This is a genomic window from Streptomyces sp. NPDC044106 (assembly GCF_056433985.1).
This window is the reverse complement of sequence record NZ_JBWKFZ010000003.1, coordinates 164526-279115: the sequence shown is the minus strand read 5'-3', so window position 1 is coordinate 279115 and position 114590 is coordinate 164526. Positions and strand designations below refer to the sequence as shown.

The 114590-nt window shown below is 71.4% G+C and carries 97 protein-coding genes, 2 tRNA genes and 1 pseudogene (1 of these 100 only partly in view); 57 read left to right on the top strand and 43 right to left on the bottom strand.

Translation table 11 applies throughout. The features are described from left to right. On the top strand, positions 1-439 hold the 3' portion of the coding sequence (locus AC07DI_RS06405) for a MarR family winged helix-turn-helix transcriptional regulator (protein WP_384253487.1). The gene continues 41 nt to the left of window position 1, outside the view; 439 of the gene's 480 nt are visible here — the last part of the coding sequence; the start codon falls outside the window, past its left edge; it ends in the stop codon at positions 437-439. Positions 440-544: 105 nt separating this feature from the next. On the opposite strand, the gene AC07DI_RS06400 is transcribed toward AC07DI_RS06405, so the two are convergent. The 4 genes from AC07DI_RS06400 to AC07DI_RS06385 all read right to left on the bottom strand — a co-directional run bounded on the left by AC07DI_RS06400 (position 545) and on the right by AC07DI_RS06385 (position 5309). Beyond that, positions 545-1180 carry an isochorismatase family protein gene (locus tag AC07DI_RS06400; protein WP_478902571.1) on the bottom strand — a complete coding sequence of 212 codons (636 nt, stop codon included), beginning with the start codon at positions 1178-1180 and terminating at the stop codon, positions 545-547. A 32-nt stretch (positions 1181-1212) separates the two neighbouring features. Further along, positions 1213-2925: a (2,3-dihydroxybenzoyl)adenylate synthase gene (locus AC07DI_RS06395; RefSeq protein ID WP_478902569.1), complete on the bottom strand. Its 1713-nt coding sequence runs from the start codon at positions 2923-2925 to the stop codon at positions 1213-1215. Further along, entirely contained in the window at positions 2922-4127 is a 1206-nt protein-coding gene (gene dhbC, locus AC07DI_RS06390) for an isochorismate synthase DhbC (protein WP_478902568.1), read from the bottom strand. Before dhbC ends, AC07DI_RS06395 begins: the two co-directional genes overlap by 4 nt. Positions 4128-4490: 363 nt before the next feature. Then, positions 4491-5309, bottom strand: a complete 819-nt coding sequence (locus tag AC07DI_RS06385) for a 2,3-dihydro-2,3-dihydroxybenzoate dehydrogenase (protein WP_478902566.1) — start codon at positions 5307-5309, stop codon at positions 4491-4493. 331 nt (positions 5310-5640) lie between these two features. On the opposite strand from AC07DI_RS06385, the gene rho reads away from it, so the two are divergent. Continuing rightward, positions 5641-6849 (top strand): transcription termination factor Rho, encoded by a 1209-nt coding sequence (gene rho / locus AC07DI_RS06380; RefSeq protein ID WP_478902564.1) that lies wholly within the window; start codon positions 5641-5643, stop codon positions 6847-6849. Here rho and AC07DI_RS06375 read toward each other — a convergent pair. Further along, complete coding sequence (locus AC07DI_RS06375) at positions 6836-8119, bottom strand: M6 family metalloprotease domain-containing protein (protein ID WP_478902562.1); 1284 nt, start codon at positions 8117-8119, stop codon at positions 6836-6838. The genes rho and AC07DI_RS06375 overlap by 14 nt on opposite strands. A 258-nt stretch (positions 8120-8377) precedes the next feature. Here AC07DI_RS06375 and AC07DI_RS06370 point away from each other — a divergent pair, with 258 nt between their 5' ends. Both AC07DI_RS06370 and AC07DI_RS06365 read left to right on the top strand, forming a co-directional pair. Next, on the top strand, positions 8378-9064 hold the full coding sequence (locus AC07DI_RS06370) for a TetR/AcrR family transcriptional regulator (RefSeq protein WP_384253471.1): 687 nt from the start codon (positions 8378-8380) through the stop codon (positions 9062-9064). A 66-nt stretch (positions 9065-9130) separates the two neighbouring features. Then, positions 9131-10654: an MFS transporter gene (locus AC07DI_RS06365; RefSeq protein ID WP_478902561.1), complete on the top strand. Its 1524-nt coding sequence runs from the start codon at positions 9131-9133 to the stop codon at positions 10652-10654. Positions 10655-10694: 40 nt separating this feature from the next. Here the strand turns inward: AC07DI_RS06365 and AC07DI_RS06360 are convergent, their stop codons facing one another. Then, positions 10695-11210 carry a MarR family winged helix-turn-helix transcriptional regulator gene (locus AC07DI_RS06360; RefSeq protein WP_478902559.1) on the bottom strand — a complete coding sequence of 172 codons (516 nt, stop codon included), beginning with the start codon at positions 11208-11210 and terminating at the stop codon, positions 10695-10697. A 141-nt stretch (positions 11211-11351) separates the two neighbouring features. Between AC07DI_RS06360 and AC07DI_RS06355 the strand changes: the two genes are divergently transcribed. Next, positions 11352-12113 carry a dioxygenase family protein gene (locus AC07DI_RS06355; RefSeq protein ID WP_478902854.1) on the top strand — a complete coding sequence of 254 codons (762 nt, stop codon included), beginning with the start codon at positions 11352-11354 and terminating at the stop codon, positions 12111-12113. A gap of 59 nt (positions 12114-12172) precedes the next feature. On the opposite strand, the gene AC07DI_RS06350 is transcribed toward AC07DI_RS06355, so the two are convergent. Both AC07DI_RS06350 and AC07DI_RS06345 read right to left on the bottom strand, forming a co-directional pair. Further along, on the bottom strand, positions 12173-13234 hold the full coding sequence (locus AC07DI_RS06350; protein ID WP_478902558.1) for a questin oxidase family protein: 1062 nt from the start codon (positions 13232-13234) through the stop codon (positions 12173-12175). A 138-nt stretch (positions 13235-13372) separates the two neighbouring features. Next, positions 13373-13915 (bottom strand): N-acetyltransferase family protein, encoded by a 543-nt coding sequence (locus AC07DI_RS06345; protein WP_478902557.1) that lies wholly within the window; start codon positions 13913-13915, stop codon positions 13373-13375. Between the two features lie 181 nt (positions 13916-14096). Here AC07DI_RS06345 and AC07DI_RS06340 point away from each other — a divergent pair, with 181 nt between their 5' ends. Then, entirely contained in the window at positions 14097-15095 is a 999-nt protein-coding gene (locus tag AC07DI_RS06340) for a sigma-70 family RNA polymerase sigma factor (RefSeq protein ID WP_478902555.1), read from the top strand. A 33-nt stretch (positions 15096-15128) separates the two neighbouring features. Here AC07DI_RS06340 and AC07DI_RS06335 read toward each other — a convergent pair whose 3' ends face one another. After that, positions 15129-16115, bottom strand: a complete 987-nt coding sequence (locus AC07DI_RS06335) for a helix-turn-helix transcriptional regulator (RefSeq protein WP_478902554.1) — start codon at positions 16113-16115, stop codon at positions 15129-15131. A 63-nt stretch (positions 16116-16178) separates the two neighbouring features. On the opposite strand from AC07DI_RS06335, the gene AC07DI_RS06330 reads away from it, so the two are divergent. Then, on the top strand, positions 16179-17747 hold the full coding sequence (locus AC07DI_RS06330) for an MFS transporter (RefSeq protein WP_478902552.1): 1569 nt from the start codon (positions 16179-16181) through the stop codon (positions 17745-17747). A gap of 111 nt (positions 17748-17858) precedes the next feature. Here AC07DI_RS06330 and AC07DI_RS06325 read toward each other — a convergent pair whose 3' ends face one another. After that, complete coding sequence (locus tag AC07DI_RS06325) at positions 17859-19112, bottom strand: extracellular solute-binding protein (protein WP_478902550.1); 1254 nt, start codon at positions 19110-19112, stop codon at positions 17859-17861. A gap of 233 nt (positions 19113-19345) precedes the next feature. On the opposite strand from AC07DI_RS06325, the gene AC07DI_RS06320 reads away from it, so the two are divergent. From AC07DI_RS06320 to AC07DI_RS06300, 5 genes are all read left to right on the top strand, one after another. Continuing rightward, positions 19346-19972, top strand: a complete 627-nt coding sequence (locus tag AC07DI_RS06320; RefSeq protein WP_478902549.1) for a TetR/AcrR family transcriptional regulator — start codon at positions 19346-19348, stop codon at positions 19970-19972. 173 nt (positions 19973-20145) lie between these two features. Next, positions 20146-20907 carry a DeoR/GlpR family DNA-binding transcription regulator gene (locus AC07DI_RS06315; protein ID WP_384253449.1) on the top strand — a complete coding sequence of 254 codons (762 nt, stop codon included), beginning with the start codon at positions 20146-20148 and terminating at the stop codon, positions 20905-20907. Between the two features lie 130 nt (positions 20908-21037). Continuing rightward, positions 21038-21985 (top strand): 1-phosphofructokinase, encoded by a 948-nt coding sequence (gene pfkB / locus AC07DI_RS06310; protein ID WP_478902548.1) that lies wholly within the window; start codon positions 21038-21040, stop codon positions 21983-21985. An 82-nt stretch (positions 21986-22067) separates the two neighbouring features. After that, positions 22068-24107 (top strand): PTS fructose transporter subunit IIABC, encoded by a 2040-nt coding sequence (locus AC07DI_RS06305; RefSeq protein WP_478902547.1) that lies wholly within the window; start codon positions 22068-22070, stop codon positions 24105-24107. Positions 24108-24239: 132 nt separating this feature from the next. After that, complete coding sequence (locus AC07DI_RS06300) at positions 24240-24494, top strand: hypothetical protein (protein WP_478902546.1); 255 nt, start codon at positions 24240-24242, stop codon at positions 24492-24494. 73 nt (positions 24495-24567) lie between these two features. Here AC07DI_RS06300 and AC07DI_RS06295 read toward each other — a convergent pair whose 3' ends face one another. The 3 genes from AC07DI_RS06295 to AC07DI_RS06285 form a co-directional block, all read right to left on the bottom strand. Then, positions 24568-25386 (bottom strand): DUF6227 family protein, encoded by an 819-nt coding sequence (locus AC07DI_RS06295; protein WP_478902544.1) that lies wholly within the window; start codon positions 25384-25386, stop codon positions 24568-24570. Positions 25387-25571: 185 nt separating this feature from the next. Then, a complete protein-coding gene (locus tag AC07DI_RS06290) occupies positions 25572-26816 on the bottom strand; it encodes a L,D-transpeptidase (RefSeq protein WP_384253733.1) in 1245 nt (414 codons plus the stop codon). Positions 26817-26978: 162 nt separating this feature from the next. Further along, complete coding sequence (locus AC07DI_RS06285) at positions 26979-28028, bottom strand: P1 family peptidase (protein ID WP_478902542.1); 1050 nt, start codon at positions 28026-28028, stop codon at positions 26979-26981. A gap of 299 nt (positions 28029-28327) precedes the next feature. Here AC07DI_RS06285 and AC07DI_RS06280 point away from each other — a divergent pair, with 299 nt between their 5' ends. From AC07DI_RS06280 to AC07DI_RS06265, 4 genes are all read left to right on the top strand, one after another. Beyond that, on the top strand, positions 28328-29752 hold the full coding sequence (locus AC07DI_RS06280; protein WP_478902540.1) for a NarK family nitrate/nitrite MFS transporter: 1425 nt from the start codon (positions 28328-28330) through the stop codon (positions 29750-29752). A 216-nt stretch (positions 29753-29968) separates the two neighbouring features. Then, complete coding sequence (gene pflB, locus AC07DI_RS06275; RefSeq protein WP_478902539.1) at positions 29969-32239, top strand: formate C-acetyltransferase; 2271 nt, start codon at positions 29969-29971, stop codon at positions 32237-32239. Between the two features lie 114 nt (positions 32240-32353). Continuing rightward, on the top strand, positions 32354-33124 hold the full coding sequence (pflA, locus tag AC07DI_RS06270) for a pyruvate formate-lyase-activating protein (RefSeq protein ID WP_478902538.1): 771 nt from the start codon (positions 32354-32356) through the stop codon (positions 33122-33124). A gap of 49 nt (positions 33125-33173) precedes the next feature. Beyond that, entirely contained in the window at positions 33174-33422 is a 249-nt protein-coding gene (locus tag AC07DI_RS06265) for a hypothetical protein (protein WP_478902536.1), read from the top strand. 55 nt (positions 33423-33477) lie between these two features. Here the strand turns inward: AC07DI_RS06265 and mscL are convergent, their stop codons facing one another. From mscL to AC07DI_RS06235, 6 genes are all read right to left on the bottom strand, one after another. Next, the gene (gene mscL, locus AC07DI_RS06260) at positions 33478-33957 is read right to left on the bottom strand and encodes a large conductance mechanosensitive channel protein MscL (RefSeq protein ID WP_478902535.1); all 480 of its coding nucleotides are present in this window, start codon (positions 33955-33957) and stop codon (positions 33478-33480) included. Positions 33958-34092: 135 nt separating this feature from the next. Beyond that, positions 34093-34683 (bottom strand): RcpC/CpaB family pilus assembly protein, encoded by a 591-nt coding sequence (locus AC07DI_RS06255; protein ID WP_478902533.1) that lies wholly within the window; start codon positions 34681-34683, stop codon positions 34093-34095. Positions 34684-34791: 108 nt separating this feature from the next. After that, complete coding sequence (locus AC07DI_RS06250) at positions 34792-35649, bottom strand: S-methyl-5'-thioadenosine phosphorylase (RefSeq protein ID WP_478902532.1); 858 nt, start codon at positions 35647-35649, stop codon at positions 34792-34794. 87 nt (positions 35650-35736) lie between these two features. Continuing rightward, a complete protein-coding gene (locus tag AC07DI_RS06245; protein ID WP_478902531.1) occupies positions 35737-36078 on the bottom strand; it encodes an FmdB family zinc ribbon protein in 342 nt (113 codons plus the stop codon). Between the two features lie 67 nt (positions 36079-36145). Then, complete coding sequence (locus tag AC07DI_RS06240; RefSeq protein ID WP_478902530.1) at positions 36146-37417, bottom strand: MFS transporter; 1272 nt, start codon at positions 37415-37417, stop codon at positions 36146-36148. Between the two features lie 233 nt (positions 37418-37650). Then, entirely contained in the window at positions 37651-39156 is a 1506-nt protein-coding gene (locus tag AC07DI_RS06235) for a potassium/proton antiporter (protein WP_478902852.1), read from the bottom strand. Between the two features lie 259 nt (positions 39157-39415). Here AC07DI_RS06235 and AC07DI_RS06230 point away from each other — a divergent pair, with 259 nt between their 5' ends. Further along, entirely contained in the window at positions 39416-42319 is a 2904-nt protein-coding gene (locus AC07DI_RS06230) for a penicillin acylase family protein (RefSeq protein WP_478902528.1), read from the top strand. A gap of 71 nt (positions 42320-42390) precedes the next feature. Here AC07DI_RS06230 and AC07DI_RS06225 read toward each other — a convergent pair whose 3' ends face one another. Continuing rightward, positions 42391-43014 carry a 5-formyltetrahydrofolate cyclo-ligase gene (locus AC07DI_RS06225; protein WP_478902526.1) on the bottom strand — a complete coding sequence of 208 codons (624 nt, stop codon included), beginning with the start codon at positions 43012-43014 and terminating at the stop codon, positions 42391-42393. A gap of 92 nt (positions 43015-43106) precedes the next feature. Here AC07DI_RS06225 and galU point away from each other — a divergent pair, with 92 nt between their 5' ends. The 9 genes from galU (at position 43107) to AC07DI_RS06180 (ending at position 50716) form a co-directional block, all read left to right on the top strand. Further along, positions 43107-44018 (top strand): UTP--glucose-1-phosphate uridylyltransferase GalU, encoded by a 912-nt coding sequence (gene galU / locus AC07DI_RS06220; RefSeq protein ID WP_384262673.1) that lies wholly within the window; start codon positions 43107-43109, stop codon positions 44016-44018. Between the two features lie 4 nt (positions 44019-44022). Further along, on the top strand, positions 44023-45369 hold the full coding sequence (glp, locus tag AC07DI_RS06215; RefSeq protein ID WP_478902525.1) for a molybdotransferase-like divisome protein Glp: 1347 nt from the start codon (positions 44023-44025) through the stop codon (positions 45367-45369). Positions 45370-45453: 84 nt separating this feature from the next. Continuing rightward, positions 45454-45978, top strand: coding sequence for a cyclic pyranopterin monophosphate synthase MoaC (moaC, locus tag AC07DI_RS06210; RefSeq protein ID WP_384262678.1), 525 nt, complete (start codon positions 45454-45456; stop codon positions 45976-45978). Then, the gene (locus AC07DI_RS06205) at positions 45975-46658 is read left to right on the top strand and encodes a MogA/MoaB family molybdenum cofactor biosynthesis protein (protein WP_478902523.1); all 684 of its coding nucleotides are present in this window, start codon (positions 45975-45977) and stop codon (positions 46656-46658) included. Before moaC ends, AC07DI_RS06205 begins: the two co-directional genes overlap by 4 nt. Continuing rightward, positions 46655-47278, top strand: coding sequence for a GNAT family N-acetyltransferase (locus AC07DI_RS06200; RefSeq protein ID WP_384262727.1), 624 nt, complete (start codon positions 46655-46657; stop codon positions 47276-47278). The genes AC07DI_RS06205 and AC07DI_RS06200 overlap by 4 nt, the downstream gene beginning before the upstream one ends. Positions 47279-47496: 218 nt before the next feature. Beyond that, entirely contained in the window at positions 47497-48729 is a 1233-nt protein-coding gene (gene sepX, locus AC07DI_RS06195; protein WP_478902521.1) for a divisome protein SepX/GlpR, read from the top strand. Between the two features lie 85 nt (positions 48730-48814). Next, positions 48815-48888, top strand: a tRNA-Ala gene (locus AC07DI_RS06190). A gap of 130 nt (positions 48889-49018) precedes the next feature. Continuing rightward, a complete protein-coding gene (locus AC07DI_RS06185) occupies positions 49019-49453 on the top strand; it encodes a hypothetical protein (RefSeq protein WP_478902520.1) in 435 nt (144 codons plus the stop codon). A gap of 15 nt (positions 49454-49468) precedes the next feature. After that, positions 49469-50716: a HAMP domain-containing sensor histidine kinase gene (locus tag AC07DI_RS06180; protein WP_478902518.1), complete on the top strand. Its 1248-nt coding sequence runs from the start codon at positions 49469-49471 to the stop codon at positions 50714-50716. A gap of 56 nt (positions 50717-50772) precedes the next feature. On the opposite strand, the gene AC07DI_RS06175 is transcribed toward AC07DI_RS06180, so the two are convergent. After that, positions 50773-51324, bottom strand: a complete 552-nt coding sequence (locus AC07DI_RS06175) for a GNAT family N-acetyltransferase (protein ID WP_478902517.1) — start codon at positions 51322-51324, stop codon at positions 50773-50775. Positions 51325-51393: 69 nt separating this feature from the next. Between AC07DI_RS06175 and AC07DI_RS06170 the strand changes: the two genes are divergently transcribed. Continuing rightward, positions 51394-52185, top strand: a complete 792-nt coding sequence (locus tag AC07DI_RS06170) for an exodeoxyribonuclease III (protein ID WP_384262691.1) — start codon at positions 51394-51396, stop codon at positions 52183-52185. A gap of 155 nt (positions 52186-52340) precedes the next feature. Continuing rightward, positions 52341-53366, top strand: a complete 1026-nt coding sequence (locus AC07DI_RS06165) for a DUF6528 family protein (protein WP_478902516.1) — start codon at positions 52341-52343, stop codon at positions 53364-53366. Positions 53367-53380: 14 nt separating this feature from the next. On the opposite strand, the gene AC07DI_RS06160 is transcribed toward AC07DI_RS06165, so the two are convergent. Beyond that, on the bottom strand, positions 53381-54007 hold the full coding sequence (locus AC07DI_RS06160) for a MerR family transcriptional regulator (protein ID WP_384262729.1): 627 nt from the start codon (positions 54005-54007) through the stop codon (positions 53381-53383). Positions 54008-54238: 231 nt separating this feature from the next. Between AC07DI_RS06160 and AC07DI_RS06155 the strand changes: the two genes are divergently transcribed. Genes AC07DI_RS06155 through AC07DI_RS06145 form a run of 3 tightly spaced genes read left to right on the top strand, consistent with a single transcriptional unit; the run spans position 54239 to position 57638 of the window. After that, entirely contained in the window at positions 54239-55816 is a 1578-nt protein-coding gene (locus AC07DI_RS06155; protein WP_478902515.1) for a flavin-containing monooxygenase, read from the top strand. Further along, positions 55813-56742: an alpha/beta fold hydrolase gene (locus tag AC07DI_RS06150; protein WP_478902513.1), complete on the top strand. Its 930-nt coding sequence runs from the start codon at positions 55813-55815 to the stop codon at positions 56740-56742. Before AC07DI_RS06155 ends, AC07DI_RS06150 begins: the two co-directional genes overlap by 4 nt. Continuing rightward, entirely contained in the window at positions 56739-57638 is a 900-nt protein-coding gene (locus AC07DI_RS06145) for an SDR family oxidoreductase (protein ID WP_478902512.1), read from the top strand. The genes AC07DI_RS06150 and AC07DI_RS06145 overlap by 4 nt, the downstream gene beginning before the upstream one ends. A gap of 107 nt (positions 57639-57745) precedes the next feature. Here AC07DI_RS06145 and AC07DI_RS06140 read toward each other — a convergent pair whose 3' ends face one another. After that, a complete protein-coding gene (locus tag AC07DI_RS06140; protein ID WP_478902511.1) occupies positions 57746-61144 on the bottom strand; it encodes a S41 family peptidase in 3399 nt (1132 codons plus the stop codon). Positions 61145-61318: 174 nt separating this feature from the next. Between AC07DI_RS06140 and AC07DI_RS06135 the strand changes: the two genes are divergently transcribed. Together AC07DI_RS06135 and AC07DI_RS06130 are read left to right on the top strand one after the other, a co-directional pair. Beyond that, entirely contained in the window at positions 61319-61909 is a 591-nt protein-coding gene (locus tag AC07DI_RS06135; protein WP_384262705.1) for a TetR/AcrR family transcriptional regulator, read from the top strand. Between the two features lie 126 nt (positions 61910-62035). After that, positions 62036-64276 carry an MMPL family transporter gene (locus AC07DI_RS06130; RefSeq protein WP_478902508.1) on the top strand — a complete coding sequence of 747 codons (2241 nt, stop codon included), beginning with the start codon at positions 62036-62038 and terminating at the stop codon, positions 64274-64276. Between the two features lie 67 nt (positions 64277-64343). Here the strand turns inward: AC07DI_RS06130 and AC07DI_RS06125 are convergent, their stop codons facing one another. Next, positions 64344-64700, bottom strand: a complete 357-nt coding sequence (locus AC07DI_RS06125) for an SsgA family sporulation/cell division regulator (protein WP_478902507.1) — start codon at positions 64698-64700, stop codon at positions 64344-64346. Between the two features lie 184 nt (positions 64701-64884). Here AC07DI_RS06125 and AC07DI_RS06120 point away from each other — a divergent pair, with 184 nt between their 5' ends. The 4 genes from AC07DI_RS06120 to AC07DI_RS06105 are packed head-to-tail and all read left to right on the top strand — an operon-like array spanning position 64885 to position 68714. Beyond that, a complete protein-coding gene (locus AC07DI_RS06120; protein WP_478902505.1) occupies positions 64885-65973 on the top strand; it encodes an energy-coupling factor ABC transporter permease in 1089 nt (362 codons plus the stop codon). 1 nt (position 65974) lies between these two features. Continuing rightward, complete coding sequence (cbiQ, locus tag AC07DI_RS06115; protein ID WP_478902503.1) at positions 65975-66736, top strand: cobalt ECF transporter T component CbiQ; 762 nt, start codon at positions 65975-65977, stop codon at positions 66734-66736. Continuing rightward, a complete protein-coding gene (locus AC07DI_RS06110) occupies positions 66724-67506 on the top strand; it encodes an energy-coupling factor ABC transporter ATP-binding protein (RefSeq protein ID WP_478902501.1) in 783 nt (260 codons plus the stop codon). The genes cbiQ and AC07DI_RS06110 overlap by 13 nt, the downstream gene beginning before the upstream one ends. Positions 67507-67553: 47 nt before the next feature. After that, positions 67554-68714, top strand: coding sequence for a serine hydrolase domain-containing protein (locus AC07DI_RS06105; protein WP_478902499.1), 1161 nt, complete (start codon positions 67554-67556; stop codon positions 68712-68714). A gap of 16 nt (positions 68715-68730) precedes the next feature. On the opposite strand, the gene AC07DI_RS06100 is transcribed toward AC07DI_RS06105, so the two are convergent. The 5 genes from AC07DI_RS06100 to AC07DI_RS06080 all read right to left on the bottom strand — a co-directional run bounded on the left by AC07DI_RS06100 (position 68731) and on the right by AC07DI_RS06080 (position 76757). Then, positions 68731-69582: an EamA family transporter gene (locus AC07DI_RS06100; protein WP_384262722.1), complete on the bottom strand. Its 852-nt coding sequence runs from the start codon at positions 69580-69582 to the stop codon at positions 68731-68733. Further along, entirely contained in the window at positions 69579-70163 is a 585-nt protein-coding gene (locus tag AC07DI_RS06095) for a YbaK/EbsC family protein (protein ID WP_478902498.1), read from the bottom strand. The genes AC07DI_RS06100 and AC07DI_RS06095 overlap by 4 nt, the downstream gene beginning before the upstream one ends. Before the next feature lie 1263 nt (positions 70164-71426). Then, entirely contained in the window at positions 71427-73145 is a 1719-nt protein-coding gene (locus AC07DI_RS06090; RefSeq protein WP_478902496.1) for a penicillin-binding transpeptidase domain-containing protein, read from the bottom strand. A 117-nt stretch (positions 73146-73262) separates the two neighbouring features. Next, positions 73263-74891 carry a penicillin-binding transpeptidase domain-containing protein gene (locus tag AC07DI_RS06085; RefSeq protein WP_478902850.1) on the bottom strand — a complete coding sequence of 543 codons (1629 nt, stop codon included), beginning with the start codon at positions 74889-74891 and terminating at the stop codon, positions 73263-73265. A 126-nt stretch (positions 74892-75017) separates the two neighbouring features. Then, positions 75018-76757, bottom strand: coding sequence for a dolichyl-phosphate-mannose--protein mannosyltransferase (locus AC07DI_RS06080; protein ID WP_478902495.1), 1740 nt, complete (start codon positions 76755-76757; stop codon positions 75018-75020). A gap of 62 nt (positions 76758-76819) precedes the next feature. Here AC07DI_RS06080 and rsmI point away from each other — a divergent pair, with 62 nt between their 5' ends. From rsmI to AC07DI_RS06030, 10 genes are all read left to right on the top strand, one after another. Beyond that, on the top strand, positions 76820-77716 hold the full coding sequence (gene rsmI, locus AC07DI_RS06075; protein WP_478902494.1) for a 16S rRNA (cytidine(1402)-2'-O)-methyltransferase: 897 nt from the start codon (positions 76820-76822) through the stop codon (positions 77714-77716). 198 nt (positions 77717-77914) lie between these two features. Beyond that, on the top strand, positions 77915-78373 hold the full coding sequence (locus AC07DI_RS06070) for a hypothetical protein (protein WP_478902493.1): 459 nt from the start codon (positions 77915-77917) through the stop codon (positions 78371-78373). A 252-nt stretch (positions 78374-78625) separates the two neighbouring features. Beyond that, a complete protein-coding gene (locus AC07DI_RS06065) occupies positions 78626-79501 on the top strand; it encodes a TatD family hydrolase (protein ID WP_478902491.1) in 876 nt (291 codons plus the stop codon). Positions 79502-79644: 143 nt separating this feature from the next. Further along, the gene (locus tag AC07DI_RS06060) at positions 79645-81102 is read left to right on the top strand and encodes a ubiquitin-like domain-containing protein (RefSeq protein ID WP_478902489.1); all 1458 of its coding nucleotides are present in this window, start codon (positions 79645-79647) and stop codon (positions 81100-81102) included. 97 nt (positions 81103-81199) lie between these two features. Next, positions 81200-82174, top strand: a complete 975-nt coding sequence (gene rsmA / locus AC07DI_RS06055) for a 16S rRNA (adenine(1518)-N(6)/adenine(1519)-N(6))-dimethyltransferase RsmA (RefSeq protein WP_478902487.1) — start codon at positions 81200-81202, stop codon at positions 82172-82174. Beyond that, entirely contained in the window at positions 82171-83058 is an 888-nt protein-coding gene (locus tag AC07DI_RS06050) for a 4-(cytidine 5'-diphospho)-2-C-methyl-D-erythritol kinase (protein ID WP_384263603.1), read from the top strand. The genes rsmA and AC07DI_RS06050 overlap by 4 nt, the downstream gene beginning before the upstream one ends. A gap of 94 nt (positions 83059-83152) precedes the next feature. Continuing rightward, a complete protein-coding gene (locus AC07DI_RS06045; RefSeq protein WP_478902485.1) occupies positions 83153-84967 on the top strand; it encodes an ABC-F family ATP-binding cassette domain-containing protein in 1815 nt (604 codons plus the stop codon). 156 nt (positions 84968-85123) lie between these two features. Beyond that, positions 85124-86917, top strand: a complete 1794-nt coding sequence (locus AC07DI_RS06040; protein ID WP_478902484.1) for an outer membrane protein assembly factor BamB family protein — start codon at positions 85124-85126, stop codon at positions 86915-86917. A 64-nt stretch (positions 86918-86981) separates the two neighbouring features. Beyond that, a complete protein-coding gene (locus tag AC07DI_RS06035) occupies positions 86982-88850 on the top strand; it encodes an outer membrane protein assembly factor BamB family protein (protein WP_478902482.1) in 1869 nt (622 codons plus the stop codon). 307 nt (positions 88851-89157) lie between these two features. Further along, positions 89158-89883, top strand: coding sequence for a response regulator transcription factor (locus AC07DI_RS06030; protein ID WP_478902481.1), 726 nt, complete (start codon positions 89158-89160; stop codon positions 89881-89883). 33 nt (positions 89884-89916) lie between these two features. Here the strand turns inward: AC07DI_RS06030 and AC07DI_RS06025 are convergent, their stop codons facing one another. Both AC07DI_RS06025 and AC07DI_RS06020 read right to left on the bottom strand, forming a co-directional pair. After that, positions 89917-90198 (bottom strand): hypothetical protein, encoded by a 282-nt coding sequence (locus AC07DI_RS06025; protein WP_384255408.1) that lies wholly within the window; start codon positions 90196-90198, stop codon positions 89917-89919. A gap of 22 nt (positions 90199-90220) precedes the next feature. Beyond that, complete coding sequence (locus tag AC07DI_RS06020) at positions 90221-91906, bottom strand: sodium:solute symporter family protein (RefSeq protein WP_478902480.1); 1686 nt, start codon at positions 91904-91906, stop codon at positions 90221-90223. A 213-nt stretch (positions 91907-92119) separates the two neighbouring features. On the opposite strand from AC07DI_RS06020, the gene galT reads away from it, so the two are divergent. From galT to galK, 3 genes are read left to right on the top strand one after another with little or no spacing between them, the layout of a single operon-like run. Then, entirely contained in the window at positions 92120-93181 is a 1062-nt protein-coding gene (gene galT, locus AC07DI_RS06015) for a galactose-1-phosphate uridylyltransferase (protein WP_478902478.1), read from the top strand. Continuing rightward, positions 93178-94131 (top strand): UDP-glucose 4-epimerase GalE, encoded by a 954-nt coding sequence (gene galE, locus AC07DI_RS06010; protein WP_384255415.1) that lies wholly within the window; start codon positions 93178-93180, stop codon positions 94129-94131. Before galT ends, galE begins: the two co-directional genes overlap by 4 nt. Positions 94132-94154: 23 nt before the next feature. After that, on the top strand, positions 94155-95309 hold the full coding sequence (galK, locus tag AC07DI_RS06005; protein WP_478902476.1) for a galactokinase: 1155 nt from the start codon (positions 94155-94157) through the stop codon (positions 95307-95309). Positions 95310-95358: 49 nt separating this feature from the next. Here the strand turns inward: galK and AC07DI_RS06000 are convergent, their stop codons facing one another. After that, positions 95359-95814, bottom strand: coding sequence for a GNAT family N-acetyltransferase (locus AC07DI_RS06000; protein WP_478902848.1), 456 nt, complete (start codon positions 95812-95814; stop codon positions 95359-95361). 266 nt (positions 95815-96080) lie between these two features. On the opposite strand from AC07DI_RS06000, the gene AC07DI_RS05995 reads away from it, so the two are divergent. Beyond that, complete coding sequence (locus AC07DI_RS05995; RefSeq protein ID WP_384255419.1) at positions 96081-96857, top strand: LuxR C-terminal-related transcriptional regulator; 777 nt, start codon at positions 96081-96083, stop codon at positions 96855-96857. Here AC07DI_RS05995 and tamR read toward each other — a convergent pair. Continuing rightward, positions 96816-97313: a MarR family transcriptional regulator TamR gene (gene tamR / locus AC07DI_RS05990; protein WP_362339478.1), complete on the bottom strand. Its 498-nt coding sequence runs from the start codon at positions 97311-97313 to the stop codon at positions 96816-96818. The two genes, AC07DI_RS05995 and tamR, sit on opposite strands and share 42 nt — an antisense overlap. 140 nt (positions 97314-97453) lie before the next feature. On the opposite strand from tamR, the gene AC07DI_RS05985 reads away from it, so the two are divergent. Together AC07DI_RS05985 and AC07DI_RS05980 are read left to right on the top strand one after the other, a co-directional pair. Then, a complete protein-coding gene (locus AC07DI_RS05985) occupies positions 97454-98287 on the top strand; it encodes a trans-aconitate 2-methyltransferase (RefSeq protein WP_478902474.1) in 834 nt (277 codons plus the stop codon). Beyond that, positions 98287-98649: a VOC family protein gene (locus AC07DI_RS05980; RefSeq protein WP_478902472.1), complete on the top strand. Its 363-nt coding sequence runs from the start codon at positions 98287-98289 to the stop codon at positions 98647-98649. Before AC07DI_RS05985 ends, AC07DI_RS05980 begins: the two co-directional genes overlap by 1 nt. A 26-nt stretch (positions 98650-98675) precedes the next feature. On the opposite strand, the gene AC07DI_RS05975 is transcribed toward AC07DI_RS05980, so the two are convergent. Beyond that, entirely contained in the window at positions 98676-99362 is a 687-nt protein-coding gene (locus AC07DI_RS05975) for a TetR/AcrR family transcriptional regulator (RefSeq protein WP_384255431.1), read from the bottom strand. Beyond that, positions 99359-100396, bottom strand: coding sequence for an acyl-CoA desaturase (locus AC07DI_RS05970; RefSeq protein ID WP_478902471.1), 1038 nt, complete (start codon positions 100394-100396; stop codon positions 99359-99361). Before AC07DI_RS05970 ends, AC07DI_RS05975 begins: the two co-directional genes overlap by 4 nt. A gap of 280 nt (positions 100397-100676) precedes the next feature. Between AC07DI_RS05970 and ppc the strand changes: the two genes are divergently transcribed. Further along, entirely contained in the window at positions 100677-103421 is a 2745-nt protein-coding gene (ppc, locus tag AC07DI_RS05965; protein ID WP_384255436.1) for a phosphoenolpyruvate carboxylase, read from the top strand. Positions 103422-103551: 130 nt separating this feature from the next. Here ppc and pth read toward each other — a convergent pair whose 3' ends face one another. The 6 genes from pth to AC07DI_RS05935 all read right to left on the bottom strand — a co-directional run bounded on the left by pth (position 103552) and on the right by AC07DI_RS05935 (position 108679). Then, on the bottom strand, positions 103552-104154 hold the full coding sequence (pth, locus tag AC07DI_RS05960) for an aminoacyl-tRNA hydrolase (protein WP_478902469.1): 603 nt from the start codon (positions 104152-104154) through the stop codon (positions 103552-103554). Between the two features lie 95 nt (positions 104155-104249). After that, a complete protein-coding gene (locus tag AC07DI_RS05955; RefSeq protein ID WP_384255441.1) occupies positions 104250-104843 on the bottom strand; it encodes a 50S ribosomal protein L25/general stress protein Ctc in 594 nt (197 codons plus the stop codon). Positions 104844-105040: 197 nt separating this feature from the next. Continuing rightward, the gene (locus AC07DI_RS05950) at positions 105041-106015 is read right to left on the bottom strand and encodes a ribose-phosphate diphosphokinase (RefSeq protein WP_125513234.1); all 975 of its coding nucleotides are present in this window, start codon (positions 106013-106015) and stop codon (positions 105041-105043) included. 113 nt (positions 106016-106128) lie between these two features. Next, a complete protein-coding gene (gene glmU, locus AC07DI_RS05945) occupies positions 106129-107577 on the bottom strand; it encodes a bifunctional UDP-N-acetylglucosamine diphosphorylase/glucosamine-1-phosphate N-acetyltransferase GlmU (RefSeq protein WP_478902467.1) in 1449 nt (482 codons plus the stop codon). 125 nt (positions 107578-107702) lie between these two features. Next, positions 107703-107777 (bottom strand) — tRNA-Gln (locus AC07DI_RS05940). A 26-nt stretch (positions 107778-107803) separates the two neighbouring features. Then, positions 107804-108679 carry a hypothetical protein gene (locus tag AC07DI_RS05935; RefSeq protein WP_478902465.1) on the bottom strand — a complete coding sequence of 292 codons (876 nt, stop codon included), beginning with the start codon at positions 108677-108679 and terminating at the stop codon, positions 107804-107806. 167 nt (positions 108680-108846) lie between these two features. Between AC07DI_RS05935 and AC07DI_RS05930 the strand changes: the two genes are divergently transcribed. Next, positions 108847-110214, top strand: a complete 1368-nt coding sequence (locus AC07DI_RS05930) for a sensor histidine kinase (protein ID WP_478902464.1) — start codon at positions 108847-108849, stop codon at positions 110212-110214. A 199-nt stretch (positions 110215-110413) separates the two neighbouring features. Here the strand turns inward: AC07DI_RS05930 and AC07DI_RS05925 are convergent, their stop codons facing one another. Next, positions 110414-110932: an SUKH-3 domain-containing protein gene (locus tag AC07DI_RS05925; RefSeq protein WP_384255450.1), complete on the bottom strand. Its 519-nt coding sequence runs from the start codon at positions 110930-110932 to the stop codon at positions 110414-110416. Between the two features lie 73 nt (positions 110933-111005). Then, entirely contained in the window at positions 111006-111614 is a 609-nt protein-coding gene (locus tag AC07DI_RS05920; RefSeq protein ID WP_478902462.1) for a YwqJ-related putative deaminase, read from the bottom strand. Positions 111615-111943: 329 nt separating this feature from the next. Here AC07DI_RS05920 and AC07DI_RS05915 point away from each other — a divergent pair, with 329 nt between their 5' ends. Together AC07DI_RS05915 and AC07DI_RS05910 are read left to right on the top strand one after the other, a co-directional pair. After that, positions 111944-112930 (top strand): SMI1/KNR4 family protein, encoded by a 987-nt coding sequence (locus AC07DI_RS05915; RefSeq protein ID WP_384255454.1) that lies wholly within the window; start codon positions 111944-111946, stop codon positions 112928-112930. Between the two features lie 7 nt (positions 112931-112937). Beyond that, positions 112938-114590: pseudogene (locus AC07DI_RS05910) on the top strand (SUKH-4 family immunity protein); the annotation flags it as partial.

Below are 114590 nucleotides of genomic sequence, written 5' to 3'. Positions count from 1 at the left end.
GCAGATCTGTTTTTCGCTGCACGCCGCCGCGCGGGCCTTCAACGGCGTCTACCGCACCGCGCTCAAGGGGCTCGGGCTCACCTATCCCCAGTACCTCGTGATGCTGGTGCTCTGGGAGCACGGCGAGCTGCCCGTCAAGAAGATCGGGGAGCGGCTGCGGCTCGACTCCGGCACGTTGTCGCCGCTGCTCAAGCGGCTGGAGGCGGCCGGTCATGTGGAGCGGCGGCGGAGCGTGGAGGACGAGCGGTCCGTGACCGTGCGGCCCACCGGGCAGGGGCTCGCGCTGCGCGAGAAGGCGCGGGCCGTGCCCCGGGCCATCGCCGAGTCCAGCGGCATGTCCCTGGCGGAAGTGCGGGATCTGCGCTCCCGGCTCAACGCGCTGACCGAAGCGCTCGACGGTGCCGACGCCGAGCGCGTCTTCGGCGATTGTGTGCGGTGACACGCGCCGCCGCGAAAGCGGCTGGGTGGGGCGCCGCGAAAGCGGCTGAGGCGGCGCCTACGCCTCCTGTGCGAACACCGCCTACGCCTCCCCTGCGAACACCGCCTACGCCTCCCCTGTGAACACCGCCTCCGTCGTCGTCACCATCGCGCACTTGCCCGCCGCCCAGCGCAGCGCCATCGCGTGGTCGTCCGCGGAGAAGTCCGCCACCGCGTCGGCCACCAGGAACGCCTGGATGTCCCGCATCCACGCGTCGCAGGCCGTCATCAGTACGCCGATGTGGGCGTAGATCCCGATGATGATCAGCTGGTCGCGGCCCTGTTCGCGCATCCGCTCCAGGAGGTCCGTGCGGACGAAACCGCTGTACTTCCACTTGGTGAGGACCGTCTCCGCGGGCGCCGGGCCGATCTCCTTCGCGATCGCCGCCGCGTGCGCGTCGTCGGGCAGCCCCGGGCCCCAGAAGTCCTGTTGGAGCCCGCGCTCGGCGGGGCTCTGGCCGCCGGGCTGCGCGGTGTGCAGGACCGGGACGCCGAGGCGGGTCGCCGTTTGCTTCAACTCCCGTACATGCGAGAGGAGTTCTGGTACCGGTGGCGCCGTTCGGTCGTACGCCGAGAGGAAGTAGTTCTGCAGGTCGTGCACGAGGAGTACGGCGCGGGACGGGTCTGCCTTCCAATCCACGCGGTTCGCCGGCAGCTCGTCGGGTGACGGCATGGGGTAGGGGGTGATGGCGGGGAGAGCCATGGTGGCGGGCGTTCCGTTCGGGTGAGGGGGATTTACGAGGTGGGGGAGGTGGGGGAGGTGGGGGAGGTGGGGGATGCAGGGGAGGCCTGCGTCTGGGATGACGCGGCCCTCAGGGCCTTCTTGGAGATCTTGCCTACGCCCGTCTGCGGGAAGGCCTCCACGAACTCGACGCGGTCCGGCACCTTGTACGCGGCAAGGCCCCTCTCGCGTACGAACTTCCGCACGGCGGCCGGTCGCAGCGGCTCCGCGTCCGCGCGCAGGATCACGTACGCGCAGGTCCGCTCGCCCAGATACGCGTCCGGCTCGGCGACCACGTTCGCGTCGTGCACGGACGGGTGCGCGAGGATGTGGTTCTCCACCTCCTCGGCCGCGATCTTCTCGCCGCCCCGGTTGATCTGGTCCTTCGCCCGGCCCTCGACGACGATGTGGCCGGTCGCCGTGAGGCGTACGACATCGCCCGTGCGGTAGAAGCCGTCCGCCGTGAAGGAACGGGCATTGTGCTCCGGAGCCTTCCAGTAGCCGCGGATCGTGTACGGGCCACGGGTGAGGAGGTGGCCCGTCTCGCCCGTCGGCAGGTCGTTGTCCTCGTCGTCGACGACGCGGATCTCGTCGTCCGGGGAGATGGGACGGCCCTGCGTCGTGACGATCGTCTCCGGGGAGTCGTCCAGGCGCGTGTAGTTGACCAGGCCCTCCGCCATGCCGAAGACCTGCTGCAGCGTGCAGCCGAGCGCCGGCTTCACCCGGCGCGCCGCCTCCTCGCTGAACTTCGCGCCGCCGACCAGGAGCACCTCCAGGCTGCTCAGGTCGTACGCCGTGGCCGGCGCCGCCTCCGTCCAGAGCAGGGCCAGCGGCGGGACGAGGCCCGTGATGGTGACTCCCTCGGCCTCGATGAGGGGGAAGGCCACCTCTGGGCTTGGCTGCGGGCAGAGCACGACGCGGGCGCCCGCGTACAGCGCGCCGAGCGAACCTGGTGAGGAGAGCGGGAAGTTGTGGGCCGCGGGGAGGGCCACGAGGTAGACGCTGTTCTCGTCGACCGCGCAGAGTTCGTTCGAGCCGCGCAGTGAGTAGATGTAGTCGTCGTGGGTGCGCGGGATCAGCTTCGGGACGCCGGTGCTGCCGCCGGAGAGCTGGAGGAACGCCAGGTCGGATGGGACGGGTGGGGAGGGTGGGGAGGGTGGGGTCGGGGCCGGGGTCGTGGTCGGCTCCGTGGCTGTTCGGGGCAGGGGTGCGAAGGGGCCCGCGTCGCCTTCCGCCACGAACACGTGCTTCAGCGTGGGGAGTTCGTCTATCAGCTTCGCCGCCAGGCCGCGGTAGTCGAAGCCGCCGAGCTCCTGCGGGATGACGTACGCCACCGCCTCGGTGAACTCGCAGAAGTAGCGGATCTCCGTCTCTCGGTGCGCGGGCAGCGCGAAGACCGGGAGCGCGCCGATGCGGAACAGGGCGAAGACTGTCTCGAAGAACTCGGCGATGTTGGGCAGTTGGACGACCACCTTGTCGCCCTTGCCGATGCCCCGAGCGAGCAGTCCCGCCGCCAACTGGTCGGCTCGGCGGTCCAGTTCGCCGTACGTCCAGCGGCGCGGCGTCGGTCCGCCGGGGTCCACGATCGCGACCCGCTCCGGGTGCTCGGCCGCGCGCTCGCGCAGCATCTGCCCGAAGGTCTCACCCCGCCACCAGCCCGCCGCTCGGTAGCGGTCGGCGAACTCCTTCGGCCAGGTGGGGGTTTCTGGGATCCTTGGAGTGCTCACAGCTCTACCCCCACCGCGTTCAGGAACGTACGGAACTTCGCGCCGGTCTCCGCCGTCTCCGCCGCCGGGTCCGACGCCGCGACCACGCCCGCCCCCGCGTACAGCCGCAGGCTTCGCTCCTCGGCCTCGGCGCAGCGGATCGTCACGACCCACTCGCCGTCGCCGTTCGCGTCGCCCCAGCCGACCACGCCCGTGAAGAAGCCGCGGTCGAACGGTTCCGTCTCGCGGATCACCTCGCGCGCGGTCGCCGTCGGCGTGCCGCAGACCGCGGGGGTGGGGTGCAGCGCGCAGGCCAGTTCGAGCGCGGAGGCGTCGGGGGTGGTGAGCGTGCCGGTCACCGTGGTGGACAGGTGCCACATTGTCGCCGTGCGGACGAGGGTGGGGCGGGGCGGGACGGTCAGGTCCGTGCAGAAGGCGGCGAGTGCCTGGTGGACGCCGTCCACCACCACGGAGTGTTCGTGCAGGTCCTTGGCCGACTCCAGGAGCGCGGCGGCGCGGCGCACGTCCTCGCCGAGGTCGTCGCTGCGCGGCGTCGAACCGGCGAGGGGGTTCGCGACGACCTGCCGGCCCCGGCGCGAGACGAGCAGTTCGGGGCTGGCGCCGATGAGGGTGCGGCCCGGCGCCGTCGGCAGGGCGAAGGTGTAGCCGCCGGGGTCGCGGCGGGCCAGGCGCTGGAGCATCGCGGGGAGGTCCAGCTTCGTGGGCGCGGTGAGTTCGATGGTGCGGGCCAGGACGACCTTGCTGAAGTCGCCGCGCCACATGCGCTCCACGGCGGCGGCCACGCCCGCGCCGTACTCCTCGGGCGAGGGCACCGGGCGGAGCTGCCAGTCTGCGGGGTCCGGGGTCTCGGTGGGCAGCGCGATCAGGGGGTCCGCGGCGAGTGGGGGCGCGGTGCGCAGGGTTTCGGGGACGGTGAGTGCGGCGGGCGCCGTGGGGTCGAAGGGGACCGCGCCGACGACGTGCGGCTCGTTGATTCCGGCGCGGCTCGCGTCGGCCAGGGTGGCGGCTACGCGTGTCGGCAACGGTCTCTCGTCGTGCGGTACTTCGGCGTGCGGGGTGGTGGTGAGCAGGGTGCGGGTCGGGGTGGCCAGGAAGCGGGCCCCGGGGGTGTAGGCGGCGAGGAGCGCGGTGGCGGCTCCTACGGCGGGGTGGGCCTGCTCGGCCGTCGTGACGTGAGTGGCTACCTCGGGTGCCGTCGACACGGGGGCTCCAATTCTCAGGTGGGGTTTGGGTGGGAGGGTGGGGGTGCGGGTGCGGGTGCGGGTGTGGCCTGGGCGGGCAGGTGTGGGTGTGGGTGCGGGTGTGGCCTGGGCGGGCAGGTGTGGGTGCGGGCGCGGGGTGCGGGTGGGGCGCGTGAACGGTGGGTGGGGGCGCGGGGGCGCCGGCGGGTGCGGCGCTCTTGGGCCGGGGTGTCGTGGGGCGGGGCCGCGGTGGGTATGTGCGTACTCGCCATCCCTGCGCCACGTCGTACGGACAAAGGCGGCACAGTGGGCTCGGTGCTCCGTTCGCACATACCCCCCACGGCCCCTCGCGCGCGCTTCCCCCGCCTGCGGGCCGGTGGCGTGTCAGCGCAGTGTTGCGCCGCCGTCGACGTACAGCTCCTGCAGCGTGATGTGCCTGGCGCGGTCCGACGCCAGGAACAGCACCGCGTCGGCGATGTCCTGCGGGGCGGCCATGCGGCCCAGGGGGATGCCCGTGCGGTACGTCCGCAGGTCGCCGTCGAGGACGGTGGGTGGGGGCTCGGGTGCCGAGTCGTCGGGCCAGAGCGCGCGTTGCATCGCCGTGTCCGTGGTGCCGGGTGCCACGACGTTGCAGCGCACGCCGCTGCGGGCGACCTCCAGGCCCAGGCACTTGGTGAAGGCCGCTGCCGCCGCCTTGGACGCGGCGTACGCGGCCATGCCGGTGCGGGGGATTCCGGCGGCGTTGGAGCCGACGGTGATGATGCAGCCGGAGCCGCGCGCCGTCATGTGGGAGGCGGCGGCGCGCGAGGTGTGGAGGACGCCGGTGGTGTTCACGGCGAAGGTGTCGGCCCAGTCCGCGTCGGTCAGGTCGGCGACGGCGGAGCTGCGGAGGATGCCCGCCACGTTCACGAGGAGGTCGAGGGCGCCGTGGTCGCGGATGGTGTCGGCGACGACGGTGTTCACCGCGGCCGCGTCGGTGACGTCCATGACGCGGGGGGTGATCGTGCCGGAGGCCGTCCTCGACTCGGCGGCCAGTTCGTCGATGCCGTGCGCGTCGCGGTCGGTGGCGACTACGTGCGCGCCCCGGGCGGCGAGCGTGGCGGCGACCGCGGCACCGATGCCCTGGCCCGCGCCGGTCACCAGAGCCGTACGCCCGGCGAACTCGCCATCGGCATGCGACTCGTTCGGTATGTCCTCTGGCATGGTGTGAGCCACCTCCCCGCTGTTTAGGTAAGGCTAACCTAACGTACGGCCTCGTTCGTGAGGAGGCTGGAGGTTGGGGGGTGTGCCGCCGCGTGGCATGTGTTACCTTCCGAGTGGTACGTGTGAACGCCCCGTCCTGGGTGCCCGTACCGTCATCCCTCTCCCGGTTTTCGGGATCTCGTAGTTCTCGGGGCCTCCCGGGGGCTGTCAGGCCGTTTCGGCCTTCTTCATTCACTGCTCGCCGCAGTTCTCTTTCCGCCCGTCGTACGGGGCGTGTCCATCGCCGTCCCGCCGGGCCTTCTCCCGCGCATGTCGCGAAAGGACCCTCGTCATGACTGTCACCACGGCCATTCAGCCCTCGCCCGTCGTCCGTACCGCCTCTTCGGGAGTCGAGTCCACAACTGCTGTTGCTTGTAAGGGGGTTCTTGATATCGGGCGTGACGGTCGCGGGTTCCTCCGTGGTCCCGCTTGCCTGCCCGAGCCCGGTGACGTGCAGGTCTCTGCCGCCGTCATCCGTCAACTCGGGCTGCGCAACGGCGACTTCGTCGAAGGTGTCTGCGGGCGGCCCCGCGTGCTCGCCGGGGCCGAACGGGTCAACGGGCGGCCGATCGGCACCCTGCGTGCCCGGCCGCGCTTCGGGGACCTCACCCCGCTGCACCCCCGCGAGCGGATCCGCCTGGAGACCGCCGGCGGGCCGCTCGCCGGCCGGCTCCTCGATCTCGTCGCACCCGTCGGCAAGGGGCAGCGCGGGCTCATCGTCGCCCCGCCGCACACCGGCAAGACCGTGCTGCTCCAGCAGATCGCCGCGGCCGTCGCCCGGAACCACCCCGAGTGCCACCTCATGGTCGTCCTCCTCGACGAACGGCCCGAGGAGGTCACCGACATGCGGCGTTCGGTCCGCGGCGAGGTGCTCGCCTCGACCTTCGACCGGCCCGCCAAGGAGCACATCACCCTCGCCGAACTCGCCGTCGAGCGGGCCAAGCGCATGGTCGAGGACGGGCGTGACGTCGTCATGCTCTTCGATTCGCTGACGCGGCTGTGCCGCGCGTACAACAACGCGGCCTCCAGCGGGGGCCGCACCCTCAGCGGTGGTGTCGACGCCGCCGCCGTGCAGGGGCCGAAGCGGCTCTTCGGGGCGGCGCGCCTCGCCGAGGAGGGCGGTTCCCTGACGATGCTCGCCACCGCGCTCGTCGAGACCGGGTCGCGCGCCGACGACTACTACTTCGAGGAGCTGAAGAGCACCGGGAACATGGAGCTGCGGCTCGACCGCTCCATCGCGGCGCGGCGCGTCTACCCTGCCGTCGACGTCACCCCGTCCGGCACCCGGCGCGAGGAACTGCTGTTGTCGGAGGGTGAGTTGATGGCCGTACGCGGGTTGCGGCGGGTGCTGCGGGACCGGGACGGGCAGGGCGCCCTTGAGGCGCTGCTCGAACAGCTCAGGAAGACGCCGGACAACGCCGCGTTCCTGCGCCAGGTGCGCCAGACCGTCCCGGGTGCGACGCAACCCCGTACGGGCGCCGCGAGTGCTACGGACGCGTGACGGCCACGCGGTATTTGCCGTCGTCGTCAATCCCCGCCACCGTCACCCGCACTCCCGTCTTGCGGTCCGTGAAGGTCTCGCCGACGCCGTACGTCGCGTCGGACAGCTCGGCGTGGACGTTGGGGCGGCGCGTGCAGCCGCCGCTCTCGGGTGTCGCGTCGGAGACGGTGATCGGGCCGTGGCCCGTGTCGATCTCCGCGTCCACGCGGTAGACCAGGACGCCCGGCTTGCAGACCACCTCGTCGTTGCCGCCCTGGGTGCGGGCCTCGATCGCGTACCCCGACTTCTCGTTCAGCGGGACGAAGGCCAGCTTCGTGCCGCCCTTCTCGGCCAGTGGCGACAGGACGTGCTCGCTCGTGCCGGGCTTCGCGGCGCAGCCCACCTGGTCGTCGTCGAGCCAACCCAGCTTCCACTTGTGCCAGGCCAGCAGGTCGTTGTTGGCGCCCCAGTCCTCGCTCATGATGTCCCAGTGGCCCGCCGCGCCGCCGCCCTCCTGCGTGTAGAGGTCGGGCAGGCCGAAGACGTGGCCGTTCTCGTGCGGCAGTACGCGGTAGCCCGTTTCGCGGTAGCTGCCGGAGCCGTCGTCCTGGCGGCTGTAGACGAACGACGCGTTGGAGACCGGGACGCCGTCCGCGACCGGCGCCTCGTGGTTTCCCGCGAAGGTCACCGACAGGACGGTGTCGAGGGCGGAGGGGCCCGCGTTCGGGGTGATCAGGACGTTCACGACGTCGTACGAGCGGAAGTCCACCTCCGGGTCGGCGACAGCCACGATGTCCTGGACGAGCGTGCGGTAGCCGGGATCGAAGGGGGCGCCGCGCTGTATGCCGTACTCGGCGAAGCTCTTGGGCATCCGCAGCCAGTTCGGCAGCGGGGTTTCGGGCCGGTAGTCGAGGCGTCCGTACGAGCTCGTCCTGAACCACTCGGAGGTCTGCGGGAAGAACTCCGCCAGGCGCTCCTGCGCACTGCCCTGGCCGGGCGCGTCGGAGAAGTCGATCAGGAGGTTCAGGGCGCGGACGGTGCCGGTGGAGCGCGCGTACCCGGCCGGTGTCGGTATGCCCTCCGTCATCTGCACGCCCATCGTCCCGCTGATCATGCAGGGGCTGAGGGCGGCGCTGCGGGCCAGGGCGGCCGGGCCGGAGGTGCTGCGCGAGTCCGCCATGAGGCGTCCGGTGCTCGCCGACGTGGTGATCGCGAGGGTGAGGGCCGCCACGGAGGCGAGGGCGGCGCTGCGGCGAGCGGAGCGTATCTGCCTCCGGGTCGGCTGCTGCATGCATGGCCTTCCGCTCCGCGGCAGCCACCGGTCCCGGCTGCACCCTGTCCGATCACCCTGTGCCGGGGGGTGCGCGGGCGCTCGCTGAGTGGCCCGATCGTGGGTTTTTCCGAGCGAGGTGATGTGTGACTCAGGTCACATGGGAATGTGGGCCGCGTGGGAAATATCCGGGGACTCTCTCCCCGTTTAGACCTGCGTACGTGCGAAACGGGGAATCTCTCCCCGCATCGCCGGAGCCCGACCATTGAAGGAGCAGCCGTGGACACCGCCACCGCCCCGCAGCGCCGAGTCGCCCGCCCGCGGGCCGACGCCCTGCGCAACCGGGAGCGGATCGTCGCCGCCGCACGCGAGATGTTCGTGGAGTACGGAGCGGACGTACCCCTCGACGAGGTCGCGCGCCGGGCCGGCGTCGGCAACGCCACGGTCTACCGCCACTTCGCCGACCGCGGCGAACTGGTCCGCCAGGTCGTCCGTACGGTGATGGAGCGCGTCACGGCCCTCGCCGAACAGGGCATCGCCACGGCGGACGCCGACGGCGCAGCCGCGTTCGGGGCGCTGCGTACCTTCGTGCACGCCGCGGCCGAGGAGCGGATCGGCGCCATGTGCCCGATGCTGTCCCCCGACTTCGACCCCTTCCACCCCGAACTGCTCGACGCCCGCGAGCAGTTGGAGCTGTCCATCGAAGGCCTCATGGAGCGGGCCCGCGCGGCCGGGCAACTGCGCACCGACATCGCCGTCGGGGACCTGATGGTCGCCCTCTCCCAGCTCACCCGGCCGCTGCCGGGCACGGCCTGCCCGAGCATGGACGGCTTCATCCACCGCCATCTGCAGCTGTTCCTTGACGGCCTGATGGCGCCCGCCCGGTCCGAGCTGCCGGGGGAAGCGGCCACGCTGGGCGACCTTCGACAGGACCACTGCTCGACCAATGACTCGACCAATGACTGATTTCTGACCTACTGCTGCTGCTGACCTCACGCTTCGCACATTTCGTACCGCTAGGTGGCTACTCCCATGTCTGAAACAGCTCTCAAGCCCGACTCGGGGCCCGACAACAACCGCTGGAGAGCGCTCGTCTTCATCGCTCTCGCGCAGCTGATGGTCGTGCTCGACGCGACCATCGTGAACATCGCGCTGCCCTCCGCCCAGCAGGACCTCGGCATATCCGACGGCAACCGCCAGTGGGTCATCACGGCCTACGCGCTCGCCTTCGGCGGCCTGCTGCTCTTCGGTGGCCGCATCTCCGACCTGTGGGGCCGCAAGCGCACCTTCGTGACCGGCCTGGTCGGCTTCGCCGCGGCCTCCGCGCTCGGCGGCGCCGCGACCAGCGAGGCCATGATGCTGGGCGCCCGCGCCCTGCAGGGCGTCTTCGGCGCGCTGCTCGCGCCCGCCGCCCTCTCCCTGCTCGCGGTGATGTTCACCGACGCCAAGGAGCGCGCCAAGGCCTTCGGCATCTACGGCGCGATCGCCGGTGGCGGCGGCGCCGTCGGCCTGATCCTCGGCGGCTTCCTCACCGAGTATCTGAACTGGCGCTGGACCTTCTTCGTGAACATCCCGTTCGCGGTCGTCGCCGCGCTCGGCGCGTACTTCGTCATCCGTGAGCCGGCCGGTGGCCGCAACCGTTCCCCGCTCGACATCCCCGGCGTGGTCCTCTCCACCCTCGGCCTGGTCGCGCTGGTCTACGGCTTCACCCGCGCCGAGTCCGAGGGCTGGTCCGACTCCGTGACCATCGCCATGTTCGTCGCGTCCGTCGTGCTGCTCGCCGCGTTCGTCCTCACCGAGGCCAAGGTCAAGTCGCCGCTGCTGCCGCTGCGCGTCCTGACCGAGCGCAACCGCGGCGGCGTCTACCTGTCGCTCGGCCTCGCGATCATCGCGATGTTCGGCCTGTTCCTGTTCCTCACGTACTACCTCCAGATCGTGAAGGGGTACTCGCCGGTCAAGACCGGCTTCGCCTTCCTGCCGATGATCGTCGGCATGATCACGGGCTCCACGCAGATCGGCGCCCGGCTGATGACCCGCGTACCGCCGCGGCTGCTCATGGCCCCGGGCTTCCTGCTCGCCGCCCTCGGCATGCTGCTCCTGACGCAGCTGGAGATCGGCACCTCGTACGCCGGTCTGATCCTGCCCGCGCAGCTGATGCTGGGCCTCGGCATGGGTACGGCGTTCATGCCCGCCATGTCCCTGGCCACGCACGGCGTCGAGGCCCGTGACGCCGGTGTCGCCTCCGCGATGGTCAACACCTCGCAGCAGGTCGGCGGCGCCATCGGCACGGCCCTGCTCAACACCATCGCCGCCTCGGCGACCACCGCGTACCTCACGGACCACGCGGCCGGCGCGACCAACCCGAAGCTGCTCCAGGCCCAGGCCATGGTCGAGGGGTACACCAGCGCCATCTGGTGGGCGGTCGGCATCCTGGCCGCCGCGTCGCTGATCGCGGCGACCTTCGTCAACACCGGCCATCAGGGCGGCACGTCGGCTCCGGCCGACTCGTCGGACGGTGTCGAGGACGAGGTCAGGATTCCGGTGATGGCCCACTGATCCGGGCCGGCCTGATCCGGGCAGATCCGAAAGACAGGCCCTAGCGGAGCCAGGGGAGGTCTGCCCCGGCCTCCGTCGGCTGGAGTCCCTCGGCGACGATCGTCATGATCTCGCCGAGGGACTTCTGCTGTTCCGGGGTGAGCCGGTCGAAGAGGGCCTTGCGGACGGCGGAGACATGGCCGGGGGCGGTCCTGCGCAGCACCTCGAACCCCTCGTCGGTGAGGATCGCCAGCTGGCCGCGCTTGTCGGAGGGGCAGTCCTCGCGGCGCACCCAGCCGCTCTTCTCCAGCCGGGCGACCGCGTGCGAGAGACGGGACCGGGTGATCTTCATGGTCCTGGCCAGTTCGGTCATCCGCAGCCGCCGCCGTGGGGCGTCGGAGAGCTGGACCAATATGCCGTAGTACATGTGCGGCATGCCCGCGTCACGCTGCAGCTGACGGTCGAGGTGGTCGTCGAGGAGAGTGGTGGCGTGGAGGTAGGCCCGCCAGACGCGCTGCTCATCGCCGTCCAGCCAGCGCGGCTCGTCGGCCGGGGAGGGGGTCGCTGCCGTATCCATGTACCCCACTGTACGAGGCCCCTTCTTGAAACTTGAACAAACCACGCGTAGGGTAGGGATGTAAAGCTTGAGAGTTCAAGTAATGGGCGAAAGGGTGCTGGACCGCCGACCGCCCGGACCCGGAGGTGCGCGATGTCCCGCATGCCCGCCCTGTACCTCAGCCACGGCGCCCCGCCACTCGCCGACGACCCGGTCTGGCCCGGCGAACTGGCCGCCTGGTCCGCCGGGCTGCCCAGGCCCACCGCGATCCTCATGGTCTCCGCCCACTGGGAAGAGGCCCCGCTGGCCCTCTCCGCCACCGAGACGCTCCCCCTCGTGTACGACTTCTGGGGCTTCCCCCAGCACTACTACGAGGTGACCTACGCCGCGCCCGGCGCGCCCCGGCTGGCCGACTCCGTACGCAAGCTGCTGCGCGCGCCCGGCATACCCGTGCAGGACGTGCCGGACCGCGGGCTCGACCACGGCGCGTACGTCCCGCTGGTGGAGATGTATCCGGACGCGGACATCCCCGTGCTCCAGATCTCCCTGCCGACCCTCGACCCGCGCCGCCTCATGGACATCGGCCGCAGGCTCGCCCCGCTGCGCGACGAGGGCGTGCTCGTCATCGGCAGCGGCTTCTTCACGCACAATCTGGCCGCGCTGCGCCACGGCGGCGTCCCGTCCTGGTCGGCGGAGTTCGACGCCTGGGGCGAAGCGGCCCTGACGGCGGGCGACGTGGACGCGCTGCTCGACTTCGGGCACAAGTCCCCGGCCGGGCAGCTCGCCCACCCGCGCACGGAGCACTTCGCCCCGCTCTTCGTGACGCTCGGCGCGGCCGACGCCACGGGGGACATCGGCGAGCAGCGCAGTGTGATCGACGGGTTCTGGATGGGGCTGGCGAAGAGGTCGGTGCAGTTCGGGTGAGGTGGGGTGGGGCGGCGGGGTGAGGTGGGGTGGCGGGGTGGCTCGGCGGTCGTTCCGGCTCAGGCGGTGAGCGGTTCGCTCAGGTCCACGGCGCGCAGCGCCGCCGCCAGCGCCTGCTCGTCGCCCACGTCCAGGGCGGTGTCGGCCAGCTTGATCACGTGCTCGTCGCCGTGCGCCAGGGCCCGCTCGAAGACCTCCTCGGCGGTGTACGTGCCGGGTGAGGTGTACGCGATGGGGGCGTCCGGCGCGTACATGGCGGTGACCGCGGCCGACGCCGTCCACGCGGCGTGCAGGCTCGTCGCCCACAGGGTGCGGGGGAGCGCGGGCAGGGCGCGCAGCACGGCGTTGGGCGCGGTCGCCGCGTGCACCAGCATCGTCGGCTCGCCGTGGCCGTGCGTGGCGTACCGGTGGGTGGCCGCCCGTACCAGCTCGGTGAGCCGGCGCCGCGCCTCGTCGGGATCGGTCACCGCGGCGCTCCACCTCGGCAGCGCCCCGACCCGCCCGAGCCGCTCGCCGAAGCCGCCCTCCGCCCGCTCGTCGATGGGCGGCGTCGCCTCCAGGGCGTCGGCCGCGCTCATGGCGCCGGGCAGCGGGGCGATGCCGGTGGCGGGGGTGTGCCGGGCCGCCCAGTAGCCGAGGCCGTGCGCGAGCTCCGCCAGGCGCGGCTCGTCGGCGCCGCCCCGCTCCAGGGTGCGCACGGCGTGGCCCACCCGGATCACCGGGTGCGTGGCCGCGCCGTACAGGCCGGGGAGCAGGCGCGGCCACCAGGTGGCGAGCACGTCGCGCCAGGGCCGCGCCTCGATCTCCCGGCCGAAGTACGTGATCCAGTCGGCCGCCCGGCGCGGATCGCCGAGTGCGGCGGGCCAGTCGGCGTCGGTGACCGGTTCGACGGACGCCGGAAACTCCTCCAGGCGCGGACCGTAAAGATCAAGCCAACGATGGATGGATCCGGACTGCCCGCGCGCGGCGAGCGCCTCGACGGCCATCGGCGCGTGGTTGGAGAGCCGCCCCAGGCGCTCGGGTCCGGTGGTGTGCAGCCGCTGCAGGGCTTCGGCGAGGACACCCGTGGTGTCGGGGTCGGGGCCGGGGTCGGTGCGGGTGTCGGAATCTGTGCCGGTCATGTGGGGACGGTAGGCGGCGGGGCCGGGGCGGGGAACGGTCTGCGGGCCTAGGCCGGGGTCGTGCGTGGGGCCTAGGACGGGGTTGCGTGCGCGCGGCCTGGGGCAGGGTCGCGTGCGTGGTCCGGGGCCGGGTGCCATTCAGGCTCGGGGGGTGAGCGGCAGCTCGTACCAGGCGACGTCCCAGTACCGCCCGAACTTCCTGCCCGCTTCTTCGTACGTCCCCACGTGACGGAACCCGAAGCGCTCGTGGAGACGGACCGACGCCTCGTTCGGGAGGGCCACGCCCGCGTAGGCGCGGTGCAGGTCCTCGCCGCGCAGGGCGTCGAAGAGGGCCCGGTAGAGGAGCGTGCCGATGCCCCGGCCCACGGCCTCGGGGGCGCAGTACACGCTGACCTCCACGGAGGTCGAGTACGCGGGCTTCGGACGGAAAGGACTACTCGTCGCGTATCCGAGCACCCGAGAGGGGCGGAGGCCGGAATCCCGCTCCTGAGCAACCAAGAGACGGTGCGGGCCGTCTTTGGGGTGGGAGAGCAGCCAAGGGCGGCGCTCTTCCGGACGGAGGGCGACGGTGTCGAAGGTGACCGCCGTCTCACGGACGTAGTGGTTGTAGAGGTCCGTGAGGGCTTCCAGGTCGGCCTCGGCCCCCGGCCTGACCTGCGTCTCCGCACCCTCTGACAGCACCCGACCTCCGTGTGTAGCGGCACAGGGTACTGCACCGTCAGGAAAAAAGATGTGCGGCTTGGGAATTCTGTCCGGATTCCAGTCGTTGTTTCCAACGGATGCAGGGCACCCGAGGGTGTGCCATCCACCACAGAGGCCCCACCAGGGCCGACCAGGACCACCACATCGCAAGGGAGCACGCATGGCAACCCGTGCCGTCGCCCGTCGCAAGTCCGCCTCCGGCGAGACCGACGCGGCACGCAGTGTTCGCGCCGTAGGCGGGGAGATCGCCGACCGCGACCTGGTCGGCATGTACCTCGACGAGATCGCGCGTACGCCGCTGCTCGATGCCGCCAAGGAAGTGGAACTCTCCCAGGTCATCGAGGCGGGGGTGTATGCCCGGAAGATTCTGGACGGCGAGGTCGAGGACAGCCGGGTCACCGCGGACCGCGAGGAGCTCGAAGCCCTCGTCGCCGACGGTGAGCGGGCCAAGGACGTCTTCATCCGCTCGAACCTCCGCCTGGTCGTCGCGGTAGCCCGCCGCTATCCGCGCAGCGGCCTGCCCCTGCTCGACCTGATCCAGGAGGGGAACGCGGGTCTGGTCCGCGCCGTCGAGAAGTTCGACTACGCCAAGGGTTTCAAGTTCTCCACGTACGCCACGTGGTGGATCCGCCAGGCCATCACCCGCTCCATAGCCGACCAGTCCCGCACCATCCGCCTCCCCGTCCACCTGGTCGAGGAGCTGGGCCGGATCCGCCGTGTGCAGCGCGAGTTCAACAGGGAGAACGGCCGGGAGCCGGAGCCCGCGGAGATCGCCAAGGAGCTGTCCTCGACGCCGGAGCGCGTCATCGACGTCCTGGACTGGGCACGCGACCCCGTCTCGCTGAACATGGGCGTGGACGACGAGGGCGACACCCAGTTCGGCGACCTCCTGGAGGACACCTCCGCCGTCTCGCCCGAGCAGTCCGTCCTCTCCCTGCTGCGCAGGGAGGAGCTCGACGACCTGATAGGCCGCCTCGACCAGCGCACGGCGTCCATCATCAAGATGCGGTACGGCATCGAGGACGGCCGCGAGCGGACGCTGACGGAGGTCGGCAAGGAGCACGGGCTGACGCGTGAGCGGATCCGGCAGATCGAGAAGCACGCGCTTCTTGAGCTGAAGAAGCTGGCCAGGGACACCGGGTTCGACGCGGTGGCCTAGGGCGGCCGGCTGGGCGGGTGGGGGCTCATCGGCTCATCCCGTCGCCCTCCCCAGCCGTGACGCCAAGTCGGCCACGTACGTGACCAGCTCCCGCGGGGCGTGGACCGCGAAGTCGCAGTCCATCACCGCGAGGCGGATCGCCAGCCACTCGACGGTGCCCGAGACCGTCGCCCGCAGGCGGCAGCTGTGCTCGTCCAGGGGTTCCACCGGGCCGAGCGCCGATGTCAGGCGGGCGGCCACGAACGCCGCGGGGGCGGCGAACGTCACGTCCAGGTCGTAGGCCTGGCGGCCGCGCCACATGGAGTCGCGGATGAACTCCGCCGCGTCCCCCTTGGGCAGCTCACGCGGCACGAACCGCGCGCCCGTCGCGAACGGCTCGCTCACCCGGTCCACCCGGAAGGTCCGCCAGTCCTCGCGGTCGATGTCGAACGCCACGAGGTACCAGCGCCGCCCCGTCGAGACCAGCCGGTACGGCTCGGTGAGGCGGCGCGACTGCGTGCCGTCACCCGCCCGGTAGCCGAACCGCAGACGTTCCTGGCCGGCCGCCGCCGACGCCATCACCGTCAGCGTCTCCGGCGCGATACTCGCACCGTCCCCGCTGGTCAGCGGCGTCGTCGCGATCTGCAACGCGGAGACCCGGTGGCGCAGTCGGGCGGGAAGCACCTGCTCCAGCTTGGCGAGCGCCCGTACCGACGCCTCCTCCACGCCCTCCACCGCGTGCCCCGCCCCGGCCCGCAGGCCGACCGCGATGGCCACCGCCTCCTCGTCGTCCAGGACGAGCGGCGGCATCGCCTTGCCCGCGACGAGACGGTAGCCGCCCGCCGCGCCCTGGCTGGCCCGCACCGGATAGCCGAGGTCCCGCAGCCGGTCGATGTCGCGCCGCACCGTGCGCCTGCTGACACCGAGCCGCTCGGAGAGCTCGGCGCCGGGCCACTCGCGGGGGGTCTGCAGGAGCGAGAGGAGCTGGAAGAGCCGGGCCGGGGTGTCCGTACCGGCCGCCGTACCGTCCGTCGTCGTCATGAAGCCCAGGATGCCGGACAACTAGGTCATGAGCTGTCCTATATGGCCTCTAGCCTGAACGGCATGACTTCACCGAGCACCACTTCCGCACCCGGGACGCCGGTGGCCGCCGGCGACCGGCGGCGCTGGTTCGCCCTGGCCATCGTGATGACCGCCGCCTTCATGGATCTCGTCGACGTGACCATCGTCAACATCGCGATCCCGTCCATCCAGCGGAACGAGGGCGCCTCCCTCAGCCAGATCCAGTGGATCACCGCGGGGTACGCGCTCGCCTTCGCCGCCGGCCTCATCACCGGTGGACGCCTCGGCGACATCCATGGACGCAAGCGGCTCTTCCTCATAGGGATCACCGGGTTCACCGTCGCCTCCGCGCTCTGCGGCTTCGCGGCGAACCCGGAGATGCTGGTCGCGTCGCGCATCCTGCAGGGCGGCATGGCCGCGCTGATGGTGCCGCAGGTGCTGTCGATCGTGCACGCCACCTTCCCCGCCCACGAGCGCGGCAAGGTCTTCGGCCTCTTCGGCATGGTCGTCGGCCTGGGCGCGGTCTCCGGACCGCTGCTCGGCGCGCTGCTCACCGAGTGGAACCTCTTCGGCCTGCAGTGGCGGCCGATCTTCCTCATCAACCTGCCGGTGGGCATCGCGGGCCTGCTGCTCGGCCGCAAGTTCATCACCGAGTCGAAGGCGCCGAGGGCCCTCAAGCTCGACCTCGTCGGCGTCGTCCTGGTCACGCTCGGCCTGCTCATGCTGCTCTACCCGCTCACCCGCGGACGTGAGCTGGACTGGCCGGTCTGGGGTTACGTCATGATGGGCGGCGCCTTCGTCGTCTTCGGCGCGCTCGTCGCGTACGAGAAGTGGAAGGCCGCGAAGGACGGTTCGCCGCTCGTGGAACTCTCGCTGTTCAAGGTCAAGAGCTTCGCCGCGGGCATCGCGGTGCAGACCGTGTTCGGTGTCGCCCTCGGCATCTTCTTCCTCGTCTGGACCCTCTACATGCAGATCGGCCTCGGCTGGACCCCGCTGCGCGCCGGGCTCACCGGAGTGCCGTTCTCCATCGCGGTCTCCGCGGCGGCCGGCGTCTCCGTGCAGCAGCTCGTGCCCCGGTTCGGCCGCAAGGTGCTGCAGACCGGCGCCCTGACGATGGCCGCCGGTGTGCTGATCTACATCTGGGAGGCCGACCGGTACGGCGCGGACATCGCGCCCTGGCAGATGGCGCTCCCGCTCGTCGTGATGGGCGTCGGCATGGGCCTGATCGTGGCCCCGATCACCGACGCGGTCCTCTCGGACGTCCCGCAGGAGCACGCCGGTTCGGCCTCCGGCCTCATCAACACCGTGCAGCAGATGGGCAACGCGCTCGGCCTCGGCCTGGTGTCGGTGGCGTTCTTCGGAGTGATCGACGACCGGGTCGCGCCGAACCGCATCCCCGCGGAGTTCGCGGACGGGTTCGAGAACGCGCTGTGGTGGGTGGCCGGCGTCCTCCTGGTCATCTTCCTGCTGATGTTCGCGCTCCCGGCGAAGCCGCGGCAGCATGTCGAGGGCGGCGGTGCGGATGAGACGGTGCCGGGTCCCGCGGCCGAGGCCGCGCCCGAGTCCGAGTCCGAGGGTGAGCCGGAGCCCGAGACCGCGTTGGTTCGCTGAGCGGGCCACCGCGCCCTGTGTGCACCGCGTACGACTGGCCGGTGTGCACCGCGTACGACTGCCCTGTGTGCACCGCGTACGACTGCCCGGCCCGGGCGGAGCGTCAGACTCTCAGAGCTCCGCCCGGGTCGCCGCCGTGTCCAGCGACTCCAGGACCTCCCTCGGGTTGCCGCCCTTGGCCACCGCCTCGCCGATGTGGCGGCGCACCACGCTCCTGACCTCGGGCCACGAGCCGAGGTGCGTCGGCTGGAACTGGGCCCGCGGCATCTGGTCGATGAAGTCCCACATCGGACGCTGCTTCGGGTCCTCGCGCAGCGCGTCCGACGCCGAGCTCGTCACCGGCAGCGCCGACTGGCTCCCGCCGTACGCCAGGGCCGACTTGCGGCCGTACAGATGGCTCAGGAACGCGCCGCACTGCTCGCGCCGCCCGTTCCGCCTGAACGCCATCAGCCAGTCATTGAGCCCCACGGGCGGCGCGGCGCCGCCGAGCTTCTTGGGGAACGGGGCGTGCGCGTAAGGGAACTTGGCCCGGTCGGCGGCGCCCATCAGGACCGGGTGCGCGATCATCATGCCGATCTTCCCGCGCAGGAACTGGGCGTACGCGTCCGTCCTCGTCAGCGACTTCGGGTCGGGGCCCGCGAGGCCCGGCCGCACGAGGTTGTCGCGCAGCCAGGTCAGGGTGGCGATGTTGCCGGCGCCTGCGAAGTCGTAGCCCGCGAGGCCCGCGTAGCCTCCGCCGTCCGCGAGCAGCCAGGCGAGTGCCTCGTCCTCGGCGGCCTCCGGACCGAGTTGCAGCCCGTACGGGGTGGGCACGCCGATCCCCTTCAACGCCTGGGCCGCGGAGCGCAGTTCGGCCCAGGACCGGGGCGCCTCGACGCGGGCCTGCTTGAACAGGGCCTTGTTGTAGAAGAGTCGCGGGGTGCTGGCCAGGAAGGGCAGCCCGTACTGGACGCGGTCGACCATGCCCGCCTCCGCGTAGGAGCGGATGAAATCGCCCTCGGTACGCACGTCGAAGAGGTCGGACGCGCCGTAGAGCTTGCCGTCCTCGGCGTAGGGCGCGAAGAAGTTGGACTGGGCGATGTCGGGGGCCTCGCCGTCCTTCACACGCCGGGCCAGGGTCTCGTCGAGTTTGGCGAACGGGACGCGTTCGAGGTCGACTTCGATGTCCGGGTGGGCCTTCTTGAAGCCGGCGATGAGGCTGCCCCACTGGTCACCGATCGAGGAGCCCACGCTCTTGTCGTAGCTGGCCACGAGGAGCTTGAGCGGGGCGTCGGTCTCCGCGGAACAGGCGCTGAGGCCGCCGGCGCCGAGCGCGGTGGCGCCGGCGAGACCGGCCGTATGGAGAAGGAACTGCCGACGACGCACCGCTGATTGCCACCCCTTGTTTGTTCCCGCGCATCCGGCGACGGCGGATGCGCACAGCCCGCGCACCGGACGCCATCTGCCCGCGCGTCTGGCACGCGTCTGGCACGCGTCTGCCTGCGCGTCTGGCACGCGTCCGCCCGCGCGTCTGGCACGCATCTGACGGTGGCAGATTCTGCCATACGGGCAGTGCGTGCCGATGAGTCGTGTCAGGAGACTGGCATAACCTGCCTGGCATGCCTGACATGCCTCCCGTTTCGCTCACGGAGCGACGCAAGAACGAGACCCGCCTGGACATCGCCCGCACCGCGGCGGCGCTCTTCGTCGCGGACGGGCTGCGGGCCACCCGCGCCGAGGACATCGCGCGGGCGGCGGGCGTCGCGCCGCGCACGTTCTACCGCTACTTCCCGACCAAGGAGGAGTCCGTCGCGCCGCTCTTCGCGGTGGGCGCGCAGCAGTGGGCCGAGGCAGTGCGCGGTGCGCCGGCGGAGCTGTCCGTTCCGGACGCGCTGCGGCACGCGGTGCGGGAGGCGCTCGGGGCCGGGACGGCCGGGGCGGTCGAGTCCCTGGACTGGGTGCGGTCGTTGCTGCGCATGTCGGTGGAGAGCGCGGCGCTGCGTGCGGTGTGGGCGGACGCGTGCCACGCGTCGGAGCAGACGCTGCTGGCGGTCCTCGCGGAACGGTCGGGTGGCGAGGAGCGGACCGCCGAGCCGTCGCTGGAGCTGCGCCTGGCGGCGGGCATCGCGAGCACGGCGGTACGGGTGGCGGTGGAGACGTGGGCGTTGGGGTCTGACGGGGGCGAGGGGCCGGATGGGCTGGCGGGGCGCTGCCTGGGGGCGTTGGAGGGGTTTACCTGGCCGTAGGTGGCGCGGGTGGCGTAGGTGCCCGTAGGGGCAGGGGGCAATGAGCCTCCGGCCCACAAGGCCCAAAGTCCGTTTGTGTCTGAGGCGTGCCCGAACCTGTTTACTTTCCCGAAACTCGACCGTACTCTGCGAGTGAAACCACAAGCTCGGGCATTCGGCGGAGGCAAACGGACATGTACGCACCGGAGCGGCAGCAGGAGATCCTGCGGCTCGCGCGGGACGGCGGGCGGGTCGACGTCCTCTCGCTGGCCGAGGAGCTCCAGGTCACCGCGGAGACCATTCGGCGCGACCTGAAGGCGCTCGACCGCGCAGGCCTCGTGCGCCGCGTGCACGGCGGTGCCATACCGGCCGGGCGGCTCGACTTCGAGCCGGACCTCACCGAGCGCGAGGGCACCGCCGCCGACGAGAAGGACCGCATCGCCCGCGCCGCCCTCGCCGAACTGCCCGCGGAGGGCAGCGTCATCCTCGACGCCGGATCGACCGTGGCGCGGCTCGCGGCGGCGCTCCCACTGGAGTCGACGCTCACCGTCGTCACGCACGGACTGCCCACCGCCGCGCGTCTCGCCGACCACCCCGGCATCCAGCTCCACCTCATCGGCGGCCGGGTCAGGCAGCGTACGCGCGCGGCCGTGGACGCCTGGGCCCTGCGGGCGTACGGCGAGATCCGCGCCGACGTCGTCTTCCTCGCCGCCAACGGGTTCTCCGCGGAGAGTGGCCTCACCACCCCCGATCTCGCCGAGGCCGCCGTGAAGCGCGCGGCCGTCGCCGCGGCCCGCCGTGTCGTGCTGCTCGCGGACTCCGCCAAACACGGCCAGGAGCACTTCGCCCGCTTCGGCGACCTCACCGACGTGGACGTACTGATCACCGACACGGGCCTCGACCCCGCGGTCGCGGCCACCATCGAGGCCGCGGGCACGGAAGTAGTACGCGCGTGAGCAGGCAAGCAGCCGGTACGCGCGTGAGTACGGACGCAGCCGGTCCACGCGTGAGTACGGACGCATCCGGCACGCCCGAAGGCGCAGAAGCGGCCGGTACGCACATCAGCACGAAAGCAGCGGTACGCGCATGATCCTCACCGTCACCCCCAACCCCTCCCTCGACCGCACCTACGAGGTGCCCTCGCTCGACCGCGGCGAGGTCGTCCGCGCCACCGGCGACCGGATGGACCCGGGCGGCAAGGGCGTCAACGTCTCTCGGGCCGTCGCGGCGGCGGGCGTGCGGACGGTCGCCGTACTGCCGCTGGGCGGCGCGCCCGGCGCCCTCGTCGCCCGACTCCTCGACGAGCAGGGCATCGAGGCCGCCCCGGTGCCGGTGGCCGGACAGACCCGCTCCAACATCGCGGTCGCCGAGCCGGACGGCACGCTCACGAAAATCAACGCCCCCGGCCCCGAACTGTCGGACCAGGAACGGGAGAAGCTGCTCGCCACCGTAGGCGAACGGTCGGCCGGCGCCGACTGGATCGCCTGCTGCGGCAGCCTGCCGCGCGGCCTGAAGCCGTCGTGGTACGCCGAGCTGGTGGCCCGCGCGCACGCGGCCGGGGCCCGGATCGCCCTGGACACCTCGGGCCCCGCGCTGCTCGCCGCGCTCGCCGAACGCCCCGACGTCGTCAAGCCCAACGCCGAGGAGCTCGCCGAGGCCGTGGGCCGTCCCCTCACCACGGTCGGCGACGCGGTCGAGGCCGCGCGGGAGCTGCGGGCGTCGGGCGCCCGGGCCGTCCTCGCGAGCCTCGGCGCCGACGGCCAGCTCCTGGTCGACGCGTCGGGCACGTACTTCGCGAGCGCCCCCGTCGACGCCGTGCGCAGCAACGTCGGCGCCGGTGACTCCTCCCTCGCCGGGTTCCTGATCGCCGGCGGCGCGGGGCCCCGCGCGCTCGCCTCGGCCGTCGCGCACGGCGCCGCCGCCGTCCAGCTGCCGGGCAGCGTGATGCCGGCCCCCGCGGACCTCGCGCCGGACGCGGTCACCGTGACGGACGAGGTCCCGCTGGACCGCGTACTGACGGAGCCCGCCGCATGAAATCCGCCGCCACCCCAGCTCCCGCCGCCACCCAAGCCCCCGCCCCCGCCCACCGGGCGATACGCGTACGAAGGAGCCCGCGATGACCGAGATGATCACCGCGGACCTGGTCGACCTCGAAATCGACCTGTCCGCCGAAACCAAGGAAGCCGCGGCCCGTTCCCTCGCCGAGCGCATGGTGGCGCTCGGGCGCGTGAGCGACCTGGAAGGGTTCCTCGCCGATGTGGCGGCCCGCGAGGCGCAGATGCCGACCGGCCTGGACGGCGGCATCGGCATTCCGCACTGCCGCAGCGCGCACGTCACCGAGCCGACCCTCGCCTTCGGCCGGTCGGCACGCGGCATCGACTTCGGCGCGCCGGACGGCCCCGCGGACCTGATCTTCCTGATCGCGGCCCCGGCGGGCGCGGACGACGCCCACCTGACGATCCTGTCGTCGCTGGCACGGCAGTTGATGGACGCGGAGTTCACGGGCGCGCTGCGGTCCGCCTCGACGGCGGCGGAGGCGGCAGCCCTGATCAGGGGCGAGGAAGGAGGGGACGAAGGGGAGGCCGAAGGGGCGGCCGAAGCTTCCGGCGGCGGGCAGGACGGCGGGGGCACGGCTTCCGGCGCCGCCGAACCGTTCCGTATCGTCGCCGTCACCTCCTGCCCCACAGGCATCGCCCACACCTACATGGCCGCCGAGTCCCTGGAGAACGCGGCCCGCGAGGCAGGCGTGGAGCTGACCGTGGAGACGCAGGGCTCCGCCGGCTTCACTCGCCTCGACCCGGCCGTCCTGGCCGCCGCGGACGCGGTGATCTTCGCCCACGACGTCCCCGTACGCGACAAGTCCCGCTTCGCGGGCAAGCCCACCGTCGACGTGGGCGTCAAGGCGGGGATCAACCGGCCCGCCGAACTCATCGCGGAGGTACGGGAGAAGGCCGCGCGCGGCGAGACGACCGCCCCCGCGGGGCCGACCCCGGTCGAAAGCGCCGGGGACAGCGGCGACGGCTACGGCACCAAGCTGCGCAAGTGGCTGATGTCGGGCGTCAGTTACATGGTTCCCTTCGTCGCGGCGGGCGGCCTGCTCATCGCCCTCGGCTTCGCCATCGGCGGCTGGAAGATCGACAAGGCGCCGTCGGTCGCCGAGCACTTCATCTGGACGGACCACACCAGTTGGGCCGCCCTGCTCTTCCAGATCGGCGGCCTCGCCTTCGCCTTCCTGGTCCCGGTCCTCGCGGGCTACATCGCGTACGGAATGGCCGACCGGCCCGGCCTGGTCCCCGGCTTCGTCGGCGGCTCGGTCGCCGTCACCATCAACGCGGGCTTCCTCGGCGGTCTCGCCGCCGGTCTGCTCGCGGGCGCCGTCGTCATGGGCATCCAGCGGGTCCGCATCCCGGCCGTGCTGCGCGGCATCATGCCGGTGGTGGTGATTCCGCTGATCTCATCGGCGGTGGTCGGCTTCCTGATGTTCCTCGTCGTAGGCAAGCCCATCGCCTCCCTGCAGAGCGCGCTGACCGACTGGCTGGAGGGCCTCTCCGGCGCCAACGCGATCATCCTCGGCGTGATCCTCGGCCTGATGATGTGCTTCGACCTCGGCGGCCCGCTCAACAAGGTGGCCTACGCCTTCGCGATCGGCGGCCTCACCCATCCGACCGACGGAGGCCTCAAGGTGATGGCCGCGACGATGGCGGCAGGCATGGTCCCGCCACTCGCCATGGCGCTCGCCACGACGGTCCGCGGACGCCTCTTCACCAAGGCCGAGCGGGAGAACGGCAAGGCGGCCTGGTTCCTCGGCGCCTCCTTCATCACGGAGGGCGCGATCCCGTTCGCGGCCGCCGACCCGCTGCGCGTCATCCCCGCGTCCATGGCGGGCGGCGCGGTCACCGGCGCCCTGTCGATGGCGTTCGACTGCACGCTGCGCGCCCCGCACGGCGGTGTGTTCGTGGTCCCGCTGATCGGCCGGCCGCTGCTCTACCTGGTCGCGATCGCGGCCGGCGTCTGCGTCTCGACGGCCGTGGTCGTCCTGCTCAAGGGCGCGAGGAGGACGGGGCCCGCCGGGGCGGCCGGTACGGACGAGGAGACGTCCGCCGGTGCGTCGGCGGCGGACGCGTCCAAGGGGACGCGGGCGTCGGCGACCGTCTGAGCGCGCGGGCCGGACCGGTCCGCACGGGGGCAAATGGGTCCAGGTCCCGCAGTGTGCGACATGCGTCACTTCGGGACCTAAGTCCTGATCTCCCCTGTCGAAAGGCCCCGCCCTTGTTGTCTACTGGGCCGCATGTTCCAGGATGTCTCGATCGTTCAGCAGATAGGCGTGGCCGCGCTCGCCGTGGCGACCGTCGTCTGGGCCGTCGGCCTGGTGCGGGTGATGCGCAGGGACCGCTCCGGCGCCGAGGGGTGGCGCCGGACGCAGCCGCTGCGCGCGCTGCCGACCCAGCAGGGTCCGCCGCGGGCGGAGACCGTGGAACTCACCGCCGACGAGCGGGCCGCCTTCGCCGGTCTCGTACGGCAGTTCGGCGACGGACGCTCCTGACGCGAACGCTCCTGACGCGGAGGCTCCGGGCCTACGCGTCCTGCGCGTCCTGCGTCTTTCGGACCCTCACCGCTCAGCCCTGCGCCCGGGTGCCCTGGCCGCCTCGCCTGCTCCGGGCGCCCTGGCCGCCTCGGGTCCGCGTCCATTCCTGGGCCCTGCGCTCCATCGCGGCGCGGGCCGCCTCCTCGGTCGCGTACACCTCGCACATGTGCCGCCCGTCGGGCGTGAGCGTGTGCTCCACCTCCCACAGGCTTCTCTCGCCGCCGTCGAAGAGCAGGAACGCGTGCTCGTAGAGCGAGAAGGACATGCGCATCTCGCCGGTCAGGCAGGGGCGGCCGAACGCCTGGGTGATCTGGTGCGCGAACGCCGCGCGCAGCTCGCGCACGACATCCTTGCCCGGCCGGTCGCCGTCCGGGTTCTCCGCGCGGCGCAGGAGGCGGCGCGCGTGGTCCGCGGAGCCGTCGGGGACGTACGCGTGGCGGGGGCCCGAGTCGGCGGGGAGCTGGAGCACGACGGGCCGGCCGCAGGCGGGCGGGTCGGGCGGCAGCGGCAGCCGCGAGGTGGCGACGCCCGCCTCCTCCTCGTCGGCGTAGATCTCGTGCGTCGGGGCGCTGCCCGGCGCGGTGTTGTGGACGAGCTCCCAGAGCGTAAGCACGGACGCGTCCGCGAGCAGCCAGGTGTGTCTGTACGTCTCGCGGTGCAGGCCCGAGCTGTGGTGGGCCGAGTGCAGCGAACTGTCGTGGGCGACGGCCGAGTCGAGACGGGCCAGCACCTCGTCCGGCAGGTCGAAGGAGTTCAGGGCGCGGCCGAGAAGTCGCTCGAGGTACTCCTCCGGGGAGTGCGGTTCGGGCGACTCGGGTGGCTCGTACGCGGTGTCGTACGGAACGCTCAAGGTTCTTCTCCCGGCGTTGCTACATGTCACCTGGTGAGTGCATACCGTAGCCCCTGGGTCCGACATCATGTCCGGGAACGGGAAAACGCGCGAGCCGCACGGGAAGTTCCCGCGCGGCTCGCGCAGTTGGGCTTCAGGGCCGGGCCGGGAGTGGGCCGGGAGTGAGCTCGGAAAGCGGCGCGCGGTCAGCTCGCGCTGCCGGCCTTCCACTCGCTCCACGACATGTTCCAGCCATTGAGGCCGTTGTCCGGGGCGATGGTCTTGTCGGGGGAGCCCTTGACCGTCACGACGTCGCCGATCAGCGAGTTGTTGAAGAACCAGGCGCCCTGGGTGCCGGGGTCACCCGCACCGCGCGCGTCCTGGAGGCCGACGCAGCCGTGGCTGGTGTTGGCGCTGCCGAAGATCGAGGGCGAACCCCAGTAGTTGCCGTGGATGAAGGTGCCCGACGAGGACAGGCGCATGGCGTGCGGCACGTCCTTGATGTCGTACTCCCCGCCGAAGCCGACCGTGTCGCCGTTCATCCGGGTCTGCGTGAACTTCTCCGAGATGACCATCTTGCCGTTGTACGTCGGGTTCGACGGGCTGCCCGCCGAGATCGGGACGGACTTGATGACCTTGCCGTCGCGCTCGACCGTCATCTTCTTGGCCTGCACGTCGACCGTGGAGACCTGGGCGCGGCCGACGGTGAAGGTGACCGTCTTGTTCTGCACGCCGGTGACGCCGTTCGCGCCCTTCACGCCGTCCAGGTTGATCTTCATCGTGACCTTGGACCCGGCCTTCCAGTAGTCCTCGGGCCGGAAGTCCAGGCGCTGGTTGCCGAACCAGTGGCCGACGACCTCCTGGCCACTGCTTGACGTCACCGTGATGTGCGACTGGACGTCCTTCTTCTCCGTGATCGCCTTGTCGAAGTTGAAGGAGACCGGCATGCCGACGCCGACCGTGGCGCCGCCGTCCGGCGTGTAGGTGCCGATGAAGCTGTTGGCCGAGGAGACCGTCGTGAACGTCGCGTTCTCGGTCGCCGCGTTGCCCTTGGCGTCCTTGGCGTTGGCGGTCACCTTGTACTTCGTGCCGCGCTCCAGCTGGGACTTGGGCTTCCAGCTGGTGCCGTCGCCGGAGATGGTGCCCTCGACCGCCGTGCCTGACGTCACCGACGTCATCTTCACGCTGGTCAGCTTGCCGTTCTTGACCCTGACACCGGTGGCGTTGATCGAGGCGTCGGTGGCACCGTCCTTGGACGAGATGGTGATGTCCGCACCCTTGGCGGCCGCGCTGCTGTTCTTGTCGTCCTTGGCGTCCGCGTCACCTCCACAGGCCGACAGGGTCAGCGCGCCCACGGCAGCGAGCGCGGTGGCGGCCAGCAGGGCACGGCGCCGGGGGTTGACTATGACCGACCTTGTCACGGGCTGCTCCAAGTAGGTGTTCTGATCCAGTACGAGTAAAGAGCGGCCGTGTGCGTCTGAAGGTTCCCGCCGGGTGGTGTGAGTGTGGGCACATTCAGTGCTTCAACGGGCGGGGTGTGGTTGGTATTTGACCCTATTTGGGCTGCCCTCCCGCCATCTGTCCATCTGTCCATCTGTCCATCTGCCCATCTGTCACCGCCCCCCGTAGAGGTCGGGGTACGCGGGGAACGTGCCGCCCGGCGTCCTCACGGACTCCGCCGCCAGCATCGCCCGCACGATCGCCTCCGTCACGACGTCCGCGCCCGCGGCGAGGACCTCGTTGAGGGCGAGCGGTCTTTCGGCGGCCAGGGCGTGGGCGCCGGTGGCGAGGGCGAAGACCGTGTCGCCGTCGTTGAGGAGGTGCACGGGCCGCACCGCGCGCGCCATGCCGTCGTGCGACGTGCCGGCCAGCTTCTGCGCCTGCGCCTTGGTGAGTTCGGCGTCGGTCGCGACCACGGCCAGGGTCGTGTTCAGCGGTGGCGGCCCGTTCTCCGCGGCGGCCTCGGCGAGACGCCGCTTCGCCTCCTCGTGGACCTCGGGCGACGGGCAACTCACCCGCCGCCCCGCGAAGTACTGCCCGTACAACGCGCCCGTCTCCGGGTCGACCGCCGAGCCCGCGGCGTTCGCCACGACCAGCGCGGCGACCGTGATCCCCGAGCCGAGGCGGACGCTCGCGCTGCCGATGCCGCCCTTGAAGCTGCCGACCACCGCGCCGGTGCCCGCGCCTACGCCGCCCTCCTCGACGGCGGCGAACAGTCCGGTGCGGGCGGCCGCCTCGACGGCCGCCCGGCCGGTCGCCGCGTCGGGCCTGGCCTTGAAGTCGCCACCCCGGCCCAGGTCGAAGACGCAGGCGGCCGGGACGACGGGGACGACGTGGGAGGGGTCGGGCCCGACCTGCACCCCCCGGCCCCGCTCCTCCAGCCACGCCACCACCCCGGACGCCGCGTCCAGCCCGTACGCACTGCCGCCGGTGAGGACGACGGCCTCGACCCGCTGCACCAGATTGCGCGGGTCGAGGGCGTCCGTCTCACGGGTGCCGGGGCCGCCACCGCGTACGTCGACGGCTGCGACGGCGCCGCCCTCGGGGGCGAGCACCACGGTGGTGCCGGTGAGCCGGCCGCCCCCGGTCCGCGTCGCGTGACCGACACGGAGCCCGGCGACATCGGTCAGGGACCCGGGCACGTTCGAGGCATCAGAGGTCATGGGGAAGGCGTACCACGAGCGTGGCCGTGCGGGGTGTCGGGGTGCCGGGGTGCCGGGGTGCCGTGCCCCGCACGGCATCGGGAGGTACCTGCCCGCCCGAGGCCCGAAGTCCCGTCAGCTCCCTCCTCTTTGGCCCGGCCACCCCGTGTCCTACGCCTCTGCCCGCGCGCGCCCGCGCGACGGACCGTGGATATGTCAGGCCCCGTAACAAGGTCGGGACCCTGAGCGAACCGGGAACCAACATGACACCGCCTGCCGTTCGACCAGCACCCACCGCTCCCCCGAGCGCGAGCGCGAGCGTGAGCCCGAGCCCGAGCGCGAACCCGAGCGCGGGCACGACGTATGACCCCGCGCAGTACCGACCCGGCCGCACCATCACCGACTGGGAGCCGGAGAACGAGCTCTTCTGGAAGTCCACCGGCCGCAAGGTCGCCGCCCGCAACCTGTGGATCGCGGTCCCCGCCCTCCTGGTCGCCTTCGTCGTCTGGCAGGTGTGGTCGGTCACCGCGACCAACCTGAAGGACGTCGGGTTCGGCTTCTCCACCTCGCAGCTGTTCTGGCTGACGGCGGTCCCGGGTCTGACGGGCGGCACGGCCCGGATCCTCTACACCTTCCTCGGCCCGATGATCGGCCAGCGCCGCTTCACCGCGCTCTCCACCGTCGTCCTGGTCGTCCCGCTGATCTGGCTCGGCGTCGCCGTCCAGAACCCCGGCACCTCGTACGGCGTGATGATCGCCATCGCGGCCCTCTGCGGCATCGGCGGCGCCAACTTCGCCTCGTCCCTCGCCAACATCGGCTTCTTCTTCCCCAAGAAGGACAAGGGCAACGCCACCGGCATCAACGGCGGCCTCGGCAACCTCGGTGTCTCCGTCGTCCAGCTGCTCACCCCGATCGTCATCACCAGCTCGGTCATCGCGGTCGGCTCGGCCCAGCACAGGGCGGACGGCTCGGCGGTCTGGCTGCAGAACGCGGCGTTCCTGTGGGTGCCGGTCCTGGTGATCCTGGCCGCCGTCGCGTGGTTCGGCCAGAACGACCTCAAGGTCGCCTCCACCCCGTTCAGCCAGCAGAAGATCATTTTCAAGCGCAAGCACAACTGGCTGATGACCTGGCTCTACGTCGGCACGTTCGGCTCCTTCATCGGCTTCGCCGCCGCCCTGCCCATGCTCATCAAGACCACCTTCACCCCGATCGACGCGGCCTACTCCGCGGCCACCTACGCCTGGATGGGCCCGACCGTGGGCGCGCTCGCCCGCTGGGCCGGCGGCTGGATCGCCGACAAGATCGGCGGTGCGAGGGTCACCATCATCTCGTTCGTCGGCATGGCGCTCTCGATCATCGGCGTCATCAACTTCCTGCCCTCCGGCGGCGACGACGGCAACTTCTGGGGCTTCTTCGCCTGCTTCCTCTGCGCGTTCTTCTTCTCGGGCATCGGCAACGGCTCCACGTTCCGCCAGATCCCCGTGATCTTCCGCAACCAGCACCTGAAGGGCCTGACCGAGGGCACGCCCGCGTACGCGAAGGCGCTGAAGCAGTCGGAGATGGAGGCGGGCGCCGTCACCGGCTTCACCTCCGCCATCGCGGCGTACGGCTTCTTCTTCATCCCTGCGATGTTCGCCAACTTCCCGGTCACCGGGGCCATGTGGGGTTTCGTGGCCTTCTACGCCAGCTGCATCGCGGTCGCCTGGTGGTTCTACGCCCGCAAGAACGCGGAGTCGCCCAGCTGAACCGGGTGCCGTCCCGGCTTTCTTGTGAATGCATTCACAAGCGGACATGGGTCCAAAGTCCCGAAGGAATGCGCAGGTCAGAGTGGCTTCCCGCCTATTTCCTCGCGGTGCGACGGGACCTCCGGCCTCTGAACCAGGACCATTGCCGCCTCTCTGATCGATCAAAGAGGAGTGCAATGGAGGCAGAGCGAAGAAGCGACACGGAAGGTGCGGCTCATGACGGCCATTCCCGCGGAAACGACAGTGAACGGCGAGGCCTGGGACGGCTTCAAGGGCGGCCTGTGGCGGGACGCCATCGACGTCCGTGACTTCGTGCAGCGGAACTACACCCCGTACGAAGGAGACGGCTCCTTCCTGGCCGGCGCCACCGAACGCACCACCCAGGTCTGGCAGAAGCTCCTCTCGATGTTCCCCGAGGAGATCGAGCGCGGCATCCACGACGTGGACGTGAAGACCCCTTCGCGCATCGACGCCTTCAAGCCCGGCTACGTCGACGGCACCGCCGCCGACCACAAGGACCTGATCGTCGGCCTGCAGACCGACGCCCCGCTCAAGCGCGCCATCATGCCCAACGGCGGCTGGCGGATGGTCGAAGGCGCCCTCAACGCCTACGGCTACGCGGCCGACCCCGAGGTCAGGGACGTCTACACGCACCTGCGCAAGACCCACAACGAAGGCGTCTTTGACGCCTACACGCCCGAGATCCGCGCCTGCCGCTCCTCGGGCATCATCACCGGCCTCCCCGACGCCTACGGCCGCGGCCGCATCATCGGCGACTACCGCCGCGTCGCCCTCTACGGTGTGGACCGCCTGATCGCGGCGAAGGAGGCCGACAAGGCCGCCCTCGGCGAACGGTGGGCGACCGAGGACGTCATCCGCGGCCGCGAGGAGATCTCCGAGCAGATCAAGGCACTCAAGGAACTGAAGGCCATGGCGATGTCGTACGGCTACGACATCTCCCGGCCCGCCACCACCGGCCGCGAGGCCATCCAGTGGCTCTACTTCGCCTACCTCGCCGCCGTGAAGGAGCAGAACGGCGCGGCCATGTCGATCGGCCGCATCGACAATTTCCTCGACATCTACCTGCAGCGCGACATCGACGCGGGCCGCATCACCGAGACCGACGCCCAGGAGTTCATCGACGACTTCGTCATCAAGCTCCGCATCGTCCGCTTCCTGCGCACCCCCGAGTACAACGAGCTCTACTCCGGCGACCCGACCTGGGTCACCTGGTCGATGGCCGGCATCGGCGAGGACGGCCGCCCGCTGGTCTCGCGCACCACCTTCCGCGCCCTGCAGACCCTCTACAATCTCGGCCCGGCCCCCGAGCCGAACCTCACGGTCTTCTGGTCGCGGCGACTGCCCCAGGGTTTCAAGGAGTTCGCCGCCAGGGTCGCCATCGACACCTCGGCCATCCAGTTCGAGTCCGACGAGCTGATGCGTCCCAAGTACGGCGACGACACCGCGATCGCCTGCTGCGTCTCGGCCATGGCCGTCGGCAAACAGATGCAGTTCTTCGGCGCCCGCGTGAACGTCGCCAAGGCGCTCCTCTACGCGATCAACGGAGGACGCGACGAGAGGACGGGCAAGACCGTCGTCGAGGGCTTCACCCCCGTCGAGGGCGAGTACCTGGACTACGCGACCGTCGTGCGCCGGTACGACGCGATGCTCGACTGGCTGGCCAAGACGTACGTCCACGCGCTCAACGTCATCCACTACATGCACGACAAGTACGCCTACGAACGCATCGAGATGGCGCTGCACGACCAGGAGGTCCTGCGCACCATGGCGTGCGGCATCGCGGGCCTCTCGGTCGCCGCCGACTCGCTCTCGGCGATCAAGCACGCGAGGGTCAAGGTGATCCGCGACGACAGCGGCCTCGCCGTCGACTACGAGATCGAGGGCGACTACCCCGCCTACGGCAACAACGACGACCGCGCGGACGACATCGCCCGGCGCATCGTGCACGACTTCATGGCGAAGGTCCGCGAGCACCCCACCTACCGCGGCGCGGTGCACACCCAGTCGGTGCTGACCATCACCTCGAACGTCGTCTACGGCAAGAAGACCGGCAACACCCCCGACGGCCGCCGCGCGGGCGAGCCCTTCGCCCCCGGGGCCAACCCGATGAACGGCCGCGACGAGCACGGCTACATCGCCTCCGCGATGTCGGTCGCCAAGCTCGACTACGACGACGCCGAGGACGGCATCTCGCTGACCAACACCATCACCCCCGACGCCCTCGGCCGCACCCCCGAGGAGCGGATCGCGAACCTCGCCGGCGTCCTGGACGGCTTCATGGCGAGCGACGGCTTCCACATGAACGTCAACGTGCTCGACAAGGCGACGCTGGAGGACGCCATGGAGCACCCGGAGAACTATCCGCAGCTCACGATCCGGGTGTCCGGATACGCGGTCAACTTCATCCGGCTCACCCGCGACCAGCAGCTGGACGTCATCAACCGCACCTTCCACGGCTCGCTCTGAGCCACCGGTTCCCTCCGGGGAGCCGCCCCTGAACCGCGGCCCCGGGGCCGGGCCCTCACCCCGGCCCCGGGCGCCGCGCACACCACGTACTGCCAGTAGCCCGGGAGTTCCGTCATGGCTGTCCTCACCCCCGCGGCGGTCGCCACGCACCGCCCCGTCACCGGCTCGGTCCACTCCTGGGACCTGTCCACCGGTGTGGACGGGCCGGGGTCGCGCTTCGTCACGTTCCTCGCCGGATGCCCGCTGACCTGCCTGTACTGCCACAACCCCGACACGTGGCGGATGCGCGCGGGCAAGCGGACCACGGCCGACGACGTGATCGCCGAGGCCGCCAAGTTCACCCGGTTCATCTCGGTCGCCGGGGGCGGGGCCACCGTCAGCGGCGGAGAGCCCCTCCTGCAGCCCGTCTTCACCGGCGAACTCCTGCACCGCTTCAAGCACGAACTGGGCCTGCACACCGCGCTCGACACGTCCGGCTTCCTCGGTGCTCGCGCCACCGACGCCCTGCTGCGCGATGCCGACCTGGTCCTGCTCGACATCAAGTCCTGGGACCCCGGCACCTACCAGCGGATCACCGGCCGTCCGCTGCGGCCCACCCTCGACTTCGCCCACCGTCTGGCCGGACTCGGTCAGGAGACCTGGATCCGCTTCGTCCTCGTCCCCGGACTGACCGACGATCCGGCGAACATCGAGGGCGTCGCCCGCTTCGCCGCCTCGCTCGGCAACGTGTCCCGCGTCGACGTGCTGCCCTTCCACAAGCTGGGTGAGGCGAAGTGGGACGCGCTCGGCAAGGATTTCGCCCTGCGCGACGCCCCCTCGCCCACCCCGGCGCAGGTGACCGCGGCGAAGGAGATCTTCGCAGCTCAGGGCCTCAAGACAGTCTGAGGGGAACTGCTCGCGGAAGCCGTCGGGGGGCCCGGCGTACCCTGGAGGCATGAGCACCGCCCCCGCCCCCGAACCGCGAGATCCGGACGAGCCGAAGGCTCCGGAGGGCCCGACGGCTCCGAAGGCCCGGAAGGACCCGAAGAAGCGGCCGGGGAACGCCCTGGTCTTCGACGATCCGCTGTCGCAGCAGTCTTCGGACGATACGGACCGGGGGTGGGGCGAGCGGACCGAGGCGGGCAGCGACAGCGCCGCCGACCTCGCACGCTTCCTCGACGAGAAGCCGCCCCACCACATCTGAGCCCGCGCTGCGGCCCGCGTCACGCCCCCCGCTGCCGCTCGGGCTACGCGTCGGGCTACTCCTTGCGGGGCCCCGGCCCGCGCTGCGCCACCAAGCTGTCGCGGATCTCCTTGAGCACCTCCAGCTCGGTGATCTCCATGACCTCCTTCGTGCCCTCCTTCTCGGCCCGCCGGGCCGCCACCCGCGCCAGGTACTTGGCCATGGGCAGCACCATCAGGAAGTACACGACGGCCGCGGTGATCACGAACTGGAGGACCGAGCTGAGCACGGATCCCCACATGATCGGGATGCCGTCGGTGACCTCGCCCGCCTTGTTCACGTGGCAGGGAGACTTCAGGCACGAGCTGTAGTGGTCGAGATCCTTCGTCCCGAAGGCGCCGACGAGCGGGTTGATGACGCCCTTGACCACGGAGTTCACGATGTTCGTGAACGCGGCGCCGATGACCACCGCGACCGCCAGGTCGACGACATTGCCGCGCATCAGGAAGGCCTTGAAGCCCTCCCAGACGCCCGGTTCCTTCTTCTCGCTCACCACGAGGCCTTTCGTTGCATGTGCGGGTTGCGGAACAAACGACTTCGCAACCTACGTCAGACCATGGCGCACCTGTCCAATGCGCGCACACCAACGAGCTACTTGACAGGCTGTCAGTGCGATCGTGAATGGTCCGGCTCATCGCAGGGTCACCGCCAGACGCGCGTTCGCCGCGGCCCCGGCGAGCCGTGCCGCCGTCTCCCTCGGTACGGACAAGACCACCAGGGCGCCGCTCTCCGCGGGACCGTCCCCCGGCTCGGGCACGTCGGACACCCGCGCCCCCGACGCCACCACCCGCGGCTCGGTGCTCTCGCCGGGCGAGCCACCGGCGGCGATCACGTCGACCCGGTCGCCGGGGCGCAGCAGGCGCACCGCGTCCGCGTCCGCGATCCGCACCGGCGCCGTCACCGTCGTCTGCTCGGCCGAGGTCCCGGGGGCCCGCCGCTCCCGTACCGGGTCCGCCGTGGCCGCCGCCTCCTGCGGGGCAGGCGCGGGAGCCCGCGGCGCCGTGACCGCGAGGGCCGCCGCGGTCATCGCGAGTCCCACGGCCATCGCCCGCCGTCTGTGCCGCAGCAGCAGGCGCAGCCGCGGATGCCCGCCGCGCACTCGCACGGGCGGGAAGTGGGGGACCGGGCAGCCGTCTGCCGGCCGGGCCCGGGAAGGGAGGTGCGAGATGTGCGTCATGACGACCACCGCCTGCGGTGCGAGGAATTCGGCTTGCGTTCTCACGATGCAAGTCCGCGCCGAATCCCGCTGAGGCCCGTGGACTACTCGCCGGTTGTGGACAACTCCCTCACCCGAAGGGGAGGTTCCGCCTATCCGGCGGCTCTGGCGCGCTTACGGCAGCCGGATCCCCGGGTCCATCCCGCCCAGCGCCCCCGCACACAGGCAGCCCTCGCGCTCCCCGCTCGTCGGCAGCGCCGCCACCGCGTCGAACAGCACGTCCCGCAGCCGGCCCACATTGGCGGCGAACACCCGCAGGACCTCGTCGTGCGAGACGCCCTCGCCGGTGGACGCTCCCGCGTCCAGGTCCGTGACCAGCGCCAATGACGTATAGCAGAGCTCCAGTTCCCGGGCGAGCGCCGCCTCCGGATGCCCGGTCATGCCCACCACCGACCAGCCCTGCGCCGCGTACCAGCGGGACTCGGCCCGCGTCGAGAAGCGCGGGCCCTCGATCACGACGAGCGTCCCGCCGTCCACCGGCTCCGCCCAGTCGCGGCCGCGGGCGGCCTTCAGCGCGGCGGCGCGGCCCGCGGGACAGTAGGGGTCGGCGAGCGACACGTGCACGACGTTCGGCACGCTGCCGTCGGGCAGCGGCACCCCGTCGAAGTAGGTCTGGGCACGGCTTTGCGTGCGGTCCACGAGCTGGTCGGGCACGAGGAGGGTCCCGGGCCCGTACTCGGGCCGCAGTCCGCCGACCGCGCAGGGGCCGAGCACCTGGCGCACGCCGACCGAGCGCAGGGCCCAGAGGTTGGCGCGGTAGTTGATGCGGTGCGGCGGCAGGTGGTGGCCGCGGCCGTGCCGGGGGAGGAAGGCGACCCTTCGGCCCGCGACCTCACCGACGAAGAGGGAGTCGCTCGGCACCCCGTAGGGGGTGTCGACCTGGATCTCGGTCACGTCGTCGAGGAAGGAGTAGAAGCCGGAGCCGCCGATCACGCCGATCTCGGCCCGCGCGGCGTTCGCCGTGTTCACCATGGCCCGCACAGTAGCCCGGTCGGGGAACGCCGACGACCCCGCCGTCACCAGGACGGCGGGGTCGCACGGAGGACGTGCGGGAGAGCTTTAGGCGGCCGAGCTCGACGACGTGGACGTCGAGGCGGAGCCGGACGACTTCGAGTCCGAGGACGAGGAGGACGAGGCCGCCTTCGAGTCCGAGGAGCCCGACGAGGACGAGCTCGCTGTCGAGGACTTCGACGACGCGTTGGCCGGCGTGCTGCTCGACGACGAGCCGCGGCTGTCGTTGCGGTAGAAGCCGGAGCCCTTGAAGACGATGCCAACCGCCGAGAACACCTTCTTGAGGCGTCCGTTGCAGTTGGGGCACTCGGTCAGGGCGTCATCGGTGAACTTCTGCACCGCCTCGAGGCCCTCGCCGCACTCGGTGCACTGGTACTGGTACGTCGGCACTTGCTTCCTCCTGGCACTCTCACTCGATGAGTGCTAACGACGGTCCATAGTGACGTATTCCGCGAGATCAGTCCACCGACACCGGCACGCGGTGACCGACGCCACGCGCGACCGTGCGGCTGGAGGGCTTGGGAACGAGCCGCGACCGGAGCGTCACGAGGACCATGAGGGCCAGTGCCGTGCCGCCCAGCGGGACCAGGAAGCCGGCCCCGTCCCAGAGGCGGTCCTCCAGCTGCCCGGCGACCGTGACGGCGGCCGCCTGGCCGAGCGCGACCGCGCCGGTCAGCCAGGTGAAGGCCTCCGTGCGGCCGGTAGGCGCGACCAGCTTGTCGACCAGGGTGTAGCCGGTGATCAGCGCGGGCGCGATGCAGACGCCGACCAGCAGGCCGAGCCCGGCGAGCAGCAGCACGGAGTGCGCGGCCCACAGGCCCGAGGCCATCAGGGTCAGCGCCGTGTACCCGACGAGGAGGCGCCGCTGCGGGGAGACCTTCCAGGCGATGGCGCCGCAGACGACACCGGAGAGCATGTTGCCCGCCGCGAACGTGCCGTACAGGACGCCGTTGAGGCCGGGCTCGCCGATCGACTCGGTGAAGGCGGCCAGCGAGACCTGCATGCCGCCGAAGACGGCGCCGATGCCGAGGAACGTCGCGATCAGAACCCGCACCCCGGGGATGCGCAGCGCGGAGACGTGCTCCACGCGCGCGTGCCCTTCGTGGTGGGAGGAGGGCTTGGGCTGAGTGCTCTTCTGCGCGGCGAAGAGGAGGCCGCCGACCAGCGTGAGCCCGGCTTCCGTCAGGAGGCCGGCGGAGGGGTCGATGGTGGTGCACAGCGCGGTCGCGACGAGCGGGCCGAGGACGAAGGTCAGCTCGTCGGTGACCGACTCGAAGGCGGCCGCGGTGGTGGCCAGCGGGGAGTCCTGGAGCTTGACGCCCCAGCGGGCCCGCACCATGGGGCCGATCTGCGGGGTCGAGGCGCCCGCGGGCACGGCGGCGACGAAAAGTGCCCACAGGGGGGCGTCGGAGAGCGCGAGCACCGTCAGCGCGACGACGGACGCGGAGTGCACCAGGATGCCCGGCACCAGCACGGCGCGCTGGCCGAAACGGTCGGCGAGCTTGCCGCTGAAGGGGGCGAAGAGCGCCATGGAGACACCCGTGGCGGCCGAGACGGCGCCCGCGGCACCGTACGAGCCGGTGGTGTGCTGCACGAGCAGCACGATGGAGATGGTCAGCATCGCGAACGGCTGGCGCGCCGCGAAGCCGGGCAGCAGGAACGTCCAGGCGCGCGGGGTGCGAAGGAGCTGTCCGTAGCCGGGGCGGGATTCGGTGACCGTGGATGCCACGGCCCGTGCCTTTCTGCCGCCTGGTAGCGCGCCCCCCTTTTAGGGCGGCGGCGCCGAGAGCTGTCCTCTTGCGCGGAACTGCGGTAGATGCCGGGGCCCACTGCGGGGGCGTCACGGCCGCCATACGGTCGCGCCAGCTCTGCTTCAGGCAGAGTTGGTCGATCAGATGCCTTCATCGTACAGGGGGAGGTCCCATTTGGCCCTGTGATTGCGACCGATGAGACCCCCGCCACCTACGATTGGTGTTTTTCTCCGTCGGTTCCCAGCCAACTGGCCAGCTTGCCGCCGCGGCCGACCGCGCGCAGCCGCTTCTCCGCGGCGTCCCGCACCGGGTCGGTCGCCACCACGAGGAGTTCGTCGCCGCGCCGCAGCACCGTCGTCGGCAGCGGCACGAACGATTCTCCGTCGCGCACCACCAGCGTGACGGCCGACCCCGGGGGCAGCCGCAGCTCACCGACCTCGACGCCGTGCATGCGGGAGCCCTGGGGGATGGCCACCGAAAGGAGATGCCCTTGCAGCCGCTCCAGGGGCGCGGACTCGACGCCCAGGTCGGCTGCCTCGGAGGAGTCGCCGAGCCGCAGCTTCCTGGCCAGCCAGGGCAGCGTGGGGCCTTGGATGAGGGTGTAGACGACGACGAGCACGAAGACGATGTTGAAGATCCGCTGGCTGTCCTCGACGTCGCTCACCATCGGGATCGTCGCCAGGATGATGGGCACGGCGCCGCGCAGCCCGGCCCAGGACAGCAGCGCCTTCTCCTGCCAGGGCAGGCGGAAGGGCAGGAGGCTGATCACGACCTCCAGTGGGCGTGCCACCACGGTCAGGACCAGGCCGATGAGGATCGCGGGCCAGGTGTCGTCGAGCAGGTCGTGCGGGGTGACCAGGAGGCCGAGCAGGACGAACATGCCGATCTGGGCGATCCAGCCGAGCCCTTCGGCGAAGCCGCGGGTGGCGGGCCAGTGGGGCAGCCTGGCGTTGCCGAGGGCCATCGCGGCGAGGTAGACGGCGAGGAAGCCACTGCCGTGCGCCATGGCGCCCGCCGCGTAGGCGGTGACCGCGATCGCCATGACGGCGATGGGGTAGAGGCCGGAGGCGGGCAGCGCCACGTGCCGCATGCCGTAGGCGCCGAGCCAGCCGACCGCGAGGCCGATCGTGGCGCCGATCGCCAGCTCCAGGGCGATCTCGCCGATCAGTACGTACCAGTCGTCCACCGGGCCCGCCGTGGAGAACGCCACGACGAGGATCACGACGGGGGCGTCGTTGAACCCGGACTCCGCCTCCAGCATGCCCGTCACGCGCGAGGGGAGCGGCACCTTCCGCAGGACCGAGAAGACCGCGGCCGCGTCCGTGGACGAGACCACCGCGCCGATGATCAGCGCTTGGCGCCATTCGAGTCCGACGAGGTAGTGGGCGCCGGCGGCCGTGACGCCGACGCTGACGGCGACGCCGACGGTCGAGAGCACGGCCGCCGCGGGCAAGGCGGGTTTGATCTCTTTCCACTTCGTCCCGAGGCCGCCCTCGGCGAGGATCACGACCAGGGCGGCGTAGCCGATGACCTGGGTCAGTTCGGCGTTGTCGAAGTGGACGTCGCCGATGCCGTCCTGGCCCATGGCGATGCCGATGCCGAGGTACAGCAGCAGGCTGGGGAGCCCGCTGCGCGACGAGATGCGGACCGCCGCCACCGCGACGAGCAGAACGAGCGAGCAGACGAGCAGGAGCTGGTTGAGGTGGTGGACAGTCAGGGGCCGTTCCTTCCTCCGTGGAGCCGAGCACTACGTAGCGGAGCCGGGCACTACGTAGGAGTACTTCGTTACCTTACCTAATTGTTAACGCTTTCTTGATGTCATCGAATGACTATTCGATCTCATGGGGGCCGGGTTCCTGACTCCGCGTCCGGAGCCGCGACGCCCTGCGCCTATGGTTGCTCCAGCGCTCCCAGAGCCGCCCCAAGTCGACAGCACAGCCCGCCCTGCCGCTCGCGTAAGGACAGCAAGGACAGCGATGCCCTCCAACACCACCGCCTCTTCCGGTCATAAGTCCGGCAAGAAGAAGGGGCGCCGAGCCCGACTCGTCGTGATCGTCCTGGTCCTGGCCATCGTCGGAGGCATCGGCTTCGGCGCGTACTGGAGCGTCAGCACCGTGCGCGCTTCCTTCCCGCAGACCAAGGGATCGATCAAGCTCGACGGTCTGGCCGCCAACGTCGACGTGAAGCGCGACGGAAACGGAATCCCGCAGATCTACGCCGACTCCGACGCCGACCTCTTCATGGCGCAGGGTTACGTCCAGGCGCAGGACCGCTTCTGGGAGATGGACGTACGCCGTCATATGACCTCCGGGCGGCTCTCCGAGATGTTCGGCAAGAGCCAGGTCAAGACCGATGAATTCCTCCGCACGCTCGGCTGGCACCGGGTGGCGGAGAAGGAGTACGACACCAAGCTCTCGCCGCGGACGAAGAAGTACCTCCAGGCGTACGCCAAGGGAGTCAACGCCTACCTCGACGGCAAGGACGGCGAGGACATCTCCGTCGAGTACGCCGCGCTCGGCTTCAAGAACGACTACAAGCCGCAGCAGTGGACGCCCGTCGACTCCGTGGCCTGGCTCAAGGCCATGGCCTGGGACCTGCGCGGCAACATGCAGGACGAGATCGACCGCTCCCTGATGACGAGCCGCCTCGGCCCGTCGCAGATCAAGGACCTGTACCCCGAGTACCCGTACAAGCGGAACAAGCCGATCGTCCGGGAAGGCGCCTACGACAGCGCCACCGAGAAGTACGACCCCGAGGGCACGGCCGGCGGTACGGGTGCCGGAACTGGCACGGGTGCCGGAACTGGCACCGGTACGGGAACAGGTACTGGCATGGGTACTGGCACCGGTACGGGAACGGGCACTGGCACCGGCACGGGTACTGGCACCGGCACGGGTACCGGCACAGGCACCGGCACCCAGTCCGGAACCGGAGGCACCGGCGGAACCACGGGATCCGGCATCGCAGGCGGCACCCAGAGCACCGAAGGCATGACCTCGCAGCTCTCGGGCCTCTCCGACGCCCTGGACGAGGTCCCGTCCATCCTCGGCCCGAACGGCAACGGCATCGGCTCGAACTCCTGGGTCGTCTCCGGCAAGCACACCATCACCGGCAAGCCGCTCCTCGCCAACGATCCGCACCTGGCCCCGCAGCTGCCCTCCGTCTGGTACCAGATGGGCCTGCACTGCCGGTCGGTCTCCGACAAGTGCGGGTACGACGTCTCGGGCTACACCTTCTCCGGCATGCCGGGCGTGGTCATCGGCCACAACAAGGACATCGCCTGGGGCATGACGAACCTCGGCGCCGACGTGACGGACCTCTACCTGGAGAAGTTCACCGGCGACGGCTACCTCTCCGGCGACAAGGTGGTGCCCTTCACCACGCGCGCGGAGACCATCAAGGTCGCGGGCGGCAAGTCGAAGAAGATCACGGTCCGCGAGACCGACAACGGTCCGCTCATCTCCGACCGCGACGACGAACTGGTCAAGGTCGGCAAGAAGGCCCACGTCGACACCGCGGCCCCCGACCGGGGCGACGGCTACGGAGTGGCGCTGCGCTGGACCGCCCTGGACCCCGGCAAGTCCATGGACGCCGTCTTCGAGCTCAACCGGGCCGAGAACTTCAAGCAGTTCCGCAAGGCGGCCGCCTCTTTTGAGGTGCCCTCCCAGAACCTGATCTACGCCGACACCAAGGGCAACATCGGCTACCAGGCGCCCGGCAGGATCCCCACCCGCGGCAAGGGCGACGGCTCGCTCCCGGCGCCGGGCTGGGACCCGGACTACCGCTGGACCGGTTACATCCCGCAGAGCGCGCTGCCTTACGAGTACAACCCGGAGCGGGGCTACATCGTCACCGCCAACCAGGCCGTGATCAGCGACAAGTACCCGTACAAGCTGACCTCGGACTGGGGCTACGGAGCGCGCAGCCAGCGGATCGACGACCTCATCCAGTCGAAGATCAAGAACGGCGGCAAGATCTCCACCGAGGACATGCGCCTCATGCAGATGGACAACAGCAGCGAGATCGCCAAGCTGCTCGTGCCCAAGCTGCTGAAGATCGACATCAAGGACAAGTACGTCCGCGAGGCGCAGAAGCTCCTGGAGGGCTGGGACTACACCCAGGACGCCGACTCGGCGGCCGCCGCGTACTTCAACTCCGTCTGGCGCAACATCCTCAAGCTGTCCTTCGGCAACAAGCTCCCCAAGGAGCTGCGCGTCAAGGGGCAGTGCCTGAACGTCGAGCCGGCCGGCAACACCGGCCCCGCCGACGAGGGCAAGAAGGTGCGCGAGTGCGGCGAGCGCGACGCGGACTCGGCCCAGCCGGACGGCGGCGACCGCTACTACGAAGTGGTCCGCAAGATCATCGACGACGAGACCAACGACTGGTGGAAGGCGCCGGCGACCCGCACCGACAAGGAGACGAAGAACCGCGACCAGCTGTTCAAGCGGGCCCTTGAGGACGCGCGCTGGGACCTGACGGCCAAGCTGGGCAAGGACATCGACACCTGGAGCTGGGGCCGCCTGCACCGGCTCACGCTGAAGAACCAGACGCTGGGCACCGAAGGACCCGGCTGGCTGCAGTTCGTGCTCAACCGCGGCCCGTGGAACCTCGGCGGCGGCGAGGCCGCGGTCAACGCGACCGGCTGGAACGCGGCGGGCGGCTACGGCGTGATCTGGGTGCCGTCGATGCGCATGGTGGTGAACCTCAAGGACATGGACAAGTCCAAGTGGATCAACCTCACCGGCGCGTCGGGGCACGCGTACAACGACCACTACACCGATCAGACGGACAAGTGGGCCAAGGGCGAACTCCTGCCGTGGGCCTACACGGAGAAGGCGGTCGAGGACAGCACGAGCGACAAGCTGGTGCTCCGCCCCTGACGACCGCACACGGCACGCACTGAAAGGGCCCTCCACGCACGCGTGGAGGGCCCTTTCGGGTTGGCGGGCCCCTACCGGAACCGGCGTACCCCCGAGGGCGTCACGACGGCGTGCACCGGCTGGTCGTGCGCCTCCTCGGGCAGGTACGGGACCACCTCGGAGTCGTACAGGAGCACCACGAGGGAGGGGTGGGCGTCCGCGCGCTCCAGGCGGGCCAGGACCCGGTCGTACGACCCGCCGCCGCGCCCGAGCCGCATCCCGCGCGCGTCGACGGCGAGCCCCGGCAGCAGCACGGCGTCGGCCGTCAGGACGGCGTCGGGCCCGAGCCGCGCGCCCGCGGGCTCCAACAGCTCGATCTTCCCCTGGTGTTGCACGCGGACGAGCGAGCCCGCCCCGTCGTACGCCCCCCAGTCCAGGTCGTTGTCCCCGAGCAGCGCCGGGAGCAGAACACGGGTCCCGCGCGCGTGGAGGGCGTCGAGCAGGGCACGGGTGCCGGGTTCGCTGCCCACCGAGACGTACGCCGCGACGGTGTGCGCGTCGGCGAGTTCCGGGAGTTCCAGCGCGCGGTCGGCGAGAACCGCGGCCGCCTTCCGTGCGTCATCCCCGGTCAACCCGCTTCTCACCGCCAGGAAGTCTCGCCGCAACCTGCGCTTGGTTGGCTGGCCACCGGCCTCGGTACCGCTGGTTCCGCTCATGGGGATCTCACATTTCCTTCCTCGTGGCGCATATGCCGCCGAATTATCCGGACCCACAGATTCCGTGCATACGCACCGGATATGGTGGCGCCATGACTGAGTCCCAACCCCCCCACCACCGGATCACCAAGGCGGTCATCCCCGCAGCCGGTCTCGGTACGCGGTTCCTGCCGGCCACCAAGGCGACCCCTAAGGAGATGCTGCCGGTCGTCGACAAGCCGGCCATCCAGTACGTGGTCGAGGAGGCCGTGTCCGCGGGCCTCGACGATGTCCTCATGATCACCGGTCGCAACAAGCGCCCGCTCGAGGACCACTTCGACCGCAACTACGAACTGGAGTCGGCCCTCCTGAAGAAGGGGGACGAGGCCCGTCTCGCCAAGGTCCAGGAGTCCAGCGACCTCGCGACGATGCACTACGTACGCCAGGGCGACCCCAAGGGGCTCGGTCACGCCGTCCTGTGCGCCGCTCCGCACGTCGGCGACGAACCGTTCGCCGTACTCCTCGGCGACGACCTCATCGACCCGCGCGACCCCCTCCTCGCCCGCATGGTCGAGGTCAGGGAGCGGCACGGCGGCAGCGTCATCGCCCTCATGGAGGTGGCCCCCGAGCAGATCCACCTCTACGGCTGCGCGGCGGTCGACGCCACCGAGGACGGCGATGTCGTCAAGGTCACCGACCTGGTCGAGAAGCCCGACGCGGCCGACGCCCCGTCGAACTACGCGATCATCGGCCGCTACGTCCTCGACCCGAGCATCTTCGGCATCCTGCGCAAGACCGAGCCGGGCCGCGGCGGCGAGATCCAGCTCACCGACGCCCTCCAGCAGCTCGCGGCCGACGAGAAGATCGGCGGCCCGGTGCACGGCGTGGTCTTCAAGGGCCGCCGCTATGACACCGGCGACCGTGGCGACTATCTGCGTGCCATTGTCAGACTCGCGTGCGAACGTGAAGATCTGGGCCCGGACTTCCAGGCCTGGCTCCGCAGTTACGTCACCGAGGAGATGTAGCACTTTGAGCAGCAGCACGACGACACCGGTCATCGGCCAGAACCACCACTGGTCGGTGGAAGAGCATCTGGACGACATCCTCGAGACCGTCCGGCCGCTCGAACCCATCGAGCTCCAACTCCTCGACGCCCAGGGCTGCGTCCTGGTCGAGGACGTCACGGTGCCCGTCTCGCTGCCGCCCTTCGACAACAGCTCCATGGACGGCTACGCGGTACGGGTCGCCGATGTCGAGGGCGCGAGCGAGGAGTTCCCCGCCGTCCTCACGGTCATCGGCGACGTGGCCGCGGGCGCGGGCGAGCAGCCCACCGTCGGCGCGGGCCAGGCGGCCCGCATCATGACCGGCGCCCCGCTGCCGCCCGGCGCCGAGGCCGTCGTCCCCGTCGAGTGGACCGACGGCGGTCTGGGCGAGGGCCCCGTCTCCGGAATGCGCGCCCACAGCGCCGCCCCCGAGGGCGCCTCCGGCGAGGTCCGCGTGCACCGCCCCGCCGAGGCACGCGCGCACGTACGCGCGCGGGGCAGCGACGTCCAGACGGGCGACCGCGCCCTGCCCGCGGGCACCGTCCTCGGCCCCCCGCAGATCGCCCTGCTCGCCGCCATCGGCCGCGCCACGGTGCAGGTGCGCCCCCGCCCCCGCGTGGTCGTCATGTCCACCGGCAGCGAACTGATCCAGCCCGGCGAGCAGTTGGCCGAGGGCCAGATCTACGACTCCAACAGCTTCGCCCTCACCGCCGCGGCCCGCGATGCCGGAGCCATCGCCTACCGCGTCGGCGCGGTCGCCGACGACGCCGAGACGCTGCGCTCCACCATCGAGGACCAGCTGATCCGCGCCGACCTCATCGTCACCACGGGCGGCGTGAGCGTCGGCGCGTACGACGTCGTGAAGGAGGCCCTGTCCTCGATCGGCGACCCGGACGCCGAGGACGGCATCGGGGCGGGCAGCGGCGTGGAGTTCCGCAAGCTCGCCATGCAGCCGGGCAAGCCGCAGGGGTTCGGCTCCATCGGCCCCGACCACACCCCGCTGCTCGCGCTGCCGGGCAACCCGGTCTCCTCGTACGTCTCCTTCGAGCTCTTCGTGCGCCCCGCGATCCGCACGCTCATGGGCCTGCCCGAGGTGCAGCGGCCCACCACGCGCGCGCAGCTGCTGTCGGACAAGGCGCTGCACTCGCCCGAGGGACGCCGTCAGTTCCTGCGCGGGAAGTACGACGAGGAGGCGGGCCGGGTGATGCCCGTCGGCGGTTCCGGTTCGCATCTGATCGCCGCCCTCGCGCACGCGAACGCGCTGATCGTCATCCCCGAGGACACCTCCTCGGTGGAGCCGGGCGCGGACGTCGAGGTGGTCCTGCTCGGCTGAGCGGGCCACCCGCGCGGTACCGTGTCGCGCACAACAGGCCCGCGCGCCGCACCGCGCGGGGCCCGGACCGGGAGCGCCAAGCACATGACCGCGATTTCCCGGGGGGACACCCCCGGAGCCCCTGAGCAGCAGCGACTGACCCACATCGACGAGGCGGGCGCCGCCCGCATGGTGGATGTGTCCGCCAAGGACGTGACCGCACGCACCGCCCGCGCCAGTGGCCGCGTACGGGTCTCGCCGCGCGTGATCGAACTGCTGCGCGGCGAGGGCGTACCCAAGGGCGACGCCCTGGCCACCGCGCGGATCGCGGGCATCATGGGCGCCAAGCGCACGCCCGACCTCATCCCGCTCTGCCACCCGCTGGCCGTCTCCGGAGTGAAGCTCGACCTCTCCGTGGCGGACGACGCCGTCGAGATCCTCGCCACGGTGAAGACGACCGACCGGACGGGCGTCGAGATGGAGGCCCTCACCGCGGTGAGCGTCGCGGCCCTCACGGTCGTCGACATGGTCAAGGCCGTCGACAAGGGCGCCGTCATCACCGACGTACGCGTCGAGGAGAAGACCGGCGGCAAGTCGGGGACGTGGAGCCGCGAAGGAGCCGGGGCGTGAGCGCGGGCGACGGGCACGCACGCGTGGCGCACGATTCCGCACCGGAAGCCGCCCAGGCATCCGCATCGGCATCCGCACCGGAAGCCGCACAGGCATCCGCACCGGAAGCCGCACAGGCATCCGCATCGGCATCCGCACCAGAAGCCGCACAGGCATCCGCATCGGCACCGAACGGAGACGGCGCGCCGTACCGCGCGCTCGTCGTCACCGCCTCCAACCGTGCCGCCGCCGGTGTCTACCCCGACCGGGGCGGCCCGATCCTCGCCGAGGGCCTGGCCGCGCTCGGCTTCGCCGTCGACGGGCCGCGGGTAGTACCCGACGGCGACCCGGTCGGGCAGGCCCTGCGCGCGGGCGTGGACGCCGGGTACGACGTCATCCTCACCACCGGCGGCACCGGCATCTCGCCCACCGACCGCACCCCCGACATCACCCGTCAGGTCATCGACCACGAGGTGCCGGGCATCGGGGAGGCGATCCGCGCGTACGGCAGGGACAAGGTGGCCACCGCCGTCCTGTCGCGCGGCCTCGCGGGCGTGGCGGGCAGGACGCTCATCGTGAACCTGCCGGGCTCCACCGGAGGTGTACGCGACGGTCTCGCCGTCCTGGAACCGCTGCTGAAGCACGCGGTCGACCAGCTGCGCGGCGGCGACCACCCAGGACCACCGGGGGGTGCGAGCTGAACAGCCCCTCCTGGCCCGTCGAGCTGCGGGACGGTGACGTCGTCCTGAGGCCCATAAAGCTGCGTGACCAGCGGGCCTGGCGCGAGGTCAACCGGCGCAACCGCGACTGGCTGCGCCCCTGGGAGGCCACGATCCCGCCGCCCACGCCCAGCGGCCCGGTCGTGCACCGCCCCACCTACCGTCAGATGGTGCGCCATCTGCGCGCGGAGGCCGGCGCGGGCCGCATGCTGCCCTTCGTCATCGAGTACCAGGGCCGCCTCGTCGGGCAGTTGACCGTCGCGGGGATCACCTGGGGCTCGATGTGCTCGGGCCATGTCGGCTACTGGGTCGACGAGTCCGTGGCGGGCCGCGGGGTCATGCCGACCGCCGTCGCGCTCGCCGTGGACCACTGCTTCCGCTCGGTCGGACTGCACCGTATCGAGGTCTGCATTCGCCCCGAGAACACGCCGAGCCGACGGGTCGTGGAGAAACTCGGATTCCGCGAGGAGGGGCTGCGCCCCCGTTATCTCCACATCGACGGAGCGTGGCGCGATCATCTGGTCTTCGCGCTGACGGCCGAAGAGGTACCGGAAGGGTTGTTGCGCCGCTGGCACCGGGCGCGACCTCGGAACACGGCGTAGAACGGCTGACGACCCGTGAAAATGAAATATGTGTTCGAAATTGACCGGTGAACGGCTGTCCAGGACCCGTATGAGTCTTGTCTCAGGCATTAATTTCACACTGACGGTGGTCTGTTGGTCGCATCAGTCGCAAAAAAAGTTCGAGATATCAGCCAGATCGTGCGACACACCGGCCCAATTGGCAGATGGCCTCACGGAAACCCCTCTACCGTGTGAGCGTGAGCAGCAGCGGCCTCATCTACGCAGTCATCGTCGGGGCCTGGGCCGCCTACTTGGTGCCGATGTGGCTCCGTAGGCAGGACGAGCTGAACGAAGCCCGTCCGACGGAACGCTTCAGCACCGCCATCCGGCTGCTGTCCGGACGGGCGGGCATGGAGCGCCGATACGCCAAGGACCTGCAGGCGCGCTCGCCCGAGGAGGGGGAGTCGCGCGACGCCCCGGACGTCATCACCGGCTCGGTGGACGTCCGGTCCTTCGCCGTGCCCCCGTCCGATACGGCGGGCCACCGGACGGACCGGTCGGACCGGGCGGAGTACCGGGAAGAGCGGGCGGAGCCCGAACGCGAGCAGGAACCCGCCCCGGCCTCCCGGTCCAAGACCTCCGCCAAGGCCCCCGCCAAGAGTCCGGGCAAGGCGGCGACCCCCGCACAGCGCGCCGCGTCGGCGGAGGCCGCCGCGCGTGCCCGGCGCACGAAGGTCCTCGCCCGGCGCCGCCGTACGACAGTGCTCCTCTTCCTCGCCTTCACGGTCGGCGCCATCGTGGCCGGCGTCGGCGGCCTCGCCTTCCTGTGGGCGCCCGCCGGGCCCGCCGTACTGCTCAGCGCGTACATCGTCTATCTGCGCGGCCAGGAGCGGCGCCGCTTCACCTACACGATGGACCGGCGCCGGGCCGAGGTCGCGGCGCAGCGGCTGCGCGAGCGGCAGCCGCGCCGCAGGCCGACGGGGGCGGAGCCGGCCGCCGACGCGGTGGCTCAGGAGGGTCCGGCCGCCGGGACGGAGACGGGCCTGTCCGCGCTCGCCGCGGACCGCCGCGCTCTCGTCGAGCAGACCGACCACGCCGAGTGGGTCGACCAGCAGCGCGAGCGGCAGCGCGGGCCGGGACGCGGCGACAGCTGGGACCCGGTCCCGGTGCCGCTGCCGACGTACGTGACCGCGCCGGTCGCCCCGCGCGCCACCGGCAGCGTCGACCTGGGCTCGCCCGACGCCTGGAGCTCGGCGCGGTCGAGCACGGCGGAGCCGTCCGCCGAGCGCGCGGCCGAGCGGGAGCGTCCCGCCGCGGGGCGGGGCGGCGAGGCGCCGGGCGACATCGACGGCGCCGAGGGCGCCGACGCCGATGGCGGCCGCAGCGACAAGCGCCGGGCGGCGTCCGCGCGGCGCGCTCGCGAGCGCGGTCGCACGCCGCTCTTCGACCAGTACGAGGACGGCGACCGGCCGCGCGCGGCCAACGAGTGAAGCGTCGTGAGGTCGCCCTGGCTGACCAGCCAGGACCGGATTTCCGACCACCCGGGTGGGGGTGCTAGAGTTTCACTCGTTGCAAGGGCCTGTGGCGCAGTCTGGTAGCGCACCTCGTTCGCATCGAGGGGGTCTGGGGTTCAAATCCCCACAGGTCCACTGCACATGAGATCCCGTCCAGTTCATCGAACTGGGCGGGATCTTTGCGTTGGGGCCCACGCGTGAATTGTCGGGCTGTAGATATATTTGATCCATGCTGTCGCGGTCGTCGTCTTTGCGGGGTGTCGCTGTGCTCGGCATCACACTCGCCGCCGCCGTGCTGGCGGGCGGGTGCGCCGAGCCTCAGGGGCTGCGGGTGGAGGGGGCCGCGCTGCGGCCTTCGAGGGTGGCCGGACCTGTGTACATGGCGGACGTGACGGGGCGGCCGTTGCAGCAGCCGACGGTGGTGCGGCTCAGCGAACTGGTGGCGCTCACCGAGTTGAGCTGGCGGGACTGGGGCGGGCCGACCGCGCGGGCCACCGGGAAGCTCAGGGGCACGTGGTGCCTGCCCGGGTGCGCGAAGAAGCCGTACGACGCGACGCTGCTGCTCAGCGGTCTGGAGCGGCAGGACCGCGTGGCGTCCTACCGGCGGGCCACCGTGGAGCCGAAGGCACCGGAGGAGCTGCCCGCTACCGCGGTGAACGTGCAGTTCCAGGGGATTCGCCTGCCGGTCCCGGACCTCTGAGGCGCGGGGAGCGGCATGGGACTGCGCACCAAGATCGGCTTCGCCATCGCGGGCACCGCGGCGCTGGTCTCCGTCGTGATGGGGCTCCTCGTCCACCATCGCGCCGTCGAGACGCAGTACGCGGGTGCGCGCAGCCAGATCGGGGACCGGCTGCGGACCGCGGTGCAGGACCACGCGGCCGGGATCGACGGGGACCGCACCCTCATCGACCCCGCCGATCTGCCGGGGCCGCTCGCCGGGGCCGTGGCGAACGGGCGGTGGGGCGTCTACCTGGACCGGAGCGGGCGGGTGCCGCAGCTCTGGGCGGCCAGCAAGTACGGCGGGGAGGTCGTCGCGCTGAAGCGGCCGTACGACAGGGAAACGCAGACCGTACGGGATCTGGACCGGGTGCTGTGGATCTCCGGCGGGTTCGGGACGGCGTTGGCCTGTGTGGTGGGGCTGCTCGTCGCGACGCGGCTCGGGCGGCGTCTGCGGGTGAAGGCGGGGGCGGCGCAGCGCATCGCGGAGGGGGATCTGACGGCGCGGCTCCCGCTGCGTGGCAAGGACGAGATCACCCGGCTCGCGGCCGCGGTGAACACCATGGCCGACGCGCTCGCGGCCCGGCTGCAGGCCGAGCGTGAGGTCACGGCGAACATCGCGCACGAGCTGCGGACGCCGGTGGCCGGCATGGTGACGGCGGCCGGGCTGCTGCCGCCGGGGCGCCCTTCCGAGCTGGTACGGGAGTCCGCGCAGCGGCTGCGGGAGCTGGTCGACGACGTCATCGAGGTGGCGCGGCTCGACGGCGTGGGGGAGCAGGCGGTGGCCGAGCCGTGCGAACTGGGGGAGCTGGTGCGCAGGTCGGTCGCGGCGGGGGCCGCGGGGGCGGCCGGTGTGACGGTGGACGTCGTACGCGATGTGGAGGTCGTGACGGACCCCCGGCGTGTGGAGCGGGTGATCGCCAACCTCGTCAGCAACGCGTTGCGGCACGGAGCGGCGCCGGTGCTGGTCGAGGTCGACGGCGGGGTGGTGCGGGTGCGGGACTCCGGGGGCGGGTTTCCGGAGTCCCTGCTCTCCGGCGGCCCGCAGCGGTTCCGCAGCGGGTGCGGGACGAAGGGGGTGGGCCTCGGCCTCGGCCTGACGATCGCGCAGGGTCAGTCGCAGGTGCTTGGAGCCGGACTGCGGTTCAGCAACCCGGCGGGCGGCGGGGCCCTGGCCGAGTTCGACCTGCGGTCGGCTGTGCGGGGTGGTTCCGGCGGCGGGGCGGGAGGTAGTCGCGGGGGGTAGTCCCGCCGGGGAGGGGGGGGCGGCGCGGGGGCCGGCCCTGGGGGCGGGAAGGGACGCTACAGCGCCTTCGCGTAGCAGCGGCTGAGGTCGTCGAAGCGGTAGAGGCCGAACTTGGCGGGGGCGGGGGTGTAGCCGCTGGAGGTGTAGAGGGCTATCGCCTCCGGCTGCTTGGTGCCCGTTTCCAGGACCATGCGGACGCGGCCCGCCGCCCTCGCGTCCTCCTCGAGCGCCGCGAGGATGCGCCGGGCGAGGCCGAGGCCGCGCGCCTCGGGGGTGACGTACATCCGCTTCAGCTCGGCGTCGCCGTCCCGGTAGCCCTCCCCGTTCTCGTCCATGCCGCGCCAGCCGCCCGTCGCCAGGGCGGTGCCGTGCTCGTCGTACGCGATGAGGTAGAGCCCGCGCGGGGGTTCGAACATGGTGGGGTCGAGGGGTGTGATGTCGCCCTCGTCCCCGTACCGCTCCGCATATTCCAGCTGGACGTGGTCGTTGAGGCGGATCGCGTCGGGGTGCGCGAAGGTGACGGTGCGGAGCTCGACGGGGGTGGTGGCCTCGCGGGCCGTCGCGGGGGCGGGTACGGAGGCGGCGGCCTCGCGGGCTCGGATAGTCATGCGCTCCATCGTACTTCTATGCGAAACGGGTGAGGGCTGCGCAGTCCAGTGTGCCGGTATCGTGCCCGGATGCTCACTGTGACCTCTGTGAATGTCAACGGCCTGCGCGCCGCCGCCAAGAAGGGCTTCGTGGAGTGGCTCGGCGGGACCTCGGCCGATGTGGTGTGCCTCCAGGAGGTGCGGGCCGAGGCGCACCAGCTGCCGGACGAGGTGCGGGAGCCCGAGGGCTGGCACGTCGTGCACGCGCCGGCCGCCGCGAAGGGGCGCGCCGGCGTCTCGCTGTACACGCGCCGTGAGCCGGACCGGGTGCGCGTCGGCTTCGGGTCGCAGGAGTTCGACGGCAGCGGCCGGTACGTCGAGGCCGACCTGCCGGGCGTCACCGTGGCCAGCCTGTATCTGCCCTCCGGCGAGGTCGGCACCGAGCGGCAGGACGAGAAGGTCCGGTTCATGGGGGAGTTCCTCGTCCATCTGAGGGAGCTGAAGGCGCGGGCCGCCGCCGAGGGGCGGCACGTCGTCGTCTGCGGCGACTGGAACATCGCCCACCAGGAGGCCGACCTCAAGAACTGGAAGGGCAACAAGAAGAACTCCGGCTTCCTGCCCGAGGAACGCGCCTGGCTGAGCGAGGTCTTCGAGGAGTACGAGGACGTCGTGCGGCAGCAGCACCCGGGCGTCGAGGGCCCCTACTCCTGGTGGTCGTACCGCGGCCGCGCCTTCGACAACGACACGGGCTGGCGCATCGACTACCACGTGGCGACGGCGGGGCTCGCCGAGCGCGCGGTGAAGGCGTTCGTGGAGCGGGCCGCGAGCCACGGCGAACGCTGGAGCGACCATGCGCCCGTGACGGTGGTCTACGACCTGTAGGACCCGTCTTCGAGCCCCCGCCCGCGCGGCACCCGCGGCGGCGGCGCGCGCGGTCATAAAGTCCGGCGGAGGGCTGTCCCGGGCCCGCAAGGCATGGCAGATTGCGGACGCGCCATGTCCAACTCCCAAGGTGTCGGGGGGACTTCATGTCTGCCGTGGCTGCCAGTACTTCGAGACGTGCGGTGCTCGTCGCCGCCGCGGGCGCGGGTGTCGCGGTGGCGCTGCCCGCCACCGGGGCGTACGGCGCGGACGGCGGTGACGTTCCGGCGGGCACGCCGCCCGTGCTCCTGACCGAGCAGGCGAGCAAGCGGATCCTCGTCCTCGACCCGCGGCGCCGCGTCTGGGACCCGGCCGTCGACCCGTCCGCCGTGCGCTGGCAGTTCTCGCCGCTCGGCGACCCCCGCTACGACGACCTCCTGCCGCGGGAGAGCTGGCGCTACCCGTGCGAGGCGAAGGTGCGGCTGCACCGGAAGCGTACGTACGTCCTGACCACCGCGTCGTTCGGGTTCGCGGCCGTCGTCGAGTATCCGACGGGCAGGCGGTACTGGGGCACGGCGATCGGGCCCGGCGACGATCTGTTCAATCCGCACACCGCCGAGCTCCTGCCCGACGGCAATGTGGCCGTCGCCTGCAGCACGGGCGCGCGGGTGCGGCTGTACGCGGCGTCGCAGGGGCCGCGGGCCGAGCGGTACGCGGAGGCGGAGCTCAAGGGCGCGCACGGGCTGCACTGGGACGGCGTACGCGAAGTGCTGTGGGCGCTCGGCGACGACGAGCTGGTGTCGTACGCGGTGGGCGGCACGGCCGCGCTGCCCACGCTCGCGCGGCGCTCCGCGGTGGGGCTGCCGGTCGGCACGCCGGGGAAGACGCCCGGCGGGCACGACCTGTTCCCGGTCGCCGGGCGGCCGGGGCGGCTGTGGGTGACGACCAGTGCCGCCGTCTTCCAGTACGAGACGGTGAGCGGGGCGTTCGTGGGGGACTTCGCCGGGCACGGGACGATCTCGCGGAAGGCGGTGAAGACCGTCGGGAACGATCCGCGCACCGGGCAGGTGCTGACCACCGTGCCGGAGAGCGGGCTCGGCGAGACCTGGTGGACGACGACGGTCAGCGTGCACCTGCCGGAGAGTGTGTACAAGTACGTTGACGGCGGCATCTACAAAGCCCGCTGGTGGCTGCCCCGCTGAAAGCCGCAGCTGCTCTACGCGTCCTTGAGTCGGCGGTCCAGTGCCATCGAGAGCTCCGCCTCCACGACGCTCTTGGCGAGCGGGCGCAGCTGCTCGATGTCGACCTCGGCGGTGTCCGGGACGTGGGCGCGCATGACCGTGATGAACAACTCCGCGAGCGCGTCGGCGTGTTCGCGTACGCGCTGGCCCGCCTGCAGGACCGCGGCGAGCGGAACTCCCTTGCGCACCAGGGTGGATGAGGCGTCGAGGAGGCGGCGGCTGATGTGGACGAGTTCGTCGCCGTCCGTGCCGAGGTAGCCGAGGTCCAGGGCGGCGACGAGGTTCTCGGGGGTGACCTCGCCCGCGAAGTGGTCGGCGAGTTCCTCGGGGGTGAGGCGGACCGGCTGCTCCTCGGTCGGTTCCCCGAGGCCGAGGAGTTCGCCGACGTCGCGGCCCTTCTCGAAGGCGTCGGCGAGTTCGGCGATGCCGTTCAGGGTGTGGCCGCGCTCCAGGAGGGCGGCGATGGTGCGCAGTCTGGCCAGGTGGTGCTCGTCGTACCAGGCGATGCGGCCCTCGCGGCGCGGCGGCGGGATCAGGCCGCGCTCGCGGTAGAAGCGCACGGTACGCACGGTGATGCCGGCCGCCTCGGCCAGTTCCTCCATGCGGTACTCGCGTACGCCGCCGTCCGGTGCGCTCCCGCGTCCGGCGTGCCGTCCGCCCTGCCGTCCGCCTTCTCGGTCGTCTGCCACGCGGGAAGCCTATCCGGGCGGCGCTCGGCGATACCGGCGGTAACTTTTCCCCGCCGTACCCCTACCCATGAGTACGTGTCTGGCTTACGCTCCCAATTGCGCCAGTGGTTACTGGCAGAGTCGTGTACTTCGGGAGGCGGCGGCATGGCCGAGCGCGAGCGGAGCCCCGAGCAGGGGCGCGAGTACGAGCACGTACGGGTGGCGGTGATCGGATCCGGATTCGGCGGTCTCGGGGCCGCCGTGCGGCTGCGCCGCGAGGGCATCACCGACTTCGTCGTCCTGGAACGGGCCGGCGCGGTGGGTGGCACCTGGCGGGACAACAGCTACCCGGGCTGCGCCTGCGACGTGCCCTCGCACCTGTACTCCTTCTCCTTCGCGCCCAACCCCGACTGGCCGCGCACCTTCTCCGGCCAGGAGCGCATACGCGAGTACCTGGAGCACGTCGCCGACACCTTCCGGCTGCGCCCGCACATCCGCCTCGACACCGAGGTGAAGCTGATGAGCTGGGACGCCGAGCGGCTGCGCTGGGAGATCCGGACCAGCAACGGCATCCTCACCGCCGACGTCGTCGTCTCCGCCACCGGGCCGCTCTCCGACCCCAAGACGCCGGACATCCCCGGCCTCGACACCTTCCCCGGCAAGGTCTTCCACTCCGCGCGCTGGGACCACGACTACGACCTCGGCGGCAAGCGCGTCGCGATGATCGGCACCGGCGCATCGGCCATCCAGATCGTCCCCGAGATACAGAAGAAGGTCGGCAGGCTCACCCTCTTCCAGCGCACGCCCCCGTGGGTGATGCCGCGCGCCGACCGGGCCATCACCGGCGTCGAGCGCTGGCTGCACAAGCAGCTGCCGTTCACCACCCAGGCCCGGCGCGGACTCCTGTGGGGCATAAGGGAGTTGCAGGTCCAGGCGTTCACCAAGCGGCCCAACGAGCTCGGCATGGTCGAGCAGATAGCCAAGCGGAACATGTACCGGGCGATCAAGGACCCGGTGCTGCGGGAGAAGCTGACGCCCACGTACCGCATCGGCTGCAAGCGCATCCTGCTGTCCAACACGTACTACCCGGCGCTCGCCAAGCCCAACGTCGACGTCGTCGCGAGCGGCCTCACCGAGGTCCGGGGCAGCACAGTCGTCGCCGCCGACGGCACCGAGACCGAGGTCGACGCGATCATCTTCGGCACCGGATTCCACGTGACGGACATGCCGATCGCCGACCGCGTCGTCGGGGACGCGGGGCTCACGCTCATGGAGACCTGGAAGGACGGCATGAACGCGCTGCGCGGCGCGACCGCCGCCGGGTTCCCCAACTGGATGACGATCATCGGCCCGAACACCGGGCTCGGGAACTCCTCCATGATCCTGATGATCGAGTCCCAGCTGAACTACATGGCGGACTACCTGCGGCAGTTGAACGTGCTCGGCGGCACCGCCGCGCTCGCGGCCAGGCCGGATTCCGTGCGCGCCTGGAACGTGCGGGTGCAGGAGCGGATGAAGCGCACGGTGTGGAACACCGGCGGCTGCAACAGCTGGTACCTCGACAAGAACGGCGTCAACACCACCGTGTGGCCCGGCACGACCACCGAGTTCCGGGCGGCGACCCGCCGGGTCGACCTCTCTGAGTACGACGTGCTGCGGCCTCCGAAGACACCGGAAGCGGCACCTGCCGCCGTCCCCGCGCGCGGGACGTCCGGTACCGAGAAGGTCGAGGCGGGCGCATGAGCAGGCTGAACCGTGCGGGGAACGGGGCCTACGCGCCGCCCGTCGCCGCAGGCCGACTGACCGCCGTCTCCGCCGACGGGGCGCACGTCCACGTCGAGGTGCACGGTCCCAAGGACGCGCCCGCCGTGGTGCTCGCCCACGGATGGACCTGCTCGACCGCCTTCTGGGCCGCGCAGATCCGCGCCCTCGCCACCGGCCACCGGGTCATCGCGTACGACCAGCGCGGCCACGGGCGCAGCGCGGCGCCGTCGGCTGCCGACGGCTACAGCACGCGGGCGCTCGCCGACGACCTGGAGGCGGTCCTCGCGGCGACGCTCGCGCCGGGCGAGAAGGCCGTGCTCGTGGGGCACTCCATGGGCGGCATGACGATCATGGCCGCGGGCGGCAGGGACCGGGTGCGGGAGCACGCCGCCGCCGTCCTGCTGTGCAGTACGGGAAGCTCGGCCCTGGTCGCGGAGGCCACGGTGGTGCCGCTCCTGCGGGCCGGGCGGATGCGGACCCGGATCACCCGGTCGGTGCTCGGCTCACGGGCGCCGCTCGGCCCCGTCACGCCGGTGGCCAGGCGGGTCCTCAAGTACGCGACGATGGGCCCCGGTTCGGCGCCCGACAAGGTCGACGCGTGCGCGCGGATCGTGCACGCCTGTCCGAGGATCGTGCGCCACGGCTGGTCGCACGTCCTGGAATCGCTTCAACTGGACGTCGAGGTCGGCGCGTTGAACGTACCCACCGCCGTCCTCGCCGGTACGGCCGACCGCCTCACCCCCATCGTCCACGCGCGGCGCATCGCGGCCGCGCTGCCGGACTCCCTGGGCCTCACCGAACTGACCGGAGTCGGCCACATGACGCCCATCGAGGCGCCGGACGCCGTCACCGTGCGCATCACCGAACTCGTCGCAACGTACGTACAGGTCAAGGAGGGCGCATGAGCAGGGTCAGCCTGGAGGGGCAGGTCGCGGTCGTCACCGGCGCGGCGCGCGGGGTCGGTGAGCTGCTGGCCCGCAAACTGTCGGCGCGCGGCGCGAAGGTCGCCCTCGTCGGCCTGGAGCCGGACGAGCTGAAGCTGGTCGCGGAGCGGCTGCACACCGAGTCCGCGCACTGGCATGCGGACGTCACCGACCACGAGGCGATGGCGCGGGTCGCGCAGGAGGTCAAGGAGCACTTCGGCAAGGTCGACATCGTCGTCGCCAACGCGGGCGTGGCCAGCGGCGGGCCCTTCCTGGAGTCCGACCCCGACGCGTGGCGCCGCGTCATCGAGGTCAACCTCATCGGCAGCGCGGTGACGGGCCGGGCCTTCCTGCCCGTCCTGATGGAGAGCCGCGGCTATCTGCTGCAGATCGCCTCGCTCGCCGCGATCACCCCGGCGCCGATGATGACGGCGTACTGCGCGTCGAAGTCGGGCGTCGAGGCGTACGCGCACGCGCTGCGGGCCGAGGTCGGCTACAAGGGCGTCAGGGTCGGCGTCGGCTACCTCTCCTGGACCGACACGGACATGGTGCGGGGCGCCGACCAGGACGACGTGATGCGGGAGCTGCGGTCGCGGCTGCCGTGGCCGTCCAACAAGACGTACCCGCTGGGCCCGGCGGTCGACCGCATAGTCGCGGGCATCGAGCGCCGCTCCAGTCATGTGTACGCGCAGTGGTGGCTGCGGGGCATGCAGGGCATCCGCGGCTACCTGCCGGGGGTCATCGGCGCGGTGGGGCAGCGGGAGATGCGGCGGTTCGAGCCGCGGCTGGGGTCGGTGTCCACGGGGCTTGTGGGGGCGGGGGGTTCGGCGGACGAGAGGGCGCGGGCGGAGTCGCCCACGGGGCGGGTGGGTGGGTAGAACGCCGCGGAGCGGCGACGCGTGAAGGGCTGAGGTGCCGGACGAGGTGGCGCGTGAGGGCCTGAGGTGCCGGACGAGGAGGCGCGGAGCAGGAGCCGTCGCCGCGTTCAGGCCCGCGGCGGCAGCACCGGCCTGCTGCGGTCCGGCACGTCGGAGTGGTCCGGCGGCACGGCCGCAGGCTGTTGCTCCAGGAGGTCGAGCGCCAGCCGGACCGCGTCGTCCAGCTGGGCGTGCCGCCCCTCCGCCCAGTCGAGCGGCGTCCGCAGGACGTCCAGGTCCGGGGCGACCCCGTGGTTCTCCACACCCCACCCGTACGCGTCGAACCAGCCCGCGTTCATCGGCACCGTGATCACCGTGCCGTCGCCGAGCCGGTGCCGCCCGGTCATGCCGACCACCCCGCCCCAGGTGCGCTGCCCGACGACCGGGCCGAGTCCGAGCAGCTTGAAGGCGGCCGTGATCATGTCGCCGTCGGAGGACGTCGCCTCGTCGGCGAGGGCCACCACCGGGCCCCGGGGCGCGTTCGAGGCGTACGACACCGGCTCGGCGTTCCGCGTCAGGTCCCAGCCGATGATCTTCCGGGTCAGCTTCTCGACGACGAGTTCGCTGATGTGGCCGCCCGCGTTGCCGCGCACGTCGACGATCAGCGCCGGGCGGTCCACCTCAAGGCGCAGGTCCCGGTTGAACTGGGCCCAGCCCGAGCCACCCATGTCGGGGATGTGCAGGTAGCCGCACTTGCCGCCGCTCAACTCCCGTACCACTTCACGGCGTTTGGCCACCCAGTCCTGATAGCGCAGGGGGCGTTCGTTGATGAGGGGGACGATCGCGACCCGGCGGGGGCGGCGGCCCTCGCCCTCGGCGGGCCGGAAGGTCAGCTCGACCGTCGTGCCGCCCGCCGCAGAGAGGAGCGGGAAGGGCCCGGTCACGGGGTCGACCGGACGGCCGTCGATGTGCGTGAGGATCGCGCCCTCGCGGATGCCCGCACCGGCCAGCGGCGAGCGCGCCTTGGAGTCGGAGGAGTCACCGGGCAGGATCCGCTTGACCATCCACCCCTCCTCCCGGCGCACGAGGTTGGCGCCGAGCAGGCCCATGGCGCGCTGGTAGTGCGGCGGCCCCTCGTTGCGGCGCGCGGCGGAGACGTACGCGTGGGAGGTGCCCAGCTCGCCGAGGACCTCGCGCAGCAGATCGGCGAACTCGTCGGGGGACGCGACGCGTTCGACCAGCGGCCGGTACTGCGCGAGCACCGCGTCCCAGTCGATGCCGCTCATCCCCGGGTCCCAGAAGTAGGCGCGGATGATCCGGCCCGCCTCCTCGTAGGCCTGGCGCCACTCGGCGGCCGGGTCGACCTCGTGCAGGATGCGGCGCAGGTCGATCCAGACGGTGGTGTCGCTGTCGCCCGCCTCGGTGGACGGCACGGCACTCAGGTCGCCCTCGTCGACGACGACGAGCCGTGAGCCGTCGCCGCTGAGCGCGAACCAGTCCAGATGGTCGACGAGCGCGGACTTCTTCGCCTTGGTGATGTTGAAGTGTTCGAGGGTGGGGCGGCCCGAGGTGTCGGCCGGGTTGACGAAGGTCTCGCCGAGCGCGCCCGAGATCGGCCAGCGCAGCCAGACCAGGCCGCCGCCGCTGACGGGATGCAGCGCCGAGTACTTCGACGCGGCGACCGGGAACGGCGTGACCCGCGACGCGAGCCCCTCGACCTCCACCGTCGTGGTGCCGTACCCCCCGCCGCCGCCGTCGGCCGGGTCGAGGCCGCCCGCGGCCGGACGTCCGTCGGGCAGCAGCGCGAAGGGCGACGGGGTCGCCGACGACAGGGGTACGAGGTAGGGGCGGCAGCCCAGCGGGAAGGAGAGGTCGCCGGTGTGCACGTCGTAGACGGGGTCGAAGCCGCGCCAGGAGAGGAAGGCGAGGTAGCGGCCGTCGCGGGTGAAGACGGGGTTCTCGTCCTCGAAGCGGCCGTCGGTGACGTCGACGACCGTACGGGCGCCGGGCCCCTCGATGCGGACCAGCTTGATCTGGCGCAGGGAGCGGCCGACGCCGGGATGCGACCAGGTCAGCCAGGTGCCGTCGGGGGAGAAGGCGAGGTCGCGGACCGGGCCGTTGACGGAGCGGATCAGCTCGGTGACTTCGCAGTCGGCGCCCGCCGCCTCACTCGCGCCCCCGTCCGAGCCCCGGCCCGTGCCCTCACCCGTGCCTTCGCCCGCAGCGGCGCCCGTCTCCTCGCCCGGCTCGTCCCCCGCCTCGTCCCCCACCGTGATGAGGAGCAGCCGGCCGTCGTTGGAGGCGACGGCGAGACGCTTGCCGTCCGGGTCGGCCACCAGCTCCTGCACGCGGCCGAGCTGCCCGCTCGCGAGCCTGCGCGGCCCCCGGTCGCCGCTGGCCCGCGGCAGGTAGGTGATCTCGACGGCGTCCTCGCCCTCCGCGTCGGTGATGTAGGCGATCCGCCCGCTGGTGCCGAGCATCTCGGGGAGCCGGACCCGTACCCCCGGGGTGTCGGTGATGGTGCGGGCCGGGCCGTCCCGGTGGGTGAGCCAGTAGAGGGAGCCGCGCACGACGACGGCGCTGGCCCGGCCCGTCGTGTCCACGCAGAGCGCGTCGAGGTGCTGTGCGGCCGGCACCTGGTAGATGCGCCGCCCGGCCCGCGGCCCGCCGAGCCGCACGTCGAGCCGGCGCGGCACGGAGTCCGCCGAGAGGTCGTCGACCAGCCAGATCTCCCCCGCGCACTGGTAGACGATCCGGGTGCCGTCGGCCGCCGCGTGCCGGGCGTAGAACGTGTCGTGGTCGGTGTGGCGCCGCAGATCGGAGCCGTCGGGCAGACAGGAGTAGAGGTTGCCGACGCCCTCGTGGTCGGAGAGGAAGGCGATGCGTCCCGACACGCACATGGGGGAGTCCAGATGCCCGTCGAGGTCGGCGAGGATCTGCTTGCCGTGCACCCACAGGCGGCCCGTCGCGCCGCCCCGGTACCGCTTCCAGGCGGCGGGTTCGTGCGGCGGCTTGCCCGTCAGGAGCAGCGTCTTGCGGTCGCACGCGCTGTCGGCCAGCGAGTCCGTGATCGCGATGTCCCAGACCGGGCCCCAGGGCAGCTTGCCGCCGGGTGAGCCGTCGGTGGGCACGCTGTAGGCCCAGCAGAGGTGCGAGAAGGGCTGGCCGTGCGAGGAGACGGCGAGGATGTCGCCGTCGGGCGACCAGCCGCAGACCCGTGTGTCGGTGCTGCCCCAGTAGGTCAGCCGGCGCGCGGGCCCGCCGGCCACCGGCGCGAGATGGATCTCCGGGTCGAGGCTGCGCCAGGTCGTGTACGCGATGTGGCGGCCGTCGGGCGAGAAGCGCGGATGGCTCACCTTGGTCCGGTCGACGGTGAGCCGCCAGGCCCGGCCGGCCGGGGAGCCCTCCGGGGTGAGGGGGGCCACCCACACGTCGTCCTCGGCGACGAAACAGAGGCGGTCGCCGCTGAGGTGCGGAAAACGCAGGTAGGAGTGGTCGTCCTGGGTGTCGTCGCGCGCGTCGGTCACCCCACCATGCTTTTCCGCCCGGCAGGCGGCGGCAACTTGGGCCGGGGGTGAATCCGGGGCGTGACACAGCACACGTACGAAACGGTTTCGTTTCGTTAGGGCGGGGGCGTACAGTCCCGGTGTACGAAACAGTTTCGTACGACGAGCCCGGGGCATCCGGAGGGGGTGGAGACCGTGACGGAAGCGGCGACGACGCGGCGCAGCAGGATCACGCCCGAACGCGAGGCCGAGCTGTACGCGGCCGTGCTCGACCTGCTCCGCGAGGTCGGGTACGACGCACTCACCATGGACGCCGTCGCGGCCCGCGCGCGGTCCAGCAAGGCCACCCTCTACCGCCAGTGGGGGAGCAAGCCGGAGCTGGTCGCCAAGGCGCTGCGGCACAACAAGCCGGTGTCCCTCGCGGACATCGACACCGGCACGCTCCGCGGCGACCTGCACGAGATGGCAGGACGTTCCGACGACTGCCAGATGGAGCAGGACGCCGCGCTGATGCGAGCCCTGTTCCATGCCGTCCACGACAACCCCGAACTCCACCAGGCGATGCGGCAGTTGCTCATCGAGCCGGAGCTCACGGGCCTGGACGTGCTGCTGCGTAGAGCCGTGGCGCGCGGTGAGGTGGCCGCGGACAACCCGGCCCTGGAGTACGTCGTCCACATGATGGTCGGCGGCTTCGTCGCCCGGGACCTGATCGAGGACCGCACCGTCGACCGTGCGTTCCTGCTCTCCTACATCGACGCCGTGGTCCTCCCCGCCCTCGGCGTCTGATCCACCGCCAACCCCGACTCCGTACCTCCCCCGTACCGACCCCGTACCTGACGCGACCGCTCACGTCGTCGGGCTGATCTCCCCTGCCCAATCCGGACACCACGACCTGACCGGGAGTACGCCCTCGTGGCCACTTTCCTCTACAAACTCGGCAAACTCGCCTTCAGGCGACGCCACTTCGTCGCCCTCATATGGGTGGCGCTCCTGACGCTCGCCGGAGTCGGCGCGGCATCGGCGCCCACAGCGGCCTCCAGCAGCTTCTCCATACCCGGCACGGAGGCCCAGAAGGCCTTCGACCTCCTGGAGAAGCGGGCCCCGGAGGCCAGCGCCGACGGGGCGAGCGCCCGTGTCGTCTTCAAGGCGCCGGGCGGCGAGAAGGTCACCGACAAGGCCAACAAGGCCGAGATCGACAAGACCGTCGCCGCCATCAAATCCGGCTCGGACCAGGTGGCCCGCGCGGACAGCCCCTTCAAGACCAGGACGGTCAGCAAGGACGGCACCACGGCGTACGCCTCCGTCTCGTACAAGGTCACCTCGATGGAGCTGACCGACGACGACCGCGACGCCCTGGAGAAGACCACCGACAAGGCGCGCGAGTCCGGGCTGACGGTCGAGGTCGGCGGCGACGCGCTGCAGGCCATGCCCGAGACCGGCGCCACCGAGATCATCGGCATCGCGATCGCCGCGGTCGTCCTCGTCATCACCTTCGGCTCGCTGATCGCGGCCGGTCTGCCGCTGCTCACCGCGCTGATCGGGGTCGGCATCGGCGTCTCGTCGATCACCGCGCTCGCCAACGCGCTCGACCTCGGCACCACCACCTCGACGCTCGCGATGATGATCGGCCTCGCGGTCGGCATCGACTACGCGCTCTTCATCGTCTCGCGCTACCGCGGCGAACTCGCCGATGGCCGCGACCGCGAGGAGGCGGCGGGCCGCGCCGTCGGCACCGCGGGCTCGGCGGTCGTCTTCGCCGGACTCACCGTGGTGATCGCCCTGGTCGGCCTCGCCGTGGTCAACATCCCGATGCTCACCAAGATGGGCTTCGCGGCGGCCGGCACGGTCGTCATCGCCGTCCTCATCGCCCTCACGCTCATCCCGGCGCTGCTCGGGTACGCGGGCAAGCGGGTCATGCCGATGGGCGAGAAGAGCAGGCTGTTCGGCGGCGGCAGGAAGAAGGCCGCTTCCGGCGAGAACGGCGGTGAGCCGAAGCAGAACATGGGCACCCGCTGGGCCCGCTTCGTGGTCCGCCGCCCGGTCGCCGTGCTGCTCGTCGGCATCGTGGGCCTCGGCGCCGCGGCCCTGCCGGTCTCGCAGCTGGAGCTCGGCCTGCCGGACGACGGCGCGCAGCCGACGTCCACGACCCAGCGCAAGGCGTACGACCTGGTCTCCGACGGCTTCGGCCCCGGCTACAACGGTCCGCTGATGGTCGTCGGCGACCTCAAGGGCGCCGACGACCCGAAGGCCGCGGCCGGCGAGATCAGGAAGACGATCTCCCAGCTGGACGACGTCCTGAACGTCGCCCCGCCGATGTTCAACAAGGACAAGGACACCGCGATCATCAGCGTCGTCCCGTCCTCCAAGCCCAGCGGCGTCGAGACCGAGGACCTGGTCCACTCGATCCGCGACACGGGTGCGCGGATCAAGTCCGACACCGGCGCCGACATCATGGTCACCGGCACCACGGCCATGAACATCGACGTCTCGCAGAAGCTCAACGACGCCCTGCTGCCCTACCTGGCGCTGGTCGTGGGCCTCGCGTTCCTGCTCCTGATCATCGTCTTCCGCTCGATCCTGGTCCCGCTCAAGGCGGCCCTCGGCTTCCTGCTCTCGGTCCTCGCGGCCCTCGGCGCGGTCGTCGCGGTCTTCCAGTGGGGCTGGCTCGGCTCGCTCTTCGGCGTCGAGCAGACCGGCCCGATCATGTCGATGATGCCGATCTTCATGGTGGGCGTGGTCTTCGGCCTCGCGATGGACTACGAGGTCTTCCTCGTGACCCGGATGCGGGAGGCGTACGTCCACGGGGAGCGGCCGGGCCAGGCGATCGTGACCGGTTTCCGGCACGGGGCCCGGGTGGTCTCGGCGGCGGCGGTCATCATGATCGCGGTCTTCGCCGGGTTCATCGGCTCGTCCGAGCAGATGGTGAAGATGATCGGCTTCGGCCTCGCGATCGCGGTGTTCTTCGACGCGTTCGTGGTCCGCATGGCGCTGGTGCCCGCGGTCCTCGCGCTGCTCGGCAAGAAGGCGTGGTGGCTGCCGAAGTGGCTGGACCGCGCGCTGCCCAACGTGGACGTCGAGGGCGAGGGGCTGCGTACCCAGGGGGAGAAGGGCGCCGGGTCCGCCGACGCGGAGAGGGAGCCGGTGCGGGTCTGAGCCCGTACCGCGCCCACCGGGGCCGGGCCCGGGTCTGGCCTGATGGCCCGGCCCCGGCCTGATCGGCCTAGCGGGTGACCGGGGTGACCGGGGTGGCGGCGGTCGCGTACGTGCGGCGCAGGAAGCGGATCAGCGCCGACGCGTCGAACTGGACGACCGTCACCCCGTCCCCCTCGTGGAACTCCACGACCGTCTGGACCCGGCCGCACGGCCAGACGTGTACGCCGCCGGAGGTGACCGGGGCAAGCAGCCCCTGCTCCAGGAGCTGCCGGTCGAAGACGCGGTGGGGGGAACCGGGGAGGCCGATCCGCACCGCGTGCGGGTCGGCCTCCGCGTCGTAGTGGAGCATGACGGGGACGGCGCGGTGGCCCTCTGAGGTGTCCGTGACGAGGTGGGCGCGTGCGTACTGCTCGACTGCGGACATCACTGAACTCCTCATCCATCCGGACGCTTCATCACCAATGTCCCATATGTCCGGCAATGCGCCGCGGGGGGCGTAGCCGATTCGGGACCGCGGTGCTCTTGCAAACCGTTTGCAACAAGGCCCTATCATTGAACGGTTCACGAGCGATCTGCCCTGTCCAGGGCCCCTGCCCAGGAGCGAGCGCATGCATGTCCCCGATGGGTTCATCAATGTCCCGGTGTCCGCCGCCGCCGGGGTCGTCGCCGCCGGCGCGGTAGCCGTCAGCCTCAAGGGCGCACGGCGCGAACTGGACGAACGGACCGCTCCGCTCGCCGGTCTGGTCGCCGCCTTCATCTTCGCCGTGCAGATGCTGAACTTCCCCGTCGCGGCCGGGACCAGCGGACACCTCCTCGGCGGCGCGCTCGCCGCGATCCTCGTCGGACCCTTCACCGGCGTGCTGTGCGTCTCCGTCGTCCTGCTCATGCAGGGCGTGCTCTTCGCCGACGGCGGTCTGACGGCGCTCGGCGTGAACATCTCCGACATGGCGATCGTCACCACCGTCGTCGCCTACCTCGTCTTCCGCGGCCTGGTGAAGGCGCTGCCCCGCGGCCGCCGCTCCATCACCGTCGCCTCGTTCGCCGCCGCCCTGCTCTCGGTGCCCGCCGCCGCGGTCGCCTTCACCCTCATCTACGCCGTCGGCGGCACGACCGACGTCTCCCTCGGCAAGGTCGCCACCGCCATGGTCGGCGTGCACGTCCTCATCGGCATCGGCGAGGCGGTCATCACCGCGCTCACCGTCGGCGCCGTCATCGCCGTACGGCCGGACCTGGTGTACGGGGCGCGCGGCCTGACCAAGCCGTTGAAGCTGCGCGTCGGCGGGGAACTGGTGGACGCGCCCGCGGCGGCCGACGGGCCGGCCCCGGTCGCCGCCGGGCCCGCCACCCGCAAGGTGTCCACCCGCAAGGTGTGGATCGCGGGCATCGTCGCCTCCCTCGTCCTCGCGGGCTTCGTCAGCTTCTACGCCTCGGCGGACCCGGACGGCCTGGAGAAGGTCGCCCACGACAAGGGCATCGACAAGAAGGCCGAGGAGCACGCCGCCGCCGACTCCCCGCTGGCCGACTACGGCGTCAAGGACATCACCGACGCCCGCGTCTCCGGCGGTCTCGCGGGCATCATCGGCGTGGGCGTCACGGTCGTCGCGGGCTCGGCGGTCTTCTGGACGCTGCGCCGCCGCCGTACGGGCGACACCGCACCGGCCGCCGTGCCCGAGAGCGTCACCTCCGAGAAGGCCTGACATGGGCGCGGGCCACGCCCACCGGCTCTACCGGCAGGGCCGTTCACCGGTGCACGCCCTGCCGCCGCACACCAAGCTGGCCGCGGTCTTCTGCTTCGTGATCGTGGTGGTCTCCACGCCGCGCGAGGCGATGTGGGCCTTCGGGCTCTACGCGGTACTCCTCGGCGTCGTCGCGTACGCGGCCCGCGTCCCGGCCGGCTTCCTGCTCAAACGCCTCCTGATCGAGATCCCCTTCGTGGCGTTCGCCGTGCTGATGCCGTTCGTCGCGCAGGGCGAACGCGTCGACGTGCTCGGCCTGTCCCTCAGCGTCAACGGCCTCTGGGGCGCCTGGAACGTCCTGGCCAAGGGCACGCTCGGCGTCGCCGCCTCCGTACTGCTCGCCGCCACCACCGAACTGCGCGCCCTGCTCCTGGGCCTCCAGCGGCTGAGGCTGCCCCCGCTGCTCGTCCAGATCGCCTCGTTCATGATCCGCTACGGCGACGTCATCACGGACGAGATGCGCCGCATGAAGATCGCCCGCGAGTCGCGCGGCTTCGAGGCGCGGGGCGTACGGCAGTGGGGCGTCCTCGCCAAGTCCGCGGGCGCGCTCTTCATCCGCTCGTACGAACGGGGCGAGCGGGTCCACCTGGCCATGGTCAGCCGCGGCTACACGGGGTCGATGCCGGTCATCGACGAGGTGGTGGCCACGCGGGCGCAGTGGGGATACGCGCTGGCCCTTCCGTCCGCCGCTCTGCTCGTCTGCCTGTTGGGATGGACCCTGTGACCTCTGAACCCTCTCCGCTTTCCGCCCCTTCCCTGGAAGTGTCCGGACTGGCCTTCGCCTACCCCGACGGCCATCAGGCGCTCTTCGGCGTCGACATGACGATCGGCCGCGGCGAACGGGTCGCGCTGCTCGGCCCCAACGGCGCGGGCAAGACCACCCTGGTCCTGCATCTGAACGGCATCCTGACCGGCGGCGCGGGCACGGTCACCGTGGCCGGGCTGCCCGTCGGAAAGAAGCACATGGCGGAGATCAGGCGCCGGGTCGGCATCGTCTTCCAGGACCCCGACGACCAGTTGTTCATGCCGACCGTCCGCGAGGATGTCGCCTTCGGCCCGGCGGCGTCCGGAATGCGCGGCCCGGAGCTGGAGGCGCGTGTACAGAAGGCCCTCTCCCGGGTCGGCATGGCGGAGTTCGCGGACCGCCCGCCGCACCACCTCTCCTTCGGCCAGCGGCGCCGGGTGGCGGTGGCGACGGTGCTCGCGATGGAGCCGGAGATCCTGGTCCTGGACGAGCCCTCCTCCAACCTCGACCCGGCCTCGCGCCGCGAGCTGGCCGACATCCTGCGCTCGCTGGACGTGACGGTCCTGATGGTCACGCACGACCTGCCGTACGCCCTCGAACTCTGCCCCCGGGCCCTGATCCTCAGCGACGGCGTGATCGCGGCCGACGGCCCGACCGGCGACCTGCTCGCCGACGACGACCTGATGAGCGCACACCGCCTGGAACTGCCTTTCGGCTTCGATCCGAAGACGGTGAAGGTGCGGGGCTAGGGAATCCATGACCCGAGATCACTGTTGACCTTGCCATGGACGACGTCATGGGTGGGATACACGGCACGGTGGCGGACGGCTTCGAGCCGGTCCGGGAAGCGTTCGTACGCAACTTCACCGAGCGCGGCGAGCGGGGCGCGGCGGTGACCGTGTACCGCGACGGGCGCAAGGTCGTGGACCTGTGGGGCGGCACGAAGGACGTCGACGGGGCCGCGCCCTGGACCCCCGGCACCGCCCAGATCGTCCGCTCGGCGACCAAGGGCGTCGCTGCCGCCGCGCTGCTCCTGCTGCACCAGCGGGGCGAACTCGACCTGGACGCGCCGGTCGGCTCCTACTGGCCGGAGTTCAAGGCGCGCGGCAAGGAACGGGTCCTGGTCCGGCACGTCCTCGCGCACCGCGCGGGCGTCCCTGCCCTTGACCACCCGCTGACACCCGCCGAAGCGCTCGACCCCGACCTGGCCGCCGCGGTGGTCGCGGCGCAGGCCCCGTCCTGGGAGCCGGGCGAGGACCACGGCTACCACGCGCAGACGTACAGCTGGCTCACCGGCGAGCTGGTGCGGCGCGTGACGGGGCGGCCGGTGGGGGAGTGGATCGCGTCCGAGATCGCGCGCCCGCTCGGCCTGGACCTCTGGGTCGGCCTGCCGGAAACGGAGAGCGCCCGGGTCGGCCGCCTGGGCCGAATCGAACCGCCCACGGCGCCGGGCGCCCTCCGCGCACGCCCCAAGCGGAACGTGGCGCAGGCATACGCGGACCCCGCCTCACTGACCCGCCGCGCCTTCGGAGCGATCGACCCCGCCCCGGACGAGAACGCCCCGGCCTACCGAGCGGCGTCCCTCCCCGCGTCCAACGGCACAGCGACGGCAGGCGCCCTGGCCCGCTTCTACGCGGCCCTGATCGGCGAAGTGGACGGCGAGCGGCGCCTGTTCACCCCCGAAACGGTCGCCCTCGCACGCACCGAGGCATCCGCGGGCCCCGACCGCGTCCTGGTCGTCAACACCCGCTTCGGCCTCGGCTACATGCTGCACGGCGCCGCCTCACCGCTCCTGTCCCCCACCTCCTTCGGCCACCCCGGCCGAGGCGGCCCCCTGGGCTTCGCCGACCCCGAATCGGCCTTGTCCTTCGGCTACGTCACCAACGGCATGAACAAGGGCGTGACAGCGGACCCGAGGGCACAGGCGCTGGTCCGGGCGGTCCGCGAGTCGATGTGACGCCGCAACGGGCTCACTACCCCGCGTGCAGCATCAAACCGATCCCCACCACCATCACGCCCGCCGCCACCAGCCGTGGCGCCCCGAACCGTTCCTTGAAGAAGATCGCGCCGATGGCCGCGCCGGCGATGATGGAGGACTCCCGCAGCGCGGAGACGGGGGCCAGGTCCGCCTTCGTCTGAGCCCATAGGACCAGGCCGTACGCGGCTACCGAGAGGGCCGCGCCCACGAGGCCCACCGGCGCGAACGGGCGGAGCCGCGCGAGGAGTTCACCGCGCCAGTGGTACGCGGCGTACAGCGGGATCGCCACGCCCTCCAGGATCATCAGCCACGCGATGTAGCCCATCGAGGTGCCGGAGGCGCGTACGCCCAGGCCGTCCACCACCGTGTACGCGGCGATCGAGACGCCCGTCGCCAGTGCCGCGCCGATCGCCGTCCAGTCCGGGCTGCGGCCCGAGCTGCGGATGCCCCACAGGGCCAGGCCCGTCAGGCCCGCGCACGAGACGGCGACGCCCGCCGCCTGCCAGGCGTCCGGGATCTCCCCGGCGAAGACCGCCGCCAGGACGGTGACCACCAGTGGTGCCGTGCCGCGCGCGATCGGGTACGCCTGGCCGAAGTCGCCGAGCCGGAACGATGTCATCAGCAGGGCGTAGTAGCCGACGTGCAGGGCGGCGGAGAGGAGCAGGTACGGCCATGCGCCGGCCGCGGGGAACGCGACGAAGGGGGCGAGGAGCAGGCCGATCAGCAAGCCGCCGCCGGATATCAGCGTGAAGCCGACCAGCTTGTCCGTGATGTGGTGGGCGATCGCGTTCCAGCTCGCGTGTGTGAGGGCGGCGAGCAGTACGGCGGCCGCGACCAGCGGGGTCACTCGTTCGTCTCGCGCACGTTCCCGGGCACGTTCTCGCGTACGTTTTCGGGCGCGTTCCCGGGCACGTTTTCGCGTACGTCCACCAGCGTGCCGCCCGCGTGGGCGACCAGCGTCTCCGGCGGCATCGGGAAGACCGCGTAGGGCGTACCGGCCGCCGCCCACACCACCTCGTGGCCGAGGAGCGAGCGGTCGGCGAGGACGCGGGTCCGTGTGGCGTGGCCGAAGGGCGGTACGCCGCCGATCGCGTAGCCGGTGGCCTGCCGGACGACGTCCGCCTTCGCCCGGGTGACCTTCTGCGCGCCGAGCTCCTGGCGGACGAGGTCGAGGTCGACGCGGGACGCTCCGTCCATCAGCACCAGTACGGGTACGCCGTCCGCCGCGAAGATCAGGGACTTGCAGATCTGGCTGAGCTCGCAGCCGATGGCCGCGGCGGCCTCCTGCGCGGTACGGGTCTGCTCCGGGAAGCGGCGGACCCGGGGGATGAGGTCGCCGAGCCCCAGCTCGAGCAGCGCCTCTGCGAAGCGGGGGTGGGCGTTGGCGTTGGCGTCGGCGTTGGACGGTACGGGTGCGCTATCGCTCATGGGCGGCACGCTAGCGGTCTGTGTACGGGGCACGCGAGCGTGTATCCGCATGGCGGACGGGGTGGGGGTGGGCCTTGGGCGGCGTCTTTGGTGGGCCGGTGTCTTTGGGGGTGGGCGGGGGCGTCCGGGGTTTTGCGGAGTGTGGCGGTTCCGGGCCGGGAGTAAAGGGCGCTCCCTGCGGTCGCGTCGGCTGCGCCGATTCCGCTGCGCTCCACCCTTGACTCCCGTCCCTCCACCGCACGTTGGCTTTGACCCGGACGCCCAGGGGTGGGGCCGCCGGGGGCGCGGGATGGGTCATCCCCTCTCCTCGCCGGGTGCGGTCCGGTCCAACGCGAGTCGACGTCACGGTCGGGGCTCGGCTGCCCCTGCGGCGTCGCCGCTCGGGCCATCCCCTTGCGCTGCCGGGTGCGGCCCGGCCCAACGCGAGCGCACGCTACGGTCATGGCTCGGCTGCCCCTGCGGCCTCGCCGCTCGGGTCATCAGCCTTCACGGCCGGGTGCGGACCGGCCCATCGTGAATCACCGTCACGCGCCCGGGGTGCTGCCGAACACTCGGGTCGCCGCCCGGTCCGGCACCTACTTTGGGAAAGTTGCGAAGCGGTCCGTCGCGCGCCCCCCTGCCACGCCTCGCGCGCTGCCTCATGCGCCTCGGCAGACTCCCATCTAGGACGGCGCATTGGGAGTGAAGAGGGGGCGCGCGGCGACTCCATTCGCAACTTTTCCAAAGTAGGTGCCCCGGCGGAGCCACAGACGAGCGACCGGCCGAGCGATGAATGGTCTGACCGAGCGCGACCCTGGCGTCCGCCCACGATGGGCCGGTCCGCACCCGGCAGCGATGGCTGATGGCCCGAGCGGCGACGCCGCTGGGGCAGCCGAGCCCGGACCGTGACGTCGGCTCGCGTTGGACCGGGCCGCACCCGGCAGCGCAAGGGGATGGCCCGAGCGGCTAGGCCGCAGGGGCAGCCGCGCCCCGACCGTGACGTCGGCTCGCGTTGGACCGGGCCGCACCCGGCGGCGAAAGGGAATGACCCATCCCACGCCCCCCCGGCGGCCCCACCCCTGGGCGTCCGGGTCACAGTCAACGTGCGGTGGAGGGACGGGAGTCAAGGGTGGAGCGCAGCGGAATCGGCGCAGCCGACGCGCAGCGCAGCGGAGCGCCCTTTACTCCCGGCCCGGAACCGCCACACTCCGCAAAACCCCGGACGCCCCCGCCCACCGAAAAAGGCACCGGCCCCCCGAAGACGCCGCCCAAGGCCCGCCCCCCTCAACCCCCCGCCAACAACATCGCCCGCACCACCGGCCCCGCCGAGTCCCCTCCATGGCCACCGCCCTGGACGACCGCCGCCGACGCCAGGTCCCCCCGGTACGCGGTGAACCAGCCATTCGGCTTCTTCTGGCCGTCGACCTCCGCCGAACCGGTCTTCGCGCCCATGTCGGAGCCGAGACCCCGCATCGGCTCGACAGCCGTGCCGGCGACCGCCGTGTAGTGCATGAGGTCACGCAGGGCCGCCGCCGTCGAGCCGGACATCCTGCGCGAGGCCGTCGCCAGTTTGCGGTCGTCCACGTCCGGCGAGACCAGGTACGGCTGCTTGAACGTGCCGGACTTCACCGTCGCCGCCACCGACGCCATGTTCAGCGGGTTCATCCGCACCGCGCCCTGCCCGATCAGCGAGGCCGCCATCTGGGCGTCGCTCTGCACCGGCACCGCGCCGTCGAAGGACGAGACGCCGATCGACCAGTTGTCGCGGCCGAGCCCGAAGACCTCCTGCGCCTGCTTGGTCAGGGAGTCGTCGTCGAGCTTCTTGGCCTGGCTGATGAAGGCCGTGTTGCAGGACCGGGCGAAGCTCGCGCGGAACGTGCCGTTCTTGATCTCGAACTTGTCGTCGTTCTGGAACTTCCAGCCGCCGTACGTCTCGTACTTGGGGCACGGATGCTTCTTGTCGACCCCCGCGAGCTTCTTCTCCAGGAGCATCGAGGAGCTGATGACCTTCATCGTGGAGCCGGGTGCGATGGATCCCTGGAAGGCCGTGTTGAAGCCGCCGGGCTCGGAGTTGGCGGCGGCCAGGATCTCCCCGGTGCTGGGCTTGACCACCACGACGGACGCCCGCTTCCGCTTGGCTGTCTCCCGTTCGGCGGCCGACTGCAACGAGCCGCTGAACGTCGTCTTCAGCGTCCCCGGAGTGCCGGGCGCGAGCGTCAGGAGGGTCTTGTCGGGCATCGAATCGGAGGAGTTCTTCTTCTTCGCCGACGCGGAGCCCGGCGCGTCCTTCTCCGCCCGCACCACACGCAGCTCGACGCCCGCCTTGCCGCCCGCCTTCTTGCCGTACTTCTCGCGCAGCCCGTCGAGGACCGTACCGAGCGACGGGTACTTCTTGGTGGAGAGCTCCCCGCCGTCCCGGTCCACCGCCTTGATCGGCGGGTCGCCCGCCTCACCGGTGACCAGCCGGTCGCCCTGCCTCAGCTCCGGGTGCAGCACCGAGGGACGCCAGTCCACCAGCGCCTTTCCGTCGTTCTTCCTGCGGACGACGGTGAGTTCGGACGCGTACGACAGGGGCTTGCTCTTTCCCTCGTACGAGACCGTGGCCGCCGCCTTGAAGGGCACGTCGGCGCCCGACCGCCTGCCCGGCGTCAGCTCGGTCTTCGTGAGGTGGCCGTCCTTGCGGTAGGACGTCAGGGCCTTCTGCGCCGCGGCGCGGTCGTCCGTGAGCTTCGCCGCGCGCGCCGCGTCGCCCTTGGCCCACGCGGCGAGGAACGCCCGCGCGGTGGTGCGCACTTCGGCCGCCGTCGGCGGGCCCGACGCCACCTGCTTCTCGTCGACCGTCGAGCCGTCCCCGCCGGAACCGGAGCTTCCGGAGAGTGCGAACGCGGCAGCCCCCACGCCGCAGACGACCACGACGGCCGCCCCGCCCAGCACTCCCGGATGCACCTTCACGCTTCTGACACCGACGCTCTTGCGCTCGGCGGCGCGCCTTCGCTTGCCCACAAACCCTCCGCAGTTCCCCGAGAACCCCCGGCTCCGCACCGGAAGGCCACCTTAGAGGCGTACCGAGAAGCCCTTGACCACTTCATCGCCCGCCCGGGCGACGCACCGCCGCAGCGTCTACCCTGCGCCCAGCACCGCCGCCACGATCGGCCCCGCCGCGTCACCGCCGTGTCCGCCCCGCTGCGCCATCGCGGCCGCCGCGACATCGCCCCGGTAGCCGGTGAACCAGCTGTCCGACTTCGCCTGGCCGTCGACCTCGGCCGACCCGGTCTTCGCCCCTATGTCGCTGCCGAGCCCGGCCATGGCGCGCGCCCCCGTGCCGCTGACCGCCGTGCGCCGCATCATCTGGCGCAGCTGCTCCACGGTGGAGGAGCGCAGGCCCCGCGCGGTGGCCAGCTCGCGGTCGTCGAGGGAGTGCGGCACGATCACCGGCTGGCGGAAGGCGCCCGTCGTCGCTGTCGCGGTGACCGAGGCCATGGTGAGCGGGTTCATCTGGACCTCGCCCTGGCCGATCGCGTTCGCCGCGCGGTTCGGGCCCGCCGACGCCGGTACGGCGCCGTCGAAGGAGGGGATGCCGACCTTCCAGTTGCCCTGTCCGAGGCCGAAGTTGTTCTGGGCCTCCTCGGTGAGCGAGGAGTCCGTGATGCCGTTCTCGTCGATGAGCTTCACGAACGCCGTGTTGCAGGAGCGCGCGAAGTCCTCGGAGAACGTCGCGGACTCGTTCGGCGCCATGCCCGTGAGGTTCTGGAACGTCTGGCTCTGCCAGGTCGCGGTGGCCGGGCACGGCGCGGCGCCGCCCGCCTTGGTGACCCCCTTGTCGATGAGCATCGCCGAGGTGAGGATCTTCATCGTCGAGCCGGGCGCCACCTGGCCGAGGAAGGCCGCGTTGAACGCGTCCTTGCGGTTGTTGGCGACCGCGAGGACCTCACCGGTGCTCGGCTTCAGCGCCACCACCGAGGAGTCGTCGCTGCGCAGCACCGCCTGCTCCGCCGCCTTCTGCACGCCCGCGCTCAGCGTGGTGCGCAGCTTGCCCGGCGTGCCCTTGGCGAGGGTGAGCAGCGTGCGCGTGCCCGCGTCCTCGTTCTCGTGCTGGACGTACAGCTCGACGCCCGGCTCGCCGCCCGCGCTCTCGCCGTACTTGCTGCGCAGCTGGTCCAGGACGGGGCCGAGCGAAGGGTAGTCCTTCTTGCTCAGGACGGTGCCCGCCCGGTCCACCGCCTGGATGGGCGGCGCGGCGGCCTCGCCGGTCACCAAGGTGTCCCCCTTCTCCAGGGACGGGTGCACGACGGCCGGCTGCCAGTCGACGAGCGGGCGGCCCGTGGTCCTGCCGCGGACGACGGTGAGCCGGGAGTCGTACGTGAGGGGCTTGCTCTTCCCCTTGTACGAGACCGTCGCCGAGACGGAGAACGGCACCCGCGCGCCGGACGCCCGCTTCGGCGTGAGCTTCACCTTCGTCAGGTGGGCGTCCTCGCGGTAGCCGGTCAGCGAGACCACCGCCTGCTCCCGGTTGTTCGTGTACGCCGCCGCCCCGTCGGCGTCCCCGGAGGACCAGGCCTCGAAGAACTTCCGCGAGGCCTCCCGCACCTCGCCGCCCGTGGGCGGGCCGGTCTTCACCTCGGTCCCGGAGTGCGCAGGACCACCGCTCCCGGTCACGCCGTTCACCAGGTTGTACGCGCCGTACCCGGCACCCCCGACCAGCACGGTGAAGACCCCGCCGACCAGCGCGACCTTTACTCCCTTGCGCACCATGCGCTCCCCTCCCCAGGAGCCCTCCCGGCGCGGACATATCCGGGAGGGTTGTTCGCCCTGAACCCTAAGGGGGCAGGGGCTGAACAAGGGGCCGTTGTTATTGGACGGTGTCCATGGTGTGCGTTACACCCATGTATCCAGCCACATTCGGGAGCGCCAGGAATCGATGGGAATGGCGGTGCCCGTATAAATCGGCCAGAAATAGATGAAGTTCCAGAAGACGAGGAGGACGAGAACGCCCGCACCCGCGGCGCCCGCGACGCGCCGCCGTTCGCTCGCCCCCGGCGGCCCCAGCATCGCGCCGACCAGCATCGCCACCGCCAGACACAGGAACGGCACGAAGACGACGGCGTAGAAGTAGAAGATCGTCCGCTCCTGGTAGAGGAACCAGGGCAGATATCCCGCCACGACGCCGCAGAGGATCGCGCCCGCGCGCCAGTCGCGGCGGAACGCCCACCGCCACAGCACGTAGAGCAGCGCGATGCCCGCCGCCCACCACAGCATCGGGGTGCCGAGCGCGAGGACCTCGCGGGCGCACTTGTCGGTGGTGTCGGCGGGGCAGCCGTCCTTGCCGGGCAGCGGCGACTCGTAGAAGTACGAGACGGGGCGGCCGTCGACGATCCAGCTCCACGGGTTCGACTGGTAGGTGTGCGGCGAGGACAGGCCCACGTGGAACTCGTACACCGCGTGCTCGTAGTGCCACAGGCTGCGCACCCAGTCAGGCAGCCACGTCCAGTCGCCGCCCTTCCCGGCCGTCGCCGCCCAGTTGCGGTAGTAGCCGCCGGTGCCGTCCGCGGGGGAGAGGATCCAGCCGAGCCAGGAGACGACGTACGTGGCGAGCGCCACCGGCACCGTCGACACGAACGCCGGCAGCACGTCGCGGCGCAGGACCGCGCGGTAGGGCCGCGCCGCCCCGGCCACCCGGCGCGCGCCCACGTCCCACAGGACCGTCATCAGGCAGAGGAAGACCATGATGTACAGGCCGTTCCACTTGGTGGCGAAGGCGAGCCCCAGGCACAGCCCGGCCGCCCACCGCCACGGCCGCCACCCCAGTCGCGTCGTCTCGGCCACCCGCGCGTCGGGGCGTACGACACCGTCCTCGTCGGGCGGCAGCGCGGCGGCCAGTCGCGCCCGCGCCTTGTCCCTGTCGATCAGGAAGCACCCGAAGGCGGCGAGCACGAAGAACATCAGGACCTGGTCGAGCAGCGCGGTGCGGCTCATCACGAAGTGCAGGCCGTCCACCGTGAGCAGCGCGCCCGCCAGGCATCCCAGGAACGTCGAGCGGAAGAGCCGCCGTCCGATCCGGCAGAGCATGAGGACCGACAGCGTGCCGAGCACCGCCGTCATGAACCGCCAGCCGAACGGGTCGAAACCGAACAGCCACTCGCCGATTCCGATCACGTACTTGCCGACCGGCGGATGCACCACGTACGCCGCGTCGTGCGGGACCGCGATGCCGCTGCCCTGCCGCAGGACGTCGTCGTTGATCTTGTCCGGCCAGTTGACCTCGAAGCCGCGGTGGATGAGCGCCCAGGCGTCCTTCGCGTAGTACGTCTCGTCGAATATCACCGACTTGGGATTGCCGAGGTTCAGGAACCGCAGCACACCGGCGACGAGCGTGATCAGCAGCGGACCGCCCCAGCCGGACCAGCGCACCAGACGGTCCGCGAGGTGCTCCGGCATGCCGAGCGTCATCCACAGGCGGGGGCTCGGCTCCGTGTACGCGGGAACGAGGCGTTGCGTGACGTCGTCTCTGGCCCGCTCCGCATGGCCGAATCGGCGCAGCCGCCGCTGCCACGAGGGCTGCTGCTCCTTCGCTGCCTGGCCCTCGCGGGTGTCCGGGGAAGACGCGGTACTGGTCACCGCGCCATCGTAGGGAACCAGACTGTGCGAGTCCCGCCCGTGGGCCCTGCGAGGATGGAACCGTGACAGGAAGCGCTGAATCCCCCGGAACCCTCGTCCTCGCGGGCACGCCCATCGGTGACGTGGCCGACGCGCCGCCGCGGCTCGCCGCCGAACTTGCGGCGGCCGATGTCGTCGCCGCCGAGGACACCCGGCGCCTGCGCAGGCTCACCCAGGCGCTGGGGGTGCAGGTCGCGGGGCGGGTCGTGTCGTACTTCGAGGGCAACGAGTCGGCGCGCACGCCGGAGCTGGTCGAGGCGCTGGCGGGCGGCGCGCGCGTGCTGCTCGTGACGGACGCGGGGATGCCGTCGGTCTCCGACCCCGGGTACCGCCTGGTCGCCGCCGCCGTGGAGCGGGACATGCGGGTGACGGCCGTGCCGGGACCGTCCGCCGTGCTCACCGCGCTCGCGCTCTCGGGGCTGCCGGTCGACAGGTTCTGCTTCGAGGGCTTCCTGCCGCGCAAGGCGGGCGAGCGGCTCTCGCGGCTGCGCGAGGTCGCGGAGGACCGGCGCACCCTCGTCTACTTCGAGGCCCCGCACCGCATCGACGACACGCTGCTCGCCATGGCCGAGGCGTTCGGCGAGGAGCGCAGGGCGGCGGTCTGCCGCGAGCTGACCAAGACGTACGAAGAGGTCAAGCGCGGTTCGCTGAAGGAGCTCGCCGAGTGGGCCGCCGACGGGGTGCGCGGTGAGATCACCGTCGTCGTCGAGGGCGCCCCCGAGAAGAGCGCCGAGGAGCTCGGCTCCGACGAACTGGTGCGCCGGGTGCGGGTCCGCGAGGAGGCGGGCGAGCGGCGCAAGGAGGCGATCGCCGCGGTCGCCGCCGAGGCGGGCCTTCCCAAGCGTGCCGTCTTCGATGCCGTCGTGGCGGCAAAGAATGCGGATCGGGGCGGCCCATCGGCAGGCAAAGGACTATCGTGAAAGGCAAAGCGCGGGCCCCGCACCAGGCTTGTTTTCTAAGGGCAGGCCAAAACGGATCCAATGCTCGACAGGTCTGATGCGCTCGCTCCGGGAAAGGCGTCCACTGGTTGAAGGGACGCACCCGTCCCTACGCTTCCGGTCCTGGATTCTCCCGGGACTCCGGCAGTGCTTGTCCCTCGGGCAAGAGGAGCAGCTGGCATGAGTGAGATCGCGGACACCGGCCACCCCAGCGCGGCGATAAATGTCGTTCATGAGTCGTACGCCTTCGCCTGCATGCGGTGCGGGCACGGGTGGGAGCAGTCGTACGAAATAGAGCACCACGTGGACGCCACGGGTCATGAATTCGTGATGTACCGGGCGGACGGCGCGCACGTGCCGTCGCCGCTGACCCGGCCCACGTGTCTGAACTGCGGTGGCCACGTCGTGCGGATCATGCGGGCGGGGCAGGTGTCCTCGGTGCTCGACATGATGCGGCGGCAGCGGGAGGGCACGGGAGTGGGCAAGCCGGCGGGCCCGGTGGACGCGCTCGCGCCCGACGCCGCGGCCGAGGCCGACGTCGTCGCCGCCGGTGGGGTTGCGGCGGGCGGGGCCAAGGGTGATCACCACTGGCACCTGTCCGACCTGCTCCACCCCTTCCAGCACCGCAAGGGGCACTGAGAGCCTGTGTCATATCCCCGGCCGGGTGGGCGTCGTCTGGCACGCACGCTCGCCGCGTTGCCAAAAAGCCCTAGTAGCTCCTCCCCCAGGCCTGAACGGCCCGGGGGGACCCCCACCGAGGACTTCCCGGCGCCTTGCGATCGCACGCACCAGACGACGCCCACTGATCCGACCGGGGATATGACACAGGCTCTGAGCCGGGGGCGTCCGGCCGGGGCGGCCGGCTCGTGGGGGGCTTCGTAGGATCGAGGTATGCCTTCGAAGAACGCCGACGTCCCGCCGCCCCTGCCCGAACCGCTCCGGGTGCCGGTCGCCGACTCCCACACCCACCTCGACATGCAGTCGGGCACGGTGGAGGAGGGCCTCGCCAAGGCCGCCTCCGTGGGCGTCACGACGGTCGTCCAGGTGGGGTGCGACGTACGCGGGTCCCGGTGGGCGGCCGAGACCGCCGCCGCGCACGACAGCGTGCACGCCACCGTCGCCCTGCACCCCAACGAGGCCCCCCGCATCGTCCTCGGCGACCCCGACGGCTGGTCCCGGCAGGGGACGCGCGAGCCGGGCGGTGACGCCGCCCTCGACGAGGCGCTCGCCGAGATCGACCGGCTCGCCGCACTGGCGCACGTGCGCGGCGTCGGCGAGACCGGCCTCGACCACTTCCGCACCGGCCCTGAGGGCATGGCCGCGCAGGAGCGGTCCTTCCGCGCCCACATCGAGATCGCCAAGCGGCACGGCAAGGCCCTCGTCATCCACGATCGCGAGGCCCACGACGATGTGCTGCGCATCCTGAAGGAGGAGGGCGCCCCCGAGCGCACCGTCTTCCACTGCTACTCCGGTGACGCCGACATGGCCCGGATCTGCGCCGAGAACGGCTACTTCATGTCCTTCGCGGGCAACATCACCTTCAAGAACGCGCAGGGCCTGCGGGACGCGCTGGCCGTCGCACCGCTCGAACTGGTGCTCGTTGAGACGGACGCGCCGTTCCTGACGCCCGCCCCGTACCGCGGACGGCCCAACGCGCCGTATCTCATTCCGGTCACGCTGCGCGCGATGGCCGAAGTCCGCGGCATCGACGAGGACGCCATGGCCACGGCCGTCTCCGTGAACACGGCGCGCGCCTTTGCTTACTGACCGATAACGACGCGTATCGCCCGCGGGGAGCAGCTCAGGTCAATGCGGCGACACTGCGTAGTCGCGCTGCTTTGGAGAGTGACGAGCGCTCCGCTAGGTTCTGTCCGGCCCCGGTACGGACCCGGACCCCCTGGAGCGTCGTCGTGAGCAACTCGCAGTACGAGCCGCCGTATGAGCCGCCGTATGAGGCGTGGCGCGATGTCTCGTCGTGCCCGACGGAGGCGGCCTACGCCCATGACACGTCGTACGCGGCCGTCCACGGAGGTGCGGCGTACTGGTCGCCCGGATACGAGACCACGATGGTCGACGTGGTGCCCGCGGCGCCGGAGGCCGGTGGTGACGGGGGCGCCGAGGGGCGTCTGCCGCGGCAGCAGTCGGCGCCGGCGGGCGGCGGGGGGCGGGCCGCGCGGCGCAGGAAGAGCGGCGGGCGGGGGTCCGGGGCGCCGGAGGCCCGGACCGGGACCAGGGCCGGGAGCCGGGCCGGGACTCGGCCGTCGCCCCGCTCCGAGAACCGGCCCGAGGCCATGCGGAGGCTGCTGCCGCAGGCCCTCGTCGTGGCGTTCCTCGCGGGCGGCACCTCCGCGTTCGTCGCCAACGACAAGGCCGTGGAGCTCATCGTCGACGGCGAGCCCCGCACCCTGCACACCTTCGCGGACGACGTCGGCGAACTCCTCGCCGACGAGGGCGTCGACGTCGGCGCCCACGACATCGTCGCCCCCGGATCCAACGCCGCCCTCGCCAGCGGCGACGAGATCGCCGTCCGCTACGGCCGGCCCGTCCGCCTCACCCTCGACGGCGAGCCGCGCGAGGTGTGGACCACGGCCCGCACCGTCGACGGGGCGCTGCGGCAGCTCGGCGTGCGCGCGGAGGGCGCGTACCTGTCGACGTCGCGCAGCCGCCGCATCGACCGCGACGGGCTCACCCTCGACGTGCTCACGGAACGCACCGTCACGATCATGGCGGACGGACGGGAGCGGACCATCCGTACGAACGCGGCGACCGTGCGGGAGGCCGTCGCCGAGTCCGGGGTGACGCTGCGGGGCCAGGACACGATGTCGGTCGCCGCCGACAGCTTTCCGCGCGACGGTCAGACCGTCACCGTCATGCGGGTCACCGGGACCAAGGAGGTCCGCGAGGAGGCGATCCCCTTCGAGGTCGTGAGGACCGAGGACGCGTCGGTCCTGCGCGGCACGGAGGTCGTGGTGCAGGCGGGGCGGCCGGGGGTCAGACGCATCACGTACACGGTGCGGACCGTCAACGGCGTCAAGCAGCGGCCGCGGCGGGTGCGGGCCGAGGTGGTCCGTGAGCCGCAGAAGCGGATCGTGCGGATCGGCACGAAGCGGATGCCGTCGCCGGTGGCGGGGGCGGAGGGCCTGGACTGGGCCTCCCTCGCCCACTGCGAGTCCGGCGGCCGGCCCGGCGCGGTGGATCCCTCCGGTACGTACGGCGGCCTCTATCAGTTCGACACGCGGACGTGGCAGGCGCTGGGCGGCTCGGGCCGCCCGCAGGACGCCCCGGCGGCGGAACAGACCCTGCGCGCGAAGAAGCTGTACGTGCAACGGGGGGCAAGCCCTTGGCCGCACTGCGGCCGGCGGTTGTAGAGCGGTCACCCCTCCCCGGCGGGGCGCACCCGCCCGCCCGCCACGGAGTGGGCCCGCAGCGAAGGGGGCGGGGAACCCCACCCCGTAACCTGGTGCGGTGAGCACAGAGCACGGCACGACCCTCCTCGGCCCCGCCGACATCCGCGAACTGGCCGCTGCCCTCGGCGTACGTCCGACCAAGCAGCGCGGCCAGAACTTCGTCATCGACGCCAACACCGTGCGGCGCATCGTCCGCACCGCGGGGGTCCGCCCGGACGACGTGGTCGTCGAGGTCGGCCCGGGGCTCGGGTCGCTGACCCTGGCCCTCCTGGAGACCGCGGCCCACGTCACCGCCGTGGAGATCGACGACGTGCTCGCCGGGGCGCTGCCCGCGACCGTCGAGGCCCGCCTCCCGCAGCGGGTGGGCGCCTTCGGGCTCGTGCACAGTGACGCCATGCTGGTGAGCGAGCTGCCGGGCCCCGCACCGACCGCGCTGGTCGCGAACCTCCCGTACAACGTCGCCGTGCCCGTCCTGCTGCACATGCTCGACACCTTCCCGACCATCGAGCGCACGCTCGTGATGGTGCAGGCCGAGGTCGCCGACCGGCTCGCCGCGGGGCCCGGCTCGCGGGTCTACGGCGTGCCGTCCGTCAAAGCCAACTGGTACGCCGAGGTGAAGCGCGCGGGGTCCATCGGGCGCAACGTCTTCTGGCCCGCGCCGAACGTCGACTCGGGCCTCGTCTCGCTGGTCCGGCGCGCCGAACCGGTGCGGACCAGCGCGTCGAAGCGGGAAGTCTTCGCCGTCGTCGACGCCGCCTTCGCGCAGCGCAGGAAGACGCTGCGGGCCGCGCTGTCCGGCTGGGCGGGGTCGGCGGCAGCCGCGGAGGCCGCGCTGGTCGCCGCCGGGGTGTCGCCGCAGGCGCGCGGCGAGGCGCTGACGGTGGAGGAGTTCGCCCGCATCGCCGAGCACAAGACCGCGGGGCACGGGAGCGCCGAGAGCGAGAGCGCCGAGTCCGAGAGCGCCGAGTCCGAGAGCGCCGAGCACAAGGCCGCCGAATCCGAGACCGCCGAGCCCCGGGAGGCCGGCGCGTGAGCGTGACCGTACGGGTTCCCGCGAAGGTCAACGTGCAGCTGGCGGTGGGCGCCGCCCGCGCCGACGGCTTCCACGACCTCGCCAACGTCTTCCTCGCCGTCGGCCTCCACGACGAGATCACCGTCACGGCCGCCGACGGACTCGGCGTCAGCTGCGAGGGCCCCGGCTCCGACCAAGTCCCCCTGGACCGTACGAACCTGGCCGCCCGCGCCGCGGAACTCCTTGCCGCGCGGCACGGCATCGAGCCCGACGTCCACATCCACATCGCCAAGGACATCCCCGTCGCAGGCGGCATGGCGGGCGGCAGCGCGGACGGCGCCGGCGCGCTCGTGGCCTGCGACGCGCTCTGGGGCACGAACGCCTCCCGCGACGAACTCCTCGACATCTGCGCCGAGTTGGGCAGCGATGTGCCGTTCAGCCTGGTGGGCGGCGCGGCGCTCGGGACCGGGCGGGGCGAGAAGCTGGAGCCGCTGGACGTCGGTGGCCGCTTCCACTGGGTCTTCGCCGTCGCCGACGGGGGCCTCTCGACGCCCGCCGTGTACCGCGAGTTCGACCGGCTGACGCCCGTCGCGCCCGCGCCGCAGGCGTCCCCTGCGCTGCTTGCGGCCCTGCGCGACGGTGACGCGGAGGCCCTCGCAGCCACGGTCACCAACGACCTCCAGCCCGCCGCGCTCTCGCTCTTCCCCGCGCTGCACGACACCCTCGCCACCGGCACGGCGGCGGGCGCGCTCGCCGCGCTGGTCTCCGGCTCAGGCCCGACGACGGCGTTCCTCGTGGCGGACGCGGCTTCGGCGAAGCGCGTGGCCGATGCGCTGACGGCCTCCGGCACCTGCCGTACCGCACGGACGGCGACGTCACCGGCGCCGGGCGCCACGCGGATCTAGGCGGCCCGGGTCGTCTCGCCCAGGAGCGGGCCGAGGGCCGCCCCCGCGGGCGACTACGCTGGAGGATCGATCGATCCCCCCTGTCAGGAGAGAAATGGCCGTCAATCTGGTCAATGTCGAGGCAGTCAGCAAGGTGTACGGCACCCGTGCCCTGCTCGACGGCGTCTCACTCGGCGTGTCCGAGGGGGACAGGATCGGCGTCGTGGGGCGCAACGGCGACGGGAAGACCACCCTGATCCGGATGCTCGCCAAGTTGGAGGATGCCGACACCGGCCGCGTCACGCACAGCGGCGGGCTGCGCCTCGGCGTGCTGACGCAGCACGACTCGCTCGACCCGGCCGCCACCGTCAGGCACGAGGTCATCGGGGACCTCGCCGACCACGAGTGGGCGGGCAGCGCCAAGATCAGGGACGTGCTCACCGGGCTGTTCGGCGGGCTCGACCTGCCGGGGTTCCCGCAGGGGCTCGACACCGTCATCGGCCCGCTCTCCGGCGGCGAGCGGCGCCGCATCGCGCTGGCCAAGCTGCTCATCGCCGAGCAGGACCTGATCGTGCTCGACGAGCCGACCAACCACCTCGACGTCGAGGGCATCTCGTGGCTGGCCGAGCACCTGCGGACGCGGCGCTCGGCGCTCGTCTGCGTGACGCACGACCGGTGGTTCCTCGACCAGGTGTGCACGCGCATGTGGGACGTCCAGAGCGGCTCCGTCTTCGAGTACGAGGGCGGGTACTCCGACTACGTCTTCGCGCGCGCGGAGCGTGAGCGCATCGCCGCCACCGAGGAGACCAAGCGCAAGAACCTGATGCGCAAGGAGCTGGCCTGGCTGCGGCGCGGCGCCCCGGCGCGTACCAGCAAGCCGAAGTTCCGTATCGAGGCCGCCAACGAGCTGATCGCGGACGTGCCGCCGCCGCGGGACACCAGCGAGCTGATGAAGTTCGCGACGACGCGGCTCGGCAAGACCGTCTTCGACCTGGAGGACGTGTCCGTCCAGGCCGGGCCCAAGCTGCTGCTCAAGCATCTGACCTGGCAGCTCGGTCCGGGCGACCGCGTCGGTCTGGTCGGGGTGAACGGCGCGGGCAAGACCTCGCTGCTGCGCGCCATGGCCGACGCGGCCCGCAGCGACGGCGACGTGCAGCCCGCGGAGGGCAGGATCGCCGTCGGCAGGACGGTGAAGCTGGCCTACCTCTCGCAGGAGGTCGCCGAACTGAAGCCGACGCTGCGGGTCCTCGAGGCCGTGCAGCAGGTGCGCGAGCGGGTCGACCTCGGCAAGGGCCGGGAGATGACCGCGGGCCAGCTCTGCGAGACGTTCGGGTTCGGCAAGGAGAAGCAGTGGACGCCGGTCGGGGACCTCTCCGGTGGTGAGCGGCGCAGGCTGCAACTGCTCAGGCTGCTCATGGACGAGCCCAACGTCCTCTTCCTCGACGAGCCGACCAACGACCTCGACATCGAGACGCTGACGCAGCTGGAGGACGTCCTCGACGGGTGGCCCGGCTCCATGGTCGTGATCTCCCACGACCGGTTCTTCGTCGAGCGGACGACGGACAAGGTGTTCGCGCTCCTCGGCGACGCCACCATGCGGATGCTGCCGCGCGGCATCGACGAGTACCTGGAGCGCAGGCGGCGGATGGCGGAGACCGCCTCCCCGGGACCGGCGAGGACCGCGCCCGCGCAGGACGCCGCGCCGTCGGCCGTCTCCGCCGCGGACGCGCGCGCGGCCAAGAAGGAACTGCAGAAGATCGAGCGGCAGCTGGACAAGATCTCCGAGAAGGAGACCAAACTCCACGCCCAAATCGCCGATAACGCCACCGACTTCGGAAAGGTGGCCAAACTGGACGGCGAGCTCCGTGAACTGATCGGTGAGCGCGAGGAGTTGGAGATGCGCTGGCTGGAGCTCGCGGAGGACGCGTAGAGCTCCCGTGGAGGACGCATAACGGCCGGATTACGGCTATGTCTGCCCTTGGGGACAGCGACAGGGCCGGGCCCGTGTGGTAGAGCGCCAGGGTGATAGAAAGGCTGGCCTCAGCACCATTTGGCGTGCCGAAAGTCAGTGAAGGGGGAAGCGCTGATGACTCAGCCGCCCAACCAGCCGCCGCCCGGCGGCTTCGGAGCTCCACAGGATCCACGGCAGGATCCACGGCAGGGCGGCGGGGCGCCCCAGCCGGGTTACGGATACCCGCAGCAGCAGCAGCAGCCGCAGCCGCAGCCCGGCCAAGCGGGCCCCTACGGGCAGCCCGGACCGTACGGTCAGGCCGGCCCCTACGGGCAGCCGCAGCAGCCGCAGACACAGCCGCCGCAGCCGGGCCCCTACAACCAGCCGACCCAGCCCGGCCCCTACGGGAGCCAGCCGCAGTACGGGTACGCGCAGGCGCCCACGCAGCCGCAGTTCCCCGCGGGCCCCGGCGCGCCCGGCACCCCGCCAGGTACTCCGCCCGGCGGCGGCAGGAAGCGCAAGAAGCTCGTGATGATCGTCGCCGCGGCCGTTGCCGCGCTGCTCGTCGCGGGCGGTGTCACGTACGCCGTCGTCGGCGGTGACGACGGGGACGGGAAGAAGTCCGAGGCGAAGAAGAAGGACCCGGGGCCTACCGCGACCGTCCCGGCCAACCCCGGCAACGGCAGCGGCGACGGCCACGAGGGCAAGGAAGACCTCAACGCGGGCCGCCAGGCCGGCGAGGCGAAGGTCCTCTGGTACAAGGAGGCGCCGAAGGTCCCCGGTTCCGGCGGCGACGCCCCCGGCATGTGGATCGACGGCGACATCGTGGTCAAGGCCGCGTACAAGCAGCTCCTGGCGTACAACGTGAAGACCGGCAGGATCGCCTGGGACGCCATCACGTTCCCGGAGAAGATCTGCGGCGCCACCGACACGGCCACCGTCGACGGCAAGATCGTGGTGGCGTACAAGGAGGGCTCCAAGAGCGGCGACGAGTGCAACCAGCTCCAGGTCGTCGATCTGAAGACGGGCGACAAGGGCTGGGGCAAGCCGGTCAAGAAGGAAGGTCTCTTCGACTCCGCGCTCCAGAGCAGTCTGGTCCTCGTCGGCGACGTGCTGATGGTCGGCCGCGAGCAGTCCGGCACGGCGCTGCGGATGAGCGACGGCAAGAAGCTCTACGTCGCGGGCAAGAAGGACGAGGGCACCTGCTTCCCCAACGGCTTCGCCGGTGGCAAGCAGCTCATCATGGCCCTGTCCTGCGGCGCGAGCACGCCGAACGAGCACGACGAGCTGCAGCAGCTCGACCCGAAGACCGGCAAGGCCCTGTGGACGAAGAAGTTCCCCAAGGGCTGGCGCGTCAGCAAGGTCTACTCGGTGAGTCCCACGGTCGTGTACCTCAGCAATGAGGACAAGAAGAAGTGGAACATCACGGTGCTGAAGGAGAGCAGCGACAAGACGCGCTCCGAGGTCGTCTCCGACGACAACTTCGCGCCGCAGTGCGGTGACTCCTTCCTCAGCGGCTCGCTGGGCGACTGCCTGGGCGCGACGGTCGACGACAAGTACCTCTACCTGCCGACCGACAAGCAGAGCGGCGCCAACGAGATCGTCGCGACCAGCCTCGCCACCGGCAAGGAGGCCTGGCGCACCAAGTCGCCGCTGGACGCGAAGATGATCCCGCTGAAGGCCGAGAACGGTGCGCTGATCGCGTACGTCGCGCCGCCGTACGACGCGGGCGGCCGGGTCGTCTCCATCGCGACGTCCGGTTCGCACGAGCCCGAGACCCTTCTGCGGCACCCGAAGGGCACGTCGAAGATCGAGAGCGGCTTCTACGCGAAGGACGTCGACTACGTGGACGGGCGCTTCTACATCTCCACCACCAACATCATGAGCAGTGCCGGCCAGTCGAAGCTGATGCTCGCCTACGGCAAGTGACCTGCTCCACCGCTCAGTCACCACCTTCTCGACCGCTCCCGTCCCCAAGGAATAGACGACTGTCATGACCCAGCCGCCCCAGCCGCCGCAGCAGCCGCCGAACCAGCCCCCGCAGGGCGGCTTCGGCGCCCCGCAGGACCCTCCGCCCGGAGGCTTCGGCAAGGCCCCCGACCCCTCGTACGGCTACCCGCAGGCCCCGCCGCAGCAGCCGTCGGCCCCGCAGCCGCCCCCGCCCCCGCAGACCCCGCCCCCCGCGGCCCCGCCGGCGCCCCCCGCGGCCCAGCCCAACTACGGCTACCCGCAGGCTCCCCCGCCCCCGCAGGCCCCGCAGCCCCCGCAGAGCTACGGCTACCCGACGCAGCCCGCCCAGCCGCAGTACCAGCAGGGCTACCAGCAGCCGTACCAGCAGGGCTACCAGCAGCCCCCCACCATGCCGATGCAGCCGCAGCCCGCGGGCGGGCCCGACGGCGGTCCCGGTGGCGGCAAGAAGATCAGCCGCCAGATGACGATCATCGGTGCGGCGGTCGTCGCGATCGCGCTGATCGTCGGCGGCGGCGTCTACTACGCCTCGACGAAGGGCGACGACAAGAACACGTCGCAGGCCTCCGGCGAGAAGGGCAAGGGCAAGAAGGGCGGGGACGGCAAGGGCGGTGACTCCCTGCCCGGCCAGGGCCCCGCCAAGGAGAAGGCTCCGGCCGACCCCGCGGCCAAGGTCGTCATGCAGCTGCCCCAGCCGAAGATCCCCAAGGACCAGATCTGGAACACCACGGGCTCGGTGCTGACCGACGACGTCTACGCCAAGGCGGGTGTCAACGAGCTGAACGGCTACGACCCGGACACCGGCAAGAAGAAGTGGACGGTCCCGCTCTCCGGCATGACCTGCGCGATGGCGCCCGAGGTCACCGAGGACGGCATCGCCGCGGTCGTCACCGAAGAGGCCAAGCGGAACAAGAAGGGCGACTACGAGCAGTGCAGCAACGTCTCTGCGATCGACCTCAAGTCCGGTAAGAAGCTCTGGACCGAGAGCACCGAGACCAACGGCGTGAAGGCGACGTTCAAGGAAGTCACCATCTCCGGCACCACGATCGCCGCCGGGGCGGGCACCTCGAGCGGCGGCGCCGCCTGGGACATCAAGGGCAAGTCCCTGTGGAAGCCCAAGATCGGCAAGTGCAGGGACGTCGGCTACGCCGGCGGGGATCAGCTGGTCGCGGTCCGCAAGTGCGGTACGTACGGTGACGAGACGCTGAAGGTCCAGCTCCTGGACCCCAAGACCGGCGACGAGAAGTGGACGTACCCGATCGCGCCGGGCGTCGACAACGCCAAGATCATCTCGACCAACCCGGTCGTCTTCGGCCAGGACACCACCGGCATCACCTCCTCCGGCGCGACCGACGTCTTCTCGCTCGGCAGCAACGGCAAGCTGCGCGCGAAGATCTCGCTGGAGGACGGCAAGTACGACCACGACTGCGGCGTCAACATGGTCCACGCCTGCACGTCGATCGCGGTCGGCAACGACCGGCTGTACGTCCCGACCCGCCCGCACGACGGCAGCGGTGAGAGCTACAACCGGACCAACGAGATCGTGTCGTTCTCGCTTGCCACCGGGAAGTCGACCAGCGACCGCGCGGTCGCGGGCGAGAACGGGGAGATCGTGCCCGTCCGCATGGACGGCGGCAACGTCATCGCGTACAAGGCGCACAGCTACAAGCAGGGCGCCCAGATCGTGTCACTGGACGGCAAGACGATGAAGGAGACCAAGCTCCTGGAGACCCCGGGCTCCGAGGCGGTCACCGACGCGATCAGCGGCATGGTCCCGCAGTCCAACGAACTCCTCTACTCCGGCGGGCACTTGTTCCTGGGCAAGAAGCTCCTGAGCAAGCCCTACTCGGCGGACGAGAAGGAGTACGTGGCGATCGGCTTCGTCGCGAAGTAGGGAAGTGGAGAAGTAGCGCGGCACGCGCCGCGTGCACCGCACGGCGGCGGCCGCCCCCTCGCACCATCAGGGGGCGGCCGCCGCCGTTCGTGTACCCCTCCGTACTCCCCGACGCCCCCGGAGGGCAGGGATTCAGGCATTCAGGGCCGCTTCTGGCCGGTAGGGGCGCGTAACGTCGAACAAGCGTGTAGCTTCCGGGGGATGGAGGGTCGGGGGGCCTTCGGTCCGCCGGGAGCGGGAGAGCGGGGCGATCGGTGGATCTGGGGAACAGCCGGGGAAGTGGGGGGTTGCTGTGGGTGTGCGGCTCATGGTGGTCGACGATCATCGACTGCTCGCCGAGGCCCTCGCCTCGGCGCTGAAACTGCGCGGGCACCGGGTGCTCGCCGCCGCCGCGCCCGCCGCGGGAGCGGCGGAACTGGTCATCAGCAGGGCCCCGGAGGTCTGCCTCCTGGGCACGGCGACGCCCGCCGAACCGGGCATGTTCGACCCCGTAGTGAAGATCAAGCGGGAGCGCCCGCAGGTGGCGGTGGTGGTGCTCGGGCCGGTGCCGAACCCGCGCGGGATCGCCGCTGCCTTCGCCTCCGGCGCCTCCGGGTACGTACGCCATGACGAGCGCATCGAAGGAGTGGAGCGCGCCATCATGAAGGCGCGCGCGGGGGAGGCCGCCGTCGCGCCGCAGCTGCTCCAGAGCGCCTTCAGCGAGCTGCTCAATCCGGCCGCGCAGCCCGACGACGAGGGGCAGCGCCTGCTGCAGATGCTGACGCCCCGCGAGGTCGAGGTGCTGATGCGGGTCGCGGACGGCGAGGACACCCGGCTGATCGCCGCGGGCATGGGGATAGCTCCCAGCACGGCGCGTACGCATGTGCAGCGGGTCCTGATGAAGCTGGGCGTCGGCTCGCGTCTTGAGGCCGCCGCGCTCGCCGCGCGCACCGGCCTGTTGGAGCGTGCCGAGCGTCCCGCCTCGGCGTACGCGGACAACGGCGGCGCGCCCGGCGGGCCGCACACGGCGACGGGGCCCGAGCCACCGCGGTGAGCCCGGGCCCCGGCCGGGAGGGCGGGCGAGGGGTTACCCGTCCTCCGGCTCCTCGGGGGTGACCACCATCGGGCGCAGCCAGAGCCAGCCGAGGAAGAAGAGCCCGAGGGCGAGCATGGCGAGGCCCGTCCACAGGTTGATGTTGATGTCCTCCGCCTTCTTCAGGTCGGCGTCGGACGCGGTGATCCCGGCGATCGTCACGATGACGCCGTAGACGACGAACAGGCCGCCGATGATGCGCCTGATGTCGAAGAGACGGGCGGCCGTCGCCGACTTACGCTCCAGGTCGGAGACTTCTTTGTGCAGGTCAGACATGGTCTTCGGGCCTCCGATCGGGCTAGAACGAGTACGGCACGTAGCAGGCCGCTGCGAGTACGACGGCGCCCCAGCCGAGCAGCGCCGGCTTGCGGTACCACGCGTTGTCGCCCGCCTCGGCGCCGTCGTCCGCCAGGCCCGGTGAGACCGTTCCGTAGACGAGTCCCGCCAGTTCGGCTTCGGGCTTGGGCGCGGTGAAGAGGGTGACGGCGACCATCACGACGGCTCCGGCGGCGAAGCCGACCATCGCCGAGACGAAGTTGGCGCCCTGGTCGGACGGGATGTCGATGATGCCCTGCTTGTAGATCCAGAAGTAGTTGACCATCGCGGCGGTGGTGCCGGCGACGAGTCCCCAGACGCCGGATTTCATCGAGGCCCGCTTCCAGAACATGCCGATGATGAAGACGACGAACATCGGGACGTTGAAGAAGGAGAACAGCGTCTGGAGGTAGCTCATGATGTTCGAGAACGACGAGGCGATGAAGGCCGTGCCGATCGAGGCGAGCACGCCGAGGGCGGTGATGAGCCTGCCGAACTTCAGGTAGTAGCCGTCCTCGCGGCCCTTGACCACGTACTTCGACCAGATGTCGTACGTGAACACGGTGTTGAAGGAGGAGACGTTCGCGGCCATGCCCGCCATGAACGCGGCGAGCAGACCGGTGACCGCGATGCCGAGCACGCCGTTGGGCAGCAACTCCTGCATCAGGTACGGGATCGCGTCGTTGTACGTCAGGTCCGATCCGGCCGTGCCGATCTTCGGGACGAGGACGGCGGCGACCAGCCCCGGGATCATCACCGCGAAGACGATGAAGATCTTCGGGAAGGCGGCGATCAGCGGGGTGCGCTGGGCGGCGGAGAGGTTCTTCGCGGACAGGGCGCGCTGCACCTCGGCGAAGTTGGTCGTCCAGTAGCCGAAGGAGAGCACGAAGCCCAGGCCGAGGATGATGGTCAGCCAGTTGGCGCCGAGCGGGTTGGCGTCACCGATGCCGGTGCCGCCCCAGGCCGTCATGAAGTTGTCGCCGTGCTGCTTCTCGATCGAACCGGACAGGCCGTCCCAGCCGCCGACCTTCTTGAGTCCGATGACGCAGATGGGGATCAGCGCCGCCAGGATCACGAAGAACTGCAGGACCTCGTTGTAGATGGCGGAGGAGAGGCCGCCGATGGTGATGTACGCGAGGACGAAGAGGCCCGCGACGACGATGGCGACCCACTGCGGCCAGCCGAGCAGCGCCTCGACGACGATCGACAGGGCGTAGAGGTTCACGCCCGCGATGAGTATCGCGGCGAAGGCGAAGAGCGCCGAGCTGAGCAGGTGCGCCGACCTGTCGAAGCGCTGGAGCAGGAACTCGGGGACGGAGCGGACCTTGCTGCGGTAGTAGAAGGGCATCATGACCAGGCCGAGGAAGACCATGGCGGGGATGGCGCCGATCCAGTACCAGTGGACGACCGCGACGCCGTACTGCGCGCCGGTCGCGGCCATGCCGAGGATCTCGGTGGCACCCAGGTTCGCTGCGACGAAGGCGAGACCGGTGACCCAGGCGGGCAGGGAGCGGCCCGAGAGGAAGAAGTCGAGGCTGGTCTTCACGGAGCGCCGGGCGGCGAAGCCGATGCCGAGGACGACGGCGAAGTAGATCGCCAGGATCGCGTAGTCGAGGCCGTTGGTGGGCAGCCGAAGCCCCTCGGCCAGGGTTTGTGTCGGGGACTGCATGTGAACTCGCTTCGTTGCGCGAACGGATCAGACCGGAACCTACGCCCCTTGCTTCAATAACTGAACAGTTCTGTTGGTGTTCTTTGTTTGATTGTGATCGAGCCGACTGGCCGAACCATTCGCCGCCCGTCCATCCCACGGGCATTGACTGAACTGTTGAGTTGTGATTTGTTATGTTCGGTTCTGTTGGGTGGGTGATGAGGAGCCCCGGACGTGAAGAAGACCTCGACCCGTCTCGCCGACGGTCGTGAGCTCGTCTACTACGACGTGCGCGACGACGCCGTGCGCGACGCCGTCGACCGGCGCCCGCTCGGGCCCGTCTCGACCACATCGGAGATCCGCAGGGACCCCCTCCTCGGCGACTCCGTCGCCATCGCCTCGCACCGCCAGGGCCGCACCTACCACCCGCCGGCCGACGAGTGCCCCCTGTGCCCCTCGGCCGGGGACCGGCTCAGCGAGATCCCCGACTCCACGTACGACGTCGTGGTCTTCGAGAACCGCTTCCCCTCCCTCGCGGGCGACGCGGGACGCTGCGAGGTCGTCTGCTTCACCTCCGACCACGCCGCCTCCTTCGCCGACCTCGCCCCCGAGCAGGCCGGACTCGTCCTGGAGGCCTGGACCGACCGCACCGCCGAGCTCTCCCACCACCCCGGCGTGGAGCAGGTGTTCTGCTTCGAGAACCGCGGCGCCGAGATCGGCGTGACCCTCGGCCACCCGCACGGGCAGATCTACGCCTACCCCTTCGTCACCCCGCGCACCGACCTGATGCTGCGCTCCCTCGCCGCGCACAAGGAGGCGACCGGCGGGCGCAACCTCTTCGACGACGTCCTGGCCGGCGAACGGGCCGGGGAGCGGGTCGTCCTGGAGGGCGAGCACTGGGTGGCCTTCGTGCCGTACGCCGCGCACTGGCCCTACGAGGTGCACCTCTACCCCAAACGCCGGGTGCCCGACCTGCTCGGGCTCGACGAGGCGGCGCGCGCGGAGTTCCCGCACCTCTACCTGGAACTCCTGCGGCGCTTCGACCGGATCTTCGGCGAGGGCGAGCCGCCGACCCCCTACATCGCGGCCTGGCACCAGGCGCCGTTCGGGACGCTGGAGGGATATGACGGGATTCATCGGGACGACGTCGCCCTGCACCTCGAACTTTTCACGATTCGCCGCACTTCGGGCAAGCTGAAGTTCCTCGCGGGTTCCGAATCCGGCATGAGCGTGTTCATCAACGACGTGCCGCCGGAAGCCGCGGCCCAGCGACTGCGAGAGGTAGCGAGTTCATGAGCGGTAAGTACCTGGTCACCGGTGGTGCGGGCTACGTCGGAAGTGTGGTGGCCCAGCATCTGATCGAGGCCGGGCACGAGGTGACCGTCCTCGACAACCTCTCCACCGGGTTCCGCGAGGGGGTCCCCGCGGGCGCCGCGTTCATCGAGGGCGACATCCGCGACGCCGCCAAGTGGCTGGACGCCTCCTACGACGCCGTACTGCACTTCGCCGCCTTCTCGCAGGTCGGCGAGTCCGTCGTGAAGCCCGAGAAGTACTGGGACAACAACGTCGGCGGCACCATGGCGCTGCTCGCCGCCATGCGCGACGCCGACGTGCGCAGGCTGGTCTTCTCCTCCACCGCCGCGACGTACGGCGAGCCCGTGAACACCCCCATCACGGAGAGCGACCCGACCGCCCCCACCTCCCCGTACGGCGCCTCCAAGCTCGCCGTCGACCACATGATCACCGGCGAGGCCGCCGCGCACGGCCTGGCCGCCGTCTCGCTGCGCTACTTCAACGTCGCGGGCGCGTACGGCGACTGCGGCGAGCGCCACGACCCCGAGTCGCACCTCATCCCGCTCGTCCTCCAGGTCGCCCAGGGCAGGCGCGAGGCGATCAGCGTCTTCGGCGACGACTACCCGACCCCGGACGGCACCTGCGTCCGCGACTACATCCACGTCGCGGACCTCGCCGAGGCGCACCTCCTCGCGGTCACCGCCGCCACCCCCGGCGAGCACCTCATCTGCAACCTCGGCAACGGCAACGGCTTCTCCGTGCGCGAGGTCATCGAGACCGTCCGCCAGGTCACCGGGCACCCGATCCCCGAGGTCATGGCCCCGCGCCGCGGCGGCGACCCGGCGGTCCTCGTCGCCTCCGCCGCCACCGCGCGCGAGAAGCTCGGCTGGCAGCCGTCCCGCGCGGACCTCGCGGGCATCGTCGCCGACGCGTGGGCGTTCGCCCAGCGCTGACCGGGATCAACAAGGGGTAACTGATGGACGTAGCGGGGAAGTTCGCCGAGCTGTACGGGTACGCGGCGGACGGGGTCTGGTCGGCGCCCGGCCGGGTCAACCTCATCGGCGAGTACACGGACTTCAACGAGGGCTTCGTGCTGCCGCTCGCGCTGCCGCACACCGCGGTGGCGGCCGTGGCCCGCCGCACCGACGGCGTCCTGCGGCTCCACTCCGCCGACATCGACGCCCCCGTCGCCGAACTGCGCGTCGACGCGCTGCGGCCCCTGTCGAAGTACGGGCAGGGCGGCTGGGCCGCCTACCCGGCGGGTGTGGTGTGGGCGCTGCGGGAGGCGGGCCACCCGGTCTCCGGCGGCGCCGACATCCACCTCGCGTCGACCGTGCCGACCGGAGCGGGCCTCTCCTCGTCCGCCGCCCTGGAGGTCGTCACGGCGCTCGCCCTCAACGACCTGTACGAACTCGGCCTCACCCGGCCCCAGTTGGCGGTCCTCGCCCAGCGCGCCGAGAACGCCTTCGTCGGCGTGCCCTGCGGCGTCATGGACCAGATGGCCTCCGCGTGCGCCACCGAGGGCCACGCCCTGCACCTGGACTGCCGTGACCTGGCGATACAGCAGGTCCCCTTCGACCTCGACGCGCACGGCCTGCGGCTCCTCGTCGTCGACACCAGGGTCGAGCACGAGCTGGGCGACGGTGCGTACGCGGAACGGCGGGCCGGCTGCGAGGAGGGCGCCCGCATCCTGGGCGTCCCGCACCTGCGCGACGTGGAGTACGGCCAACTCCCCGCGGTGCTTGCGAAGTTGACGGACGACAGAATCCGTCGCTACGTACGCCACATCGTCTGCGACAACCACCGCGTCGAGCGGGTCATCGGCCTCCTCGACGCCGGTGACGTCCGCGCCTGCGGCCCCGTCCTCACCGAGGGCCACGCCTCGCTCCGCGACGACCTGCGCATCTCCTGCCCGGAGTTGGACCTGGTGGTGAGCTCCGCCGACGCGGCGGGCGCGCTCGGTGCCCGGATGACCGGCGGCGGCTTCGGCGGCTCCGCGCTCGTCCTGGTGGAGTCGGCTGACGAGGAGGCGGTGACCAAGTCGGTCCTCGACGCCTTCGCGGCGGCGGGCTTCACCGCGCCACGCGTCTTCCCGGCAGCGGCGTCGCAGGGAGCGCGCCGGGAGGCGTGAACCCCCGGGAGGCGTGAACCCCCGGGAGGCGTGAACCCGCGGGGCCCGGTCAGCCGAGCCGCTTGGTGAGCGTGAACTCCTTGACCCCCTCGGGGTAGTCGGGGATCACGCTCACCAGCTCGTACCCCTGGTTCCGGTAGAAGCCCGGCGCCTGGAAGTCCCAGGTCTCCACACGGGAGTTGAGGCAGCCGCGCTCCTCGCGTGCCATCCGCTCCGCCTCGGCGAGGAGCCGCGAGCCGAGGCCCGCGCCGCGGTGGCGGTCGTCCACCCAGAGGTGGTTCACGTGCAGCCAGCGGGCCCAGGTGTGCGCGGCGAGCCCCGCCGCGAGCCCGCCCGACGCGTCCAACGCCCACAGCGCCAGCGGTACTTCCTGGTCCTCGCGGGTGCCGCGCAGGGCGCGGAGCTCCGGGGACGCCGCCGTGTTCGTCTCGCTCAGCCGCTCGCGCAGCAGACCAAGTCGCTCTTTGTCGACTCCCGTCTCAATACGAAACATATGGCTCACCATAAACGCGCTGGCCAACCAGTTCTGCAAATCACCTTCCGCTCCGGGCGTCCGGCCCTACTCTGAAGGGCAGTGCCGGTGGGGGCCGGTACTGATCAGGGGGCGAGACAGTCGGGTACGACGCCCGGCGTAGGGGTGGCGGTCACCGTGCGGCGGCGGTCGTGCACGACTGCGCAGGTCCCCGCTCCGGGCGCCGTACCCGCACCAGCCGTTCTCCGATGATGGGGTATCCCCTGCTCCTTGGCAGGAGCATGGGGAAGGGGGTTTCTGTGGTTCGCATTCGAGTCCTGGTCGTCGACGACCACCGCATCTTCGCCGAGTCGCTGGCCGCCGCGCTCGCGGCCGAGCCCGACGTCGACGTGTCCGCGGCCGGCAGCGGTCCCGCCGCGCTGCGCTGCCTGGAACGCGCGGTGACCGAGGGCCGCAGGTACGACGTGCTGCTCGTCGACGCCGACCTCGGCGCCACCGCCGGCGCCCTGCACGGCATCCGGTCCGCCGTGCCCGTCCAGGAGGGCAACGCCGACGGGCTTGTCGACGGCCTTTCCCTGGTCGCGGGCGTGCGCACGGGCCAGCCCGCCGTGCGCACCGTGGTGCTCGCCGAGAAGGACGACCCGCGCCGCGCGGCCCTCGCCCTGCAGGCCGGTGCCTCGGGGTGGGTCGCCAAGGACTGCTCGCTGTCCCGGCTGCTCACGGTCATACGCGGCGTCCTGCGCGACGAGACGCATCTGCCGCCCGCCCTGCTCACCGGCGTCCTGCGCGAGCTGACCGCCGCCCGCAAGCACCGCACCGAGTCCGAGCGCCTGGTGGAGTCGCTGACGCCGCGCGAGCGCGAGGTGCTGCGCTGCATGGTGGCGGGCCTGGGCCGCAAGGCCGTCGCCGAGCGCCTCTTCCTCTCCCCGCACACGGTGCGTACGCACATGCAGAACGTCCTGGGGAAGCTGGGTGTCCACTCCACCCTCGCCGCGGTGGCGCTGGCCAGGCGCGCGGGCGTGGGGCCCGCCGACCTAGCCGGGGATGTTGTCGAACGGGGCGGTCAACTGGCGTAGCAGCCCGGCCAGTTCGCCCCGCTGGGCGCGGGAGAGCTCCGCGAGGATCGCCCGCTCCTGTTCGAGCAGCCCGGCGAGGGCCTGGTCCGCGCGGTCCTGGCCCTCGGCGGTGAGGCGGACGAGGACGCCGCGCCGGTCACTGGGGTCGGGCAGGCGCTCGACGAGGCCCTTCTTCGCGAGCCGGTCGATGCGGTTGGTCATCGTGCCGGACGTCACGAGCGTCTGTGTGAGGAGCTGGCCGGGGGAGAGCTGGTAGGGGGCGCCCGCGCGGCGCAGCGACGTCAGGACGTCGAACTCCCACGGCTCCAGGTTGTGCTCCGAGAAGGCGAGTCTGCGGGCGCGGTCCAGGTGCCGCGCGAGCCTGCTCACGCGGCTGAGCACCTCGAGTGGTTCCACGTCGAGGTCCGGGCGCTCCCGGCGCCACGCTGCGACCAGCCGATCGACCTCGTCCTCCATGACGATCAGTGTAGGGGGTCTGTCGACATGAAGTCTCTTGACGTCAAGATACTTGGGGGTGAAGATGGCGCCAGGAACGCGTACGGCACGTCACCGCGCCGCCCGCCCGCGTTCACCGCGCCGTCTTCGAGGAGGCCCTCATGCCCACGCCCGCAGCCGCCGCCACCTGGGATCCGCACCAGTACCTGCGCCACGCCGGCCACCGCTCCCGCCCCTTCGCCGACCTCCTCGCCCGCGTGCCGGAACTCCCCGCCGCCGGCCGCCCGCCCCGCATCGCCGACCTCGGCTGCGGCCCCGGCAACGTCACCCGGCTCCTCGCCGGGCGCTGGCCCACCGCGCACGTCACCGGCCTCGACAACTCCTTCGAGATGCTGGCCGAGGCCGACCGCCTGACGGGCCCCACGGACGGGGGAGGCCGCCTCGACTTCGCCCACGCCGACGCCACGGACTGGACCCCGCCCCCGCACGCGTACGACCTGATCCTCTCCAACGCGACCCTGCAATGGGTGCCGGACCACCCCGGCTCCTTCCCCGCCTGGGTCGACGCCCTGACGCCCGGCGGCACCCTCGCCTTCCAGGTGCCCGGCAACTTCGACGCCCCCAGCCACACCCTGATGCGGGAACTGAGCGAGTCCGAGCGGTGGCGGGACCGGCTCGGCGGACGCCTGCGCCACGCGGACGCGGTCCTGACACCGGGCGCCTACCTGGAGCGGCTCACCGCACTCGGCTGCGAGGTCGACGCCTGGGAGACCACCTACCAGCACCTCCTGACGGGCGACGACCCAGTCCTCGACTGGGTCAAGGGCACGGGCCTGCGCCCGGTCCTGACGGCTCTCGCCGACGACCCCCGGGCAACGGAGGAGTTCCTCACCGAGTACCGCGCACTCCTGCGCGAGGCCTACCCGCCCACCGGCCACGGCACGGTCTTCCCGTTCCGGCGGGTGTTCGCGGTGGCGCGGAGGGCGGACGCCTGATGCTGACGGCCCTCGACCACGTACAGCTCGCCGCCCCGCCCGGCAGCGAGCCCGCCCTTCGCACGTACTACGTCGACGTGCTCGGCATGACGGAGACGCCGAAGCCGCCGGTGCTCGCGGCACGCGGCGGCTGCTGGTTCGAGGCGGGCGGCGTACGCCTGCATCTGGGCATCGAGAGCGACTTCAGACCCGCGAGGAAGGCACACCCCGGGCTGCGGGTGCGGGGAATCGAGGAGTACGCGGCCCGGCTCGCCTCCCGGGGCGCGAAGGTCACCTGGGACGACGACCTGCCGGGCCACCGACGCTTCTACTCCGAGGACCCGGCCGGCAACCGCCTCGAATTCCTCGAACCACTGGCCTGACCGGGCGGGGGTCCGAAGACAGGCCCTCAGCTCTTCCTGTGGCCTATCAGGCGCGGCTTCGGTTCCAGACCGTCCAGGCCGTGCCAGGCCAGGTTGACCAGGTGGGCCGCCACCTCCGCCTTCTTCGGCTTGCGGGCGTCCAGCCACCACTGGCCCGTCAGCGCGACCATGCCGACCAGCGCCTGCGCGTAGAGCGGGGCCAGTTTCTGGTCGAAGCCGCGGCCCTTGAACTCCTGGCCCAGGATGTCCTCGACCTGCGTGGCGATGTCGGAGATCAGGGACGCGAAGGTGCCGGTGGACTGCGCCACCGGCGAATCGCGGACCAGGATGCGGAAGCCGTCCGTGTACGTGTCGATGTAGTCGAGGAGGGCGAAGGCGGCCTGTTCGAGGAGTTCACGCGGGTGGCCCGCGGTGAGCGCCCCCGTCACCATGTCCAGGAGCTGGCGCATCTCGCGGTCCACGACCACCGCGTACAGGCCCTCCTTGCCGCCGAAGTGCTCGTACACGACCGGCTTGGAAACCCCGGCCTTCGCCGCGATCTCCTCCACCGACGTGCCCTCGAAGCCCTTGGCGGCGAACAGCGTGCGACCGATGTCGAGGAGCTGTTCCCGGCGCTCGGCCCCCGTCATCCGGGTCCGGCGGGTGCGCCGGGGCTGCTTCTCTTTGCCGGCAGGGATGGAATTGCTGGAGTCGGTCGCCACGTCGTCAATCATGCCGCGTCTGACACGGATGCCTCGCGGCGGGCGCCGGCCGCCCCCTCGGGCTTGCGGCGCGCGTCGATACGCGACTGCGAGGGCCACCGCACGTCGTACGCCCAGCCCAGCCGCTCGCACCAGCGGATGATCCGCGCGGACGAATCGATCTGGCCCTTCATCACACCGTGCCGCGCCGACGTCGGGTCGGCGTGGTGCAGGTTGTGCCAGGACTCGCCGCAGGACAGCACCGCGAGCCACCACACGTTGCCCGAACGGTCACGGGACTTGAACGGCCGCTTGCCCACCGCGTGGCAGATGGAGTTGATGGACCACGTGACGTGGTGCAGCAGCGAGACCCGCACCAGCGAGCCCCAGAAGAACGCCGTGAACGCGCCCCACCACGACATCGTCACCAGACCGCCCACCAGCGGCGGGATGCCGAGCGAGACGATCGTCCAGAGCAGGAACTGCCGCGAGATCCGCCGGATCGCCGGGTCCTTGACCAGATCGGGCGCGTACTTCTCCTGCGACGTGCGCTCCTCGTCGAACATCCAGCCGATGTGCGCCCACCACAACCCCTTCATCAGGGCCGGGACCGTCTCGCCGAAGCGCCAGGGGGAGTGCGGGTCACCCTCCGCGTCGGAGAACTTGTGGTGCTTGCGGTGATCGGCCACCCAGCGCACCACCGGGCCCTCCACCGCCATCGACCCCGCCACCGCGAGCGCGATCCGCAGCGGCCGCTTCGCCTTGAAGGAGCCGTGCGTGAAGTAGCGGTGGAAACCGATGGTGATGCCGTGGCACCCGAGGAAGTACATGAGGACGAGCAGCCCGAGATCGAGCCAGCTCACCCCCCACCCCCAGGCCAGCGGCACCGCCGCGAGCACGGCAAGGAAGGGCACGACGATGAAGAGGAGCAGCGCGAGCTGTTCGAGCGAGCGCTTCTGCTCGCCGCCCAGCGTCGAGGGAGGCGGCGGCCCCGCGGGGGCATCGGCCGCCGGCGGAGCGTTGTCGATCACATCGGTGTCGGAGTACGCATCGGAGGATGTCGTCATGGGCACGTCCCCTGGGGGGTCGAGGGTTTGAAGTGGGTTCGGTGCACGGGCACGGTTCCCGCAGCGGCTGTCATACCGCGCTTCCTACGGTTCCGTAACCTACGGCGACGTAAGTATGGCAGTGCGGAGCCTCGCGGCAAGAGGCCGCGAGCTCCGAGCCCGAAGTGACACCTATCCTTGGGATCGGTCGGACAGCGCGGTCCGCTCTGTATCTCCCCCGGGTTCCCCGCAAGGACCCTCCCAGTCTTGAAGCTCTTCAACACTGCAAGGAGCCGCACCTGTGAGCAGTGCCGACGACCAGGGCCAGCAGGCCACCAGCAACGCCAGCACCGAGCTGCGCGCCGACATCCGCCGCCTGGGCGACCTGCTCGGCGAGACCCTCGTACGCCAGGAGGGCCCCGAACTCCTCGAACTGGTCGAAAAGGTCCGCAGCCTGACCCGCGAGGACGGCGAGGCCGCCGCCAGGCTCCTCGGCGGCACGGAACTGCAGACCGCCGCCAAGCTGGTCCGCGCCTTCTCCACGTACTTCCACCTCGCGAACGTCACCGAGCAGGTCCACCGCGGCCGCGAGCTGCGCACCCGGCGCGCCGCCGAGGGCGGACTGCTCGCCCGCACCGCGGACCGCCTCAAGGACGCCGACCCCGAGCACCTGCGCCAGACCGTGCGCAACCTCAACGTGCGCCCCGTCTTCACCGCGCACCCCACCGAGGCCGCCCGCCGCTCCGTCCTCAACAAGCTCCGCCGCGTCGCCGAACTCCTGGAGACGCCGGTCATCGAGTCCGACCGGCGCCGCCACGACACCCGACTGGCCGAGAACATCGACCTCATCTGGCAGACCGACGAACTGCGCGTCGTACGCCCCGAGCCCGCCGACGAGGCCCGCAACGCCATCTACTACCTCGACGAGCTGCACGCGGGCGCCGTCGGGGACGTCCTCGAAGACCTCACCGCCGAACTGGAACGCGTCGGCGTCGAGCTGCCCGAAGGCACCCGCCCCCTCAGCTTCGGCACCTGGATCGGCGGCGACCGCGACGGCAACCCCAACGTGACCCCGCAGGTCACCTGGGATGTCCTCATCCTCCAGCACGAGCACGGCATCAACGACGCGCTCGACCTGATCGACGAGCTGCGCGGCTTCCTCTCCAACTCCATCCGCTACACCGGAGCCACCGACGAGCTCAAGGCCTCCCTCCAGGGCGACCTGGAGCGGCTGCCCGAGATCAGCCCCCGCTACAAGCGCCTCAACGCCGAGGAGCCCTACCGCCTCAAGGCCACCTGCATCCGGCAGAAGCTGGAGAACACCAAGCAGCGCCTGGCCAAGGGCACCGCGCACGAGGAGGGCCGCGACTACCTCGGCACCGCCGAGCTCCTCCAGGACCTCACGCTCATCCAGACCTCGCTGCGCGAGCACAAGGGCGCCCTCTTCGCCGAGGGCCGGATGAACCGCACCATCCGCACCCTGGCCGCCTTCGGCCTCCAGCTGGCCACCATGGACGTACGCGAACACGCCGACGCCCACCACCACGCGCTCGGCCAGCTCTTCGACCGCCTCGGCGAGGAGTCCTGGCGCTACACGGACATGCCCCGCGAGTACCGCCAGAAGCTCCTCGCCAAGGAGCTCAGGTCCCGGCGGCCCCTCGCGCCGTCCCCGGCCCCGCTGGACGCCGCGGGCGAGAAGACCCTCGGCGTCTTCCACACCGTCAAGAAGGCCCTCGAAGTCTTCGGACCCGAAGTCGTCGAGTCGTACATCATCTCGATGTGCCAGGGCGCCGACGACGTCTTCGCCGCCGCCGTCCTCGCCCGCGAGGCGGGCCTCATCGACCTGCACGCGGGCTGGGCGAAGATCGGCATCGTGCCGCTCCTGGAGACCACCGACGAGCTGCGCGCCGCCGACGTCATCCTCGACGAGATGCTCGCCGACCCCTCGTACCGGCGCCTGGTCGCCCTGCGCGGAGACGTGCAGGAAGTCATGCTCGGCTACTCCGACTCCTCCAAGTTCGGCGGCATCACCACCTCGCAGTGGGAGATCCACCGCGCCCAGCGCAGGCTGCGCGACGTCGCCCACCGCTACGGGGTCCGCCTGCGCCTCTTCCACGGTCGCGGCGGCACCGTCGGCCGCGGCGGCGGCCCCTCCCACGACGCCATCCTCGCCCAGCCCTGGGGCACCCTGGAGGGCGAGATCAAGGTGACCGAACAGGGCGAGGTCATCTCCGACAAGTACCTCGTGCCGTCCCTGGCCCGGGAGAACCTCGAACTCACGGTGGCCGCGACCCTCCAGGCCTCCGCCCTGCACACCGCCCCGCGCCAGTCCGACGAGGCCCTCGCCCGCTGGGACGCCGCCATGGACGTGGTGAGCGACGCGGCCCACACCGCCTACCGCCGGCTCGTCGAGGACCCGCACCTGCCCGCGTACTTCCTCGCGTCGACCCCCGTGGACCAGCTCGCCGAGCTCCACCTGGGCTCACGGCCCTCGCGCCGCCCCGGCTCGGGCGTCTCGCTCGACGGCCTGCGCGCCATCCCGTGGGTCTTCGGCTGGACCCAGTCGCGGCAGATCGTGCCCGGCTGGTTCGGCGTCGGCTCCGGCCTCAAGGCACTGCGCGAGGCCGGCCTCGACACCGTCCTCGACGAGATGCGCGAGCACTGGCACTTCTTCCGGAACTTCATCTCCAACGTCGAGATGACCCTGGCCAAGACGGACCTGCGCATCGCCCGGCACTACGTCGACACCCTCGTGCCGGACGAACTCAAGCACGTCTTCGAGACCATCGAGGCCGAGCACGAGCTGACCGTGCGGGAGGTGCTGCGGGTCACCGGCGACACGGAGCTGCTCGGCTCCCACCCGGCCCTCCAGCAGACCTTCGCCATCCGCGACGCCTACCTGGACCCGATCTCCTACCTCCAGGTCGCGCTGCTCAAGCGGCAGCGGGATGCCGCGGCGGCGGGGGAGGAGCCCGACCCGTTGCTCGGGAGGGCGCTGCTGCTCACCGTCAACGGGGTGGCCGCGGGGCTTCGTAACACGGGCTGACGCCCCGGCCCACGTGACGGGCCCCGCATCGCTTCGGCGGTGCGGGGCCTGTCCGTCGTATGTCGGCCGCGGGTCCGTCGTGGCCGGTCGCGCAGTTCCCCGCGCCCCTGAAGCGGCGCTTGCGCGCCGCTCAGGAGTTGTACGTGCTCTGTGCCCGCTCAAGGCCCTCCGTGACCAGAGCCTCCACCGCGTCGGCCGCCCGGTCCACGAAGTAGTCGAGTTCCTTGCGCTCCGCCGCGGAGAAGTCCTTCAGGACGAAGTCCGCCACCTGCATCCGGCCCGGCGGGCGGCCGATGCCGAACCGCACCCGGTGGTAGTCGGAGCCCATCGCCTTCGTCATCGACTTCAGACCGTTGTGGCCGTTGTCGCCGCCGCCCAGCTTCAGGCGCAGCGTGCCGTAGTCGATGTCCAGCTCGTCGTGGACCGCGACGATGTGCTCCGTCGGCACCTTGTAGAAGTCCCGCAGCGCCGTCACCGGGCCGCCCGACACGTTCATGTACGACATGGGCTTCACGAGGATCACCCGACGGCTCGCAGGACCCGGCGCGCCGACCCGGCCCTCGACCACCTGGGCCTGCGCCTTCCCGGCGCGCTTGAACCTGCCGCCCATGCGCTGCGCCAGCAGGTCCGCCACCATGAACCCCACATTGTGCCGGTTCATGGCGTATTCGGGGCCCGGATTGCCGAGGCCCGCGATCAGCCAGGGGGCGCTGGCGTCCGTCGTCACGTGCATGTCTCCTTCATACGCCCATGTCCGGTACGCACGCGGCAGCCGCCGCCCCCGTCAGGGAGCGACGGCTGCCGCAATACGCGTGTGGTCGGCGAGGCTCAGGCCTCGGCGGCCGCGTCGTCGGCGGCACCCTCGGCCGGGGCCTCCTCGGCCTGCGCGGCCAGGACCTGGATGACGACCGCGTCCTCGTCGATCGCCAGCGTGGAGCCGGCCGGCAGCGGGATGTCCTTGGCGAGGATGGACGCACCGGCGTCCAGGCCCGCGATGGAGACGGTGACCTCGGTCGGGATGTGCGTGGCCTCGGCCTCGACCGGCAGCGTGTTCAGCACGTTCTCGAGCAGGTTGCTGCCCGGGGCCAGCTCGCCCTCGGTGTGGACCGGGATCTCGACCGTGACCTTCTCGCCGCTGCGGACGAGCAGCAGGTCGACGTGCTTCAGGATGCCCTGACGGAGAGCGTCGCGCTGCACGGCCTTCGGGATGGCCAGCTGGGTCTTGCCGTCGACGTCCAGGGAGATCAGGACGTTCGGCGTACGCAGCGCCATCAGCAGGTCGTGGCCCGGAAGCGCCAGGTGGACAGGGTCGGCACCGTGGCCGTAGAGAACGCCGGGGACCTTGTCCTCGCGGCGGATGCGGCGGGCGGCGCCCTTGCCGAACTCGGTGCGGGTCTCGGCGGAAAGCTTGACCTCGGGCATGTGCACTCCTCGTACAACAGGTGTCGGATGGGGTTACCCGGCCATACGACAGGCCTGCTACGAAGAGCGCGTCGATAACGGACCGCCGCACACCCCGCCTCATCAGAAGCGTGTGCGGCCTCCCTCGCCGAGCAACTCCGTGAGTCTACCCGGCGGGGGAGGCCGCCCAGAAATCGATCTTCAGATCGAGGCTCCGGTCACTGCTCCTCGAAGAGGCTCGTCACCGAACCGTCCTCGAAGACCTCGCGCACCGCGTTCGCGATCGTCGGCGCGATCGAGAGCACCGTGATCTTGTCGAGCTCCAGCTCACCCGGCGTCGGCAGCGTGTCCGTGAACACGAACTCGCTGACCTTCGAGTTCTTCAGACGGTCCGCGGCCGGACCCGAGAGCACACCGTGCGTGGCCGTCACGATGACGTCCTCCGCGCCGTGCGCGAACAGCGCGTCGGCGGCGGCGCAGATCGTGCCACCCGTGTCGATCATGTCGTCGACCAGGACGCAGACGCGGCCCTTCACCTCACCGACCACCTCGTGCACGGTGACCTGGTTGGCGACGTCCTTGTCACGACGCTTGTGGACGATCGCCAGCGGAGCGCCGAGACGGTCGCACCAGCGGTCGGCCACCCGTACACGACCGGCGTCCGGCGAGACGACCGTCAGCTTCGAACGGTCGACCTTCGCACCCACGTAGTCCGCGAGGATCGGCAGCGCGAACAGGTGGTCCACCGGGCCGTCGAAGAAGCCCTGGATCTGGTCCGTGTGCAGATCGACGGTGAGGATGCGGTCCGCACCCGCGGTCTTCATCAGGTCCGCGATCAGACGCGCCGAGATCGGTTCACGTCCGCGGTGCTTCTTGTCCTGCCGCGCGTAACCGTAGAACGGCACGATGACCGTGATGGAGCGGGCCGACGCGCGCTTCAACGCGTCGATCATGATCAGCTGCTCCATGATCCACTTGTTGATCGGAGCGGTGTGGCTCTGGATCAGGAAGCAGTCGGCGCCGCGCGCCGACTCCTGGTAGCGGACGTAGATCTCACCGTTGGCGAAATCGAAGGCCTTCGTCGGCACGATGCCGACACCCAGCTTGTGTGCGACCTCCTCGGCCAACTCGGGGTGGGCGCGGCCGGAGAAGAGCATCAACTTCTTCTCGCCGGTCGTCTTGATCCCGGTCACAGCACTGTCTCCTCAGAGAGTTCTTCCCGCTGCCGTACTCACGCGTCCCGGTGCGTCGAGTCGGCCGAATGTGCACTATCACGGTACGCCGTGTCAGACGCACCTGTTTCCGGTCAGCTTTCGCCGTCCGGCTCCCGGGACGCCGCCTCCGCCGCCTTCGCGGCCGCGCTCCCCGGACGCTTACGGGCCACCCAGCCCTCGATATTCCGCTGCTGGCCCCGCGCGACGGCCAGCGAACCGGCCGGCACATCCTTCGTGATCACGGACCCGGCGGCGGTGTAGGCACCGTCCCCGACCGTGACAGGAGCCACAAACATGTTGTCCGACCCCGTACGGCAGTGGGACCCCACCGTCGTGTGGTGCTTCGCCTCACCGTCGTAGTTCACGAAGACGCTCGCGGCACCGATGTTGGAGTGCTCGCCGATCGTCGCGTCCCCCACGTACGACAGGTGCGGCACCTTGGAGCCCTCACCGATCGTCGCGTTCTTCATCTCCACGTACGCGCCCGCCTTGGACTTGACCCCGAGCCGGGTGCCCGGCCGCAGATACGTGTACGGGCCGACGACCGCACGCTCCCCGATCTCCGCGCCGTCGGCGACGGTGTTGTCGACCCGCGCCCCGGGACCCACCCTGGTGTCCTTCAGGCGGGTGTTGGGTCCGACCTCGGCCCCCTTGCCCACCTGCGTGGCACCCTGCAGCTGCGTGCCCGGATGCACGATCGCGTCCCGCTCGAACGTGACCGTCGCGTCGACCCACGTCGAGGCCGGGTCCACGACGGTGACGCCCGCGAGCATCGCCTCCGTGAGCAGCCGGTCGTTCAACGTACGGCGCGCCTCGGCCAGTTGTACGCGGTTGTTGATGCCCGCGATCTCCCGGTGGTCCCCGGCGACGGCCGCGCCGACCCGGTGCCCGGCCTCGCGCAGGATCCCCAGGACGTCCGTGAGGTACTCCTCGCCCTGGCTGTTGTCGGTACGCACCTTGCCGAGCGCCTCCGCGAGCAGCCGCCCGTCGAACGCGAACACCCCCGAGTTGATCTCCCGGATCGCGCGCTGCGCCTCGGTGGCGTCCTTGTGCTCGACGATCGCCGTGACGGAGCCGTCGGTGCCGTCACGCACGATGCGGCCGTAGCCGGTCGCGTCCGGCACCTCGGCGGTCAGCACGGTCACGGCGTTCCCGTCGCCCTCGTGCACCGCCGCGAGCTCCTGGAGCGTCGCGCCGGTCAGCAGCGGGGTGTCGCCGCAGACGACGATCACCGTCCCCTCGACCGTCCCGCCCAGCTCCTCGAGGCCGATGCGCACGGCGTGCCCCGTGCCGTTCTGCTCGGCCTGGTAGGCGGTGCGGACCTGCGGCGCGATGGCCCCGAGGTGCTCGCGCACCTGGTCGCTCTGGAAACCGACGACGGTGACGAGCTGCTCGGGCGAGAGCGCGGAGGCGGCGTGGAGCACGTGTCCGATGAGGGAACGGCCACAGATCTCGTGCAGGACCTTGGGGAGGTCCGACTTCATACGGGTGCCCTCACCCGCTGCGAGGACGACGACGGCTGCCGGGCGGTTGGCGCTCACGGGGGTGCCCTTCGGCTTCGGATGGCTTGGGGTGCCTGGTGGGGTGGACATCCGCAGGATACCGGGGCGTTGGGGGGCGGAAATGAGGGCGGGTCCTGACCTTGTAGGTCAGGACCCGGAACGGCTGGCTCCCCCGCCAGGACTCGAACCCGGACAGATGGCACCAAAAGCCACAGTGCTGCCAATTACACCACGGGGGAATGAATCGGCTAAACCGGACGTTTAGTCAGGTCGCCGAATCGGCACCCAACACTATGCCGTACCAAGCGCCTTCCATGCGACGGTACAACTCCGCACTCCCGCGCACGTAGATGATCAGGCAGCCGTGGTAGGACTCCCCGGTGTTCTTCCTGACGGTGCGGGGGTTGTGTTTCTTCAGGGTCGCCTTGCCGAATGCGGTGGAGTCGACTCCCGTCACGTCGGCCCAGAACTCCTGGGCGGCGGATACGTCGGCGCTCTCGTGGATGCTCAGGCGCAGGGTCAGCCGTTCCTTGGTCACGCCCAGTAGGGCGAGCCAGCGCAGGAAGACGCGGATGACGTCGGGGTCGCTGTTGATGAACTGCAGGACCTCGCTGCGCCGGTACGGCTTGCTCTTGGCTCCTTCGGCCCAGTAGAGGGCCACCCCGGCGAGGAAGAGCTCGCGGTCCGACAGGGCACCCACGGCAGCCGTCGCCTCCTGCCGCGCCCTTTGACGCTCGCGCTCCTGCCTGGCGCGCAGTTCCGCCAGTCCGGCATTCATGCGTGCCCGCTGCTCCTCGGGTGTGCAGCGTGGTGCGGGCGAGGGCAGGTCGCGCACCCACAGGGAGACGGAACTCTTCGAGCAGCCCAGCTCGGCCTGGATCTCGTTGTACGTCCGGCCTTGACCGCGCAGCTCTCGTGCCCTGTCTCGAAGCTCGTCCTTCGCCCTTGGGCGCTTGGTCCACTCTGCGGGCGGCTCACCCTGGACCAGTCGGCTCAGGGTCTCCTTGTTCCGTACCCCCAGTGCGCCGGCGATCTGCCGAAGACTCATTCCCTCGCGCCGCAGGGCGATCGCCTTCTGCCGTAGTCCCTCGAAGTCCCCGTACTTGTTTTTGGCGCCCTCGGCGGGCGTGACCTCCGTCATGGGGCGACCCTCGTCCGGAATGCGGACGTCCGGCCTGAAAGCAGGAACGGTTCAACAGTTCGAGGGATACCGGCAGGTTTCGCTTCCGGTCGAACACGGCGTGTGCTGGATCACCGAGCCGGAAACTCACCGGAAAACCGGGGCGGAACGCCCGTACGCTGGAAGGCATGACCACGACGGGGGACGACCGCACCACGGCCATGACCGGGCCGTGGTGGTGGGAGAGGTGGCGCGGGGCCGCGCTGGATGTGGGGCTCGGCGCGCTGTCCGCGGCGGAGTGCGGGGCGGAGGGCGTGGCCTTCGCGCGCGACTCCGGGCTGCCCATGCCGGTGGGCATCGGTTTCGGGGCGCTCGCGGGCGCGTCACTGTTGCTCCGGCGGCGCTGGCCCGTCGCCGTCGTGCTGATATCGATCGCGATCACGCCCGCGCAGATGGGCGTGCTGCTCACGGTCGTCGGCCTCTACACCCTGGCCGCCTCCGAGCTGCCGCGCCGCATCACCGGGGCGCTTGCCGGGATGTCGATGGCGGGCACGCTGATCGTCGCGCTGGTGCGGGCCAATCAGGACGCGGCGGAGGGCAGCCCGTCGATCGGCAGTGAGTTCCTCCCGTTCTTCGCGGTCACCGCCGCGGTCGGGGTGACCGCGCCACCGGTGCTCCTCGGTCTCTACGTCGGCGCCCGGCGCCGTCTCGTGGAGGGGATGCGGGAGCGCGCGGACAGTCTGGAGCGGGAGCTCCAGCTGCTCGCCGAGCGCGCGGAGGAGCGGGCGGAGTGGGCGCGGAACGAGGAGCGGACGCGGATCGCCCGGGAGATGCACGACGTGGTGGCGCACCGGGTGAGTCTGATGGTGGTGCACGCGGCGGCTTTGCAGGCGGTGGCGCGGAAGGATCCGGAGAAGGCGGTCAGGAACGCCGCGCTCGTCGGTGACATGGGACGGCAGGCGCTGACGGAGCTGCGGGAGATGCTCGGGGTGCTGCGGTCGGGCGACGGGGTGAAGAAGGAGAGACCAGAGAGGTTCGGGGGGTCCGGGACGCCCGGGGGGTCCGCGGAGCCGCTGCCGCTCGCCGCCGTGGGGTTCGCGGCCGCCGCGGCGGCGTCGCGTGCGGTGGACGAGGACGGTCCGTGCCTGGCGGAGCTGGACGAGTTGGTGGGGCAGTCCCGTGCGGCGGGCATGGCGGTGGATCTGTCGGTGGAGGGGGAGCCGGGCGACTGTTCGGCGGATGTGGAGCAGACCGCGTACCGGGTGGTGCAGGAGGCGCTGACGAACGTGCACAAGCACGCGGCGGGTGCGAAGACGTATGTGCGTCTGGCGTACCGGGGGGCGGAGATCGCGATGCAGGTGGAGAACGAGCCACCACCGGAGGCGGGTGGCGGCGCGGAGGACGCGCGGCTGCCCAGTGGCGGCAATGGGCTCGTGGGGATGAAGGAGCGGGTGACGGGGCTCGGCGGGGTGTTCGTCTCGGGGCCGACGGACGGCGGGGGTTTCCGGGTGTCGGCGGTGTTGCCCGCGGCGGCCGTGGCGATGGGCCAGGGCTAGGGCCTGTCTTTCGGATCTGTCCGGGGTCGCGGGGCCTGGCACGCACATCTGCGGCGTTGTCGTCGGTTGCCGACGCTCCGCGTTGCCGCCCTCCTCCGCCTTGCAGCTGCACGCACCAGACCCCGCTCGAGCCCCACCCAAGGCAAGGCCACCCAAGTCCGGCCTGATCCGAAAGACAGACCCTAGGGCCTCCGGAGGGTTACGTTCCCGTGCTCGCCGAGAGACGGGTCGGCTGGGCGCCCGTGATGAGGGTGGCGAGTGCCTGGTCGATGTGGGCGCCGAGGAACCAGTCGCCGCTGTGGTCGAGGCTGTAGACGCGGCCTTCGGTGTCGATGGCCAGGAGTGCCTGGTTGTCGGGTTCCTCGCCGATGGGGCAGACCTCGGTGTCCAGGGCGCGGCCCAGGTCGCCGAGGGTGCGGGCCAGGTGCAGGCCGTACATGGGGTCGAGGTGGACGGTGGCGGGTGCTATCTGGCGGCCGGGGCCCTGCGGGGTGATGTGCAGGCCGCCGAACTCGGCCCAGGCTTCGACGGCCGCGGGGAAGACGGTGTGCCGGTGTCCGGCGGGCGAGGTGTGGCGGCGCAGGGCGTCGGCCCAGATCTCGGCCTGCTTTATGTCCCAGTGCCCGGGGCGCCAACCGGCGGCGCGCAGGGCGGCGTCGACGGGTACGGGGAAGCGGGTGCTGCCGCCGGTGGTGGTGGCGGGGCGGTCGGGGTGCATCGGGTGGTGGCCCTCGTTCGGTCGTTCGGGCGGTCGTTGGGGCGGTCGCGGGGACGGGCGGTCCGGTCGAGGGTCAGTTCTCGGTGGTCGCGGGGTCCACGACGCGTACGCCGAAGTGGGCGGTCAGGGCGGTACAGGAGCGGCACGGCGGGGCGAAGCCGCCGTGCAGGGGGTCGCCGTCCTCGCGGATGCGGCGGGTGGTGAGTTTGGCGTGCTTGAGGGCTTTGCGGGCCTCGCCGTTGGTCATGGGTTTGCGCGCGGCGCGTTTGGAGCGGCTCGCGTCGGCCGCCGTGAGGTGGCGGGAGATGAGGATGGCCTCGGCGCAGCGGCCGGTGAAGCGTTCGCGCTGGCCGCTGGTGAGGGCGTCGAGGAAGTCCTGGACGAGCGGGTGGAGCGCGGGGGGTTCCTCGCCGCGGCGCGCGGTGCAGGTGAGTGTGGTCTGGCCGCGTACGGAGAGGGCGGCGGCGACGGTCGGCAGGATGCCGTCGCGGCGCTGGCGGAGGAAGGGCGCGTGGGCGGCGGTGGCGCTCCAGCCGACGCGTGGGTCCCGGTCTCCCGGCATCGGGATGGTGGCCGGGCCGTGGCCGTGTGCGTGCCCCTCGCCGGTGGTGTCGTCGGTCGTGGTGGCCGCCGTCGTGGGCAGCGTGTGGCTGCCGGGCATGCCGCTGTGTGTCGTCTGCATGGTGCTCTTCCCTCCCCCTGCTCGCGGTCGTCACCGCGTGTGCCACGCCCCCGCGTTGCGGGGACAGCCTGCCAAATGGGGCGGGTGGTGCGGAAGCTGGGGCACTGCGACACGCCTGGCTTCGCGTCGGGTTTCGCCGCACGGTGACCGTGCGGTGGCTGGTGGTCATGGAATCGGAGGGCCGGTGACCGGTGCCGTGCTTGCGCATAGGCTGTGTCGGCATCGCTGAACGAGATGCGGAACGAGACGCACACGCGTGGACCGGTTCCGCGGATCGGTTCACACGAAAGAATTCAGAATCTTCCACAGTGCCGCAGGGGGCAACCGCCATGACGACAGGTCGGCTGGGGCAGCAGGCCGCGCCGCCGAACGCGGCGTACGCCGGGCAGGTCGTGCACTTCCCGGACCCGGTCCGTGCCGCGCGCCATCCCCGGGGGGTGCGCGTGGACGAGCACGGTTATCCGGACTTCTCCGCCTATGCGCGTGCCGCCGCGGAGATCGCCGAGCCGCCGGAGGGTTTCGGGGTCGACGAGCTGCGTCTGACGGACTACGTGTCGGCGAACGCGGCGCTGGCGGCGGTGGGTCACGAGCTGTGGGACACGATTCCCGCGGTGGCGACGCCGCACGGCTGGACGTGGCACCACGTGCGGGGCAGTCGCCGTCTTGAGCTGGTGCCCGTCGAGGTGAAGGCGTTGCTGCGGCACCACGGCGGGATCGCGACGACGCCGGTGGACCAGGACAAGCGGGGCACGCGTCCGCTGCAGGAGACGCGGCCCGCGCACTTCGGGCTGCCGAAGGCGGCGGTCGCGGTGACGGAGCAGCAGGTGCAGGGGGTGGAGGAGGACCTGGGCTATCGCCTGCCGGGTGCCTACCGCTCGTTCCTGAAGGCGGCGGGTGGTTGCGCGCCGGTCGGCGCCGCGCTCGACGCCGAGTTGGGGCTCCTGGTCGACCAGCCGTTCTTCACGGTGCGGGACGAGGCCGCGGTCAACGACCTGGTGTACGTGAACAAGTGTCTGCGCGACCACCTGACCAAGGACTACCTGGGGGTCGGTTTCGTGCAGGGCGGTCTGCTGGCCGTGAAGGTCAAGGGTGACCGGGTCGGTTCGGTGTGGTTCTGCGCGTACGACGACGTGCGGGATCAGGACGCGTGGCCGCCGGCCGAGCGGGTGCGGCGGCTGCTGCTGCCGTGCGGTGACGACTTCGACGCGTTCCTGTCCCGGCTCGCGGGCAATCCGCCGGAGCTGGAGACCGTGGCGAACCTGATGGTGGACGGCGGCTTCGCGCAGGCCGTTCCCGTGTCCTCGGGTGGGGAGTGACGTAGCGATGGTGACGTTCGCGCAGGCGCAGGATCGCGCCGAGGAGTGGATCAACGGCGACGTGCCGGCCTATCAGCACCGGGAGGTGCGGGTCCGGGAGTTCGACCTGGGGTTCGTCGCGTGGGCCGAGGACCGCGAGAACGGTCCGGTGTCGGACGGTGGCGGCCAGCGGCTGGTCATCGCGCGGGACAGCGGTGAGGCCTCGCTCTGGCCCGCGCTCGCCGTGGGTGAGGTGATCCGGCGGTACGAGGAGGAGTACGGCCTGCCGGACGCGGTGCCGCGGGACACGCCTCCGGCGCCGCCGGAGCGGGTCGACCTGAACCAGACGTCGTTCTTGCTGACGCCTCCGGAGTGGCTCCAGGAAGCGGCGGACAAGATGGGTATTCCGGACCGCCGTGCGGGCTCGGAGCCGGCGGCTCCGTCCGACGGGCCGGCCCCGGTGGATGCCGGGAGCCCGGCTCCGCGGGCCCCCGACGCGCCTGCCGTGCCTGCCGCGCCGGGTGGCGGTACGCCGTGGCCCATGGCCGCCGGGGCCGACGGTGACGAGAGCGATGACAGTGATGGCAGCGGGGACAGCGAGGGCAGCCTGCCCGGAGCCTCGCCGGGCGTGCCCGCAGGGGCGACCCCGTGGGCCGGTACGGACACCAACGCCGATGGGGGCGAGGACCATTCGGTGCCGCTGCCCGCGACGGTGTTCGCGCCGCCGCTGACCGGCCTTGACGAGGGCGACACCCCGCCGCCGGGCGCCGCGCCGGACGCCAAGACGGCGCTGATGCACGGGGGCAGCCAACTGCCGCGGACGGCGCTCGCCCCGGCGCTGGACACCCCGGCGCCGGGCACGCCCGCGGCTCCCGCGGCCTCCGCCGCGCCCGCCGGTCCGCCGCCGAACGCGCCGCAGCCGCCCGCGGGTTCGCCGACCCCGCCACCGATGCCTCCGCCGCAGGCCGCGCCGGATGCGGCGGGCGCCCCGGGTGCACCGGGTGCTTCCGCGTACGGGTATCCGCAGGGGCCGGTCGCCGCGGGTGCTGACGCGGGTACGAGTGCGGATGCCGGTGCGAGTGCCGGGGACATCGCCGACGCCGCGACCAGCAAGGCCGAGGGGCTGCCGCCCCGGGGTTCGCGCGGGAGCGGGGGCGGTACGCCACCGCCGCCCGGACCGCCCGGCGCGCCCGCCGGTAGTACGCCGCCGCCCGGCGCGCCTGGTGCACCCGGTGTGCCTGGTGCGCCCGCCGGTAGTACGCCTGGTACGCCGCCGCCTTCGGGGCCCGGTGCCCCCGGCACGCCCGCCGGTGGTTACGTTCCGACGCAGCTCGTCTCCTCGCTCGGCCCGGAGGGCCCCGCGGGACCGGCGGCTCCCGCGGCTCCGGACGCGTCGGGTGCGCCGCAGCCTCCCGGCCCGCCCGGTACGCCGCCGCCTCCGGGTGGTGGCGTGCACCACGCGGCGACGATGCTGGCCGACCCGAGCCTGGGCGGCCCCGGCGGAATCAGGCCGCCGGGTGCTCCCGGTGCTCCCGGTGCTCCCGGCGCACCCCAGCCCCCCGGCCCGCCCGGCGCTCCTGGTGCTCCGCAGCCTCCCGGCCCGCCCGGTACGCCGCCGCCTCCGGGTGGTGGCGTGCACCACGCGGCGACGATGCTGGCCGACCCGAGCCTGGGCGGCCCC

Coding starts and splice junctions, on each gene's coding strand:
- AC07DI_RS06400 (WP_478902571.1), bottom strand. CDS start 1,180: ATGGCTCTCCCCGCCATCACCCCCTACCCCATGCCGTCACCCGACGAG.
- AC07DI_RS06385 (WP_478902566.1), bottom strand. CDS start 5,309: ATGCCAGAGGACATACCGAACGAGTCGCATGCCGATGGCGAGTTCGCC.
- rho (WP_478902564.1), top strand. CDS start 5,641: ATGACTGTCACCACGGCCATTCAGCCCTCGCCCGTCGTCCGTACCGCC.
- AC07DI_RS06375 (WP_478902562.1), bottom strand. CDS start 8,119: ATGCAGCAGCCGACCCGGAGGCAGATACGCTCCGCTCGCCGCAGCGCC.
- AC07DI_RS06365 (WP_478902561.1), top strand. CDS start 9,131: ATGTCTGAAACAGCTCTCAAGCCCGACTCGGGGCCCGACAACAACCGC.
- AC07DI_RS06360 (WP_478902559.1), bottom strand. CDS start 11,210: ATGGATACGGCAGCGACCCCCTCCCCGGCCGACGAGCCGCGCTGGCTG.
- AC07DI_RS06355 (WP_478902854.1), top strand. CDS start 11,352: ATGCCCGCCCTGTACCTCAGCCACGGCGCCCCGCCACTCGCCGACGAC.
- AC07DI_RS06350 (WP_478902558.1), bottom strand. CDS start 13,234: ATGACCGGCACAGATTCCGACACCCGCACCGACCCCGGCCCCGACCCC.
- AC07DI_RS06340 (WP_478902555.1), top strand. CDS start 14,097: ATGGCAACCCGTGCCGTCGCCCGTCGCAAGTCCGCCTCCGGCGAGACC.
- AC07DI_RS06335 (WP_478902554.1), bottom strand. CDS start 16,115: ATGACGACGACGGACGGTACGGCGGCCGGTACGGACACCCCGGCCCGG.
- AC07DI_RS06330 (WP_478902552.1), top strand. CDS start 16,179: ATGACTTCACCGAGCACCACTTCCGCACCCGGGACGCCGGTGGCCGCC.
- AC07DI_RS06320 (WP_478902549.1), top strand. CDS start 19,346: ATGCCTGACATGCCTCCCGTTTCGCTCACGGAGCGACGCAAGAACGAG.
- AC07DI_RS06315 (WP_384253449.1), top strand. CDS start 20,146: ATGTACGCACCGGAGCGGCAGCAGGAGATCCTGCGGCTCGCGCGGGAC.
- pfkB (WP_478902548.1), top strand. CDS start 21,038: ATGATCCTCACCGTCACCCCCAACCCCTCCCTCGACCGCACCTACGAG.
- AC07DI_RS06305 (WP_478902547.1), top strand. CDS start 22,068: ATGACCGAGATGATCACCGCGGACCTGGTCGACCTCGAAATCGACCTG.
- AC07DI_RS06300 (WP_478902546.1), top strand. CDS start 24,240: ATGTTCCAGGATGTCTCGATCGTTCAGCAGATAGGCGTGGCCGCGCTC.
- AC07DI_RS06285 (WP_478902542.1), bottom strand. CDS start 28,028: ATGACCTCTGATGCCTCGAACGTGCCCGGGTCCCTGACCGATGTCGCC.
- pflB (WP_478902539.1), top strand. CDS start 29,969: ATGACGGCCATTCCCGCGGAAACGACAGTGAACGGCGAGGCCTGGGAC.
- pflA (WP_478902538.1), top strand. CDS start 32,354: ATGGCTGTCCTCACCCCCGCGGCGGTCGCCACGCACCGCCCCGTCACC.
- AC07DI_RS06265 (WP_478902536.1), top strand. CDS start 33,174: ATGAGCACCGCCCCCGCCCCCGAACCGCGAGATCCGGACGAGCCGAAG.
- AC07DI_RS06250 (WP_478902532.1), bottom strand. CDS start 35,649: ATGGTGAACACGGCGAACGCCGCGCGGGCCGAGATCGGCGTGATCGGC.
- AC07DI_RS06230 (WP_478902528.1), top strand. CDS start 39,416: ATGCCCTCCAACACCACCGCCTCTTCCGGTCATAAGTCCGGCAAGAAG.
- AC07DI_RS06225 (WP_478902526.1), bottom strand. CDS start 43,014: ATGAGCGGAACCAGCGGTACCGAGGCCGGTGGCCAGCCAACCAAGCGC.
- galU (WP_384262673.1), top strand. CDS start 43,107: ATGACTGAGTCCCAACCCCCCCACCACCGGATCACCAAGGCGGTCATC.
- moaC (WP_384262678.1), top strand. CDS start 45,454: ATGACCGCGATTTCCCGGGGGGACACCCCCGGAGCCCCTGAGCAGCAG.
- AC07DI_RS06180 (WP_478902518.1), top strand. CDS start 49,469: ATGGGACTGCGCACCAAGATCGGCTTCGCCATCGCGGGCACCGCGGCG.
- AC07DI_RS06175 (WP_478902517.1), bottom strand. CDS start 51,324: ATGACTATCCGAGCCCGCGAGGCCGCCGCCTCCGTACCCGCCCCCGCG.
- AC07DI_RS06170 (WP_384262691.1), top strand. CDS start 51,394: ATGCTCACTGTGACCTCTGTGAATGTCAACGGCCTGCGCGCCGCCGCC.
- AC07DI_RS06160 (WP_384262729.1), bottom strand. CDS start 54,007: ATGGAGGAACTGGCCGAGGCGGCCGGCATCACCGTGCGTACCGTGCGC.
- AC07DI_RS06155 (WP_478902515.1), top strand. CDS start 54,239: ATGGCCGAGCGCGAGCGGAGCCCCGAGCAGGGGCGCGAGTACGAGCAC.
- AC07DI_RS06150 (WP_478902513.1), top strand. CDS start 55,813: ATGAGCAGGCTGAACCGTGCGGGGAACGGGGCCTACGCGCCGCCCGTC.
- AC07DI_RS06145 (WP_478902512.1), top strand. CDS start 56,739: ATGAGCAGGGTCAGCCTGGAGGGGCAGGTCGCGGTCGTCACCGGCGCG.
- AC07DI_RS06125 (WP_478902507.1), bottom strand. CDS start 64,700: ATGTCCGCAGTCGAGCAGTACGCACGCGCCCACCTCGTCACGGACACC.
- AC07DI_RS06120 (WP_478902505.1), top strand. CDS start 64,885: ATGCATGTCCCCGATGGGTTCATCAATGTCCCGGTGTCCGCCGCCGCC.
- cbiQ (WP_478902503.1), top strand. CDS start 65,975: ATGGGCGCGGGCCACGCCCACCGGCTCTACCGGCAGGGCCGTTCACCG.
- AC07DI_RS06110 (WP_478902501.1), top strand. CDS start 66,724: ATGGACCCTGTGACCTCTGAACCCTCTCCGCTTTCCGCCCCTTCCCTG.
- AC07DI_RS06105 (WP_478902499.1), top strand. CDS start 67,554: ATGGGTGGGATACACGGCACGGTGGCGGACGGCTTCGAGCCGGTCCGG.
- AC07DI_RS06095 (WP_478902498.1), bottom strand. CDS start 70,163: ATGAGCGATAGCGCACCCGTACCGTCCAACGCCGACGCCAACGCCAAC.
- AC07DI_RS06070 (WP_478902493.1), top strand. CDS start 77,915: ATGAGTGAGATCGCGGACACCGGCCACCCCAGCGCGGCGATAAATGTC.
- AC07DI_RS06065 (WP_478902491.1), top strand. CDS start 78,626: ATGCCTTCGAAGAACGCCGACGTCCCGCCGCCCCTGCCCGAACCGCTC.
- AC07DI_RS06045 (WP_478902485.1), top strand. CDS start 83,153: ATGGCCGTCAATCTGGTCAATGTCGAGGCAGTCAGCAAGGTGTACGGC.
- AC07DI_RS06040 (WP_478902484.1), top strand. CDS start 85,124: ATGACTCAGCCGCCCAACCAGCCGCCGCCCGGCGGCTTCGGAGCTCCA.
- AC07DI_RS06035 (WP_478902482.1), top strand. CDS start 86,982: ATGACCCAGCCGCCCCAGCCGCCGCAGCAGCCGCCGAACCAGCCCCCG.
- AC07DI_RS06030 (WP_478902481.1), top strand. CDS start 89,158: ATGGTGGTCGACGATCATCGACTGCTCGCCGAGGCCCTCGCCTCGGCG.
- AC07DI_RS06025 (WP_384255408.1), bottom strand. CDS start 90,198: ATGTCTGACCTGCACAAAGAAGTCTCCGACCTGGAGCGTAAGTCGGCG.
- AC07DI_RS06020 (WP_478902480.1), bottom strand. CDS start 91,906: ATGCAGTCCCCGACACAAACCCTGGCCGAGGGGCTTCGGCTGCCCACC.
- galE (WP_384255415.1), top strand. CDS start 93,178: ATGAGCGGTAAGTACCTGGTCACCGGTGGTGCGGGCTACGTCGGAAGT.
- galK (WP_478902476.1), top strand. CDS start 94,155: ATGGACGTAGCGGGGAAGTTCGCCGAGCTGTACGGGTACGCGGCGGAC.
- AC07DI_RS06000 (WP_478902848.1), bottom strand. CDS start 95,814: ATGGTGAGCCATATGTTTCGTATTGAGACGGGAGTCGACAAAGAGCGA.
- tamR (WP_362339478.1), bottom strand. CDS start 97,313: ATGGAGGACGAGGTCGATCGGCTGGTCGCAGCGTGGCGCCGGGAGCGC.
- AC07DI_RS05985 (WP_478902474.1), top strand. CDS start 97,454: ATGCCCACGCCCGCAGCCGCCGCCACCTGGGATCCGCACCAGTACCTG.
- AC07DI_RS05980 (WP_478902472.1), top strand. CDS start 98,287: ATGCTGACGGCCCTCGACCACGTACAGCTCGCCGCCCCGCCCGGCAGC.
- AC07DI_RS05975 (WP_384255431.1), bottom strand. CDS start 99,362: ATGATTGACGACGTGGCGACCGACTCCAGCAATTCCATCCCTGCCGGC.
- AC07DI_RS05970 (WP_478902471.1), bottom strand. CDS start 100,396: ATGACGACATCCTCCGATGCGTACTCCGACACCGATGTGATCGACAAC.
- pth (WP_478902469.1), bottom strand. CDS start 104,154: ATGCACGTGACGACGGACGCCAGCGCCCCCTGGCTGATCGCGGGCCTC.
- AC07DI_RS05955 (WP_384255441.1), bottom strand. CDS start 104,843: ATGCCCGAGGTCAAGCTTTCCGCCGAGACCCGCACCGAGTTCGGCAAG.
- AC07DI_RS05935 (WP_478902465.1), bottom strand. CDS start 108,679: ATGACGGAGGTCACGCCCGCCGAGGGCGCCAAAAACAAGTACGGGGAC.
- AC07DI_RS05930 (WP_478902464.1), top strand. CDS start 108,847: ATGACCACGACGGGGGACGACCGCACCACGGCCATGACCGGGCCGTGG.
- AC07DI_RS05925 (WP_384255450.1), bottom strand. CDS start 110,932: ATGCACCCCGACCGCCCCGCCACCACCACCGGCGGCAGCACCCGCTTC.
- AC07DI_RS05920 (WP_478902462.1), bottom strand. CDS start 111,614: ATGCAGACGACACACAGCGGCATGCCCGGCAGCCACACGCTGCCCACG.
- AC07DI_RS05915 (WP_384255454.1), top strand. CDS start 111,944: ATGACGACAGGTCGGCTGGGGCAGCAGGCCGCGCCGCCGAACGCGGCG.